Origin of the sequence: Variovorax sp. YR750, assembly GCF_900109805.1 — a bacterium.
In the GTDB taxonomy this organism is placed as follows: Bacteria; Pseudomonadota; Gammaproteobacteria; order Burkholderiales; family Burkholderiaceae_C; genus Variovorax; species Variovorax gossypii.
In genome coordinates this window covers 1-107264 of sequence record NZ_FOBJ01000023.1, presented here as the reverse complement: position 1 = coordinate 107264, position 107264 = coordinate 1, and the positions used below count along the sequence as shown (strand labels likewise).

At 68.4% G+C, this 107264-nt stretch carries 98 protein-coding genes; 47 read left to right on the top strand and 51 right to left on the bottom strand.

The window, feature by feature from the left end:
* The 5 genes from BMY35_RS34615 to BMY35_RS34595 form a co-directional block, all read right to left on the bottom strand.
* The coding region (locus BMY35_RS34615; RefSeq protein ID WP_177213779.1) for a tripartite tricarboxylate transporter permease at positions 1–180 on the bottom strand (180 nt) is incomplete at its 3' end.
* 13 nt (positions 181–193) lie between these two features.
* Positions 194–682 carry a tripartite tricarboxylate transporter TctB family protein gene (locus BMY35_RS34610; protein WP_093209252.1) on the bottom strand — a complete coding sequence of 163 codons (489 nt, stop codon included), beginning with the start codon at positions 680–682 and terminating at the stop codon, positions 194–196.
* A 197-nt stretch (positions 683–879) separates the two neighbouring features.
* Positions 880–1296 (bottom strand): RNA recognition motif domain-containing protein, encoded by a 417-nt coding sequence (locus BMY35_RS34605; RefSeq protein WP_093209250.1) that lies wholly within the window; start codon positions 1294–1296, stop codon positions 880–882.
* Between the two features lie 191 nt (positions 1297–1487).
* On the bottom strand, positions 1488–1724 hold the full coding sequence (locus BMY35_RS34600) for a DUF3820 family protein (protein ID WP_093209247.1): 237 nt from the start codon (positions 1722–1724) through the stop codon (positions 1488–1490).
* 7 nt (positions 1725–1731) lie between these two features.
* Entirely contained in the window at positions 1732–2127 is a 396-nt protein-coding gene (locus BMY35_RS34595) for a translation initiation factor Sui1 (RefSeq protein WP_093209245.1), read from the bottom strand.
* Positions 2128–2189: 62 nt separating this feature from the next.
* Here BMY35_RS34595 and BMY35_RS34590 point away from each other — a divergent pair, with 62 nt between their 5' ends.
* Positions 2190–3461 (top strand): DEAD/DEAH box helicase, encoded by a 1272-nt coding sequence (locus BMY35_RS34590; RefSeq protein ID WP_093209243.1) that lies wholly within the window; start codon positions 2190–2192, stop codon positions 3459–3461.
* 19 nt (positions 3462–3480) lie between these two features.
* Here the strand turns inward: BMY35_RS34590 and BMY35_RS34585 are convergent, their stop codons facing one another.
* The 3 genes from BMY35_RS34585 to BMY35_RS34575 are packed head-to-tail and all read right to left on the bottom strand — an operon-like array spanning position 3481 to position 7603.
* The gene (locus tag BMY35_RS34585) at positions 3481–4878 is read right to left on the bottom strand and encodes a dipeptidase (RefSeq protein WP_093209241.1); all 1398 of its coding nucleotides are present in this window, start codon (positions 4876–4878) and stop codon (positions 3481–3483) included.
* Positions 4879–4906: 28 nt separating this feature from the next.
* Positions 4907–6583 (bottom strand): carboxylesterase/lipase family protein, encoded by a 1677-nt coding sequence (locus tag BMY35_RS34580; protein WP_093209238.1) that lies wholly within the window; start codon positions 6581–6583, stop codon positions 4907–4909.
* 33 nt (positions 6584–6616) lie between these two features.
* Entirely contained in the window at positions 6617–7603 is a 987-nt protein-coding gene (locus BMY35_RS34575) for a Bug family tripartite tricarboxylate transporter substrate binding protein (protein WP_093209236.1), read from the bottom strand.
* A gap of 124 nt (positions 7604–7727) precedes the next feature.
* On the opposite strand from BMY35_RS34575, the gene BMY35_RS34570 reads away from it, so the two are divergent.
* Positions 7728–8657 (top strand): LysR family transcriptional regulator, encoded by a 930-nt coding sequence (locus tag BMY35_RS34570; RefSeq protein WP_093209234.1) that lies wholly within the window; start codon positions 7728–7730, stop codon positions 8655–8657.
* Here BMY35_RS34570 and BMY35_RS34565 read toward each other — a convergent pair.
* The 11 genes from BMY35_RS34565 to argE form a co-directional block, all read right to left on the bottom strand.
* Positions 8642–8944: a Dabb family protein gene (locus BMY35_RS34565; RefSeq protein WP_093209232.1), complete on the bottom strand. Its 303-nt coding sequence runs from the start codon at positions 8942–8944 to the stop codon at positions 8642–8644. The genes BMY35_RS34570 and BMY35_RS34565 overlap by 16 nt on opposite strands.
* Positions 8945–9066: 122 nt before the next feature.
* Positions 9067–9825, bottom strand: coding sequence for a slipin family protein (locus tag BMY35_RS34560; RefSeq protein ID WP_093209229.1), 759 nt, complete (start codon positions 9823–9825; stop codon positions 9067–9069).
* Positions 9826–9898: 73 nt separating this feature from the next.
* A complete protein-coding gene (locus BMY35_RS34555) occupies positions 9899–11062 on the bottom strand; it encodes an acyl-CoA dehydrogenase family protein (protein WP_093209227.1) in 1164 nt (387 codons plus the stop codon).
* Between the two features lie 7 nt (positions 11063–11069).
* Complete coding sequence (locus tag BMY35_RS34550) at positions 11070–12230, bottom strand: acyl-CoA dehydrogenase family protein (protein WP_093209224.1); 1161 nt, start codon at positions 12228–12230, stop codon at positions 11070–11072.
* 52 nt (positions 12231–12282) lie between these two features.
* Positions 12283–13185 (bottom strand): SDR family oxidoreductase, encoded by a 903-nt coding sequence (locus BMY35_RS34545; protein ID WP_093209222.1) that lies wholly within the window; start codon positions 13183–13185, stop codon positions 12283–12285.
* Between the two features lie 37 nt (positions 13186–13222).
* Complete coding sequence (locus BMY35_RS34540) at positions 13223–15178, bottom strand: acetyl/propionyl/methylcrotonyl-CoA carboxylase subunit alpha (RefSeq protein ID WP_093209219.1); 1956 nt, start codon at positions 15176–15178, stop codon at positions 13223–13225.
* Positions 15175–16785 carry an acyl-CoA carboxylase subunit beta gene (locus tag BMY35_RS34535; RefSeq protein ID WP_093209217.1) on the bottom strand — a complete coding sequence of 537 codons (1611 nt, stop codon included), beginning with the start codon at positions 16783–16785 and terminating at the stop codon, positions 15175–15177. Before BMY35_RS34535 ends, BMY35_RS34540 begins: the two co-directional genes overlap by 4 nt.
* A 97-nt stretch (positions 16786–16882) precedes the next feature.
* Positions 16883–17656 (bottom strand): MHYT domain-containing protein, encoded by a 774-nt coding sequence (locus BMY35_RS34530; RefSeq protein WP_093209214.1) that lies wholly within the window; start codon positions 17654–17656, stop codon positions 16883–16885.
* Between the two features lie 136 nt (positions 17657–17792).
* Entirely contained in the window at positions 17793–19451 is a 1659-nt protein-coding gene (locus BMY35_RS34525) for a hypothetical protein (protein ID WP_093209212.1), read from the bottom strand.
* Positions 19452–19564: 113 nt separating this feature from the next.
* Positions 19565–20848 carry a DUF445 domain-containing protein gene (locus BMY35_RS34520; protein WP_240652252.1) on the bottom strand — a complete coding sequence of 428 codons (1284 nt, stop codon included), beginning with the start codon at positions 20846–20848 and terminating at the stop codon, positions 19565–19567.
* Positions 20823–21989 carry an acetylornithine deacetylase gene (gene argE, locus BMY35_RS34515; RefSeq protein ID WP_093209208.1) on the bottom strand — a complete coding sequence of 389 codons (1167 nt, stop codon included), beginning with the start codon at positions 21987–21989 and terminating at the stop codon, positions 20823–20825. Before argE ends, BMY35_RS34520 begins: the two co-directional genes overlap by 26 nt.
* 105 nt (positions 21990–22094) lie before the next feature.
* Between argE and BMY35_RS34510 the strand changes: the two genes are divergently transcribed.
* The 4 genes from BMY35_RS34510 (at position 22095) to BMY35_RS34495 (ending at position 26258) form a co-directional block, all read left to right on the top strand.
* Complete coding sequence (locus BMY35_RS34510; RefSeq protein WP_093209206.1) at positions 22095–23291, top strand: glycerophosphodiester phosphodiesterase; 1197 nt, start codon at positions 22095–22097, stop codon at positions 23289–23291.
* 18 nt (positions 23292–23309) lie between these two features.
* Complete coding sequence (locus BMY35_RS34505; RefSeq protein ID WP_093209203.1) at positions 23310–23810, top strand: nucleoside deaminase; 501 nt, start codon at positions 23310–23312, stop codon at positions 23808–23810.
* 103 nt (positions 23811–23913) lie between these two features.
* Complete coding sequence (locus BMY35_RS34500; RefSeq protein WP_093209201.1) at positions 23914–25116, top strand: M20 aminoacylase family protein; 1203 nt, start codon at positions 23914–23916, stop codon at positions 25114–25116.
* Between the two features lie 50 nt (positions 25117–25166).
* The gene (locus tag BMY35_RS34495) at positions 25167–26258 is read left to right on the top strand and encodes a M14 family metallopeptidase (protein ID WP_093209198.1); all 1092 of its coding nucleotides are present in this window, start codon (positions 25167–25169) and stop codon (positions 26256–26258) included.
* 105 nt (positions 26259–26363) lie between these two features.
* On the opposite strand, the gene BMY35_RS34490 is transcribed toward BMY35_RS34495, so the two are convergent.
* On the bottom strand, positions 26364–27491 hold the full coding sequence (locus tag BMY35_RS34490) for an ABC transporter substrate-binding protein (RefSeq protein WP_093209195.1): 1128 nt from the start codon (positions 27489–27491) through the stop codon (positions 26364–26366).
* 51 nt (positions 27492–27542) lie between these two features.
* Between BMY35_RS34490 and BMY35_RS34485 the strand changes: the two genes are divergently transcribed.
* From BMY35_RS34485 to BMY35_RS34475, 3 genes are read left to right on the top strand one after another with little or no spacing between them, the layout of a single operon-like run.
* Positions 27543–29606 (top strand): molybdopterin-containing oxidoreductase family protein, encoded by a 2064-nt coding sequence (locus tag BMY35_RS34485; RefSeq protein WP_093209193.1) that lies wholly within the window; start codon positions 27543–27545, stop codon positions 29604–29606.
* A gap of 47 nt (positions 29607–29653) precedes the next feature.
* Positions 29654–30742: an aminopeptidase gene (locus tag BMY35_RS34480; protein WP_093209263.1), complete on the top strand. Its 1089-nt coding sequence runs from the start codon at positions 29654–29656 to the stop codon at positions 30740–30742.
* Complete coding sequence (locus BMY35_RS34475) at positions 30735–31052, top strand: polyhydroxyalkanoic acid system family protein (RefSeq protein ID WP_093209190.1); 318 nt, start codon at positions 30735–30737, stop codon at positions 31050–31052. Before BMY35_RS34480 ends, BMY35_RS34475 begins: the two co-directional genes overlap by 8 nt.
* A 12-nt stretch (positions 31053–31064) precedes the next feature.
* Here the strand turns inward: BMY35_RS34475 and BMY35_RS34470 are convergent, their stop codons facing one another.
* The 7 genes from BMY35_RS34470 to BMY35_RS34440 all read right to left on the bottom strand — a co-directional run bounded on the left by BMY35_RS34470 (position 31065) and on the right by BMY35_RS34440 (position 39091).
* Positions 31065–31802 (bottom strand): SDR family oxidoreductase, encoded by a 738-nt coding sequence (locus BMY35_RS34470; RefSeq protein ID WP_093209188.1) that lies wholly within the window; start codon positions 31800–31802, stop codon positions 31065–31067.
* Complete coding sequence (locus tag BMY35_RS34465) at positions 31799–33325, bottom strand: FGGY-family carbohydrate kinase (RefSeq protein ID WP_093209185.1); 1527 nt, start codon at positions 33323–33325, stop codon at positions 31799–31801. The genes BMY35_RS34470 and BMY35_RS34465 overlap by 4 nt, the downstream gene beginning before the upstream one ends.
* 23 nt (positions 33326–33348) lie before the next feature.
* The gene (locus BMY35_RS34460) at positions 33349–34479 is read right to left on the bottom strand and encodes an alcohol dehydrogenase catalytic domain-containing protein (protein ID WP_093209183.1); all 1131 of its coding nucleotides are present in this window, start codon (positions 34477–34479) and stop codon (positions 33349–33351) included.
* A gap of 156 nt (positions 34480–34635) precedes the next feature.
* Positions 34636–35616, bottom strand: coding sequence for an ABC transporter permease (locus BMY35_RS34455; protein WP_093209180.1), 981 nt, complete (start codon positions 35614–35616; stop codon positions 34636–34638).
* Positions 35613–37121, bottom strand: coding sequence for a sugar ABC transporter ATP-binding protein (locus BMY35_RS34450; RefSeq protein ID WP_093209178.1), 1509 nt, complete (start codon positions 37119–37121; stop codon positions 35613–35615). Before BMY35_RS34450 ends, BMY35_RS34455 begins: the two co-directional genes overlap by 4 nt.
* Positions 37122–37146: 25 nt before the next feature.
* A complete protein-coding gene (locus tag BMY35_RS34445; RefSeq protein WP_093209175.1) occupies positions 37147–38076 on the bottom strand; it encodes an ABC transporter substrate-binding protein in 930 nt (309 codons plus the stop codon).
* 124 nt (positions 38077–38200) lie between these two features.
* Complete coding sequence (locus BMY35_RS34440; protein ID WP_093209174.1) at positions 38201–39091, bottom strand: helix-turn-helix domain-containing protein; 891 nt, start codon at positions 39089–39091, stop codon at positions 38201–38203.
* Between the two features lie 256 nt (positions 39092–39347).
* Here BMY35_RS34440 and BMY35_RS34435 point away from each other — a divergent pair, with 256 nt between their 5' ends.
* The 4 genes from BMY35_RS34435 (at position 39348) to BMY35_RS34420 (ending at position 43515) form a co-directional block, all read left to right on the top strand.
* A complete protein-coding gene (locus BMY35_RS34435; protein WP_093209171.1) occupies positions 39348–40592 on the top strand; it encodes a CaiB/BaiF CoA transferase family protein in 1245 nt (414 codons plus the stop codon).
* Positions 40593–40662: 70 nt separating this feature from the next.
* Positions 40663–42285 (top strand): S8 family peptidase, encoded by a 1623-nt coding sequence (locus BMY35_RS34430; RefSeq protein ID WP_093209169.1) that lies wholly within the window; start codon positions 40663–40665, stop codon positions 42283–42285.
* Positions 42282–42533 (top strand): hypothetical protein, encoded by a 252-nt coding sequence (locus BMY35_RS34425; RefSeq protein ID WP_093209166.1) that lies wholly within the window; start codon positions 42282–42284, stop codon positions 42531–42533. The genes BMY35_RS34430 and BMY35_RS34425 overlap by 4 nt, the downstream gene beginning before the upstream one ends.
* A gap of 64 nt (positions 42534–42597) precedes the next feature.
* Entirely contained in the window at positions 42598–43515 is a 918-nt protein-coding gene (locus tag BMY35_RS34420; protein WP_093209164.1) for a DNA/RNA non-specific endonuclease, read from the top strand.
* Between the two features lie 16 nt (positions 43516–43531).
* Here the strand turns inward: BMY35_RS34420 and BMY35_RS34415 are convergent, their stop codons facing one another.
* The 6 genes from BMY35_RS34415 to BMY35_RS34390 form a co-directional block, all read right to left on the bottom strand.
* The gene (locus tag BMY35_RS34415) at positions 43532–43789 is read right to left on the bottom strand and encodes an acyl-CoA-binding protein (RefSeq protein ID WP_093209162.1); all 258 of its coding nucleotides are present in this window, start codon (positions 43787–43789) and stop codon (positions 43532–43534) included.
* A gap of 66 nt (positions 43790–43855) precedes the next feature.
* On the bottom strand, positions 43856–44698 hold the full coding sequence (locus tag BMY35_RS34410) for a tetratricopeptide repeat protein (protein ID WP_093209160.1): 843 nt from the start codon (positions 44696–44698) through the stop codon (positions 43856–43858).
* 4 nt (positions 44699–44702) lie between these two features.
* Positions 44703–45416 (bottom strand): TetR/AcrR family transcriptional regulator, encoded by a 714-nt coding sequence (locus tag BMY35_RS34405; RefSeq protein ID WP_093209158.1) that lies wholly within the window; start codon positions 45414–45416, stop codon positions 44703–44705.
* 124 nt (positions 45417–45540) lie between these two features.
* Positions 45541–46017 (bottom strand): phasin family protein, encoded by a 477-nt coding sequence (locus tag BMY35_RS34400; protein WP_093209155.1) that lies wholly within the window; start codon positions 46015–46017, stop codon positions 45541–45543.
* Positions 46018–46119: 102 nt separating this feature from the next.
* Positions 46120–46569 carry an acyl-CoA thioesterase gene (locus tag BMY35_RS34395; protein WP_093209153.1) on the bottom strand — a complete coding sequence of 150 codons (450 nt, stop codon included), beginning with the start codon at positions 46567–46569 and terminating at the stop codon, positions 46120–46122.
* A 110-nt stretch (positions 46570–46679) separates the two neighbouring features.
* Complete coding sequence (locus BMY35_RS34390; RefSeq protein ID WP_093209150.1) at positions 46680–47576, bottom strand: LysR family transcriptional regulator; 897 nt, start codon at positions 47574–47576, stop codon at positions 46680–46682.
* A 126-nt stretch (positions 47577–47702) separates the two neighbouring features.
* On the opposite strand from BMY35_RS34390, the gene gtdA reads away from it, so the two are divergent.
* The 8 genes from gtdA (at position 47703) to BMY35_RS34350 (ending at position 56172) form a co-directional block, all read left to right on the top strand.
* Positions 47703–48764 carry a gentisate 1,2-dioxygenase gene (gene gtdA / locus BMY35_RS34385; RefSeq protein ID WP_093209260.1) on the top strand — a complete coding sequence of 354 codons (1062 nt, stop codon included), beginning with the start codon at positions 47703–47705 and terminating at the stop codon, positions 48762–48764.
* Positions 48765–48838: 74 nt separating this feature from the next.
* Positions 48839–49543: a fumarylacetoacetate hydrolase family protein gene (locus BMY35_RS34380; RefSeq protein WP_093209147.1), complete on the top strand. Its 705-nt coding sequence runs from the start codon at positions 48839–48841 to the stop codon at positions 49541–49543.
* A gap of 29 nt (positions 49544–49572) precedes the next feature.
* Complete coding sequence (locus BMY35_RS34375; RefSeq protein WP_093209144.1) at positions 49573–50847, top strand: 3-hydroxybenzoate 6-monooxygenase; 1275 nt, start codon at positions 49573–49575, stop codon at positions 50845–50847.
* A 58-nt stretch (positions 50848–50905) separates the two neighbouring features.
* Positions 50906–51883 (top strand): Bug family tripartite tricarboxylate transporter substrate binding protein, encoded by a 978-nt coding sequence (locus BMY35_RS34370; protein WP_093209142.1) that lies wholly within the window; start codon positions 50906–50908, stop codon positions 51881–51883.
* Between the two features lie 85 nt (positions 51884–51968).
* The gene (locus BMY35_RS34365; protein ID WP_093209139.1) at positions 51969–52946 is read left to right on the top strand and encodes a Bug family tripartite tricarboxylate transporter substrate binding protein; all 978 of its coding nucleotides are present in this window, start codon (positions 51969–51971) and stop codon (positions 52944–52946) included.
* A gap of 124 nt (positions 52947–53070) precedes the next feature.
* Positions 53071–54417 (top strand): FAD-dependent oxidoreductase, encoded by a 1347-nt coding sequence (locus tag BMY35_RS34360; RefSeq protein WP_093209137.1) that lies wholly within the window; start codon positions 53071–53073, stop codon positions 54415–54417.
* A gap of 54 nt (positions 54418–54471) precedes the next feature.
* Positions 54472–55161, top strand: a complete 690-nt coding sequence (locus BMY35_RS34355; RefSeq protein ID WP_240652251.1) for a hypothetical protein — start codon at positions 54472–54474, stop codon at positions 55159–55161.
* Positions 55162–55272: 111 nt separating this feature from the next.
* Entirely contained in the window at positions 55273–56172 is a 900-nt protein-coding gene (locus BMY35_RS34350; protein WP_093209131.1) for an acyl-CoA thioesterase, read from the top strand.
* On the opposite strand, the gene BMY35_RS34345 is transcribed toward BMY35_RS34350, so the two are convergent.
* Positions 56147–56869, bottom strand: coding sequence for a GntR family transcriptional regulator (locus tag BMY35_RS34345; RefSeq protein ID WP_093209128.1), 723 nt, complete (start codon positions 56867–56869; stop codon positions 56147–56149). The two genes, BMY35_RS34350 and BMY35_RS34345, sit on opposite strands and share 26 nt — an antisense overlap.
* A 146-nt stretch (positions 56870–57015) precedes the next feature.
* Here BMY35_RS34345 and BMY35_RS34340 point away from each other — a divergent pair, with 146 nt between their 5' ends.
* From BMY35_RS34340 to BMY35_RS34285, 12 genes are all read left to right on the top strand, one after another.
* Positions 57016–57795: an SDR family NAD(P)-dependent oxidoreductase gene (locus tag BMY35_RS34340; RefSeq protein ID WP_093209126.1), complete on the top strand. Its 780-nt coding sequence runs from the start codon at positions 57016–57018 to the stop codon at positions 57793–57795.
* A gap of 53 nt (positions 57796–57848) precedes the next feature.
* On the top strand, positions 57849–59075 hold the full coding sequence (locus BMY35_RS34335; protein ID WP_177213778.1) for an ABC transporter substrate-binding protein: 1227 nt from the start codon (positions 57849–57851) through the stop codon (positions 59073–59075).
* A gap of 16 nt (positions 59076–59091) precedes the next feature.
* Positions 59092–59994 carry a branched-chain amino acid ABC transporter permease gene (locus BMY35_RS34330; RefSeq protein WP_093209123.1) on the top strand — a complete coding sequence of 301 codons (903 nt, stop codon included), beginning with the start codon at positions 59092–59094 and terminating at the stop codon, positions 59992–59994.
* The gene (locus BMY35_RS34325) at positions 59991–60980 is read left to right on the top strand and encodes a branched-chain amino acid ABC transporter permease (protein WP_093209120.1); all 990 of its coding nucleotides are present in this window, start codon (positions 59991–59993) and stop codon (positions 60978–60980) included. Before BMY35_RS34330 ends, BMY35_RS34325 begins: the two co-directional genes overlap by 4 nt.
* A complete protein-coding gene (locus tag BMY35_RS34320; protein WP_093209118.1) occupies positions 60977–61753 on the top strand; it encodes an ABC transporter ATP-binding protein in 777 nt (258 codons plus the stop codon). Before BMY35_RS34325 ends, BMY35_RS34320 begins: the two co-directional genes overlap by 4 nt.
* On the top strand, positions 61746–62468 hold the full coding sequence (locus BMY35_RS34315; protein ID WP_093209115.1) for an ABC transporter ATP-binding protein: 723 nt from the start codon (positions 61746–61748) through the stop codon (positions 62466–62468). The genes BMY35_RS34320 and BMY35_RS34315 overlap by 8 nt, the downstream gene beginning before the upstream one ends.
* A 25-nt stretch (positions 62469–62493) precedes the next feature.
* Positions 62494–63243: an SDR family NAD(P)-dependent oxidoreductase gene (locus BMY35_RS34310; RefSeq protein WP_093209112.1), complete on the top strand. Its 750-nt coding sequence runs from the start codon at positions 62494–62496 to the stop codon at positions 63241–63243.
* 24 nt (positions 63244–63267) lie between these two features.
* Positions 63268–64011: an SDR family NAD(P)-dependent oxidoreductase gene (locus BMY35_RS34305; RefSeq protein WP_093209110.1), complete on the top strand. Its 744-nt coding sequence runs from the start codon at positions 63268–63270 to the stop codon at positions 64009–64011.
* A complete protein-coding gene (locus BMY35_RS34300) occupies positions 64011–65735 on the top strand; it encodes an FAD-dependent oxidoreductase (protein WP_093209107.1) in 1725 nt (574 codons plus the stop codon). The genes BMY35_RS34305 and BMY35_RS34300 overlap by 1 nt, the downstream gene beginning before the upstream one ends.
* A 25-nt stretch (positions 65736–65760) precedes the next feature.
* The gene (locus BMY35_RS34295; protein WP_093209103.1) at positions 65761–66369 is read left to right on the top strand and encodes a glutathione S-transferase; all 609 of its coding nucleotides are present in this window, start codon (positions 65761–65763) and stop codon (positions 66367–66369) included.
* A gap of 161 nt (positions 66370–66530) precedes the next feature.
* Complete coding sequence (locus tag BMY35_RS34290; protein ID WP_093209100.1) at positions 66531–67244, top strand: SDR family oxidoreductase; 714 nt, start codon at positions 66531–66533, stop codon at positions 67242–67244.
* Positions 67245–67272: 28 nt separating this feature from the next.
* Positions 67273–67866, top strand: coding sequence for a class I SAM-dependent DNA methyltransferase (locus BMY35_RS34285; protein WP_256230429.1), 594 nt, complete (start codon positions 67273–67275; stop codon positions 67864–67866).
* 19 nt (positions 67867–67885) lie between these two features.
* Here the strand turns inward: BMY35_RS34285 and BMY35_RS34280 are convergent, their stop codons facing one another.
* From BMY35_RS34280 to BMY35_RS34225, 12 genes are all read right to left on the bottom strand, one after another.
* Positions 67886–68608 carry an ABC transporter ATP-binding protein gene (locus tag BMY35_RS34280; RefSeq protein WP_093209095.1) on the bottom strand — a complete coding sequence of 241 codons (723 nt, stop codon included), beginning with the start codon at positions 68606–68608 and terminating at the stop codon, positions 67886–67888.
* On the bottom strand, positions 68605–69360 hold the full coding sequence (locus BMY35_RS34275; RefSeq protein ID WP_093209092.1) for an ABC transporter ATP-binding protein: 756 nt from the start codon (positions 69358–69360) through the stop codon (positions 68605–68607). Before BMY35_RS34275 ends, BMY35_RS34280 begins: the two co-directional genes overlap by 4 nt.
* Positions 69357–70337 (bottom strand): branched-chain amino acid ABC transporter permease, encoded by a 981-nt coding sequence (locus tag BMY35_RS34270; protein WP_093209090.1) that lies wholly within the window; start codon positions 70335–70337, stop codon positions 69357–69359. The genes BMY35_RS34275 and BMY35_RS34270 overlap by 4 nt, the downstream gene beginning before the upstream one ends.
* A complete protein-coding gene (locus BMY35_RS34265; protein WP_093209087.1) occupies positions 70334–71254 on the bottom strand; it encodes a branched-chain amino acid ABC transporter permease in 921 nt (306 codons plus the stop codon). The genes BMY35_RS34270 and BMY35_RS34265 overlap by 4 nt, the downstream gene beginning before the upstream one ends.
* Before the next feature lie 132 nt (positions 71255–71386).
* Entirely contained in the window at positions 71387–72592 is a 1206-nt protein-coding gene (locus tag BMY35_RS34260; protein WP_093209084.1) for an ABC transporter substrate-binding protein, read from the bottom strand.
* 265 nt (positions 72593–72857) lie between these two features.
* The gene (atpE, locus tag BMY35_RS34255; RefSeq protein ID WP_012745530.1) at positions 72858–73097 is read right to left on the bottom strand and encodes a F0F1 ATP synthase subunit C; all 240 of its coding nucleotides are present in this window, start codon (positions 73095–73097) and stop codon (positions 72858–72860) included.
* Between the two features lie 272 nt (positions 73098–73369).
* The gene (locus tag BMY35_RS34250) at positions 73370–78076 is read right to left on the bottom strand and encodes an RICIN domain-containing protein (RefSeq protein WP_093209082.1); all 4707 of its coding nucleotides are present in this window, start codon (positions 78074–78076) and stop codon (positions 73370–73372) included.
* A 225-nt stretch (positions 78077–78301) separates the two neighbouring features.
* A complete protein-coding gene (locus BMY35_RS34245; RefSeq protein WP_093209079.1) occupies positions 78302–79153 on the bottom strand; it encodes a class I fructose-bisphosphate aldolase in 852 nt (283 codons plus the stop codon).
* Between the two features lie 49 nt (positions 79154–79202).
* Complete coding sequence (locus tag BMY35_RS34240) at positions 79203–80213, bottom strand: aldo/keto reductase (protein WP_256230426.1); 1011 nt, start codon at positions 80211–80213, stop codon at positions 79203–79205.
* On the bottom strand, positions 80210–81241 hold the full coding sequence (locus tag BMY35_RS34235) for an ABC transporter permease (protein ID WP_093209076.1): 1032 nt from the start codon (positions 81239–81241) through the stop codon (positions 80210–80212). The genes BMY35_RS34240 and BMY35_RS34235 overlap by 4 nt, the downstream gene beginning before the upstream one ends.
* Complete coding sequence (locus BMY35_RS34230; protein ID WP_093209073.1) at positions 81238–82752, bottom strand: sugar ABC transporter ATP-binding protein; 1515 nt, start codon at positions 82750–82752, stop codon at positions 81238–81240. The genes BMY35_RS34235 and BMY35_RS34230 overlap by 4 nt, the downstream gene beginning before the upstream one ends.
* Before the next feature lie 14 nt (positions 82753–82766).
* Positions 82767–83813, bottom strand: coding sequence for a substrate-binding domain-containing protein (locus BMY35_RS34225; protein ID WP_093209071.1), 1047 nt, complete (start codon positions 83811–83813; stop codon positions 82767–82769).
* A gap of 181 nt (positions 83814–83994) precedes the next feature.
* Between BMY35_RS34225 and BMY35_RS34220 the strand changes: the two genes are divergently transcribed.
* The 3 genes from BMY35_RS34220 to BMY35_RS34210 are packed head-to-tail and all read left to right on the top strand — an operon-like array spanning position 83995 to position 88060.
* Positions 83995–85542: an FGGY family carbohydrate kinase gene (locus tag BMY35_RS34220; protein ID WP_093209069.1), complete on the top strand. Its 1548-nt coding sequence runs from the start codon at positions 83995–83997 to the stop codon at positions 85540–85542.
* The gene (locus tag BMY35_RS34215; RefSeq protein ID WP_093209066.1) at positions 85539–87308 is read left to right on the top strand and encodes a glycerol-3-phosphate dehydrogenase/oxidase; all 1770 of its coding nucleotides are present in this window, start codon (positions 85539–85541) and stop codon (positions 87306–87308) included. The genes BMY35_RS34220 and BMY35_RS34215 overlap by 4 nt, the downstream gene beginning before the upstream one ends.
* Entirely contained in the window at positions 87305–88060 is a 756-nt protein-coding gene (locus tag BMY35_RS34210; RefSeq protein WP_093209064.1) for a GntR family transcriptional regulator, read from the top strand. The genes BMY35_RS34215 and BMY35_RS34210 overlap by 4 nt, the downstream gene beginning before the upstream one ends.
* A gap of 9 nt (positions 88061–88069) precedes the next feature.
* Here BMY35_RS34210 and BMY35_RS34205 read toward each other — a convergent pair whose 3' ends face one another.
* Genes BMY35_RS34205 through BMY35_RS34195 form a run of 3 tightly spaced genes read right to left on the bottom strand, consistent with a single transcriptional unit; the run spans position 88070 to position 93543 of the window.
* On the bottom strand, positions 88070–88960 hold the full coding sequence (locus BMY35_RS34205; protein ID WP_093209061.1) for a DMT family transporter: 891 nt from the start codon (positions 88958–88960) through the stop codon (positions 88070–88072).
* A gap of 44 nt (positions 88961–89004) precedes the next feature.
* A complete protein-coding gene (gene uvrA / locus BMY35_RS34200; protein ID WP_093209058.1) occupies positions 89005–92121 on the bottom strand; it encodes an excinuclease ABC subunit UvrA in 3117 nt (1038 codons plus the stop codon).
* Between the two features lie 18 nt (positions 92122–92139).
* The gene (locus tag BMY35_RS34195) at positions 92140–93543 is read right to left on the bottom strand and encodes a chloride channel protein (protein ID WP_093209056.1); all 1404 of its coding nucleotides are present in this window, start codon (positions 93541–93543) and stop codon (positions 92140–92142) included.
* Between the two features lie 108 nt (positions 93544–93651).
* On the opposite strand from BMY35_RS34195, the gene ssb reads away from it, so the two are divergent.
* Positions 93652–94194: a single-stranded DNA-binding protein gene (gene ssb, locus BMY35_RS34190; RefSeq protein ID WP_019655528.1), complete on the top strand. Its 543-nt coding sequence runs from the start codon at positions 93652–93654 to the stop codon at positions 94192–94194.
* Between the two features lie 86 nt (positions 94195–94280).
* Here ssb and pcaD read toward each other — a convergent pair whose 3' ends face one another.
* Entirely contained in the window at positions 94281–95117 is an 837-nt protein-coding gene (pcaD, locus tag BMY35_RS34185; protein ID WP_093209054.1) for a 3-oxoadipate enol-lactonase, read from the bottom strand.
* A 103-nt stretch (positions 95118–95220) separates the two neighbouring features.
* Here pcaD and BMY35_RS34180 point away from each other — a divergent pair, with 103 nt between their 5' ends.
* Together BMY35_RS34180 and BMY35_RS34175 are read left to right on the top strand one after the other, a co-directional pair.
* Complete coding sequence (locus BMY35_RS34180; RefSeq protein WP_093209051.1) at positions 95221–96198, top strand: LysR family transcriptional regulator; 978 nt, start codon at positions 95221–95223, stop codon at positions 96196–96198.
* A 53-nt stretch (positions 96199–96251) separates the two neighbouring features.
* The gene (locus BMY35_RS34175) at positions 96252–96902 is read left to right on the top strand and encodes a hypothetical protein (protein ID WP_093209049.1); all 651 of its coding nucleotides are present in this window, start codon (positions 96252–96254) and stop codon (positions 96900–96902) included.
* Between the two features lie 6 nt (positions 96903–96908).
* Here BMY35_RS34175 and BMY35_RS34170 read toward each other — a convergent pair whose 3' ends face one another.
* Positions 96909–97880 carry a LysR family transcriptional regulator gene (locus tag BMY35_RS34170; protein WP_177213777.1) on the bottom strand — a complete coding sequence of 324 codons (972 nt, stop codon included), beginning with the start codon at positions 97878–97880 and terminating at the stop codon, positions 96909–96911.
* A gap of 74 nt (positions 97881–97954) precedes the next feature.
* Here BMY35_RS34170 and BMY35_RS34165 point away from each other — a divergent pair, with 74 nt between their 5' ends.
* The 8 genes from BMY35_RS34165 to BMY35_RS34130 form a co-directional block, all read left to right on the top strand.
* Positions 97955–98512 (top strand): hypothetical protein, encoded by a 558-nt coding sequence (locus BMY35_RS34165; RefSeq protein ID WP_093209045.1) that lies wholly within the window; start codon positions 97955–97957, stop codon positions 98510–98512.
* On the top strand, positions 98503–98919 hold the full coding sequence (locus tag BMY35_RS34160; protein WP_093209042.1) for a VOC family protein: 417 nt from the start codon (positions 98503–98505) through the stop codon (positions 98917–98919). Before BMY35_RS34165 ends, BMY35_RS34160 begins: the two co-directional genes overlap by 10 nt.
* Positions 98916–99692, top strand: coding sequence for an alpha/beta fold hydrolase (locus BMY35_RS34155; RefSeq protein WP_093209040.1), 777 nt, complete (start codon positions 98916–98918; stop codon positions 99690–99692). Before BMY35_RS34160 ends, BMY35_RS34155 begins: the two co-directional genes overlap by 4 nt.
* A 30-nt stretch (positions 99693–99722) precedes the next feature.
* Positions 99723–100535, top strand: coding sequence for an ABC transporter ATP-binding protein (locus tag BMY35_RS34150; protein ID WP_093209038.1), 813 nt, complete (start codon positions 99723–99725; stop codon positions 100533–100535).
* Between the two features lie 13 nt (positions 100536–100548).
* Positions 100549–101445 (top strand): ABC transporter permease, encoded by an 897-nt coding sequence (locus tag BMY35_RS34145; protein ID WP_177213776.1) that lies wholly within the window; start codon positions 100549–100551, stop codon positions 101443–101445.
* A gap of 60 nt (positions 101446–101505) precedes the next feature.
* Positions 101506–102603 carry an ABC transporter substrate-binding protein gene (locus BMY35_RS34140; RefSeq protein WP_177213775.1) on the top strand — a complete coding sequence of 366 codons (1098 nt, stop codon included), beginning with the start codon at positions 101506–101508 and terminating at the stop codon, positions 102601–102603.
* 18 nt (positions 102604–102621) lie between these two features.
* Positions 102622–103743: an FAD-dependent monooxygenase gene (locus BMY35_RS34135; protein WP_093209030.1), complete on the top strand. Its 1122-nt coding sequence runs from the start codon at positions 102622–102624 to the stop codon at positions 103741–103743.
* Positions 103744–104532: 789 nt separating this feature from the next.
* Positions 104533–107264: ESPR-type extended signal peptide-containing protein (locus BMY35_RS34130; protein ID WP_256230416.1), on the top strand; the 2732-nt coding region annotated here is incomplete at its 3' end.

Genomic DNA, 107264 nt, shown 5'->3' with positions numbered 1-107264 from the left:
CGCCGAAACCGGCGGCAGCGCGTAGGTTGCCGGCAGCAGCATCGCGATGGTCGCGACCGGGCCGATGCCCGGCAGCACGCCGATCAGCGTGCCCAGGATGCAGCCGATCAGGCAGTACAGCAGGTTGGTGAAGGTGAACGCGACGCCGAAGCCGGTCGCGAGGTTGTGGAAGAGTTCCATGGCGGTGTGCTCCTCAGCCCGAGATGAAGGTGGGCCACACCTGGATCTGCAGCTTCAGCGCCCAGATGAACGCCACGTAGCTGCCGGCCGCCAGGATGGTCGCGAGGATCAGCACGTCGCGCAGCTTGAAGTGCTCGCCCGCCATGCTCGAGATGATCGTGAGCGCGTAGATCGCGATGATCATCCCCATCGCCGGCAGCCCGATGCTGGGCAGTCCGCCCAGCAGCACGCCGAAGGCCAGGTTCGCTCCGAGCACGAAGGCCAGCGGCTTCCAGGCCCACTTGCCGATGGGGTCGCCGTCGTTGGTCTCGACCACCATCGCCTGGAACATGATGATCGCGCCCAGCACCGCCAGCAGGATGCCCAGCATCAGCGGGAAGTAGCCCGGCCCCATGCGGGCGCCGTCGCCGATGGTGTAGGTGGTGGCGCCGATGGCGAAGGCGCCGCCCACGGTGGTGAACATGACTCCTGAAAAGAAGTCCGCCTGACTCTTTATCCGCATGTCTCGCTCCTCTTGTTATGGAGGAATGAGGGTCGATCCGCGGGGCTGACCGTTGGCTGACCAGCGCGGTACGAACAAATGCGTACCGCAGGGCAAGGGTTCTTCCCGGTTCGGGCGTTTTCCCCAATAAAAAAAGCTCCCGAAGGAGCTTTTTTCATTCAAGGGCCCGAAGGCCCTGGAGGCAGGAGGGGGAGGGCTCAGTAGCCGCCGCGGCCACCGCCGCCGTAGCCACCACCGCCGCCACCGTAACCGCCGCCGCCACTGCGGTCGCCGCCGTAGCCGCCACCACCGCTGCGGCCGCCGCCACCGTAGCCGCCGCCGCCACCACCACCGTAGCCGCCACCACCGCTGCGGGGGGGGCGGGCTTCCATCGGACGGGCTTCGTTCACCGTCAGGGCGCGGCCCTGCAGGGGCTGGCCGTTCATGGCTTCGATGGCTGCGAGTGCTTCGGCATCCGTGCCCATTTCGACAAAGCCGAAGCCCTTCGAACGGCCGGTGTCACGTTCCATCATGACCTTTGCGCTGACGATCGAGCCGAATTCGCCGAAGGCTTGCTCGAGATCGTTGTCACGGACCGAATAGGCGAGATTGCCCACGTAAAGTTTCTTGCCCATCAAGGGACTCCTGATTCAAACCAACAAAAAAACAAAAAGCGATGGAGTCCCAGAATCACAACAAACAAGAACTGCGCTGTGGCGCGAAACTGACCGATCACCGAATTACGTGCACGGGAGCCGCGGGGGCCCACTGACACGTAGCAGGGATTATCCGGCCCGATTTGCAAAAATTGCGGCGAAATCGTGCTTCATCGGGTAACTCCCGGGCCTGAAGGGCGGTTTCGCAACGGTTTCAGCAGGCCGGAAAGCCCGTTGTGGTCTATTTCATGCATCAACGCGAGCAATCTGCCAATTTCTCCCGAGGGAAAACCCTCGCGTGCAAACCAGCTCAGGTAATTGCCGGGCAAATCGGCAATCAGCGTGCCCTTGTACTTGCCGAAGGGCATTTCGAGCGTCACCAGTCGCTGCAGGTCTTCGGGATTCATCTTCTGCTCAGCCTCCCGCGCGCTTGACCGTGTGGCCCAGCTTCGAGAGCGCGGCGATCACCGTCTCGCGATGGTCGCCCTGGATCTCGATGGTGCCGTCCTTCACCGTGCCGCCCGAGCCGCAGGCCGTCTTCAGCTGCTTTCCCAGCGTCAGCAGCGCCGCCGCGTCGAGCGCAACGCCCTTGACCACCGTCACGCCCTTGCCTTTTCTGCCCTTGGTCTCGTGGGATACACGCACAATGCCGTCGGTGGCCGGCGCGCGGGCCTGGCTCGCGAACTCCTTGCAGCGGCATCGGGCCACGGGCTCCCCGCAACCGGGGCACATGCGGCCGCCCGCCTCGGTGGAATACACCAGCGTGCTGCCGGACTGATTGCTGCGCTGCTGCTGTTTCATCGTCGACATCCGATACGTCTCTCTTCTCTGTCCATCCATCTACCCTGGGGTTGATCCTTCTGTCCGCTCACATGCCATTCGACTCACTGGGTCTGTCCCCCGCGCTCGTGCAGGCCGCCGCCCGCCGCGGCTATGCCGCGCCGACCGCCATCCAGGCCGCGGCCATTCCCGCGATTCTGCAAGGTCGCGACGTGCGGGGCTCGGCGCAGACCGGTTCCGGAAAGACCGCCGCATTCTCACTGCCGCTGCTGCAGCGCCTGGGGGCCGACCGGCCTCGCGGCGCGCGCCGCGTGCGCGCCCTGGTGCTCGTTCCCACGCGCGAACTCGCGGCCCAGGTCGGCGAGACCATGCACGACCTGGCCCAGAACCTGCCCGAACGCCCGAAGATCGTCGTCGCATTCGGCGGCGTGTCGATCAACCCGCAGATGATGAGCCTGCGCGGCGGCGCCGACATCGTCGTCGCCACGCCGGGCCGGCTGCTCGACCTGGCGGACCACAACGCGCTGAAGCTCGACGGCGTGGCCATGCTCGTGCTCGACGAGGCCGACCGCCTGTTCGACCTGGGCTTCGCCGACGAACTCGGCCGCATCCTCGAACTGCTGCCGAAGCGGCGCCAGAACCTGCTGTTCTCGGCCACCTTCCCGGGTGCCATCCAGGCGCTGGCCGACGGCATGCTGCACGACCCGGCGGTAGTCGACGTGCAGGGCGAACCCGGCACCGCGCCCGACATCGTGCAGCGCGTGATCGAGGTCGACCCCGGCCGCCGCACCCAGCTGCTGCGCCACCTGCTGAAGCAGCACGAGGACGAATGGGGCCGCGTGCTGGTCTTCGTCGCCACGCAGCACGCCGCACAGACCGTGGCCGAGAAGCTCTACAGGAACGGCATCTACGCCGTGCCCTTCCACGGCGACATCGCGCAGCGCACGCGCACCGACATCCTCTCTCAGTTCAAGCAGAGCCGCTGGGACGTGGTGATCGCCACCGACCTCGCGGCGCGCGGCATCGACATCGCCCAGCTGCCCGTGGTCATCAACTACGACCTGCCGCGCTCGCCCGCCGACTACATCCACCGCATCGGCCGCACCGGCCGCGCCGGCGAGAGCGGCCTGGCCATCAGCTTCGTGAGCGCATCGACGGAGGCCCACTTCAGGGTGATCGAGAAACGCCACGGCCTGAAGCTGCCGCGCGAGCGAGTCGAGGGCTTCGAGCCGGTGGAGGTGGCGCCGCCGCTGGTCGACGCGTCGGGCACGGGGGGCATCAAGGGCAAGCGGCCGAGCAAGAAGGACAAGCTGCGGGCGGCGGCTGCGAAGGCAGCGCAGCCGCGCGACGGCGAAGAGCCCTGAAGAAATCCCTCGCCGGGCGTCAGCCGACGTGAAAAGACGCAGGCGGATGCTTCGCCAGTTCCGCGAGAAGCAGCGTCCACGCCCGCGTCCCTTGCCGGATCGACGCCAGCCTGAAGAACTCGTTCGGCGCATGCACGTCTTCGTCGGGCAGGTTGAAGCCGAACATCAGCGTGTCGATGCCCAGCATCTCCTTGAAGATCGCCGTCACCGGCACGCTGGCGCCTAGCCGCACGTGGATGGGGCGCCGGCCGCTCTCGCGCTCCAGTACAGCCTCGGCCGCGCTCACCAGCGGATGGTGCGGCGCGAGGGTGGAGGCGGGCGAGCCGTCGTTCATTGCCACCACGTCGAGCGTGCAGCCCGGCGGGCAGTGCCGCTGCAAGTGGTGCAGCACCGCGTGGATCACGGCGCGCGGGTCCTGCCCCGCGACGACGCGCGTGGTGAGCTTGGCCTGCGCCTCGCAGGGCACGATGGTCTTGCCGCCGCCGCCCGTGTAGCCGCCCCACAGGCCGTTGACGTCGAGCGCGGGACGCAGCGTGATGCGTTCGCGCGCGGTGTAGCCGGGCTCGCCGTGCGCGCTGCCGCCGACGTCCGAGAAGAACGCGGCCTCGTCGTACGGGAACGCAGCGGTGTCTGCGCGCTGTCTTTCCGTGGGCGACGCGGCGCCGTCATGGAAGCCTTCGACCGCAACGCCGCCATCGGGGTGGTGCAGCGAAGCGACCAGCCGCGCCATCTCGTGCAGCGCATTGCGCACGCCGCCGCCGTAGCGGCCCGAATGCAGGTCCTTGTGCGCGGTGCGCAGCCGCACCTCCAGCTGCGCGTTGCCACGGGCGCCGGTGTTGATCGTCGGCACGTCCGCGCTCGCACGCCCGCCGTCGGCGGACAGCACCGCGTCGGCCTGCAGCATCTCGCGGTGGCGTTCGACGATGGTTCGCAGCGACGGGCTGCCCGTTTCCTCCTCGCCTTCGAGGAACACCTTGATGTTCACCGGGCAGCGTCCCTGCACCGCGAGGAACGAGGCGATCACCTCGAGCGCGATCGCGGTCGAGCCTTTCACGTCGGACGTGCCGCGCCCGTAGAGGCGACCGTCCATCTCCGCCGGCTCGAACGGCGGCGTGTGCCACTGGTCGAGGGGATCGGCCGGCTGCACGTCGTAGTGGCCGTACACCATCAGCGTGGGCTGGCCGGGCGCGCCGTTCCATTCGCCGTACACGGCGGGCTCGCCGCCGCCGTCGAGCAGGCGCACGCCGGACAGGCCGATCCGCTGCAGCCGCTCGAGGAGGAAGCGCCGCGCCTCGTGCATGTGCGGCGCGAAGGACGGGTCGGCGCTCACGCTCGGAATGCGCAGGAAGGCCTTGAGCCAGTCCACGATCTCCGGCTGGCGGGCGTCGAGGTGGTCGATGACGTGTCGTTCGTTCATGAGTGGGTCGATGCGGTTCGTTCTTCGGTCAGTACATCGGCGGGAACACGTCGGGTCCCCAGAGCGTGTCGCACTTGTGGGCGTGCTCGAACGCGTTGCTCGATGTCTTGATGGCCGGGTAGGTGAACTCCATCAGCGCCCGGTCCGAAGGGCCCATGGAGCGCGGCCAGCGCGTCGCGACGTTGCGGCCGTCGCCGTTCGGGTCGCCGTTCTTCGCGAAGTTGAGGAGGTACGCGACCATCTGCGTCGACAGCGCCTTGCGCTGCGCCGTGGTGGCCGCGTCGGGCGTGGTGCTGCCCTGATCGAAGTAGGGGTAGGTGGGCAGCGAGTCGACCGTGCCGGTCAGGTAGTAGCTGTCCATGCCGTGTGCCGTGCCGTAGTAGAAGGCCGTGGGGCTCGATGGAAACGACAGCTGCGGATCGGTCATCTCCCAGCCGTACACCGGCACCCACGCCGCGAGCGCATCGCGCCGCGCGCTGTTGCCGCAGGCGTACATCGCGTCGCCCATGGCTCGCGCGATGCCTTGCGCCGGCACGGCGTAGTTGCCGATCGGATAGGCCGCCTCGATGGCCGTGGTGTCGTAGCCGGCAGGCGCGAGACCGCGCAGGTACAGCGGGTAGTAGGCTGCGCTCAGCTTCGTGTCGACGAACAGCGTGCCCTCGTCGTGCACGCCGCCGATCATCACGGGCACCTGATTGAAGTTGCCGGTCGCGAACGCGCGCGCGGGCACCTGGGTGATGACCTGCGCGTCCACCGTGGGCCGCCACTTGAGTCCGCCCTGCGCGAGCAGCGCGGATACCGGCAGCGCGCGCAGGCAGGCCACCACGTCGGTGGCACCGCCGCACCCGAGGTTCTGCACGGCGGTGTCTCCCACCGCCAGCGAGGTGTCCATGCTTGGATTCGAATACTCGGCCGCGCCGCCGCTCTGCATCACCGCGCGCTGGAACAGCCCCCTGGCCTTCGGCGACTGCAGCAGCGAGAAGCTCTGCGTCGCGCCCGCCGAGGTGCCCCACAGCGTGACGTTGCCCGCTTCGCCGCCGAAGGCCGCGATGTTCCTCTGCACCCAGCCGAGCGCGGCAAGCTGGTCCATCACGGCGAAGTTGCCGAGGCTGCCGTCCTTGTTGGCCGCACGCAGCGCCTTGTTCGCGAGATAGCCGAGCGCGCCGAGCCGGTAGTTGATGCTGACGACCACCACGCCGCGGCTCGCCAGCGGGCTCGGGCCCATCTCGCCCGAACCCAGCGTGAACGCGCCGCCGTGGATGTAGAAGATCACCGGCAGCTTGTCGCCGGCCTTCGTTCCCGCCGGTTTCCACACGTTCAGGTAGAGACAGTCTTCGGCGATCGGCGACGACACTGCGCCGGGCGCCTGCGGACATGCGCTGCCGAAGGCCTTGGCCTGCAACGTCGCCGCGCGGGCGGCCGGCGGCTGCGGCGGTGCCCAGCGCAGTGCGCCCACCGGCGGCTGTGCGTAGGGAATGCCGAGGAACGACACGATGCCGTCACCCGCATTGCCGGCGACCTTTCCTTCGGTGGTGACCGCGACCGTGAGGTCGTCCTGCGCAGGTGCGGGTGCCACCGGTGCGGGGCTTGCGGCCGGCGGCAGCGCGACGCCGCCGCCGACCCCCGCGCCGCTGCCGCCACCGCCGCACGCCGAGAGCGACAGCGCGATCGTCAGCACCAGTCCGTTGATTTGTCTCGTCTTCATGGATGCACCTCTTCTTCTGAAAGGAAACAGGGCTCAGGGCGACTCGTAGCCGATGGTCTTGACGAGGTCGCGGTAGCGCGCGATCTCGGCCGCATAGAACTTCTCGCCTGCCTCGAGGCTCATCGGCTCGAAGACGGTCTTGGCCTGCGATTCCAGCTGCGCGCGCGCCTGCGGGTTCTTCAGCGCGGCGGCGATCGCGGCGTTGAGCCGCTCGGCCACGGGCCGCGGCGTGCCCTTGCGCACCATGTAGGAGGTCCAGATGCCGAAGTCGAAGTCCTTCATGTCCTTGCTCTGCGCGCTACTCTGCAGCGTGTCGAAGGGCGCGGGCAGCCGCCTGCCGGGCGACAGCGAGCCGATCACGCGCAGGCGTCCCTGCTTCACGTAGTCGGCGTAGAAGGCCTGGTAGGGCATGAAGGCGAAGTCGATCTGCCCGCCGATCAGGTCCTGGATGATGGGCGCGCCGCCCTTGTAGGGCACGTGCGTGACGGGCGCGCCCGTGCGCCTGGTGAAGAGTTCGCCCAGCAGGTGGTAGAGCGTGCCCGGGCCCGGAGTGCCGTAGCTCAGCGGCGCGTCCTTGCGCGAGCGCGCCAGTGCCACGAACTCATCGAGCGAATGGGCCGGCAGCTGGCTGTTGACCACCAGCACCAGCGGCGAGGTGGCCACCGGTGCGATCCACTGGAAGTCCTCGGGCTTGTAGCGCGTGCTCTTGTTGACCAGCCCCGAAAGGATCAGCTCGTTGGGCGAGCCCTGGAACAGGTAGTGGCCGTCGGCCGGCGCCGCCAGCACCTTGGCTGCGGCGATGGCGCCGGTCGCACCGCCGATGTTCTCGACGATCACCTGTCCGCCGAGCTCCTTGCCGACCAGGTCGTTCAGCGCCCGTGCGGTGAAGTCGCTCGCCGCGCCCGCCGGGTAGGGAACCATCATCGTGACGACCTTCGAGGGGTAGGGCGCCTGCGCCATCGCTGCGGCACCGCAGCCTAGAAAAGCCAGCGCGCAGAGCCATCGACCGAACCGCTTCATGGGGAATTCCTTGGTCCAAAGTAGTACGCGATGGATGCTAGGAATCGGGCTTCTATCTGTCCAATGCATTGTTTTTGTCATTACCATGAGAAGGCCTCATGCATGTGACAACGGACGGCCCGCCATGAACCTCCAGCAACTCGACCACCTGCTCGCACTCGCCGAAACCGGCTCCTTCAGCCGCGCATCCGAGAAAGTGCACCTGACGCAGCCGGCGCTCAGCCGCAGCATCCAGATGCTCGAGCAGGAGCTCGGCATGCAGCTCGTCGACCGTGTCGGCAAGCGCAACGAACTCACGCCGTTCGGCGCGATGGTGCTGGCGCGCGCCAAGCGCATCTCGATGGAAACGCACGAGCTCAAGCGCGCCGCCGCGCTGCTGGCCGATGGGCAGGCAGGCGTGGTGCGGCTGGGGCTCGGTGCGGCGCCCGGGGCGTTGTTCTCGTCGCCGCTGCTGATCCACATGCTGAGAAACCATCCGCGCGTGGGCCTGCAGCTGCATGGCGGCGGGCCCGAACTGCAGCTGGCGGCGCTGCGAGCGCGCACGCTCGATGCACTGGTGCTGACATACCGGGCGGTGTCGCCGCGCGAAGACCTGCACATCGACGTGCTGCCGACACTGCGCTCGGGCTTCGTCTGCCGGCGCGGCCATCCGTTGCTGGCGTCGCGCCGCGGCAAGCCGGTTCGCTTCGACGAGCTGGTGCGCTATCCGGTGGTCTCGACGATGGTCAGCGACGACGTGGCGCGCATCCTGGTGGAGCGCTACGGCAGCGACGCGAGTCCGCAGCGCTGGCTGCATGTGTCGTCGGAAGACATCGGTGCGTTGATCGAGGCCGTGCGCGGCACCGATGCGATCTTCCTGGGAGTGCTCGCGGCCACCCGTGCGCTGCAGGACAACGGCGATCTGGCCGAGTTGAAGGTGGAGCCCGCGGCGGGGCTCAGCGCGCAGTTCGCCTTCGTGACGCTGGAAGGCCGGACCGAAGCGCCTGCGTTGCGTCTGGTGCGGGAGTTCTGCGTCGGGCTCGCGCAGGCGGGTGCCGATCAGTCGGCCGCGTAATCCACCTGATGCCGCGCGATCCTCAGATTGCCCAGCTCTTCCCGCACGCGAAGGTGCGCCGGATGCGTGGCATAGCCGTCCAGCGAGGCCTGGCTGTCGAACTCGCTGTAGAGCACCACGTCGCAGGCGTAGTCCACGCGGCTCGAGTCGATGCCCACTTCCATGTGCAGCAGGCCCGGGATCTGGCCGCGCAGCGATTCGAACTTGTGCTTGAGCAGCTGCGTGGCCTGCTGTTTCTGCGCCGGCGAATCGGCGCGCAGGTTCCACATCACGATGTGCTTGAACATGGATCGGGCTTGTCTGGAAATGAAGGAGCGAAAGTCGTGCGGTCGATCGTAGGCACGCCGCGCACGAAACACCAGACGCCGCGCGCGGCGCCGGTGAAGAACAGTTTTCCGCTTTCGCGTCGTCAGGCGGGCTTGGCCAGGAATCTCGCCAGCAGGTCCACCGGCAGCGGGAACACGATGGTGGTGTTCTTGTCGGCGCCGATGACGGTGAGCGTTTCCAGGTAGCGCAGCTGGATCGCCTGCGGCTCCTGCGCCAGCACGCGCGCGGCCTGCGAGAGCTTCTCGGACGCCTGCAGCTCGCCCTCGGCGTGGATCACCTTGGCGCGCCGTTCGCGTTCCGCCTCGGCCTGCCGCGCGATGGCGCGCACCATAGATTCGGTGAGGTCGATCTGCTTGATCTCCACGTTCGACACCTTGATGCCCCACGAGGCCGTCTGCACGTCCAGCGACTCGCGCACGTCGAGGTTCAGTTGCTCGCGCTCCGCCAGCATGTCGTCGAGCTGGTGCTTGCCGAGCACCGAGCGCAGGGTGGTCTGCGCCAGCTGGCTGGTGGCGTTGAAGAAGTCCTTGACCTGGATGATGGCCTTCTCGGCATCGATGATGCGGAAGTAGACGACCGCGCTGACCTTCACCGACACGTTGTCGCGCGAGATCACGTCCTGGGTGGGCACTTCGAGCACCACGGTGCGCAGATCCACGCGCACCACCTGCTGGATGGCCGGAATCACGAGCACCAGGCCTGGCCCCGAGACGCGCGAAAAGCGGCCGAGGGTGAAGACGACACCGCGTTCGTACTCCCGGAAGATCCAGATCGCGGAAAAGAGCAGCACCGCCAGCAGGACCACGATGACGGCGCCGGTGACTGAGGTGAGAGAGAGCATGACGGTCTCCTGCGACCCAGCGAAAGCGCTGGATGGTTGGACACCGGGCGCGCGGCGGCGTTCCGCGCGGCGCCTACCAGCCCATCTGCCGGGCCGCCAGCTCCTTCATGATCTCCTCGGCCCCGCCGCCGATCATCATCACCTTGACCTCGCGGTAGACGCGTTCGCTCACCGTGCCTCGCATGAAGCCCATGCCGCCGAGGATCTGCACCGCCTGGTCGGCGCAGAACTGCATGGTCTGCGTGGCGTGGTTCTTCAGCATGCAGATCTGCGCGACCCATTCGGGCGCGTTGTGGCGCCCGGCCGCCTCGAGCGCGTCGCCCTCGGCCGACACCGCCTCGATCCACGCCTCGGTGGAAGCGATGCGCATCTGCATGTCGACCAGCTTGTGGCGCACCGCCTGGTGCTCGACGAGCGCGGCGCCGAAAGTCTTGCGCTCGCGCGCCCAGGCCAGGGCTTCGTCGAGGCAGGCCTGCGAGAAGCCCAGAGCGCCCGCGGCGAGGCCGATGCGCTCGCCGTTGAAGTTGCCCATGATCATGCGGAAGCCTTCGCCTTCGTTTCCGAGCAGGTAGCGCGCGGGCACGCGCACGTTGTCGAAGTGCAGCGTGGCGGTGTCGGAGCACAGCCAGCCCATCTTCGAGAGGCGCGTGCGCGTGAGGCCCGGCGTGTCGCCCGGCACCAGCAGCATCGAGATGCCGCCGGCGCCGCGCCCCTCGCCGGTGCGCACGGCCACGGTGATCCAGTCGGCGCGCATGCCGGAGGTGATGAAGGTCTTCTCGCCGTTGACGACATAGTGGTCGCCTTCGAGCCGCGCCGTCGTGCGAAGGGCCGCCACGTCGGAGCCGCCGCCGGGCTCGGTGATGGCCAGCGCCGCGATCTTCTCGCCGCACAGCACCGGCGGCACGACCTCGCGGCGCACCGCGTCGCCGGCATGCAGCACCACCGGCGGAAGGCCGATGTTGTGCGAGAACAGGCTCGCGAGCACGCCGCCGCTCTTGCCATGGCGCGCGAGCGCGATCCATGCGGGCAGCTTGAGCGAGTACGAGGCGGGCGTGCCACCGAGTTCTTCCGGATAGCCCAAGCCCAGCAGCCCGAGTTCGGCGGCTCGCGCGTAGAGCGGGCGCGGAAACTCGCCCGCGTCGTCCCATGCCTGCACGTGCGGCGCGATCTCGCTTTCGGCGAAGCGCCGCACCGTGTCGGCGAGCGCAGCACGGTCGGCTTGCAGTTCAGCGTCCATGTTGTGCTCAGCCGCGCGGCGGCCGCTTGGCGATGCCCATGGTCTTCGCGAGGATGCCGAGCATCACCTCGTCGGCGCCGCCGCCGATGGAGCCCAGCCGGCCGTCGCGGTACAGCCGCGACACGCGGTTCTCCAGCGTGAAGCCCATGCCTCCCCAGAACTGCAGGCAGGTGTCGGCCACCTGCCGCGTGAGCCGGCCGGTCTTGAGCTTGGCCATCGACGCGAGTTCGAGCACGTCCTCGCCCTTCACGTGCAGGTCGCAGGCGCGATAGGTGAGCGCGCGCAGCGCTTCAACCTCGGTCTTGAGTTCGGCCAGCTTGAACTGCACCCACTGCTGGTCGGCCAGCGTGGCGCCGAACATCTGACGCTGCTGCGCCCACTCGATGGTCTGCGCGATGCAGTCTTCCATCGATTCCAGCGAACTCGCCGCGGCCCACAGCCGCTCTTCCTGAAACTGCTGCATCTGGTAGACGAAGCCCTGGCCTTCCTCGCCGATGCGGTAGCGCTGCGGCACGCGCACGTTGTCGAAGTAGATGAGCCCGGTGTCGCTCGAATCCATGCCGATCTTGCGGATCTTCTTCGCCTTCTCGATGCCGGGGCTGTCCATCGGCACCATCACCAGCGACTTGTTGCGGTGCACGGGGCCGTCGCTGGTGTTGACCAGCATGCACATCCAGTCGGCCTGCAGGCTGTTGGTGATCCACATCTTCTGGCCGCTGATGAGGTAGTCGTCGCCGTCCTTGCGCGCATGGCTCTTCAGACCGGCCACGTCGCTGCCCGCGCCGGGCTCGCTCACGCCGATGCAGCCGACCATGTCGCCGGCGATGGCGGGGGCGAGGAACTCGCGGCGCAGCTCGTCGCTGCCGAAGCGCGCGAGCGCGGGCGTGCACATGTCGGTCTGCACGCCGATGGCCATCGGCACGCCGCCGCAGGAGATGTGGCCCAGCGCCTCGGCCATGGCCATCGCGTACGAATAGTCCAGGCCCGCGCCGCCGAAGGCCTCTGGCTTGTTCAGGCCGAGCATGCCGAGGTTGCCGAGCTTCTTGAAGACCTCGTGCGCCGGGAAGATCTCGGCCGCCTCCCATTCGTCCACATGCGGGTTGATCTCGTCGTCGATGAAGCGGCGCAGGGTCTTCTGGATCTCGAGGTGTTCGTGGCTGTACTGCATGAATTGGTCTCCGGTCGATCTTTCGTTCGTTCGCTTGTTCTCTCGTTGTTCCCTACTTGTCCTGGAACACGCGCGGCGCCTGCGCCAGGTGGAAGCCGTCGAAGGGCTTCACCGCCGTGCGCTGCTGCGCCTGTGCATCGGGAATCGCCATCGGCCAGCCCATGCGCACCTGCGGGCGGGCGCCGTCCACGCGCAGCACGCTGCCGCTGATGAAGCTCGCGGCCGGGCCCAGCAGGAAGACGATGGCGGCCGAGGTCTCGGCCTCGTTGCCGAAGCGCCCGGCCGGCACAGTCTTGCGCATGGCGCGCAGCATGTCGCCGGCCTCGGGCGGATAGTGGTCCATGCCGCTCGACGCGATGTAGCCCGGCGCCACCGCGTTCACGCGCACGCCGCTCGCGGCCCATTCGAGCGCGGCGGTCTCGGTGAAGCTCACCATGCCCGCGCGCGCCGCGCCGCTGTGGCCCATGTTGGGCATGGAACCCCACATGTCGGCCACGATGTTGACGATGGCGCCGCCATTGGCCTGCATGCTCTGCAGGTAGCACTCGCGCGCGACCAGGAAGCCGCCCGTGAGGTTGGTGTGGATCACCGCCTCCCAGCCCTTGGCCGAGATCGCATGCAGCGGCGTGATGTACTGGCCGCCCGCGTTGTTGACGAGACCGTCGATGCGGCCGTGTTCCGTAACGATGGCCGCCACTGCCGCACGCACCGCGTCTTCGTTGCGGATGTCGAAGGCCTGCGTGGAAGCCTTGCCGCCGGCAGCCTCGATCTCGGCGCGCACCGCGTCGAGCTTCTCGGGCTTGCGGCCGACCAGCACCACCTGCGCGCCCAGAGAGGCGAGTTCGTGCGCGGTGCAGCGGCCGATGCCGGAGCCGCCTCCGGTGACGACGATGACCTGCCCGTCGAACAGGCCGGGCGCGAAGACGGAGCGGTAGCGGGAGGAGGGTGAAGTCATGCGGTTGGCTTTCGGAAAGACGCGGGAGCTTGTCCCGTCATGCATCGGCGACCTGCGCGACCACGTGCCGCGCCGCCACCTGCGCACCCACCGCGACATGCAGGGCGACCCGCCCGGCGCGCGGCGCGCAGTGCACGTGTTCCATCTTCATCGCTTCCAGCGTGACGATCGGCTGGCCCGCGGCGACCGCGTCGCCCTCGGTCACCAGCAGCGCGATCACGCGGCCGTTCATGGAGGCGCGCAGCAGGCCGTCGCCGCCGCTGTCGTCCGCACGGGTGGCGGCGACGTGCGTGAGATCGTCCAGCTGGTGCGCCTGCCCGTCGTGGTGGAAGAACACGCGGCCGTCGCGCCGCGCGACGAAGGCCTGCGCGGATACGCCGTTGCACGAGAAGCGAAGGTTGCCGTCGCCCGGCAGTGCGAGCAGCGCGAGCCGCACCGGATCGCTGCCGTCCAGCGCGATGTCGAAGCTGCCGGCGCCGCGCGGCGTCACGCGGACCGCGTGCACCTTGCCGTCGAGCGAGAAGCGCAGGGCGTTGGGCAGCGTGTGGGCCAGCGGCGAGGGCCAGCCGCGTTCGCCCAGCTGGAGCAGCAGCGCGGCGAGCAACGCGGCGCGTGCCTGGTCCGCGGAATCGACGGCGAGCAGCGCGTCGAGATGGTCGCCGACGAAGGCGGTGGTCGCCCCGCCACTTGCGAAGACATCGTGCGACAGTGCGCGCCGCAGCAACTGCTGGTTGGTGGGAATGCCGAGCGCGACCGTGTCCTGCAGGCCTGCGACGAGCCGCTGCCTTGCCTCGTCGCGCGTGCGGCCGTGGGCCACCAGCTTGGCGATCATCGAGTCGTAGAAGGGCGGCACTTCGGCGCCGTCATGCAGCGCGTGCTCGGTGCGCAGCGCGGCGGAGGGTCGCCATGCGGCCAGCGTGCCGCTCTGCGGCATGAAGCCCTGCTGAGGATCTTCGGCGCACAGTCGTACCTCGATTGCGTGGCCTGAGATGCGCACGTCCCGCTGCGCAACAGGCAGCGGCTCGCCGGCGGCGACGCGCAGCTGCAGCTCGACCAGGTCGAGTCCGGTCACGGCCTCGGTCACCGGATGCTCCACCTGCAGGCGCGTGTTCATTTCCATGAACCAGTACTGGCCCTCGGCGTCGAGCAGGAATTCGAGCGTGCCCGCGCCTTCGTAGCCGATGGCCTTCGCTGCCGCCACCGCCGTGGCGCCCATGCGTTCGCGCAGCGCTTCGGACACCGCCGGCGAGGGCGCTTCCTCGATCACCTTCTGGTGCCTGCGCTGCACCGAGCAGTCGCGTTCGCCGAGATGGATGGCATTGCCGTGCCGGTCTGCGAACACCTGCACCTCGACGTGGCGCGGCGCGACGATGGCGCGCTCCAGGATCACGGTGGCGTCGCCGAATGCATTGAGCGCTTCCGACTGCGCGTTGCGCAGCTGCTCGGCGAAGTTCGCGGCTGAAGTGACGAGCCGCATGCCGCGCCCACCGCCGCCGGCCGTGGCCTTGATCATCACGGGCCAGCCGATGCGTGCCGCCTCGGCCGCCAGCGTGCGTTCGCCCTGGTCCTCGCCCTGGTAGCCTGGAATGCAGGGCACGCCCGCCGCCTGCATCAGCCGCTTGGCGCCGGCCTTGTCGCCCATCGCGCGGATGGCTTCGGGCGAGGGGCCGATGAAGACCAGGCCCGCGTCGCGACAGGCTTGCGCGAATGCGGCGTTCTCGGCGAGGAAGCCGTAGCCGGGGTGCACCGCGTCGGCGCCGCTGGTGCGCGCCGCTTCGACGATCGCGGCGATGTTCAGGTAGCTCTGTGCGGGCAGCGGCTCGCCGATGTGCACCGATTCGTCGGCGAATCGCACGTGCTCGGCATTCGCGTCGGCGCTGGAGTACACGGCCACCGTGCGATGGCCCATGGCGCGGGCGGTGCGCATCACGCGCATCGCGATCTCGCCGCGGTTGGCGATCAGGATCTTGTGGAATCTGGTGGTGCTGCTCATGGACGTGCCACCCCGAACTGCATGGGTTGCGTCGTGCGGGCGTCGGCGTCGCGGCACACCGAGAGCACTTCGGCCAGCACCGCGCGCGTGTCGCGCGGGTCGATCACGCCGTCGTCCAGCAGCAGCGCGCTGGTGGTGAACACGCTCATCTGCCGGTCGAAGCGCTCGACGATCTGCTGCTGCATCGCGTCGAGCTTCGCCTGGTCGACCGCGCCCTTGCGCGCCATGCCGGCCTCCATCACGATGGCCATGGTCTTCGCCGCCTGCTCTCCGCCCATCACGGCGGTGCGCGCGTTGGGCCAGCTGAAGCAGAAGCGCGGCGCGAAGCCCCGGCCGCACATGCCGTAGTTGCCTGCGCCGTACGAGGCGCCGCAATGCAGCGTGATCTGCGGCACCGTGGCGTTGGTCACGGCCTGGATCATCTTCGCGCCGTGCTTGATGATGCCGGCCTCCTCGTGCGCGCGGCCCACCATGTAGCCGGTGATGTTCTGCAGGTAGACGATGGGCGTGCGCGACTGGCAGCAGGCCTGGATGAAGTGCGTGGCCTTGGTGGCGCCGTCGGAGTCGATGGGGCCGTTGTTGGTGATGATGCCCACGGCGTGCCCCTCGAGCCGGATGTGGCCGCAGACGGTGGCGCTGCCGTAGTGCTCGCTGAACTCCAGGAACTCGGAGCCGTCGGCGATGCGCGCGATGACCTCGCGCATGTCCACCGGCCGCCGCCCGTCGCTCGGCATGATGCCGAGCAGGTCTTCGGCGTCGTAGCGCGGCGGCGCGAACCGGCGCGGCTCTTCGTCGCGCGCCCAGTCGATGCCGCCGAGGATCGAGCGCGCGATGCGGATGGCGTCGCGGTCGTCCTCCGCGAGGTAGTCGCCGAGGCCTGAGACGTGGGTGTGCATCACGGCGCCGCCCAGTTCTTCCTCGGTGGCGATCTCGCCGGTGGCTGCCTTCAGCAGCGGCGGCCCCGCGAGAAAGGCGCGCGTGCGGTCGCGCACCATCACGATGTAGTCGGAAAGCCCCGTCTGGTAGGCGCCGCCGGCGGTCGATGAGCCGTGCGTCACCGTCACCACCGGCAGCCCTGCGGCCGAGAGCCGTGCGAGGTTGCGGAAGATGTTGCCGCCGCGCACGAAGTCCTGCACGCGGTACTGCATGAGGTTGGCGCCGGCGCTTTCCACGAGCTGCACGTAGGGCAGCCTGTTCTCCAGGGCCATCTCCTGCACGCGCAGCTGCTTGTCCAGGCCCATGGGCTGCAGCGCGCCAGCATCGATGCCGGAATCCGACGCATTGACCATGCAGCGCACGCCCGACACGTAGCCGATGCCGGAGATCAGGCCGCCGCCGGGAACGCTCTTCGAGAGATCGGGGTTGTCCTGCCCCAGTCCCGCGAGCGAAGCCAGCGGCAGGAAGGGCGCGCCGGTGTCCAGCAGCAGCGCGATGCGTTCGCGCGGCAGCAACTGGCCGCGCCTGGCGAAGCGCTCGGCCGAGGCGCCGGAGGCCGCGACGGCGCGGGCTTCGTGCTCGCGCACCTGGCCGAGCAGCGCCAGCATGCTGGCGCGGTTGGCCCGGAAGGTGTCGCTGGCCGCTTGCAGCCGGGATTCGATGACTGGCATGTGAGAGTCCGTGCAGATCGTTTTTTTCGCTCTGCACGGACTCTAGGACGCGGGCGCGGCGCCCGCTTGCGCTTACTGGCTGGTACCCGTCGGGCGGTCAGCCGGCGCGGGCGCGCCGGGGCGCGACCGGGGTGTCGAGGCTGCTGCCTGTGACCACCCAGTAGATGAAGATCAGCACCGCGCCGGCCGTGCCGAACACCGTGAGGCCCATGTAGCTGCCGCCGATGGCCAGCGCGTCGACGGGCGCCGCGGCGGTGCAGACCATGCTGGCCGCGCTCATGCCCACGTAGTGCATGGTGCAGACCGCCACGCCCATCACCGCGGCGGCCGCCACCTTGTGCGTGAACTTGCGCAGGTTGAAGGCGAGCCAGAGGGCGGCTCCGGCCGCGGTGACGGCGATCAGCACCGACAGCCCGACCGTCGCCAGGTCGAAGTTCATCGAGGCGCGCATGTTCATCGCGAACATGCCCATGTAGTGCATCACGCACACGCCCAGGCCCGCCAGCAGGCTGCCCGCGAGCCAGCCCGGCTTGCTGAACTTGCGCCGTCCGCCGGCCATGTAGAGCGCGATGCCCGAGATCAGGATGGCCGCCACCAGCGACACCACCGTCAGCGGCATGTTGTACGAGATGGCCACCGGCAGCCGGTACGCCAGCATGCCGATGAAGTGCATCGACCAGATGCCGATGCCGCCCAGCGCCACCGCCGCGCAGGTTACGACGGCGAGGTTGGGCTTGCCGTCCGCGCCGACCATCCGGCCGGCGCAGATCAGGGCCACCAGCGAGCCCGCGAAAGAGATGAGGAAGGAAAGCGCCACCATGCCCAGGGAGTACTCGGGCGACAGGATCTGGCCTACGACGAGCGGAGTCATGCGATGTCCCTTTCAGGTCAAAAGAGCGTTTCGCGGACCCCCGGTCGCCGGATGCGAACGGGACGCCGCAAGACGTCCCGCGCAGTCTGTAATGTTTGTTTTAAAAAGTAAACTGAAATTTACACTTATTGTTACGCTACCTTACCGGCCTGATTCGATATATCGCATTGTTGCGATCGGCCGGCATGTAGATCGTGCCGTCGCCGCCCACGGCGACACCCGTGACCACGTAGGGCGGGGGCAGTCCGGGGCCGGCCGCGACGCCGATCGGCAGGTTCTCGGCGACGGTGCGGCGCGTGCCGTCAGGCGCGATTTCCACCAGCCGGCGCGCCGCGCTCTCGGCCACGACGAAGCTGCCCCAGGGCGTCTGCGCCACGCCCTCGGGCAACGCCAGTCCCTCGGCTACCGCGCGCAGCGGCGAACTGGCGTCCAGCGGAATGCGCAGCAGCCTGCCGGCCGCCTCGGTCACGTAGAGCGCGCCGTCCCGGCCGACGATCATCTGCACCGGGCCGTTCAGGCCGCTGGCGAGCACTGACTTCTGCGCGAATTTCGGCCCGCTGGCGCGGGTGATGCTGCCGGTGGCGATCTCGGCGTAGATCACGCTGCCGTCCGGCATGGGGATGGCGTCGAAGGGCGCCTTCAGGCCGTGGATGGTGTCGACCGTCTTCAGGGTGCGCCGGTCCACCAGCTGCACCGAGCCCGTGAACCACGAGGTCAGCGCGAAGAGCTTCGGCGAGAGGCCGACGGCGAACGGATAGTCGAGATCGGGGTCGCGCTGCATGCGGAACACGTCGCGCACTTCGCCGGTGCGCACGTCGACCTGGCGGAAGCCGAAGACGTCGGCCACCCAGAGGTCGTTGCCGTCGAGCTTCATGCCGGCCGGCGCCGCCACCTTGCCGCTGGTGAGCGTGCGCAGCTCGCCGGTGGCCGGGTTGAAGGCCTGCACCTCGTTGTTCGCCATGTTGGAGACGTAGATGGTCCCGTCGGGCGTGTCCTTGGCTATGGCCAGGTTGTCCAGCGACGGCCGCAGCTGCTTCGCGACCGTCTTGCGGCCGGTGGCCAGCTCCACCCGCACCAGCTCGCCGCTGCGCGTGTCGACCACCCAGAGGTTGCCCTTGCCGTCGAGGTTGGCCGCGGCCGGGATCTTGAAGCCGTCGGCGATCACGGTCATGTTGCCGTTCGCCGGATCGATCTTCACGACCTGGCCCTTGAACCACAGCGGCCCGTAGAGCATGCCGTCGGGGCCGGCCTCGAAGCCGTTGAAGCCGCCCATGTCCTTCTTGATGAGCCTGGGCGGCTTCTGGCCCTCGCGGTCGATCTCCCACAGTGCGTCGCCCAGGAACACCTGCGAGGCGTAGAGCCTGCCGTTGCGGCGGTCGAAGTCGAGCGAGTTGATGCCGGGCAGGTCCTTGGCCAGCACGCGCATGGGAGCGGTGTCGCTCTCGCGGTAGCGCACGATGCCCATGAGGTAGTTGGTCCAGGCCAGCTCGCCCTTCGGGCCGACGGCGATGTCGTCCGCCTGGCCTTCGGGCGCGTCGATGAACACCCTGGCCGCGCCGGTGCTGCGGTCTACCTCCCACATCGTGTTGCCGAGCACGGAGCCTGCCAGCAGCCGGCCCTTCGCGTCGACGGCCAGCCCGTGCACGCCCATGAAGGCAGACGGGGCGACCAGCGCCTCGGGCGCGGCCCACGAGGCGGGCCGGGTGGCCGATGGTGGCGAGAGGCTGCTGCAGGCGCCCAGCAGGGCGAGGGTGGCGGTCAGCGCAATGGCGCCGAGACTGCTTCGACGGGGCATGGTTGGCGTCTCCTCTTGTTGATGCGCGAAGCAGTCTAGGAGCCCGACCGGGCCGTGGAGTCCCGCCGGGGACAGGATGCGGACTTTCGTCCGCTGTGGATTACCCGCGGGCTTCAGCCGCGCAGCAGCTGCGTGGCCGTGTGGATCAGCAGCCCCACCAGCCCGCCCACCAGCGTGCCGTTGATGCGGATGAACTGCAGGTCGCGCCCGATGTGGCGCTCGAGCTCGACCGTCATCTCCTGTGCGTTCCACTCGCCCACGCGCTCCTCGATGTAGCGGCGGATGTCCTCGCGGTAGCGCTCGATGGCCAGCGGCGCGGCCGCCTCGATCTGCTCGTTGATCCAGCGGCGGATGGCCTCGTCGCCCTGCAGCCGCGTGCCCAACGCGCCGGCCATCGACGCGATGCGCTGGCGGATGGCCGAGTCGCCGCGGCCCAGGTCGTCGTGCAGCCACGCCAGCAGCTCGCCCCACAGCCCGTGCAGGTAGTCGCCCAGGGCAGGGTGCGCGACCAGCTCGGCGCGGATCTGCTCGCCGCGCTGCTGGAACTCGGGGTCGAGCTTCAGGCGCACCACGAAGTCGTCGACGAAGTGGTCGAAGCGCCTGCGCATCGGGTGATCGGGCTCGGCCGCGAGTTCGCCGATGGTGCGTGCCACGGCCGCGACGATCTTGCGCGTGGCCAGCTTGGCGGCCACCTGGTCGAGGCCCACGTAGCGCAGCGTCTTGATCTCGCGCGCGATGGCCTCGGTGATGTGGGCCTGCGCCTCCTCGCCTTCGAGCAGGCCGGCCACCTGCTGCAGCACGTCGTCGAGCAGCGCCTGGTGGCGCCCGCCGGCGGTGAGCGCGTCCAGCGCCTGGCCGGTGAGGCGCGAGAGGTCGATCTTCGCGAGGCCTGCCGCGGCGGCGCGGCCCATGAAGTCGCGCACGCGCTCGTCGTCGAAGGCCGAGAGCCCGTAGCGCGTGGCGGCCACGCCCCATTCGCCGAGCTTCTCGCCGCTGGCGGGCCGCGCGAGCCAGTCGGCGATGCGGCCGGCTGCGTCGAACTGCCGCAGCTTGGCGAGCACCTGCCCGGTGCTCAGGAAGTTGTCGCAGATGAAGCCCGCGAGCTTGGCGCCGATGCGGTCCTTGTTGCTCGGGATGATGGCCGTGTGCGGAATCGGCAGGCCCAGCGGATGACGAAAGAGCGCCACCACCGCGAACCAGTCGGCGATGGCGCCGACCATCGCGGCCTCGGCGAAGGCCGCCACGTAGCCCCAGGCCGGATGCCGGTCGTGCAGCACGCTCGCCACCGCATAGAGCAGAGCGGCGCCGCAAAGCAGGCCGAGCGCGACGCGCTTCATGCGCCGCGATGCGTCGTTGTTGTTGTCGCCGCGGTCAGCCAATGCTCGGCGTGGACGCAAGGCGCTCCATGAACAGCTCGCAGCGCGCGAGCTGCTCGAGGCTCACGTATTCGTCGGGCTGGTGCGCCTGCTCGATGCTGCCTGGTCCGCACACCACGGTGGGGATGCCGGCGTTCTTGAAAAGACCCGCTTCGGTGCCGAAGGCCACCAGCGTGGTGCGCTCTTCGCCGGCGAGGCGCTGCGCCAGTTTGGTGATGGGGTTGTCGGCCGCGCCGAGGAAGCTCGGGATCTCGCAGATGGTCTCGAAGCTGAAGCCCGTGTCGGGCGCCACCTTCTTCATCGCGGGCTCGAGGCTGCCCGCATAGGCGACCACCTCGGCCTGCATCTTCCCGGCATCGGCGGTGGGAAGGTCGCGGAATTCATAGCGGAACTCGGCGTCGCGCGGCACCACGTTGTCGGCGATGCCGCCGTGGAACTGGCCCACGCTCGCGGTGCTGAAGGGCACGTCGAAGCCCTCGTAGCGCGGCTCGCTGCGCTCGAAGCCCTCGGCCATGTCGCGCACCTTGCCGATCACTCGGGCCGCCATCTCGATGGCGTTGACCGACTTCGGCGTGAGCGAGGAGTGCGCTTCCTTGCCGCGCACGCAGCACTTGTAGCGGTACACGCCCTTGTGCGCGATGGCGGGCACCATGCTGGTGGGTTCGCCCACGATGCAGGCGACAGGCTTGATGCCTGCATCGCGCATGTCGGCGATGAGTTCCTTCACGCCGAAGCAGCCGATTTCTTCCTCGTAGCTGAAGGCGAAGTGCACCGCGAAAGGGGCGTCGCTTTCCAGGAAGCGCTTCGCGTTCGACAGCGCGATGGCGATGAAGCTCTTCATGTCGGCCGAGCCGCGCCCGTAGAGGCGCTCGTTCTGCACCACGGCGGACAGCGGGTCGACGCTCCAGTCCTGCCCGTCCCATGGCACCGTATCGGTGTGGCCCGAGACGATCACGCCGGCCGGCTTGCCCTCGCCCAGCGTGGCGAACAGGTTCGCCTTGGTGCGTTCGGCGTTGTAGGTGATGCGGCTCTTGACGCCCAGGGCTGCGAGGTGGCTCTGCGCGAAGTCGATCAGTTCGAGGTTGCTGTTGGCGCTGATGGTGTTCATGCGCACCAGGGTCTGGGCCAGCAGCAGGCTTTGGGGGGAAAGCGTATGGAGCATGCAACACATTCTCCCGGAAGTCGGCTCCATGCGCGCGCTGAGGTCGAAGCTGTCACGCTAAACGGGTACCCTGCGCCTCTTCTTTTGAACGGAGAAACAAGGACCATGCGCACCTTTCAGATCGCCCTGACCGCAACCGCCGCCATCGCCCTGGCAGCCTGCAGCAGCACCGGAGGCCCCTCCAGCAGTGGCAAGCTGCTGACGCTGGATGGCAAGCCGCCGCTGGTCATTGCCCATCGTGGTGCATCGGGCTATCTGCCGGAGGAAACGCTCGAAGCCTATGCCCGCGCCATCGAACTCGGCGCCGACGTGATCGAGATGGACCTGATCTCCACCAAGGACGGCGTGCTCATCGCCCGCCACGACCCCAACCTCGCCATCAGCACCGACGTGGCCAAGCACCCCCGCTTCGCCTCGCGCAAGAAGACCATCAAGGTCGACGGCGAAACCCAGACCGGCTGGTTCAGCAACGACTTCACGCTGGCCGAGATCAAGACCCTGGGCGCCATCTCCACCGACGCCGAGCGCCCGCAGGAATTCAACGGCAAGTACAAGGTGCCGACCTTCCAGGAAATCATCGACTTCGCCAAGGCCAAGTCGAAGGAAACCGGCCGCACCATCGCCATCTACCCCGAGACCAAGAACCCGACCTACTTCCGCGACCTCGGCCTGCCGATGGAAGACAAGGTCATCGCCGCCATCAACGCGGCCGGCTGGAACAGCAAGACCGCGCCCATCTACGTGCAGTCCTTCGAGCCGGGCAGCCTCAAGTACATGAAGAGCAAGGGCCTGAACACCAGGCTCATCCAGCTGATCGACGGCGACAGCGTCGACCTGAAGACCGGCGCGGTCACCTTCGCGGTGCCCAGCGACCGTCCCTACGACTGGACCAAGGCCGGCGACAAGCGCAACTTCGACGCCATGGTCACGCCCGCGGGCCTGGCCGAGATCAAGACCTATGCCGACGGCATCGGCCCCTGGAAGCGCTACATCGTGAGCATCAAGGGCACGATCGGCGCCGACGGCAAGCCGGTGGACGTCAACAAGGACGGCAAGATCAACGACGCCGACGCCACCTCCACGGCGCCCACCTCGCTGATCGCCGACGCGCACAAGGCGGGCCTGTTCGTGCACCCCTTCACCTTCCGCAACGAGTCGCGCCGCCTGGCCTCCGACTACAACAAGGACGGCAAGAACGAATACGGCGTGTACTACAAGCTCGGCGTGGACGGCGTGTTCACCGACTTCACCGACACCGCGCTGGCCGCGCGCGCCGACTACCTGAAGAGCATCGGCCGCTGACCGGGGTATCGTCCGCGCATGACCACCGACGACCTGTCCCCGCGCGACCTCGAACTGCTTCGCATGGCCATCCGCCTGTCGGACGAGTCGAAGGCGCGCGGGCGCCATCCCTTCGCCGCGCTGGTGGCCAACGAGCACGGCGAGGTGGTGGTCACCGCGGGCAACAACTCGATGCCGCCCGAGGGCGACCCCACGCAGCACGCCGAACTGGTGGCGGCCGCGCAGGCCGCGCGGCTGCTCACGCCCGAGGAACTCGCGCGCTGCACGCTCTTCACCAGCGCCGAGCCCTGCTGCATGTGCGCTGGCGCGATCTACTGGACCAACATCGGGCGCGTGGTCTACGCGCTCTCGGAACACGCGCTGCTCGGCCTGACCGGCGACCATCCCGAGAACCCGACCTTTTCGCTTCCCTGCCGCGAAGTCTTCGCGCGCGGGCAGCGGCGCGTCGAGGTGGTCGGGCCGCTGCTCGAGCAGGAAGCCGCAGCGCCGCACGTGGGCTTCTGGACGGCCGGGCACTGAGTAAAGGCCCACGCATGTCCCGGCAGCCCTCTCGGGCTGCGTGTTTTCCGTGGTGCCCCGAAACGCCATAGTGGATAGACTGGCGTTTTGAGACGACCACCCCATGAAACTCATCGACTCGATCGTCACGCAGGCGGCCGGCATCGCCGCCGTCCGACGTGACCTCCACGCTCATCCCGAACTCTGCTTCGAAGAAGTCCGCACCGCCGACGTGGTGGCAGGCAAGCTCACCGAATGGGGCATTCCCATCCACCGCGGCCTGGGCACCACCGGCGTGGTGGGCATCGTCAAGAACGGCACCAGCAACCGCGCGGTCGGCCTGCGCGCCGACATGGACGCGCTGCCCGTCACAGAGCTCAACACCTTCGCCCACGCCAGCAAGCACCACGGCAAGATGCACGCCTGCGGCCACGACGGCCACACCGCGATGCTGCTCGCGGCAGCGCAGCACCTGGCGAAGCACCGCAACTTCGACGGCACCGTCTACCTGATCTTCCAGCCGGCCGAAGAAGGCGGCGGCGGCGCCCGCGAGATGATCAAGGAAGGGCTCTTCGAGAAATTCCCCATGGATGCCGTGTTCGGCATGCACAACTGGCCCGGCATGAAGGCCGGCCAGTTCGCCGTGAGCCCCGGCCCGGTGATGGCCTCGGGCAACAAGTTCTTCGTCAACGTGATCGGCAAGGGCGGTCACGCGGCGCTGCCGCAGACCGGCGTCGATCCGGTGCCGATCGCCTGCGAGATCGTGCAGGCCTTCCAGACCATCCTCACGCGCAAGATGAAACCGACCGATTCGGCCGTGATCTCGGTCACCACCATCCATGCGGGTGAAACCAACAACGTGATTCCCGACAACTGCGAGCTGTCGGGCACGGTGCGCACCTTCTCCATCGAGGTGCTCGACATGATCGAGGCGCGCATGAAGAAGATCTGCGACAACATCTGCGCGGCGCACGACGCGACCTGCGAGTTCCGCTTCGAGCGCTACTACCCGCCCACCATCAACACCGAGGCCGAGGCCGACTTCGCGCGCCGCGTGATGGGCGGTGTCGTCGGCGCCGAGAACGTGCTGAAGCAGGAGGCCGCCATGACCTCGGAAGACTTCGCCTTCATGCTGCAGGCCAAGCCCGGCGCCTACGCCTTCATCGGCAACGGCGACGGCGCGCACCGCGACGTGCACCACGGCGAAGGTCCGTGCACGCTGCACAACGCGAGCTACGACTTCAACGACGATCTGATCCCGCTGGGGGCCACCTGCTGGGTGCAGATCGCCGAGCAGTTCCTCAAGCCCGGCGGCGCCGCGGCCTGATCGCCCGACCACCCTGATCGCCTGATCCACCGAGAAAGGTCCTGCGCCACATGATCGGAATCGCCGAAGCCTTTTCGCCGCGCTACGCGCAGGCGCGCCAGAAATTCCTGCAGGGCTGCGTGAGCGCCGGCCTCACGGTCGAGCCGCATGCCCATCCGCTCAAGGGGCGCGAGGGCGAGGAGCTCTCGATGGACGTGGCGCTGGACGGCGCACCCGATGCGCAGAACCTGCTGGTCGTCAGCAGCGCATGCCACGGCGTCGAGGGCCATTGCGGCAGCGGCGTGCAGGTGTTCGCGCTGCACGACGCCGAATGGCGCGAGAAGGCGAAGGCGCAGGGCGTGGCGGTGCTGTACGTGCATGCGCTCAATCCGCACGGCTTCTCGTACGGCCGGCGCGTGACGCACGAGAACGTCGACCTCAACCGCAACTTCATCGACTTCTCGAAGCCGGTGCCGGTCAACGAGCCCTACGCGAAGCTGCACGAGCTGCTGTTGCCCGACACCTGGCCGCCCACGCCGGAGAACCAGGCGGCCATCGAGAAGTGGATAGGCAAGCACGGCACCACCGCCTACCAGGCGGCAGTGACCAGCGGGCAGTACCAGTTCGACGACGGCCTGTTCTACGGCGGCAAGGCGCCGACCTGGAGCAACAAGACCATCCGCGATGTGCTGCGCCGCCATGCCGGCCGCGCGAAGCGCATCGCGTGGATCGACCTGCACACGGGGCTGGGCCCGAACGGCCTGGGCGAACGCATCTTCGCCTGCCGCGACGACAAGGTCGCCTATGCGCGCGCCAACGCGTGGTGGGGCACGCCGGCCGCGCCAGTCACCTCGATCTACGACGGCTCCTCCACTTCGGCGCTGCTGCGCGGGTTGATGTGGGATTCGGTGTACGAGGAATGCCCGCAGGCCGAATACACGGGCATCGCGCTCGAATACGGCACGCTGCCGATCCTGGAAGTGACCGGCGCGCTGCGCGCCGACCACTGGCTGCACAAGCATCCGCAGGCGCCGGCCGAGCTGGCGGACGGCATCCGGGCGCGGATGCTGGAAGCCTTCTATACGGACACCGACGCCTGGCGCGGACAGATCGTCAGCCAGGCGCGCCAGGCCATGTTCCAGGCCGTCGACGGGCTGAGCTGACCCACCCCCAGGCTTCGCGCACTTCGTGTCGCTTCGCCAACCCCCTCAAGGGGGCAATACCTGCGGCCCGGCAAAGCCGGTTCCGCGGTATTCCACGAAAGAACCTCAGGTCCTGACGCGGCCGTCGCCCGTCAGCATCGAGAGCTCGACGAACTTCGAGCCCACGTGGTTCTTCGTCGAGAACGACACCTCGAAGCCGCCGAACTGCTGGCGGTCGATGCTTTCCAGCCCGGCGATGAGGCTCTCGCGCGTGGGCTTGCCCGGTGCCTTGCGCAGGCCCTCGGTCAGCACCTTCGCGGCCAGGTAGCCTTCCATGCTCGAGAAATTGGCGCTCGCGCCGCCGCCGGCCTTGCGCACCGCTTCGTTGAACTCGCGCGCCAGCGCGTTGGCCTGGTTGTAGGGCGAGGGCACCACCTGCGTCACCATCACGCCGGCCGCGTCCTTGCCCAGCTCGTCCGCCAGCGCCTGCGTGCCCACGAAGGACATGTTGAAGAAGGTGCCGCCGTAGACCGCCTTGCGTGCCTCGCGGATGAAGGCGGCGCAGGCCTTGTACGCGCCCACCTGCACCACCGCGTCGGGCCGCGCCGCCACGATGGTCTTCACCGCCTGCGCCACGTCGGCCGAATTGCGCTCCACGGTGGCCAGCGCGACCGGCTTGAGCTGCTGCTCGGCGAGCGCCAGCGTCACGCCGTCGAGCCCGGCCTTGCCGTAGGCGTCGTTCTGGTAGAAGACCGCGATCTTCTTCAGGCCCAGGTGGGTGAGCTGCTTCACCATCAGCGCCGTCTCGTCGTTGTACGAGGCGCGCAGGTGGAACACGTTCTTCTGGAAGGGCTCGCGCAGCGACATCGCGCCGGTGAAGGGGGCCACGAAAGGCACCTTGTCCTTCGCGGCCAGCGGCAGGGCGGCCAGGCTGGTCGGGGTGCCGACATAGCCGAACAGGGCGAAGGCGTCTTCGTCGATCAGCTTCTGCGTGTTGGCCGCGCAGCGGTCGGGCTCATAGCCGTCGTCCAGGTTCTTGATGACCACGTTGCGGCGGCCCGGCTGGGCGTTGTACTGGTCCAGGAACAGCTTGGCGCCCTGGTGGAACTGGATGCCCAGCTGCGCTGCCGGGCCGGTGAACGGCGCCGACTGGCCGAGCACCAGCGGCGTGTCGCCCTGCGCCCGGGCGATGCCGAAGCCGCCCAGCGTGGCGGCCGCGCCGGCGGCCAGGGAAAAATGACGTCGATTCAACATGATGAAAACCCACTCCCGCGCTCTGATTCGCGCACAAATTAGACTTGCCCGATGGCCCACGCACCGGATACCTCGCTCGAAGAAGCGCCCGCTCAGCCCGCAACGACCACCGTGCTGGGCGCCTGCCCGCACGACTGTCCGGACACCTGCGCGCTGGTCACCACCGTCAGGGACGGCGTTGCCGTGAAGCTGCAGGGCAACCCCGCCCATTCGCACACGGGCGGGGTGCTGTGCACCAAGGTGTCGCGCTACATCGAACGCAACGACCATGCCGAACGGCTGGTGCAGCCCCTGAAGCGCGTCGGCCCCAAGGGAAGCGGCCAGTTCGAGCCGGTGAGCTGGGATGCCGCGCTGGACGACATCGCCGCTAATCTTCGAGTATTACAGGGAAAACCCGAAGCTATTGTCCCCTACAGCTATGCGGGCACCATGGGCCTGGTGCAGGGCGAGTCCATGGACAGGCGCTTTTTCCACAAGCTGGGCGCCACCCTGCTGGACCGCACGATCTGCTCGATGGCCGGCGGCGAGGCCATGCTCTACACGCTGGGCGGCAAGGTCGGCATGCGCATCGAGTTCTTCGCCGAGGCGAAGCTGATCCTGATCTGGGGCAGCAACTCCATCGCCAGCAACCTGCATTTCTGGCGCCACGCCCAGGCCGCCAAGCGCGCCGGCGCGCGGCTGGTGTGCATCGACCCGCGCCGCACCGAAACCGCCGACAAGTGCGACGAGCACATCGCGCTGCTGCCCGGCACCGACGCCGCGCTGGCGCTGGCCCTGATGCACGAGCTGATCGTGAACGACTGGCTCGACCACGCCTACATCGCCAGCCACACGCTGGGCTGGGAGCAGCTGCGCGAGCGCGCGCTGCAATGGCCGCCGTCGCGCGCGGCCCAGGTCTGCGGCATTCCCGAAGAGCAGATCGTCTCGCTCGCGAAGGCCTACGGCACCACGAAGCCGGCCGCCATCCGCCTGAACTACGGCATGCAGCGCGTGCGCGGCGGCGGCAACGCGGCCCGCGCCGTGGCCTGCCTGCCGGCGCTGGTGGGCGCCTGGCGCGACCGCGCGGGCGGCCTGCTGCTGAGCAGTTCGGGCCATTACCCGGTGGACCGCGCCGCGCTGCAGCGCCCCGACCTGCTGGCCGGGCGCAAGCCGCGCACCATCAACATGAGCACCATCGGCGACGCGCTGCTGGACACCGCCAACCCGGTGAAGGCCATCGTGGTCTACAACAGCAACCCGGTGGCGGTGGCGCCCGAGTCGGCCAAGGTGGCGGCGGGCTTCGCGCGCGAAGACCTCTTCACGGTGGTGCTGGAGCAGTTCCGCACCGACACCGCCGACTACGCCGACTACCTGCTGCCCGCCACCACGCAGCTGGAGCACTGGGACATCCACTGCAGCTACGGCCACACCGACGTGCTGCTGAACCGCCCGGCTGTGGCGCCGCGCGGCGAGGCTCGCAGCAACGCCTGGGTGTTCCGCGAACTGGCGAAGCGCATGGGCTTCGACGAGCCCTGCTTCTCCGATTCCGACGAGACGCTGTGCCGCACTGCTTTCGCCGAGCGCAACATCGATTTCTCCGAGCTGTTGGCCCAGGGCTTCAGCAGCCTGAAGCTGCCCGAGGCTCCGTTCGCCGAGGGCCAGTTCCCTACGCCTTCGGGCCGCTGCGAATTCTTCAGCGGGCGCCTCGAAGCCATGGGCATGGACGGCCTGCCCGACCACGTGCCCAACTGGGAGCCGGCAGGCAGCTCGACCGAGTTCCCTCTGGCCATGATCTCGCCGCCGGCGCGCAATTTCCTCAACTCGACCTTCGTCAACGTGACGAGCCTGCGCGCCATCGAGGTCGAGCCGCTGCTCGAGATCCACGAGGCCGACGCCGCGGCGCGCGGCATCGAGGACGGGGCGACGGTGCGCGTGTTCAACAAGCGCGGCGAGCACCGCTGCCGCGCCGAGGTCTCGCGCCGCGCACGACAGGGCGTGGTGCACGGCATGGGCATCTGGTGGCGCAAGCTCGGCATGGACGGCACCAACGTCAACGAGCTCACCAGCCAGCGCCTGACCGATATCGGCCGCGGGCCGACCTTCTACGACTGCCTGGTCGAAGTCGAGAAGGTGTGAGGCCTCTTCGCGTTCTTCCGGCGCTCGCGCTCGCCGGTTCGCTGCTCATGCTCACCGGCTGCGCCGACCTCGGCTACTACTGGCAGTCCGCCAGCGGCCACATCGGCATCATGCGGGCCGCCAAGCCGGTGCCCGAGTGGCTGGCAGACCCGTCGGTGTCGGCCGCGCTGAAGACCAAGCTCGAACTCACGCAGCGCATCCGCCGCTTCGCGTCGGTCGAGCTCGGCCTGCCCGACAACGCCAGCTACAAGTCGTACGCCGACCTTCACCGCCCCGCGGCCGTGTGGAACGTGGTGGCGGCGCCGCCGTATTCGCTCACGCTCAAGAGCTGGTGCTTCCCGGTGGCGGGCTGCGTGGGCTATCGCGGCTACTACAGCGAGGAAGCGGCCAAGGCCGAAGCCGAGGAGCAGAAGAAGCAGGACCTGGAAGTGGCCGTGTACCCGGTGCCCGCGTACTCCACGCTGGGCTGGATGAACTGGGCCGGCGGCGATCCGCTGCTGTCCACCTTCATCGGCTATCCCGAGGGCGAGCTGGCGCGCATCGTGTTCCACGAGCTGGCGCACCAGGTGCTCTACGTGGCCGGCGACACGGTGTTCAACGAGTCGTACGCCACCGCGGTCGAGCGCATCGGCGGCGCGATGTGGCTGCAGCGCGAGGCCGGCGACGCGGCGCGGCGCGAGTACGCGCAGTTCGATGCGCAGCGCCAGGATTTCCGCGCGCTCGCGCTCAACACCCGCCGCGCGCTCACGCAGGTCTACGAGTCGCCCGAGGCCAAGGCCAAGGACTGGGCCAAGGTGGACGTCATGAAGCAGGCCGCCATGGCCGACTTCCGTGAACGCTACGCGAAGCTGAAGGAGGGCTGGAGCGGCCTGCGCCAGAACGCCTACGACGCCTGGGTGGCGCGCGCCAACAACGCGGCCTTCGGTGCGCAGGGTGCCTACGACGACCTCGTGCCCAGCTTCGAGAAACTTTTCGAGCGCGAAGGCCGCGACTGGCCGCGCTTCTATGCCGAGGTGCGGCGCATCGCCGCGCTTTCCACCACAGAGGAACGCCGCGTCGCCCTGCAGGCAGCGACGGGTATCCTTCAGACCCAGACCAGCCCTGAACACGACAAGACCGGAGATCGCGGTGCCTGACATCCACATCGAACGCAACCACACACTGGGCATCGCACGCGCGCGTGTCGTCGCACGCAAGTGGATCCAGCAGGCCGAGCAGGAGTTCGGCCTCGAATGCGTCTACACGCAGGGCGAGGGCTGCGACACCGCCACCTTCACGCGCGCCGGCATCGACGGCACCGTCGAAGTCACCGACACCACCTTCAAGCTCGACGCGACGCTGGGCTTCCTGTTCAGCAGCTTCAGCGAAATGATCGAGCAGAAGATCACGCGCAACCTCGACGCGATGCTCGAGTCGTCTCCCCGGGGCGGCACCCGCCTCGCCTGAGCGCCCCCGGTTTCAGACGACGGTGTAGCCGCCGTCCACCGGCAGCGCCGCGCCGCTGATCATCGACGCGCCGTCGCCCAGCAGGAAGAGGATCGGCGCCACCACTTCCTCCACCTGCGCGAAGCGGCCCAGCGGAATGTTCCTGAGGGCCGCGGCGCTCTTTTCCGGATCGGCCCAGGCCTGCTGTGCCATCGGCGTGAGCGTGACGGTCGGGTTCACGCTGTTCACCCGGATGCCGTGCGGGCCGAACTCCAGGCACAGCGAGCGCGTGACGGCGTCCATCGCGGCCTTCGAGGCGCAGTAGCAAAGATGGGCGTCGAGCGCGACCAGCGAAGCCTGGCTCGACACGTTGACGATGCTGCCGCGCACGCCGGCCGTGATCATCGCCTTGCCACAGCGCGAAGCCACCAGTGCCGCCGCGCGCGCGTTGACGGCCATCACCGCGTCGAAACTGTCGGCCTGCAGTTCGATGGCGGATTCGAGCAGCGCGATGCCGGCGCAATTCACCACGAGATCGAAGGCGGGCAGGGCAGCCAGCGCACGTTCCAGCGCCGGTGCATCGGCCACGTCGAGCAACAGGGGCGTGCAGCCGGCTTCGGTATGCAGCGCAGCCAGCGCCGCGGCATTGCGCCCGATGGCCGTGACCTGCGCGCCCGCCTGTGCGAGCCGTGCCGCCACCGCGCGGCCGATGCCGCTGCTCGCGCCGGTCACGAGGGCATGGCGTCCGGAGAAGTCGAAGGAGGTCGTCATTTCAGCCGCTGCATCGCATCGCGCAGCGCGGGGTAAAGCGATTTGTAGATTTCGAAGCGTTCGCGATACACGGCCTGCGCGGGCGGCTCGGGCCGCGCCCGCTCCACCAGCGTGACCCAGCCGCGCTCGGCGGTGGCCGCGTCGACCAGCCCGGCGCCGAGCGCCGCGAGCATCGCCGCGCCCAGTGCCGCTTCCACTTCCTGCTCGATGGTGAATACCGGATAGCCCGTGATGTCCGCCACGATCTGCATCCAGAGATCGGAATGCGCCGCGCCGCCGACCACGATCAGGCGCTCGTCCAGCGGCTGGCCGCTTCGGCGCCCGGCCTCGATGTTGTGCTGCAGCGCGAAGCTCACGCCTTCGAGCACCGCGCGGTAGAGGTGTGCGCGGCTGTGCGCGAGCGAAAGCCCGATGAATGCGCCCTTGGCCTGCGCGTCCCAGATCGGGCTGCGCTCGCCCATGAGGTAGGGCAGGAACACCAGGCCCTCGGCACCGGGCGGCACGTCGACCGCCTTGCGCTCGATGAGCGCGTGCGCGTCCTCGCCGGTGCGCGCGGCCTCCGCGATCTCGGCCTGGCAGAAGGCCTCGCGGAACCAGGTGACCGCGGCGCCCGCGGTGATAGCGCCGCCGAACACATAGCTGCGGTCCGCGCCGCGGTACACGTGCGGCATGGTGATGAGCTTGTGCCGCGCATCGACCGTGGGGCTCACGAAGCCCCAGCACATGCTGGTGCCGATCATCGCCACGTGGTCGCCGCTGCCGGTGACGCCCGCGCAGAAGGTGGCGACCGCCGCGTCGACCCCGCCCGCCATCAGCGGCATGCCCTCGGCAAGGCCGAGCTTCGCCGCCCACTCGGCGCCCAGAGCGCCGACCACGTCGCTCGACTCCACCAGGCGCGGCGGCATCATGCGCGACGGAATGCCGAGCATGCCCATCGCTTCTTCCGACCACTGCCGGCGCGCCGCGTCGTACACGCCGCCGATGTTGCCGGCCGAGCTGTGATCGACCGCCAGTTCGCCGGTGAGCCGCCAGTTGACGTAGCTGTTGGGCGGCAGGAAGTGGCGCGTCTTCGCCCATACCTCGGGCAGGTGCTCGCGCACCCACAGGATCTTGGTGAAGCCGTAGTAGCTGTCCACGCCGTTGCCGGTGATGGCCTGCAGCCGCGCCACGTCGACCTTCGCGTTCACCGCGTCGACCTCGGCGGTGGCGCGGCGGTCCATCCAGATCAGGCAGGGGTGCAGCGGGCGCATCTCATCATCGACCGGAATGCCCGCGCCGCCGTAGAGGCTGCTCACGCACATCGCGGCGATGTCGGAGGGTGCGACGCCGCTGCCGGCCACGCAGGCACGCACGCTCTCGCATACCGCGTCGAACCACACCTCGCAGTCCTGCTGCGCCCACAACGGCTTCGGCGTCTCGGGCTGGTAGGCCACGCTGTGCTGCGAATGCACCTTGCCGTCGATTCCGACGAGCAGGCACTTGGTGCTCTGCGTGCCGATGTCGACGCCGATCACGTATTTCATGGTGTCCTCTGGCTGGTTGTCTCTCAGGATCGGGGCTGCGGCTTCAGCAGCACCTTGATGGAATCCAGCGAGTTTGCCAGCGCGAAGGCGCGCTCCCATTCGGTCAGCGGAAAGTCGTGCGTGACGATGCCCTTCGAGGTGACGAGGCCGCGCGCCAGCAGGTCGATGGCAACGGGGTAGCAGTACGGCCCCAGGTGCGCGCCGCGCACGTCGAGCTCCTTGCGGTCGCCGATGATCGACCAGTCCGCGCTGGTCTCGGAGCCGAACACGCTGAACTCCACGAAGCGGCCGAGCTTGCGGATCATCTCCAGGCCCTGCGTCACGCCCGCGGGCACGCCGGTGGTCTCGATGTACACGTCGCAGCCGTAGCCTCCGGTCAGGCCCTTGACGATGGCGTCGGCGTTCTCGGCCTTCGGGTTGATGACGACGTCGGCGCCGTACTGCTTCGCGAGCGCGAGGCGCTCGGGCACGAGGTCGATCACGATCAGCTTCTTCGGCGTCTTCAGCGCGGCCACCTGCACCATCATCAGCCCCAGCGGCCCGGCACCGGCGATCACCACCACGTCGTCGAGCTGGATCTCGCCGCGGTTCACCGTGTGGATCGCGCACGAGAGCGGCTCGATGATGGCCGCGTCTTCCAGCGGGATGCCGTCGGGAATCTTGTGCACGCGCGAGGTCGGCGGCAGCCGCATGTAGTCGGCCATGCCGCCGTCGGCCACGATGCGCTGGAAGCCGAAGATGTTGTGCACCTCGCACATCCAGTACTTGCCCGAGGTGCAGAAGCGGCACTTGCCGCAGGGCACGATCTGCTCGGCGATTACGCGGTCGCCTTTCTCCACGCCGAAGTGCTCGGCCGCGCCGTCGCCCAGCGCCTCGACGTAGCCGAAGAACTCATGGCCCGGGATCACCGGCGCCTTCACCCACGAGGGCTGTCCGTCGCCGCCCCAGAACATCTTCGCGCCCGAGTGGCATTTGCAGTCGGAGGCGCAGATGCCGCAGGCGGCGATGGAGATCAGCAGCTCGTTGGCGCCGATGACCGGCATGTCGACGGTCTCGAGCCGGTAGTCCTTGGGGCCGTGGCAGACGACGGCCTGCATGGAGGCGAGTTGCGAGATGGCACCCGAGGTGCCGGGCTGGAGCTTTTGATAGGACATGGGTTCCTTGTGTTCAGAGAGGTTGTTTCGGGTTTTTCTCCCTCCCCCGTTGGGGGAGGGCAGGGGTGGGGGCAAGCGGCGTGACCATTGGGCACGCCCTGCCTGCCCCCATCCCAGCCTTCCCCCAGCGGGGGAAGGAGCAAGGCGGGAAAGGGCTCAGCGTTTTGCCTCGCGGCTGATGAAGATGGCGAGCAGCACGATGCCGCCCTTGATGATCAGTTGCAGGTACGGCGACACGCCGATCATGTTCAGGCCGTTGTTCAGCACGCCCAGCAGCAGCGCGCCGACCAGCGTGCCCACGATGGCACCGCGTCCGCCCGCGATGGAGGTGCCGCCCATCACCACCGCGGCGATGGCATCGAGCTCGAAGCCCACGCCCACGCCGGGCTGCCCGCTGGTCACGCGCGAGGCCTGCACGATGCCGGCCACCGCTGCGGTGAAGCCGCTGAGCGCGTACACCAGCAGCTTGTAGCGCGACACCCGCACGCCCGACAGCCGCGTGGCTTCCTCGTTGCCGCCGATGGCGTACACGTAGCGGCCGAAGGGCGCCATGTTCAGCAGCACGTAGGCCGCGAGATAGGTCGCCAGCATGATGAGGATCGGCACCTTGATGCCGGCCAGCACGCCGCCGCCGAGGAAGGCGAACGAGTCGGGCAGCCCGTCGATGGGGTAGCCGCCCGTGTAGATCAGCGCGATGCCGCGCGCGATGCCCATGGTGGCCAGCGTCACGATGATGGGCGGCATGCGCAGGTAGGCCACGCAGTAGCCGTTGAACAGGCCGATCACCACGCCCACGCCCAGGCCCAGCGGCACGGCGAGCATCGGCGGCAGCCCGAACTGCACCATCAGCCCCGAGGCCAGCGTGCCCGAGAGCGCCACCACCGCGCCCACCGAAAGATCGATGCCGCCGGTGAGGATCGCGGCCGTCATGCCCACCGCGATGATCGCGTTGATCGACGACTGCAGCGCGATGTTCTGCAGGTTGCTCCACGAGAGGAAGTTGTCGGTCGCCACGATCATGAAGACCGATATCGCGACCAGGCCCACCAGCGGAAGAAAGGCCGTCGAGCGGCGCAGCCGGGTGAAGAGCCCGCCGGCGGGAACCGGCGGCACGGGATGGGTGGCGGTGGCGTTCATTGCAGGCCCCCTTTGGTTGCGTGGCGCATGATGTCGCCGGAGTTGATGGAGTCGCCCTCGAGCGTGGCCACGATGGAGCCGCCCGAGAACACCGCGACGCGGTCGCACATGCCGACGATCTCGGGCAGCTCGCTGGAGATCATCACGATCGACTTGCCCTGCCGCGTGAGCTCGCGCATGAGCCCGTAGATCTCTGCCTTGGCGCCCACGTCGATGCCGCGCGTGGGCTCGTCGAAGATCAGCACGTCGCAGTCGTGGCCGAGCCAGCGCGCGATCACCACCTTCTGCTGGTTGCCGCCCGACAGCGTGGCCACGCGGGTTTCGATGCCGGGCGCCTTCACGCCGACGCGGCGCGAGAGCTCGGCGGCCGAGCGCTCTTCCGATGCCCTGCTGACCAGTCCCGCGCTGCGGTGCCTGCCGAGGTTGTTCAGCGAGATGTTGAAGCGGATCGTGAAGTCGGTGATGAGCCCTTCCACCTTGCGGCTCTCGGGCAGCAGGCCGATGCCGTGTTCCAGCGCCTGCGTCGGGTCGTCCAGCTGCACGGGCACGCCGTTGCGCAGCACCGTCTTGCGATGGGCGCGGTCGGCGCCCATCATGCCCAGTGCCAGCTCGGTGCGGCCCGAGCCGACCAGCCCCGCGAAGCCGAGGATCTCTCCCTCGTGCAGCTCGAAGGCATTGATCGGCCCGCCCTTGGCGAGCTGGATGTGCGGCACTTCGAGCACCTTGCGCCCACGCGGCGCGGGCTGCGGCTTCGGCGGAAAGCTGTGCTCGATGCGCCGGCCCACCATCATCTCGACCAGCGCGTCCACGTTCGTCTCGCCCACTTCGGCGTGCCCCGCGTTGGCGCCGTCGCGCAGCACGCTGATGCGGTCGCACACCTCGAAGATCTCGTCGAGGTGGTGCGAGATGAAGATCATCGCCACGCCCCTGGCGCGCAGCTCCCGCATGATGTTGAAGAGATGGCCGGCCTCGTTCGGCGTGAGCGTGGCGGTGGGCTCGTCGAGCACCAGCAGGCGCGCCTTCAGCGAGAGCGCCTTGCCGATCTCCACGAACTGCTGCTGCGCCACCGAGAGGCGGCAGATGGGCGCGTCGAGGTCGATGTGCACGCCCAGCTCGTCGAAGAGCTCGCGCGCCGAGCGCTTCATCGCCGCCCTGTCCATCAGCCCGAAGCGGTTCTTCAGGTAGCGGCCGAGGAAGATGTTCTCCACCGCGTTCAGGTGCGGGATGAGGCTGAACTCCTGGAAGATGATGCCGATGCCCGCGGCGATCGCGTCGTTGTAGCCCGCGAACCTGCGCTCGCTGCCCTCGATGAGGATGCGCCCCTCGTCGGCCTGGTGGATGCCGCCGAGGATCTTCATCAGCGTCGACTTGCCCGCGCCGTTCTCGCCGAGCAGCGCGTGCACCTCGCCCTTGCGGATCGAGAGGTCGATGCCCGAGAGCGCCTTCACGCCGGGAAAGCTCTTCGAGACGCCTTCGAGCCGAAGCATTTCGGCGGTGTCTTCCATGGCCTTGAACTCGTCGATGCGAGGGTTACCAGCTGAAGGTCTTCGCGCCCTCGGCGTCGATCAGCTTCACGTCGACAGGTACCGCGGCCGGCACGTTGGCGCCCCACTTCTTCGCCAGCGCGATGCCGATGGCCAGGCGGATCTGGTCGCGCGGGTACTGCGCCGTGGTCGCGATGAACTTCGAGCCCGGCTTCTGCATCGCCTTGATGGCCTCGGGCGCGCCGTCGACGCTGGCGAGCTTCACGTCCTTGCCGCTGGCCTCGATGGCCGCGAGCGCGCCCATGGAGCCGCCGTCGTTCACGCTGAAGATGCCTTTCAGGTCCTTGTTGGCCTGCAGGATGTTCTCGGTCACGGTGAGCGCGGTGGCGCGCTCCTGCTTGCCGTTCTGCGTGCTCACCACCTTGATGCCGGGGTACTTGGCGAGCGCCTCGCGGCAGCCCTTCACGCGCTCGAGGATCGGCACCACCGGGATGCCGTCGAGGATGGCCACGTCGCCCTTCTCGCCGATGTTCTTCGCGAGGTAGTCGCAGGCCAGGCGGCCGGCGTCGGTGTTCTTCGAGCCCACGAAGGAGTCGACCGGACCCTGCGCGTTGGCGTCCACCGCCACCACCACCAGGTTCGCCTTCTTGGCCGAGCGCACGGCCGACTGCACGCCGGTGGAGTCGGTCGGGTTCAGCAGCAGGATGTCGACCTTCTTCTGGATCATGTCCTCCACGTCGCCGATCTGCTTGGCCACGTCGTGGCGCGCGTCGGTGGTGACCACGGTCGCGCCGATGCTGGCGGCGGCTTCCTCCAGCGCCTGCTTCATGGTCACGAAATAGGGGTTGTTGAGCTCCTGGAAGGTCATGCCGATGCGCAGCGGCTGCTTCGCCGCCTGGGCCTGCGCGGCCGAAGTGCCGCAGACCAGCGCGGCGATGCATGCGGTGAGGGCGGTGGCTTTGAGAAGGTTCGTCATGGTGGCTGTCTCCTTGAGGTTGTCTTGCTGTCCGTGGAAGAAACGCTGGCAAAGGGCCGCCCCGCGCGGCGCCTCGATGCGCCGCGCCGGAAACGACGCGGGGGAACGGTGGTGGCGCCGTGCGCTACGGCGGGCTGGCTGCGCGCGAGGCGGCTGCCTGCATGCGGTGGAACTGGCGGAACTTGGTGGGCGGCATGCGCTTGTGCAGCAGGAACTGCCGGTTGAAGTTCGACACGTTGTTGAAGCCCACGTCCATGCAGACGTCGAGCACGGGCTTCTCGCTGTTGGTGAGCAGCTCGCAGGCGCGGCTGATGCGCAGCCGGTTCACATAGCGCACGAAGGACTGGCCCGTGTGCTTGCGGAACGAGCGCGAGAAGGCACTGGGGCTCTGGCCCACCAGCTCGGCCAGCATCGGCTCGCGCAGGTCGTCGCCCAGGTTGGCGGCGATGTGCGCCAGCACGTTGTTGATCGCGTGCGACATGAAGGCCTTGGGGTCGGGCTTGAAGGCGGGGCTGGCGAGGCGCTGGCGGTCCCGGCCATCGGCCAGCAGCTCGAGCAGCGACAGCAGCAGCACCACGCGCCGAAGGCCGCGCGCCTCCAGCAGCGATTCCATGATCGGCTTGGCCGCCGCGGCGGTCTCGGCCGAGAACAGCAGACCCGAGCCCGATTCGGCCAGCAGCGGTGCGATGCGCTCGAACTCGGGGAAGGTCGCGGCCATGCCCTGCGCCAGCGAGGCCGGGAACTGGATCACGATGCCGCGCCGTTCAACGCTCTGGCCGGCGGGCACGTCGCTGATCCAGTTGTGGGGCAGGTCGGGGCCCATCAGCACCAGGTTGCCGGGCTCGAAGTGGCCGACGTGGTCGCCCACGAAATACACGCCCTGGGTCTCGACGATGAGCTGGATCTCGTACTCGGGATGGAAGTGCCAGCGCACCGTGCGGTACGGGTATCCGTGCGCCCAGCAGGTGAACGATTCGTCACCGCGGACTTCGACGATTTCCAGGTCGGGTTGCATGGGGCGGACTGTACGAACCGCTCCCGACGCCAACAACCAGAGATAGCGCCGGGAATCGATACTTTCTTGACCTTGCGTAAGGCCCCGGAGACCGACGCCGGAGGCCGCATTGCGCCGCAGCAAGACCCTTTCTCCCCGAGGAAGGAGCAGGGCGCTGGCTCCGATTGCTGCACTGCGGCGAACCCGAGGTCGGCGGAGTCAAGAATTCATAGGTGTTTTCCCTTCCCGGCCCGGCGGGGCGGCACACTCGGGCGCCATGACGACGACCACAAGCACAACCTCATCCTCCTCGGCGGGCCCGCTGGCCGGCCTCAAGGTCATCGAGCTGGGACAGCTCATCGCCGGGCCCTTCGCCGCGCGCACGCTGGGCGATTTCGGCGCGGACGTCATCAAGATCGAGCCGCCCGGCGCAGGCGATCCGCTGCGCACCTGGCGGCTGCTGAAGGACGGCACCTCGGTCTGGTGGCAGGTCCAGTCGCGCAACAAGCGCTCGCTGGCGCTGGACCTGCGCGAGGCCGAGGCGCAGGCCGTGGTGCGCAAGCTCGCGGCGGAGGCCGACGTGCTGGTCGAGAACTTCCGCCCCGGTGCGATGGAAGGCTGGGGCCTGGGCCCCGACGAGCTGCTGGCCGCCAACCCCGCGCTCGTGATGCTGCGCATCAGCGGCTACGGCCAGACGGGGCCGTATCGCGACCGCCCCGGCTTCGGCGTGGTGGCCGAGGCCATGGGCGGGCTGCGCCATCTCACGGGCGAACCGGGCCGCGTGCCGGTGCGCGTTGGCGTCTCGATAGGCGACACGCTGGCCTCGCTGCACGGGGTGATCGGCGTGCTGATGGCGATGCAGCATCGGCATGCGACGGTGAGCGCGGAATATCCGAAGGGGCGCGGACAGGTGGTCGACGTGGCGCTCTACGAGGCGGTCTTCAACTGCATGGAAAGCCTGCTGCCCGAGTACGGCGCCTTCGGCGCGGTGCGCGAGGCGGCCGGCAGCGCGCTGCCCGGCATCGCGCCGACGAACGCCTACCGCTGTGCCGACGGCGGCTACGCCATCGTCGCGGGCAACGGCGACAGCATCTTCCGCAGGCTCATGGAATGCATCGGCCGACCCGACCTGGCGGCCGACCCGGCGCTGGCCGGCAACACGGGCCGCGTCGCGCAGGTGGAAATGCTGGACGCCGCCATCGGCGACTGGGCCGCGCAGCGCACCGTGGGCGAGGTGCTGGCGGCGCTCGATGCGGCGCACGTGCCGGCCGGGCGCATCTACACCATCGCCGATATCGCGGCCGACCCGCACTATGCCGCGCGCGGCATGCTGCAGCAGGTGCGCATGGCCGACGGCAGCGATCTCGCGGTGCCCGGCTTCGTGCCCAAGCTGTCGCTCACGCCGGCCAGCCACCGGCACGACGCGCCCGCGCTCGGCGAGAACACCGACGCGGTGCTGAAGGAAATCGGACTGAGCGAAGAGCAGATCGCGGCGCTGCGCGAGCGCGGGATCGTGGGCTAGCTCCGCGAGGGGCAATCACCGGGGCGAAACGGCCCTCGTGCGATAAACCGGCAACAAGGAGAGAGAGTCCATGGCTGCAGCAGCGAACGAGCGACGCGAGGCACCGAGGCGCATCCACCACCAGCCCGTGAAGAGCGAGCTGTCGAAGTCGGACGAGCAGAAGCTGGAGCGCCTGCTGCAGGTGCTGCGCCTGCGCCGCATGGCGGTGGAGCCCAAGTTTTCCGACGACGTCATCGTCTGGCCCCCGCGCAGCGCGGTGGCCGGCGGCGCGGAGCTGGCGACGCTGAGCGCGATCAACCTGGGCAATTCGGCGGACGCGATCGGGCAACGGGTGGAGGGCCGCGGCATTCCCCGGATGAAGCTCCTCAAGCAGGTCGAGGGCGTGTCGGTGATGAGCGCCAACTCGGCCGCGCTGCTGGCGATGCGGCGCAACACGCCAGGGCTGCGCATCGCGCCAGCCGCGTGGGCGTATCTCCAGTACATCCGGCCGCTGGGCGACGAGCTGGAAGCCAGCGCGATCCAGGTCGCGGCGGGAACCAAGGTCAAGCGCTTCGAGCTGCGCCTTGCCGATCCGCAGGGCAAGCCCGTGGCGGGCGTGAGGGTCAAGGCGCTCGTGGACTGGGACGGTGCCCACGTGCCGGCGGTGACCGACAAGGAGGGCATCGCGAGCATCGGGATTCCCGTGCTCTATCCGCGCGTCGAAATGATCCTGGTCGAGCCGGAGCACACGCACTGGTCCGTCTTCCTCAAGGGCTTCGACCGGACGGCTGCGCCGAAGCGGCTGGACGTGCGGGCGCTGCCGCTGGCACCAGATTCCTTTCGGCTGCTGGCGCACTACGCGCCCTACGACCCCCAGGCGGGAGCGGGCGTGACGGTGGGCGTGATCGACAGCGGCGTCGGGCCGCATCCGGACATCGCCGTGGCCGGCGGCGGCTGCTTCGTCACGGGCGAGAACCCGGCCGACTTCCTGGACAACGGCATCGGGCACGGCACGCACGTGGCCGGCATCATCGCGGGCCGGATGGCGCAGGGCACCGGCATCCACGGCCTCGCGCCGGCCTGCAGGCTCATGGCCTACCGCGTCTGCCCGAAGAGCGGCGAGCGCGGGCGCGCGAAATCGACCGACATCGCCAGCGCGCTCGACCGCGCCATCGCCGACGGCTGCCACATCGTCAACATCAGCATGGGCAGCCTGGAGCCGATGCCGGAGATGCCCGACATCCTCGAGAAGGCGCGCAATGCCGGCGTGGTGGTGTTCGCGGCCACCGGCAACGACGGCCAGCCGCTGCTGCGTTTTCCCGCCCGCTACAGCCACACCCTGGCCGTGGGCGCGCTGGGGCGCGACGGGACGTTTCCGGCGGATTGCCCCGAGAGCTTCCAGGAAAGCGAGATCCGCCGGAAGAAGGAGTTCGTCGCCGAGTTCTCGAACCATGGGCTCTCCACCGATTTCATCGGCCCCGGCGTGGCGGTGCTGTCGACCTTTCCGGGCGGCAGGTACGCGATGATGTCCGGCACCTCGATGGCCACGCCGTACTCCTCGGGCATGGCGGCCCGTCTGTTGTCAGGGAATCCGAAGCTGCTTACCATGCAAAACGGTCCTGAAAAGGCCGACGCCATCGTCAGGATGCTGTCGCAGACGGCGCAAAGGGTGGGTTGGCCGGCCGAGTACGAAGGATTTGGAGTTCTGAAGTGACCAGCGTCGTGTTGACCTACACAGGCAGCCCCGGCAAGAAGTTGTCGGCGAAGGCGCGGCTGCGCCGCCGCGTGCCGGGTGTCGTCCTGACGGCCAAGACCAGCACCCTGCTGGAAGCCCAGGTCGACGAGGAGCAGCTGGCCGCGCTCGAGCAGAACCCCGAGTGGGCGGTGTCCCAGCCCACCTTCGCGGAAATCCGCAAGCCTGCCTTCAACCTGAAGAACGCGCGCGCCAAGCTGGCGAAGTGATCGCGCAGCACGCATCCACCGGGGCCGAAGACGGCCCCGGCGTCTTTCTGGAGGGAGCTTTTCCATGTCCGACGATGCAGACATCCAGGTCGTGAGCGACTCGTGGGCCGGCATCCAGCGCGTCGCCGCGACGCCGAAGCCGCCGGAGTTCTTCGAGGGCCGCCAGGGCTATTCGGCCGGTTTCCTGGGGCGGGACGCGCACGTGGCGCTGCCTTCCATCGGCGAGCCCATCTCCATGGACGACATCGCGAGGCTGGAGGACTGCAGCTTCGAGCTCAGGTACCAGCACTTCAGCACCGTGCAGTGCATGTCCCGGCGCATGCCGCTCTATTCGGCCTGCAACATCGACGGCTCGAAGTCGAAGAACGTCCCGCGCCACGACACCTGGAGCTACGACGGCCGCATCGCCAAGGAGCACCAGATGCTGCGCGAGGCCTACGGCCCCGGGCAGGAAGGAAAGTTCTCCCGCGGCCACATGACGCGCAGGCAGGACCCGAACTGGGGCCCGCTGGCGACGGCCCGCAAGGCCAACATCGACACCTTCTTCGCCACCAACGCCTGCCCGCAATGGCAGCCGTTCAACGAGGGGCTGTGGGGCGACCTGGAAGACTACGTGCTCGGCAACGCGCAGGGCGACGACAAGCGCATCAGCGTCTTCACCGGCCCGATCCTGCGGCCGGACGACCCCGAGAGATTCGGCATCCGGATACCGCGCGATTTCTGGAAAGTGGTCGCCTTCGTCAGCGAAGCGACCGGCGAACTCGCCGCCATCGCCTACCTGATGAGCCAGGGCAGGTACCTGGATTCAGGCGTGGCGCGCGACCTCGAGGACTTCGGCACCTCGCAGCGGCCGCTGGCGTTCATCGAGGCGGAAACGGGGCTCGGCTTCGAGAGCCTCGCGGGGCGCGACGTGCTCGACGGCGCGGACCTCGCGTTCGCCCAGCCCATCCGGCGCTTCACGGACACGAAGCTGCCGGCCTGAGCCGAGGGGCTGTCTGTCAGCCGCGCAGCGATTCGATCAGGTCGATGTACTTCTGCTTGGCCTCGTCGGCGCTCGCGCCCTTCTGGGCCGTCCACGCATCCCACTTGGCGCGCGCGACGATGTCGCTGAAGCTGGGCTTCTTGGCGGTGTTGTCGCCTTCGGTGGCCTGCTTGAACAGGGCGTAGATCTTCAGCAGCGTCGGGTTGTCGGGGCGCTCGGCGAGCAGCTTGGAGTTGGCCTGGGCGGCTTCGAACTGGGCGTTGAGATCGGACATGGCGTTCAGGGTGATGAAAAGCGGAAAGCACGCATCTTAAATCGCGCGGTACATGGCGGTACCAAGTCAGTCTCTCAACCCCGCCCGCGCCAGTTCCACGTCCAGCCGTTCCCGCGCATCCGCGGGCTTGAGTTCCGCCGCCTTCTCGTAGAGCCGCGTCGCCTCGCCCATGCGCGATTCGCCGTGCAGCATCAGCTGCGCGCGGGCGTATTCCATCATTCCGGCGGCCGAGTGGGGGTGCAGCTCGAGCCCGCGCTCGAACAGCTCGATCGAGGTCTCCGAGCGCACGCCGTAAGTCATGCGTCCGACCAGCGCGCCCACCTTGTCGATCACCTCGGCGTGGAAGGAGGCCAGGGCGAGGTGCGCGTCCGCGTGCCGCGGCTGCAGCTCGATCACGCGCTCCAGCGCGCCCTTGAGCTTGCTGCCCAGGCCCTGCGCCAGCGCGCGCGCCACGCTGATGCCCTGGCTGTACCGGCCCAGCGCATACGACTGCCAGTAGAGCGCCTGGCAGTTGTCCGGCTCGGCGGCTGCCTGCGCGCCGGCGCGCTCGATCACCTGGCGGAACATCGCGAGCCGTATCGATTCGCGCGGCTCGAGGTAGTTGGCGTAGATCGCCGTCGCCTGGTTGGCCAGCGCCATTCCTTCGGCGCCCTGCTGCAGCCCGATGGCGGCGGCGCGTTCGAACTCGCCGCTGTGGTACAGCGCCCAGCCTTCGGCGAGCGCCGAGCCCTCGGCCGGCAGCGGCAGCTCGTGGCCGGCATGCAGGCGCGGCCAGTGAGGCAGCACGCTGTGCGCGTCGTAGCGGGGAGAGTCGGCCCAGGGAAGGGGGGTCCAGTGTTCAGTGTCGGCATTGGCGTTGGGTGCACCGGCCGACATCAGCGAGAGCGGTTTGAAATCGTGGTGGGGCATGGTTCTAGACCGCCATATCGACAGGGGGAGCCGCGGCGCCGGCACTGCTGCTGTTGCCGGGGTCTTCGCCGTTGTAGGCATTGCCGAGCGCCAGCAGATGCCTTCTCTGTTCGCGCCCCAGGTAGGGCGCCAGCAGGTGCAGCGCATGGAGGCCGCCGCGCATCAGCGCGCCCTGCGCATGCTCGGGCTCCAGCGCCTCGCGCGGGTTGCGCACGTATTCGTAGCTGAGCCAGTAGGTCAGCACCACGACCATGCTCTGCGCGAGCGTGTCGACCTCGTGCACGTCGATCTCCAGGTGGCCCGCGCGGCTCAGCCCGGCGATCAGCTGGCGGATGGCGCGCGCCTTGTTCTTCAGCACGAGCTGGAACTGCGTCTCCAGCCGCCGGTTCTTGCTGAGCAGGTCGTTGAGGTCGCGGTACAGGAAGCGGTAGCGCCAGATCAGCTCGAACAGGCTGTGCATGAAGAACCACGCGTCCTCCACGTCGTGCACGCCCTCGCTGGCGTGCAGCAGTTCGTCGAGTTCGGCCTCGTAGGCCTCGTAGAGCTTGTTGATCAGCTCTTCCTTCGCCGGGTAGTGGTAGTACAGGTTGCCAGGGCTGATGTTGAGCTCGCTGGCCACGAGCGTGGTCGAGACGTTCGGTTCCCCGAAGCGGTTGAACAGATCCAATGCGGCTTCGAGGATGCGTTGCGCTGTTCGGCGTGGCGCCTTCTTTGCCATGCTGGTGCCCCCGGTTGTCTCGTGGTCTCTTGGGAGCACTCTAGCGTATGTGCACCGCACCATGAACGGTGCGGGACATGTTTTGCGGCGCTGGTTTCTTGTGCAGCGCCGCAATGCGGGCCGCTCAGCTGGCCTTGCTGCGGCGCAGGGTCTTCTTGGCCGCGGGGGCTGTCGTCTTGCGCGCCGCGGTCTTGCGGGGCGCTGCGGCCTGCTGCGACTTCTTCAGCTGGGCCTCGAGCGCCTCGACGCGCGCCTGCAGCGCGGCCATGTCGGCGGCGCTCGGCGCGCCGAGCTTCTCGAGCGCGCGCGCCACGCGTTCCTCGAAGATGTTCTCCAGCTTGCCCCACTGGCCGGCGGCCTTGGTGCCGAACTCGCTGGCGAAGCCGGCCATGCGCTGCTGGGCCTGGGCCAGGGTTTCCTCGGCGGCCTGCTGGGTCTTCTTCTGCATGCCCGCGCCGTCCTTGACCAGCGCCTCGAAGGCCTTGCTGCCTTCCTGCTGCATCTTGGCGAAGGCACCGAGGCCGGCAAGCCAGATCTGCTGGGCGGAATCCTTGATGCGGTCGGCGGCCTTGCCGTTGCTGTCGTCGTCCTGGGTAGCCATGCGATTTCTTCCTTTGCTTGCAAACAATCGCCTGACTCTAGCCGCCCGGCGCTCTCTTCATTAGAGCTTCGCGTCTACGGGGCCATGCCGTGAAGCCCGGTCTCAGGGCGTGCCGCCGGCCGCGCGGCTCGCGTCCAGGTGCGCCTTGGCGCGCTCGGCCAGTGCCATTTCGCCGGGGGTGCCGGGCACGTAGGCCTCCACCGGCAGCGGCCGGCCGTGCGAGTCGACCGAGACGAACACGATCAGGCATTCGGTGGTCTTTTCCATCGCGCCGCCCTTCATGTCGCCGCTGCGCACCTCGACCGAGATGTTCATGCTGGTGTTGCCGGTGTAGGCGAGGCGGGCCTCCACCTCGACGAGGTCGCCGATCATGATCGGCCGGTGGAAGCGGATGCTGCCGATGAAGGCGGTGACGCAGTAGCGCTTGGCCCAGCTGGTGGCGCAGGCGTAGCCCGCTTCGTCGATCCACTTCATGACGGTGCCGCCGTGGACCTTGCCGCCGAAGTTGACGGTGCTGGGTTCGGCAAGAAAGCGCAGGGTGATCGAGGACATGGGAGGCCGCCTTTGGTGAATATGGCTGTGACTATGAAGTGGGGAGCCGCGATTATGCGAGCGGGCACCCGCTCCCGGACGCCGCCCGTCGTCCGGGCGCATACGCCCGGCTAGCTGCCGCTGAACAGCTGCGCCATGGTGCGCCGCAGCCAGGCGTTGCCCGGGTCCGCGTGGAAGCGCTCGTGCCAGTGCTGCTTCACCGCGTAGTCCTGCAGCGCGAAGGGCGGCTCCAGCAGCTTCACCGGCTCCTGCGTGGCCAGCACCTTGCCCAGGATGCGCGGCACCACCACCAGCAGTTCGGTCTGGGCCACGATGCGCGCCACGCTCAGGAAGCTCGACAGCCGCGCCACCACGTTGCGCTTCAGCCCCAGCCGCGCGAGCGTGGTGTCGACGATGGCGTGCCCCGTGCCCGAGGTCGACACCACCGCGTGCGCCTCGGCCTCGAAGCGCTTGCGCGTGAGCTTCGTGCCGATGCGCGGATGGTTCTTCGCCGCCAGGCAGACGAAGTTCTGCATGAAGAGCGTCTGCTGGTAGAAGCCCGCGTCCAGCTGCGGCATGAAGCCCACGGCGAGGTCGACTTCGCCGTCCTGCAGCCGGCGGCCGCTGATCGTGGAGATGATCTCGGTCTCGATGTGCACCCCGGGCGCCGACCGCCGCAGGTGGTCGAGCAGGCCGGGCAGCAGCACCACTTCGCTGATGTCGGTCATGCAGATGCGGAAGCGCCGCTGCGCCTGCGCGGGATCGAAGCTGCTGCGGTTGCCCTGGGCCTGCGCCAGTTGGACCAGCGCCTCGCGCAGGTTCGGGTAGATGCGCTCGGCGTGCGGCGTGGGCTGCATGCCCTGCGCGGTGCGGGTGAACAGGCGGTCGTCGAAGTGGGCGCGCAGCTTGTTGAGCGCGGTGCTGGCCGCCGCCTGCGCCATGCCCAGCCGCTCGGCCGCCTTCGAGACGTTGCCGGTCTTGTAGACCTCGTCGAACACGGCGAGCCATTCGAGATCGAGCTTCGACATGCGGGACTCCTGCTTGCTTACGGCAAAAGACACCATTATCGAAATTTCGAATTCCGTGTATTGGCTGTCGGTCTTGAGGAAATAGTGGTGCGGGCCAACAATGCCGCCAACGGAGACACCCGCCCCATGAAACCCGCCCCCTCGAATGCGGCCGAGCGCCGCGACTACTACGACCGCATCCGCCCGCTGCACCTCACGCCGCTGTGGGAGTCGCTGCACGCACTCGTGCCGCGCGAGCCGCAGACGCCCTGCGTGCCCGCCCTGTGGCGCTACGACGAGATCCGCCCGCTGCTGATGCAGTCGGCCGATCTCATCACCGCCGAGGAGGCCGTGCGCCGCGTGCTGGTGCTGGAGAACCCGGCGCTGCCCGGCAACTCGTCGATCACGCAGTCGCTCTACGCAGGGCTGCAGCTCATCATGCCGGGCGAGGTCGCTCCCTCGCATCGTCACGTGCAGTCGGCGCTGCGCTTCATCGTCGACGGCAAGGGCGCCTACACCACGGTGGGCGGCGAGCGCACCACCATGTACCCGGGCGACTTCATCATCACGCCCTCATGGGCCTGGCACGACCATGGCAACGAGGGCATCGGCGGCAGCGTGGAGCCGGTGGTGTGGCTCGACGGCCTCGACATCCCGATGCTGCGCTTCTTCGACGCCGGCTTCGCCGAGAACGACGACTCCAAGGTGCAGCACGTCTCGCGCCCCGAGGGCAACAGCCTCGCGCGCTTCGGCCACAACATGGTGCCGGTGCGGCACGACCACGCGTCGGCCACCTCGCCGATCTTCAACTACCCCTATGCGCGCAGCCGCGAGGCGCTGGCGCAGCTGCAGAAGCAGGAAGCGCCCGACGCCTGGCTGGGCCACAAGCTGCGCTACATCAACCCACTGACGGGCGGCTCGCCGATGCCGACCATCTCGACCAACCTGCAACTGCTTCCCAAGGGCTTCGCGGGCAAGACGCACCGCGCCACCGACGGCGCCGTGTACAGCGTGGTCGAAGGCCACGGCACGGCCGAGATCGCCGGCCAGCGCTTCGCGTTCGGCCCGCGCGACACCTTCGTCGTTCCCTCGTGGGCGCCGCTGAAGCTGTCGTCGCCGGGCGAAGACGCCGTGCTCTTCAGCTTCTCCGACCGCCCCGTGCAGCAGGCCATGGGCATCCTGCGCGAAGCCTTCCTCGAAGACGCCTGAAGCCCGGGCGATCGTTCTTTCTTGCCGTTTCTTTCTTCTTGACCGTGTGCCGCCCCGAGCGGCAGGAGCCTCCCATGTCCTTCGTCTTCACGCCTCCTTCCATCGTCGGCCTGCCCATCGTGGGCTCCGACCAGCAGTTCCCCGTGCGCCGCGTCTATTGCGTCGGTCGCAACTATGCGGCCCATGCGCGCGAAATGGGCTTCGACCCCGACCGCGAGCCGCCTTTCTTCTTCTGCAAGCCGAACGACGACGCCTCGGTAGTGCCCGTGTTCGACGGCAAGGGCGCGTCCATTCCCTACCCGCCGCTCACGAGCAACTACCACTACGAGGCCGAGCTGGTGGTCGCCATCGGCAAGGGCGGCGCCAACATCCCGGTCGAGCAGGCCGCCAGCCACATCCACAGCTACGCCGTGGGCCTGGACATGACCCGCCGCGACCTGCAGATGAAGATGCGCGAGCAGGGCCGCCCGTGGGAGATCGGCAAGGCCTTCGATTTCTCCGCGCCCATCGCGCCGCTGCGCACGCTGGCCGACGTGGGCGAGATCAACGCCGGCGCCATCGTGCTCGAAGTGGACGGCGAAGTGCGCCAGAAGAGCGACATCACGCACCTGATCTGGTCGGTGAACGAAGTCATCGCCAACCTCTCGACGCTCTTCACGCTGCAGCCCGGCGACCTGATCTTCACCGGCACGCCCGAAGGCGTGGGCGCGGTGAAGCCGGGCCAGACCATCAAGGTGAGCATCGAGCGCCTGCCGTCGCTGACCGTCCGAATCGACTGACTGAATCCTCCGGAAAGCGCGGGCCCGCCATGACTCCATCGAAGAACCCTCCCACCGTGCTGCTGGTCGGCGGCGGCATCGGCGGCATGGCCGCCGCGCTGGCGCTCGCGCGCCTGGGCGTTTCCATCGACCTGCTCGAGCAGAGCGCCACCATCGGCGAGATCGGCGCCGGCCTGCAGCTCGGCCCCAATGCCTTCGCCGCGCTCGACGCGCTGGGCGTGGGCGAGGCAGTGCGCCGGGGCTCGGTGTTCACCGACCGGCTGGTGATGATGGACGCCGTCGACTGCGGCGAAGTGGCCTCGGTGCCGGTCGGCGAGGCCTTCCGCGCACGCTTCAAGAATCCGTATGCGGTGAGCCATCGCGCCGACCTGCACGGTGCGATCCACGAGGCGGTGAAGCAGCATCCGCTGATCCGCTTCCACACCTCGGCGCAGGTCGAGTCCATCGACCTGGGCGGGCAGGGCGCACACGCGGTGACGGTAGTCACGCGCGACGGCCGCAGCTTCAAGGCCGACGCCATCGTGGGATGCGACGGCGTGAAGTCGGTGGTGCGCGGCAAGCTCATCGGCGATGCGCCGCGCGTGTCGGGCCATGTGGTGTATCGCGCAGTGGTGCCCGCGGCCGACATGCCGGCCGACCTGCGCTGGAACGCACCCGTGGTCTGGGCCGGCCCCAACTGCCATCTGGTGCACTACCCGCTGCGCCACGGCGAGCAATACAACCTGGTCGTCACCTTCCACAGCCGCGAGAAGGAAGAGTGGGGCGTGACCGACGGCAGCAAGGAAGAGGTGCTCTCGTACTTCGAGGGCGTGCATGCGCGCCCCCGCCAGCTGCTCGATCGCCCGACCTCGTGGCGCCGCTGGAGCACCGCGGACCGCGACCCGGTCGAGCGCTGGAGCGAAGGCGCTGCCACGCTGCTGGGCGACGCGGCGCATCCGATGATGCAGTACCTCGCGCAGGGCGCGTGCATGGCGCTCGAGGACGCCGTGACGCTCGGCGAGGCCGTGAAGGCCTGCGGCTTCGACATGCCCGCCGCCTTCAAGCTCTACGAGGCGGCGCGCGTCGCCCGCACGGCGCGCGTGGTGCTGTCGGTGCGCGAGATGGGGCGGCTCTATCACGCCAAGGGCGTGGAACGCCTCGTGCGCAACAGCCTCTGGCCGGGCCGCACGCCCGAGCGCTTCTACGATGCGGTCGAGTGGCTCTACGCCTGGCGGCCCGAGCGCTGCCTGGACGACGCGCCGGAGTCGCTGCGTCCTTCGGGCGCGGCCGTCGCCGAAGCCGTGGCGGCGCTCTCACCGCACTGAAGCAGTTTTCTTTCAGCATTCATAACCATCGAGGCCGAAGGCCCAGGAGACAAGAGACATGAACTTTTCGCGCGCGCTGCTGACGGGCTTCCTGGCCCTGACGGCCACTGCCGGGGCACTGGCCCAGGCTTCCGACTACCCGAGCAAGCCCGTGACCCTGGTCACGCCCTTCGCCGCCGGCAGCGGCCCCGACGCGGTGCTGCGCCTCGTCTCCGACAAGCTCTCGCGCCTGTGGAACCAGCGCGTGCTCGTCGACAACCGGCCCGGCGGCGGCGGCTTCATCGCCATCGACCAGGCCCGCCGCGCCGCGCCCGACGGCTACACGCTGCTGCAGCTCGACAGCGAGCACATCGCCGCGCTGCCGCACCTGTACAAGTCGCGCAACTTCGTGACGCTGCAGCACTTCGACCCGGTGGCATCGCTCTTTCGCACGCCCTTCTTCGTGGCCGTGGCCACCGAGTCGAAGTGGAAGAACATGGGCGACCTGATCGCCGCCGCCAAGGCCAACCCCGACGGCATCGTCTACGGCTCGTGGGGCGTGGGAAGCCCGGGCCACCTGGGCGCGCAGCAGCTGGAGGCGCTCACCGGCATCCGCATGCGCCACGCGCCGTATCGCGAGGTGTCGCAGCTCTACTCCAACGTGGGCACCGGCGAGGTGCCGTGGGCCTTCGCGAGCATCCCGTCGAGCCAGGGCATCTACAAGGCCGGCAAGCTGCGCTACATCGCGGTCGCGGCGAGCAAGCGCATCCCGCAGATGCCCGACGTGCCGACCATGGCCGAGGCGGGCGGACCCGCATCGCTGGAGGTGAATTCCTTCGTGTCGCTGCTCGCGCCCAAGGGCGTGCCGGCGGCCATCAAGGCGAAGATCAATGCCGACGTGGCCAAGGTCATCGCCGATCCCGAGATCCGCGCCCGCTTCGACACCTTCGCCTTCGAGCCGCTCGCATGGTCGCCCGAGGAAATCGAGCGCAATGCCGAGGCCAAGTCGAAGGTGTACGGGGAGCTGGTGCGCAGGGGCAACATCAGCCTCGAATAGCGGAGGGCTCGGCTTGCCCGGTGTCTTCTCAGGCAGTTAAGCTGACCCTCTCAGGTTTTTGACAACTTTTTCACACTTTCCCTTCATGCACGCCACCAAGAGAGCCCTTTTGATCGCCTGCGGCCTGGCCGCCGCTGCCGCGCTGCCCCTGAGCGCCAGCGCACAGAACGCCGCCTGGCCGACCAAGCCCATCCGCCTGCTGGTGGGCTTCCCCGGCGGCTCCACGCCCGACATCGCCGCTCGCACCATCGCCGAGCCGCTGTCGAAGGCGCTGGGCCAGCCGATCGTGGTCGACAACAAGGCCGGCGCCTCGGGCAACATCGCGGCCGACCAGGTGGCCAAGGCCAACGACGACCACACGCTGGGCCTCGTCATCAACGGCAACCTCACGTCGTCGAAGATGCTGTATCCCAAGCTGCCGTACGACCCGGTCAAGGACTTCACGTATCTCTCGCTGATCGCGACCGCGCCGCTGGTGCTGGTGGCGCAGAACAACCTGCCCTCGGGCACCGCCTTCTTCGACGAAGGCCGCAAGGCCGGCGACAAGTGGAACTACGGCTCGGTGGGCATCGGCTCGGTCGGCCACCTGGGCATGGAACTGCTCAAGACCCGCGTGCCCGGCTTCAAGCCCGAGCACGTGCCCTACCAGGGCAACCCGCAGGTCATCACCGCGATGCTGGGCGACCAGGTGCAGATGGGCCTGATCCCTCCGGGCGTGGCCATGCCGCAGATCAAGGCCGGCAAGCTCAAGGCCATCGGCCTCACGGGCGGCCGCAGCGCGCTGGTGCCCGAGATCCCGCCGCTGTCCGACGCCGGCGTGAAGGACTTCAACCTCGAGGTGTGGGTGGCGCTGCTGGGCCCGGCCAACCTGTCGAAGGTGGCGCAGGCGCGCATCAGCCGCGAACTCGAAGCCGTGATGAAGAACCCCGACGTGCGCCGCAAGCTCTTCGAGCAGGGCTGGCAGGCCGTGGGCACCTCGCCGGACGGCATGCGTACGCGCGTCAACGAGGAAGCCGCGATCATGACCAAGATCATTTCCGCCCGCGGCATCAAGTTGCAGTGAGCACACCCCCAGGCTTCGCGCACTTCGTGTCGCTTCGCCAACCCCCTTGCAGGGGGCAACACCGACGGACCGGCAAAGCCGGATCCGCGGTGTTTCCCGAAAAGACATCCATGGATCTATTTGAATGACTTCCACATTGCATGAACCGGCGCGCACGCTGCCGGTGTTCGGCGAGTACGACGTGGTGGTGGTCGGCGGCGGCCCCGCCGGCATCGCGGCCGCGGTGAGCGCCGCGCGCCATGGCGCCAACACGCTGCTGGTGGAGCGCTACGGCTTCCTCGGCGGCATGGGCACGGCCGGCGGCGTCACCAATTTCGCGGGCCTGTACGGCAAGCGCAAGGGCGAGATGACGCAGCTGGTGCGCGGCGTGGTCGACGAGCTCATCGACCGCATCGCCGCGCTCAACGGCATGAACCAGCCGCAGAACGGCATGGGCGGGCGCATCTGCGTGCGCTCCTACGACACCTCGGCCTACAAGCTCGCCGCCGACCAGCTGCTCGGCGAAGCGGGCGTGAAGCTGCTGTTCCACGCGCTTGCGGCCGCCGTCGTGCTCGACGGCAAGCGCATCGCGGCACTGGTGGTCGAGACCAAGTCGGGCCGCCAGGCCATTCGCGCCAACGCCTTCATCGACGCCAGCGGCGATGCCGACGTGGCCGCCTTCGCGGGCGTGCCCTTCGAGGTGGGCGACGGCCACGGCAGCGGACTCTTCCCGACCACCATGTTCCGCATCGGCCAGGTCGACGCACCGGCTGCGCTGGAGGCGGTGGGAGAGTTCAAGGCCATCAACGACTTCATGGCGCGCGCCGAGCAGCAGAAGCCGGGCGTCTACAAGTTCCCGCGCGAAGGCGCGATCCTGCGGCCCAACAAGGACCCGCGCGAGTGGCGCGCCAACGTCACGCAGATCCGTAATTCGCAGGGCCGGGCGATGAACGGCGTCGACGCGCGCGAACTCACCGAGGGCGAGCTCGAGGGCCGCCGCCAGATCACGGAGTACTTCAGGTTCCTGAAGGCCGAGGTGCCGGGCTTCGCGCAGTCGGCCATCGTGGAGATCGCGCCGCAGGTCGGCATCCGCGAGACGCGGCGCATCCAGGGCCTGTACGCGCTCGGGCGCGAGGACATCCTGGGCTCGGCGAAGTTCGACGACAACATCGGCCTGAACGCCTGGCCCATGGAAATGCACGCCGACGGCCGCATCGAGTGGGCCTTCCCGCGCGACGAAGCCAACGCCTACAACCACCTGCCGTGGCGCATGCTTGTGCCGCAGACGCTCGACAACCTGCTGGTGGCCGGGCGCTGCGCATCGATGACGCACGAGGGCCAGTCGGCCGCGCGCGCGAGCGGCGGCTGCTTCGTCATGGGGCAGGCCGCGGGCACGGCGGCGGCGTCGCTGGGCGGCGGCAGCTTCGCGCAGGTGGACGTTCCGGCGCTGCAGGAAAAGCTGCTCGCCGACGGCGTCGACCTCGACCGCTGAGCGCGGCGGCGCGCTAGAGTCCGGGGCTTGATGAACTCGAACCCCGGACGAAACGTGCACTTCCCTTCGCTGTCGACACCCGCGCGCCGCACCCTCCTGGCGCTGTCCTGCGCCGCCATCGGCCTCTCGCTGGCCGGCTGCGCCAGTACTCCCGAAGGCGAGCCGGTGCACGGCAAGGACCGGCTGCTGAGCTTCTTCGCGGCCAAGGACGGCCGCAAGGTCGCCATCGCCGGCGAGAACTACCACTACGTGTTCGACGGCGATCCCTCCGTGGCGGCGCTGCTGCGCTGGGAAGGGCGCACCAAGGTCACGCCCGCGCTGCTGGGCGAGTTCAAGGTGGCGCGCAACCAGAGCTTCGAGGGCCAGTACGTGCTGATGGCCTTCGACGCCGACCTGACGCCCGAAGACCGGGCCTTCCTGATCCAGACCGGCTTCGCCAAGACCGACGCGAAATACGGCGACCGGCCCGGGCCGTCGCTGCGCTACTTCGGCACCGTCTACGGCAAGCGCTATGCGGCGGTGCCGCTGAAGTCGGCCGACACGGTCGACTTCTCCCGGCGGCAGTACCTGGGCTATGTCGAGCAGGAAACGCTCAGCGCCCCCTTCAGCAAGGCCGCGCCTTCGCCGCTGGTGTATGCGGACGACGGCTCGCTGCTGCTGTCCGGCGTGCCGGTGCGCGTGGTGCAGGGCGGCACGGACTACGGCTGCCGCGCCCGCCTCATGGGCGTGTGCTTCTACAAGTAGCCGAGTAGCGGGAGAGCGGCGGGAGGCAGCTGACCGGCCCGCGACAGCCTGCGGGCGCGGGCTTTGCTATGGTCGAGGGTTGCCTTTTCGACAGTTTTGCCTCCTTCCCCGATGACCACCGATCCCGCCACCGCCTCCCGCCTCGTCAACGAACTCGTCGCGCTCATGCAGCTCGAGCCTCTGGGCGGCGACCGCTTCAGGGCCCAGAGCGAGGACATCGGCACGCCAGCCGTGTTCGGCGGCCAGGTGCTGGGCCAGTCGCTGATGGCCGCGAGCCTCACCGTGGGCGCCGAGCGCCCGGTGCATTCGATGCATGCCTACTTCCTGCTGCCGGGCGAGCATGCGCCCATCGAGTACAGCGTCGACCGCGTGCGCGACGGCCGAAGCTTCACCACCCGCCATGTGGTGGCGCGCCAGCAGGAACGCATCATTTTTGAGATGTCCGCCTCGTTCCAGACCGTGGACGAGGGCGTCGAGCACCAGTTCGACATGCCCGAGGTGGATGGCCCCGAGGGCCTCATCAGCGAACTCGACCAGCGCATCGCGCTCGGCGACCGCCTGCCGGAGCCCTGGCGCACCAAGGCGATCCAGCCGCACGGCATCGAGTACCGCCGCGTAGACCCCGAAGACCTGATCGCACCGCAGGTGCGCCCGACCTCGGCGCAGAGCGCCATCTGGATGCGCGCCATCGCGCCGCTGCCCGACGACCCGATGGTGCATCGCGCGCTGCTGGCCTACGCCTCCGACCACGGCCTGCTGCGCGCCGCCATGCTGCCGCACGGCCTGAGCTTCATGAGCGGCCAGGTGCGCCCCGCGAGCCTCGACCACGCGATGTGGTTCCACCGCGATTTCCGCATGGACGACTGGCTGCTGTACGTGCTCGACTCGCCCAGCGCGGGCGGCGCGCGCGGCCTGTGCCGCGGCAGCCTCTATTCGCGCGACGGCCGGCTTGTTGCCTCGGCCGCGCAGGAGGGCATGCTGCGCATCAGGAAGCCGGCGGCTCGTTCGTGACGAGCGTGGGCGGCAGCCCGTCGCGGCTGCGCTCGTCGAGCAGCCGCTGGTAGTTGTCGCGCAGCAGGATGCCGGCGTAGTACACGTGCTCGCGCATCAGCTGCTCGGCGCGGGCCGCGTCGCCTGAAATCACGGCCTGCACGATGCGGTGGTGGTCGTCGTGCGAACGCAGGATCACGCCGTGGTCGTTCCACAGCATGATCCGGTCCGACGCGAAGGGCACAGCCTGCGCCTGTGCGCCGAAGCGCACCACCCACGGGTTGCGCGCGCCGTGCATCAGCGTGTTGTGCAGCTTCACGTTCATCTGCTGGTAGGGCGCCAGGTCTTCCACCAGCAGCTTTCCCTTCGCAAGTATTTCGTCGCCCTCGCGCAGGCATTCGCGCAGCAGGGCGGCGGTGGGCTCGTCCACGCCCAGCGAGGCGAAGCGCCGGCAGGCCAGGCCCTCCAGCACCGAGCGCACCTCGTAGGCCGCGAGGATGTCCTCGAGCGCGAAGGCGCGCACCAGGTAGCCCTTCTTCGGCTGATGGTCGATCAGCCCTTCCATCGCCAGCGCGGCCAGCGCGGCGCGCACCGGCGTGCGCGACACCTTGAGGCTTTCGGCAATGGGCACTTCCTCCACGCGCATGCCCGGCGAGAGCCTGCCGTGAAGGATCCAGGTGCGCAGCGTCTCTGTGACTTGTTGGGAGAGTGTGTCCATGTCAGGTATACATGATGCCGTGAAATTGAACGAATAGTTCGAGTTGTTAGGGTAAACGAGGGCGCATGAATGATTTCATGTATACACAATGCGGCCCTCGATCAACTTTCAAGCCGCCCCTGCGCGGCCCGGAGACCCTTCAGCCCATGGCGGACCATCATGCACAACCCCACGGCCGGCTGGCCCTCGTGACCGGCGGCGGCCGGGGCATCGGCGAGGCCGTGTGCCGCCGGCTCGCGGCCAGCGGCTATCGCGTCGTCGTCGCCGACATCGACGGCGGCAACGCGCGCGCCGTGGCGCAGTCGCTGGGCGAGGGGCATCACTTCCGCCAGTTCGACGTGAGCGATGAAGCGGCCGTCGAGGCCGTGTTCGACGACATCGAGGGCAGCATCGGCCCCGTCGCCGCGCTGGTCTGTGTGGCCGGCGTGCTGCTGATGCCGGGCGGTGAGCGCTCCCTCATCAAGGACACCACGCTCGAAGACTGGGAGCGCACCTTCGCCGTGAACGCGCGCAGCGTGTTCCTCTGCGGGCGTGCATACCTGCGCCGGCGCGAGGCGAAGCCCGTGGCGCACGGGCGCATCGTCACCTTCGGCTCGGTGGCGGCGCAGCTCGGCGGCTATCGCTCCAGCGCCACCTATATCGGCGCCAAGTCGGCGGTGCTGGGGCTTACCAAGGCCATGGCGCGCGAATCGGCGCACATGGGCATCACCGTCAATTCGGTGGCACCGGGCCTGATCGACACCGACATGCTGCGCGGCACCGTGCGCAGCAGCGGCGCGCTCGACGCGGCCGCCGCCAACATCCCGCTCGGGCGCATCGGCACGGTGGACGACGTGGCGGGCGCGGTCGACTACCTGGTCTCGGAACAGGCGGCGTACATCACGGGCAACGTGATCGACGTCAACGGCGGCTACCGCATGCAGTGACACGGCAACGCACCGGTCCTTCACCCCTTCATTCCAACGAACGGAGACAGCTCATGAAAAAGAACTTCCTGATTTCTGCATTGGCCCCCTTCGCACTCGGCGCGGCGCTCTGCGCGGCCTCGCCCGCCGCGCTCGCGCAGGCCGAGCCCGGCCTGACCGACAAGACCATCAAGATCGGCATGTTCTCGCCGATGTCGGGCGCGTCGATGAACTACGGCTTCGACGTCATCAACGCCGCGAAGATGTACTACGACAAGGTCAACAAGGAAGGCGGCGTGAACGGCCGCAAGATCGAGCTCGTGGTGGAGGACGACCGCTGCAACGCCAACGACCTGCTGGCCGCGGTGAAGAAGCTCACCGAGCAGGACCAGGTGTTCCTGCTCAACGGCGGCTCCTGCTCGGCCGCCGTGGTGGGCGCGCGCGAATACGTCGAGCGCGCGAAGATCCCGCTGGTGATGCTCAACGCCTCGGGCGACGGCGCGCTGTATCCGCCGTCGAAGTACATCTACGGCGCGTTCTCCATCTCGCAGCACGCGGTGGGCGGTTCGATGGTGCAGTTCGCGAGCGAGCACCTCAAGGCCAAGAAGATCGGCTACATCAACCACGACGACGCCTACGGCGGCTGGAACCTGGAATCGGCCCAGGCGCAGGCCAAGGCGCTCGGCGGCATCGACCTGCAGGTGCAGTCGGTCAACCCGAACATCACCGACGTCACGGCGCCCATGCTGAAGATCAAGGCCGCCAACCCCGACGTGCTGCTGCTCACAACCTACGCGCGCCCCGTGAGCCTGATCGTCAAGCGCGCCTTCGAGCTCGGCTTCAACAAGCCCATCGTGCTGGCCGTGAACTCCACCGCCGACCTGAAGCAGCTGGTGGAGAACGTGGGCAACAAGGACGCCTTCAAGAACGTCTACATCCAGGAAGTGCTGGCCGACGTGCCCGGCGGTCCCAAGCTGAAGTGGGTGTACGACATGTACAAGGCCTCCTACCCCGACCTGGCCTCCAAGCCCGGCTACCCGCAGACCTACATGCCCTACGGCATTCCCTCGGCCATGGCGGTGGTCAACGCGCTGAAGGCCGCCGGCCCCAGCCCCACGCGCGAGAAGGTGCTCACGGCGCTGTCGACGATGAAGTTCGACTCCGGCGTGATGGCCGGCCCCATCGAGTTCGGCCCCGACGACCGTGCCGCGCAGGAGGCGGCCATCTACATCAAGTTCGACGCAACCAACATGACGCTCGTGCCCGGCAGCTACAAGAGCGTGTGGAAGTACAAGCCCTGAGGGCGGCCGCGAACCCATGAGCCTTTCCGACATCTGGCTTTTCGTGCAGCAGGGCGTGCTGTCCGGCATCGTCACCGGCAGCGTCTACGCGCTGCTCGCGGTGGCGATCGTCATGGTCTTCAAGACCACCGACGTGCCGAACTTCTCGCAGGGCGAGATCTTCATGGCCGGCGGCTACGCCGCGCTCTTCCCGCTGGTGGTGTGGGGCTGGCCCTACTGGGGCGCGGTGCTCGCGAGCATCGCGGTCACGGCATTGCTCGCGGCGCTCTTCCAGCGCGTGGTGATGCAGCGCGTGACCGCCTCGCGCGGCGTGGGCGTGCAGCTGGTGATCGCCACGCTGGGCTTCGCCTACCTGCTCAAGGGCCTGGTGCGCAAGACCGGCCTGGGCGACACGCCGCGTTCGCTGCCCTCGCTGGTGCCGCAGGACCCGATCATGATCGGACAGGCCTCGCTCACGCTGCTCGACCTCGCCATCTTCGGATCGGCCGTGGTTGTGATGGTGCTGCTGTACCTGATGTTCACGCGCACACGCACCGGCCAGGCCATGCGCGCGGTGGGCATGAACCCGCGCGGCGCGCAGATCGTGGGCGTGAAGCTCGGCAGCATCCGCATGCAGATCTGGGCGCTCACGGGCGTCATCTCGGCCATCTCGGCGCTACTCATCACGCCCAAGATCCTCATCACGCCGGACATCGGCCACATCGCCATCCTGGCCTACGCGGCCGCCATCGTCGGCGGCTTCACCAGCCTGCCGGGCGCGGTGGTGGGCGGCTTCATCATCGGCATCGTCGAGAACCTGGTGGGGCTCTTCATTTCGTCCAACGCCATCGTGGTCGCGCCCTTCGTGGCGATCATGGTGGTTCTGCTGGTGCGCCCGCAGGGCCTGCTCGGCGGAAAGCCGCAGGTGAAGAAGGTATGAGCGTGTCTCCTGCTTCTTCTTCATCTCCGTGGCGCGACCGCGCGGTGCTGCTGGCGATGGCGCTGGTGCTCGCGGTGCTGCCCTTCACCACCAGCGGCTACGTGCTGTACGTGGTCAACCTGCTGATGGTGTTCACCGTGCTCGCGCTCGGCATGCACCTGGTCATCGGCGAGACGGGACAGTTCGCGCTCTCGCACGCGGCCTTCTTCGGCATCGGAATCTACACGGCCGGGCTCATCAACAACCAGTGGCAGCCGCCGTTCTTCGTCTCGATCCTCGCGGGCGCGGTGCTCTCGGCCGCGCTGGGCTGGGTCATCGGCCTGCTGGCGCTGCGCATGCGCGACATCTACCTCGCACTCGCCACCTTCGCCTTCGGCGAGGCGATGCAGTGGGTGTTCCTGAACTGGGAGTCGGTGACCAACGGCTCCAACGGCCTGCAGATGAAGCCGGCCTCGCTGGGCGCCCTGCAGCTGATGAACGACCTGCAGGCTTATCCCTTCGTGGTGGCCATCGCGGCGCTGATGCTGTGGCTCACGGTGGCGCTGTCGCGCTCGCGGCTGGGCTCGGCGTTCCGCGCGGTGCGCGAGAGCGACGTGGCGGCCGTGGCCATGGGCGTGAACACGCGTGCGGTGAAGGTCACGGCATTCGTGCTGTCGGCGGCCTTCGCGGGCGTGGCGGGTGGCATGTACACGCTCTTCACCTCGTTCATCCATCCGGAGAGCCTGGGCTTCCAGACCACCATCCTGATCCTCACGATGGTGGTGGTGGGTGGCCTCGGCTCGGTGCGCGGCGCGGTGGCGGGCGCCATCGTGTTCGGCCTGGTGTCGGAGCTGCTGCGGCAGGCGCCGTCGTACCAGGAAATCATCTACGGCGGCATCCTCATGCTCTTCATGATGTTCCTGCCCAAGGGCATGGCGTCGCTGTTCGCGGCGCGCCGCAAGGCGCAGCGCGCAACCTCGGTCAACGCGGCGGAGGCCGTGCGATGAGCACGACGGCATTCCTCGATGTGCGCGACATCAGCGTGGTGTTCGGCGGCCTCAAGGCTGTGAACGGACTCTCGTTCCAGGTGGAGCAGGGCCGCATCCATGCGCTGATCGGACCGAACGGCGCGGGCAAGTCGACCACCTTCAACTGCATCTCGCGCTTCTACACGCCCAGCAGCGGCAGCGTGACCTTCGAGGGCCGGGAGCTCACGCGCGTGTCGCCGCACCGCATGGCCTCGCTGGGCATCGCGCGCACCTTCCAGAACCTGGAGCTCTTCGCCGAGCTGTCGGTGCTGGAGAACGTGCTGCTCGGCACCCATGCGCGTGCCGCCGGCACGCTGGGACGCCTGCTGCGCCGGCCCGATCGCGAGACCGAGGACTACGCCCTGCACCTGCTGGAGCGCGTGGGCCTGGCCGACGAGCGCGACCAGCCCGCGCGCGACCTCGACTTCGGCCGCCAGAAGCTGCTGGAGCTGGCGCGCGCGCTGGCCATCAAGCCCAGGCTGCTGCTGCTCGACGAGCCGGCAGCGGGCCTGCGCAACCGCGAGATCGAAAGCCTCGACCGGCTGCTGAAGGAGCTGGTGGCGAGCGACGGCATCACCGTGCTGCTGGTCGAGCACGTGATGCAGCTGGTGATGTCGATCTCGGACCGCATCACCGTGATGGCCTTCGGCGAGAAGATCGCCGAGGGCACGCCTTCGGAAATCGGCAGCAATGCGCGCGTGATCGAGGCCTATCTGGGCAAGGGAAATGGAAAGGGAGCCGCGCATGGCTGAGGAAGCACTGTTGTCGCTGCGCGGCATCTCGGCGGCGTACGGCCGCATCCAGGCGCTGTGCAACGTGTCGGTGGAAGTGCCCGAGGGGCAGATCGTCGCGCTGCTCGGCAGCAACGGCGCTGGCAAGACCACCACGCTCAACTGCATCTCGAACATCGTCGATTGCACGGAGGGCGAGGTGCGCCTCGCGGGCGAGCGCATCGACCGCCTCGGCTCCGACGCACTGGTGAAGCGCGGCATCGTGCAGGTGCCCGAAGGCCGGCAGGTGTTCCGCGACATGAGCGTGCGCGAGAACCTCGACCTCGGTGCCTACCTGCGGCGCGACCGTGCGGGCATCCGCAACGACCTGGAGGCGGTGTACGGCATGTTCCCGCGCCTGAAGGAGCGGCAGGGCCAGATGGCCGCCACGCTATCGGGCGGCGAGCAGCAGATGCTGGCCATCGGCCGCGCCGTGATGGCGCGCCCGCGCGTGATGCTGTTCGACGAGCCGTCGATGGGCCTTTCGCCGCTGCTGGTGGAGCAGATGTTCGGAATCATCGAGCGGCTGCACCGCGAACAGAAGATCACCATCCTGCTGGTCGAGCAGAACGTGCAGCTCGCGCTGGCGGTGTCGAGCTACGGCTACATCCTGGAGAACGGCGAGATCTCGCTGCACGGCCCCGCTTCGCAACTGGCCGACGACGAAGCGGTGCGCCGCGCCTACCTCGGCGTCTGACGGCGCCTTCGCAAAAGGAAACTTCATGCTTCTCGAAGACAAACTCGCGCTCGTCACCGGCGCGGCGCGCGGCCTGGGCGAGGCCATCGCGCGCCGCATGGCGGCCGAAGGCGCGCGCGTGCTGGTGGTGGACCGCGACCTCGACGTGGCCCGGCAGGTGGCTGCATCGATCCGCGAAACCGGTGGTCGCGCTGATGCAGACAGCGTCGACGTGAGCGACGCCGCGGCGGTGGACGCGCTCGCGGCACGCATCGCGGCATCGCACGGCGACATCGACATCCTGGTGAACAACGCCGGCATCTCGGCACGCTCGAAGTTCGACGAGCCCGGCGCGCGCGAGGCCTGGGACCGCGTGATGTCGGTCAACCTGCAGGGCGTGTTCAACGTGACGCAGGCCTTCGTGCCGGCGCTCAAGCGCACGCACGGCAGCATCGTGAATCTTTCTTCCATCGTGGCTTTCGGCGCGGGCATCTCCTCGGCCGGCTACGTGGTGGCCAAGGGCGGGGTGCGCTCGCTCACGCAGGTGCTGGCGCGCGACCTCGCGCCGTACGGCGTGCGCGTGAACGCGGTGGCGCCGGGCCTGATGGTCACCGACATGACGGCCGGCCAGCGCGAGACCGAGCATGGCACCGACTGGTACCTGAGCCGCGTGCCGGTCAAGCGGCACGGCGAGGCCGACGAGATCGCCGGGCCCGTCGTCTTTCTCGCGTCCTCGATGGCGAGCTACGTCAACGGCGTGGTGCTGCCTGTCGACGGCGGCTACCTGGCGGTCTGACGGCCGCCTTCCAACGGAACAAACATGAACAACAGCAGTGAAGAAAAGCCGCTCGTCCTCGTGACCGGCGGCGCCAGCGGCATGGGTCGCGCCATCGTCGAGCGCATGGCGCGCGACGGCTGGCGCGTGGTGATGGCCGACTACAACGGCGAGCTCGCGCAGCGCGAGACCGATGCGCTGCTCGCCGAAGGCCTCGACGTGGAATGCCGTGCCATTGACCTGACCGACGAGCCGGCCGTGCGCGCGATGGTGCAGGCGCTGCCGCCGCTCACCGCGCTGGTCAACAACGCGGGCATCTTCGACGAGCGCAAGTTCATGGACGTGAGCTCCGCCGACTTCCGCCGCATGTACGAAGTCAACCTGCTTGCCGTGGCCACGCTCACGCAGGAGGCCGCGCGCAAGATGGCCGATGGCGCGCGCATCGTCAACATCGCCTCGCGCGCCTACCTGGGCGCGAAGAACCATCCGCACTACGTGGCCTCGAAGGCCGCACTGGTGGGCTACACGCGCGCCAGCGCGATGGAACTCGCGCCGCGCGGCATCATGGTCAACGCCATTGCACCGGGGCTCATCGACACGCCGCTGCTGCGCGCGCTCACGCCCGAGCGGCTGGCCGCGCAGCTCGCGCTGCAACCCACGGGCGCGGCCGGCCGGCCTGAGGACATCGCCAACGCCGTGGCCTTCTTCGCATCGCCCTCGACCTGCTTCGTGACCGGACAGGTGCTCTTCGTCGACGGCGGCAAGTCGCTCGGCGGCTCGGGGGCCTGATGGCGCAGCAGCAACAGCAGAAAGACAAGAGCGAGTACGACGTCATCGTCATCGGCAGCGGCGCGGGTGGGCTTTCGGCCGCGCTCACCGCGAAGCTCGAAGGGCTCGACGTGCTGGTGGTCGAGAAGACCGACCGCATCGGCGGCTCGACTGCGATCTCCGGCGGCGCGGTATGGGTGCCGCTCAACGACCAGGCGGAAGCAGCCGGCCATCCCGACACGCGCGAGAAGGCACTGACCTATCTGCAGAACACCGTGGGCGCCGCCGGCGACGAGGGGCTGCGCCACGCTTTCCTCGACGCCGGCCCGCGCGCGCTGCGCTACCTGCGCGAGCGCACCGACGTGAAGCTCGCGGCACGCACTTACTCGCCCGACTACTACCCCGACCGCGAAGGCGCTGCCATGGGCGGGCGTTCGCTCGACCCCATCGAGTTCGACGGCCGGCTGCTCGGCGCGCACTTCAAGACATTGCGCGACCCGCTGCCCGAGTTCTGCGTGCTCGGCGGAATGATGGTGAATATGACGGACGTGAAGCACCTGCTCGGCGTCTGGCGTTCGTTCGCTTCGTGGAAGCACGGCGTGAAGCTGGTGCTGCGCTATTTCGGCGACAGGCTGAGCGGCCATCATCGCGGCACTCGCGTGTTGCTGGGCAATGCGCTGGCGGCACGGCTCTTCCACAGCGTGTTGAAGCAGGGCATTCCGTTCTGGCTCGACACGCCGGCATTGGGGCTCGAGCAGGACGCGGGCGGCAAGGTCACCGGCGTGAAGCTGAGCCGCGATGGCAAGGAAATCACCGTGCATGCGCGTCGCGGCGTGGTCGTCGCTACCGGTGGCTTTCCGTGGAATGCGGCGATGCGCGGCCAGCACTATCCGGCACCCACTGGTCCGTATTCGATGTCCCCGCAGGACAACGTCGGCGAAGGCATCACCATGGCGCGCGAGGCCGGCGGCACGCTCGGCACCGGGCATGCGGGGCCGGCGCTGTGGGCGCCCGTCTCGTTGCTCACGCGGCCCGATGGCAGCGTGCTGCGCTATCCGCACCTGGTGTGGGACCGCGCGAAGCCAGGGCTCATCGCGGTCGATGCGCGGGGCGATCGCTTCGTCAACGAGTCGACCTCGTACCACGAGTTCGTGCGCGGCATGTACCGCGCGAACGACAAGGCCACGAGCATTCCGGCGCTGCTGGTGTGCGACAGCGACTTCGTCGAGAAATGGGGCCTGGGCCTCGCATTGCCCGGCGGGCGGCCGCGCGAGCATCTGGTGCGCGCGGGATATCTCTTCCGCGCCGACACACTGCAGGACCTGGCGAAGCAGGCGGGCGTGGACCCGGCCGGGCTTGCACGCACCGTCGCCGCATACAACCCGCCCGCCGCGCAGGGGCAGGATCCGGCCTTCGGCAAGGGCGGCGACGCCTACAACCGCTACCTCGGCGACCCCGACCATCAACCCAACGCCTGCCTCGCCCCGCTGCAGAAGGCGCCGTTCTACGCGGTGAAGGTGTACCCGGGCGACATCGGCACCGCGCTCGGCATCCGCGCCGACGGCAACGCCCGGGTGCTCGATACGCAGGGCGCTCCCATCGCGGGCCTCTACGTGGCCGGCAACGACATGCATTCGGTGATGGGCGGCGAGTACCCCGCGCCTGGCATCACGCTCGGCCCCGCGCTAACCTTCGGCTGGGTGGCCGGCATGCATCTGGCGCACGGCTCCGAGGCTCAGCTCTGAAACGCAAGCTCCCAGCATCATCATCATGAAAATCTTCTTCTCTCCTGCTTCCCCCTTCGTGCGCAAGTGCATGGTCGTGGCCCACGAGCTCGGCATTGCCGACCGCATCGAGAAGCTGCCGAGCGCGGCCGGCCCGGTGAAGCGCGACGCCACCATCATCCCGAAGAACCCGCTCGGCCAGGTGCCCACCTTCATCACCGACGACGGCCAGGTGCTGTTCGACAGCCGCGTGATCTGCGAGTACCTCAACGCTACGCAGTCGGGCAAGCTGTTCCCGTCCGACGGCAAGGAGCGTTGGGCCCGCCTCACCGAATTGGCGCTTGCCGACGGCATGACCGGCGCCGCCTTGCTCGCACGCTACGAGAACGTGCTGCGCCCCGAGGAACTGCGCTGGGCCGATTGGACCGACGGCCAGCTCGCCAAGGTGCGCACCGGCCTTGAATGGCTGGAAACCGCCGCCCCTTCATTCGGCGACCGCGTCGACATCGGCACCATCGCCTTCGGCTGCGCGCTGGGCTACATGGACTTCCGCTTTCCTTCGGTGGACTGGCGCGCCGAGGCGCCTAACAGCGCGAAGTGGTTCAAGGCGTTCAACCAGCGGGCTTCGATGCAGGCGACCTTGCCTACGGCCTGAGTTTTTTCTTTCGGGGTGCGATCACGCCGACGGGGTGCCTTGCTCCGCGAATGTCCCCGGCGGCCTGTGCATGCCCCCGGACATCGCCGAAAGTCTCCACTTGGCAGGAGATCCGAATCCTTGGCTAAATGCGAGCTCTCGCATGAACCAAGGAATCCCGAATGTCTTCTGAAGACCAGAAAAAAGTAGCCATCGTCACCGCAGGCGGCAGCGGCATGGGTGCCGCCGCGGCACGCAAGCTCGCCGATGACGGCTTCCGCGTGGCCATCCTGTCATCGTCGGGCAAGGGCGAGGCGCTGGCCGCCGAGCTGGGCGGCATCGGCGTGACGGGCTCCAACCAGTCGAACGACGACCTCAAGCGCCTCGTCGACAAGGTCGTGGCCCAGTGGGGTCGCGTCGACGTGCTGGTCAACAGCGCCGGCCACGGCCCGCGTGCACCGATCCTCGACATCACCGACGAAGACTGGCATCGCGGCATGGACGTCTACCTGCTGAGCGCCGTGCGTCCCGCGCGGCTCGTCGCGCCGCTCATGGTGCAGCAGGGCGGCGGCGCGATCATCAACATCTCCACCTTCGCGGCCTTCGAGCCCGACCCCGTGTTCCCCACCTCGGGTGTGTTCCGAGCCGGCCTCGCGGCCTTCACCAAGCTCTTCGCCGACACCTATGCCGCGAAGAACGTGCGCATGAACAACGTGCTGCCCGGCTTCATCGACAGCCTGCCCGAGAAGGCCGAGTTCCGCTCGCGCATTCCGATGGGCCGCTACGGCAAGAGCAGCGAGATCGCCGCCGTCATCGGCTTTCTCGCATCGGAAGGCGCGGGCTACATCACCGGGCAGAACCTGCGCGTGGACGGCGGCATCACGCGATCGGTGTGAGGCCTCCATGAAGACCCCCGCGCAGGCGTTGGAAAATTCGCGCCGCACCGTCCAGTCCTACGACGCGCATGCCCGCGAGTACAACGCGATCGTGGCCGAACATCCGCTGCAGCCCGAAATCGCGGATTCGATGCGACGGATGATGGAGTTCGTTCCCGCCGGCGGCAGCGTGCTCGAGATCGGCTCCGGTCCGGGGCGCGACGCCGACTTCGTCGAGTCGCTGGGCGGCCAGGTCCGGCGCACCGACGCGGCGCAGGCATTTCTCGATCTGCAGGCGCAGCGGGGCAAGAAGGGCGAGCTGCTCGACGTCGTGACCGATGCGCTGGGCGGGCCCTACGACGCCGTCCTCGCGATGTGCGTGCTGATCCACGTCGATCGCGCGCAGGTACCCGGGGTGCTGCGCAAGGTCTTCGATGCACTAGTGCCCGGCGGCGTCTTCCTGGTGTCCATGCGCGTCGGCGAAGGCGAGAAGACCGGGGAGTACCACACCGTGTGCTGGGATAAGGACCGGTTCGCCGCGGAGCTCGTGGCGGCCGGCCTGCACCCCTGCTGGGAGATGGAGCGCGTCGGCCGCAACGACGAGGCGTGGGTCTACTTCCTGGCGCGTCGCCTGCGGCCGTGAGCTGCTGGCGAAGCTGCCTCTACACGCCCAGGTAGCGCGTCCACAGCGACCGGTCGGCATCCAGCGCGGCCGAGTCGCCCTGCCACACCACGCGTCCGCGTTCGAGGATCACGTGGCGGTTGGCCAGCGGCAGCAGGCGCTGCACGTACTTGTCGACCACCAGGATCGCTTCGCCCTCGGCCTTGAGCGTGGCGATGCAATGCCAGATCTCCTCGCGGATCACCGGGGCCAGGCCTTCGGTGGCTTCGTCGAGGATCAGCAGGCGCGGATGTGTCGACAGCGCGCGTGCAATCGCCAGCATCTGCTGCTCGCCGCCCGAGAGCTGGTTGCCCGCGTTGGCCTTGCGTTCCGACAGACGGGGGAACAGGCCGTAGAGCGCCTCCAGGGTCCAGCGCGGCGCGCTGCCCGGACGCGGCCTTGCGAAGGCGCGCAGGTGCTCGTCGACGCTGAGGTTCGGAAACACATGCCGACCCTCGGGCACGATGGCCACGCCGCGCCGCGCGATGGCGTCGGGCTTGTGTCCTCCGATGGCCGCGCCGCCGAAGTGCACGCTGCCGCGCATCGGCGAGAGCGTGCCCGTCAGCACCTTCAGCAGCGTGCTCTTGCCCATGCCGTTGCGCCCGAGCAGCGCGAGCACTTCGCCGGGGCGGATGTCGAGGTCGATGCCGAACAGCACCTGGCTGGCGCCGTAGCCGGCTTCGATGGATTTCGCTTCGAGCAATGTCATGGTGGCCGTGTTCATGAATGGCCTTCGGCTTCGGTGCCGAGGTAGACGGCCTGCACGTCGGGATGGCCCCGCACTTCGTCGGCGGTGCCGCTCATCAGCACCTTGCCCTGCACCAGCACGGTGAGCCGGTTGGCGAGGCGGAACACCGCGTCCATGTCGTGCTCGATCAGCAGGATGGCCATCGACGCGCGCAGCGACTCGATCAGCTCCACCATGCGCGCCGATTCGTCCGGTCCCATGCCGGCCATCGGTTCGTCGAGCAGCAGCAGCTTGGGCTCGGCCGCGAGCGCCAGCGCCACGTCGAGCGCGCGCTGCGCGCCGTGCGGCAGCGTGCCTGCGATGCGCGTGCGCTCGGCGCCGAGGCCGACGCGCTCGGCCAGCGCCACGGCGCGATCGACGAGATCGCGCTCCTTCGCGCGCGGCGCCATGAAGCGCAGGCTGGTGCCTGCATGCGCCTGCGCCGCGAGCATCAGGTTGTCGTGCACGGTCTCCTTCGGGAACACGCGCGTCACCTGGAAGCAGCGCGACATGCCGGCGGCCACGCGCTGGTGGTCCTTCAGCTTCGTGATGTCGGCTTCGTCGAGCAGGATGCGCCCGGCATCGGCTTTCAGCAGGCCGGTGATCAGGTTCACCAGCGTGGTCTTGCCCGCGCCGTTCGGTCCGATCAGCGCATGCACCTCGCCGCGTTCCACGGTGAGGCTCACATGGTCGGTCGCCAGCAGTCCGCCGAAGCGCTTGACCAACCCTTCGATTCTGAAAAGGCTCATGACTTGCTCCCTCGCCCCTCTGGGGAGAGGGTTGGGGTGAGGGGCATGCGGCGCTTGTACAGGGCAGCAAGTCCCTTGGGTGCCCACAGCGCCACGGCGATCAGCAGCAGCCCGAGCGGCATGTGCCAATGCTCCGTGTGCTGCTTCAAGGCTTCTTCGAGCACCAGCCAGACGACGGCACCCACCGGCCCGCCCCAGCTGCGCCCCAGCCCGCCGATGACGACCATCACCAGCAGCGTGGCCGACTGCGTCCAGTGCATCGTCGCCGGGCTCACGAAGCCGTTGCCGCCAGCGAGCAGCGCACCGGCCAGCCCGGCGATGGAGCCCGCGATGGCGAAGGCCACCAGCTGCAGACGGAACACCGGATAGCCCAGCGCCCGCATGCGCGTCTCGTTGTCGCGGATGCCCATCAGCGCATGGCCGAAGCGCGATTGCGTCGCGCGGTGCAGCCACCACAGCGTGAGCGTCACGATCGCCAGCACCACCCAGTAGAAGTTCGCCTCGTTGCCCAGGTCCAGCCCGGGCAGGAGCGTGGGCCGCGACATCAGTGTGTAGCCGTCGTCGCCGCCATAGCGGCGCAGCGACACCACCACGAAGTACAGCATCTGCGCGAAGGCCAGCGTGGTCATGATGAAGTACACGCCGCGCGTGCGCAGCGCCACCGTGCCGATCAGCGCGGCGACAAGGCCGGCCACGAGCGCGGCCGCGGGCCACATGATCCAGCCCGACATCACGCCGGAGTCGCTGAGCGCCACCACCGTGTATGCGCCCACGCCGATGAAGCCCGCGTGCCCCAGCGCCACCATGCCGCCGAAGCCGAGGATGAAGTTGAGGCTCGCGGCGGCCAGCGCCACGACGAGCACGCGGCGCACGAAGCCGATGTAGAACTCGAGCCCGAAGACGGGCGCGAGCAGCGGAAACGCCGCGAGCAGCACGAAGAGCAGCCCGAGGCCGATGTAGCTTGACGATGTCTTCATGCGCGTGCCGAGAAGAGCCCGGAGGGCCGGAAGATGAGGACGACCACCATCAGCGCGTACATCGCGACTTCGGCGAACAGCGGGCCCAGGTCGGCCGCGGTCGCCGGTGGCAGCGTGGCGCGCAGCAGCATCGGCACGAAGGCGCGGCCCACGGTGTCGACCACGCCCACGAGCAGTGCGGCCACGAAGGCGCCGCGCACCGAACCGATGCCGCCGATCACCAGCACCACGAGCGCCGGAATCAGGATGGCCTCGCCCATGCCGACCTGCACGGCGACGATCGGGCCCATCAGCGCGCCCGCCAATGCGGCCAGCGCCGCGCCGAGCAGGAACACGCCGTTGAAGATGCGGCCCACGCGCACGCCCATCAGCTCGGCCATCGGCCGGTCGGAGGCGCCCGCGCGCACCCGCATGCCGATGCGCGTGTGGTTCACCAGCAGGTACAGCGCCAGCGCCACCAGCAGGCCGCCGACGAGAATGACGAGGCGATAGGCCGGGTAGGGCAGGCCCTCCATCAGCTCGACCGGCCCCGAGAGCGCGGCGGGCGTCGGCGCCATCACCGGCGAAGGGCCCCAGGCCATCTTCACGATGTCGTCGGCCACCAGGATCACGCCGAAGGTGGCGAGCACCTGCGCGAGGTGATCGCGCGTGTAGAGCCGGCGCATCAGCAGCACTTCGAGCAGGAGCGCCACGACCACCGTGACCGCCACCGCAATGACGATGGCCGCCGCGAACGAGCCGGTGCGCGTGTGCGCCTCGGCCGCCACGTATGCGCCGGCCATGAAGAGCGAGCCGTGCGCGAGGTTCAGCACATCCATGATGCCGAACACCAGCGTGAGCCCCGCAGCCAGCAGGAACAGCATCAGCCCGTAGCCGAGGCCGTTGAGCAGCTGCTCGAGAACAAGAATTCCACTCATAGAACCATCAGGAGGGTTGCCCGCATTGATTTCAGGGAACACCGAGGAACCGGCTTCGCCGGGCCTCAGGTGTTGCCCCCGGTAGGGGGTTGGCGAAGCGGACACGAAGTGCCGCGCAGCCTGGGGGCGAGCCTATTTCAGTGGGCACTTGTCGGCGTAGGAGTCGCCGTAGTTCGTGAGCACGGTGTTGATCAGCTTGTTCGTGACCTTGCCCTGCGCGTCCTTGCCGATCACGCGCAGGTAGAAGTTCTCGACGGGATAGTGGTTGTTGGCGTACTTGAAGTTGCCGCGCGTCGAGGCGTAGTTGGCCTTCTTCAATGCGGCCACCACGGCTTCGCGGTTCTGCGCGTTGCCGCCGGCCTGTTTCACGGCGGCGTCCATCGCGAGGATCGCGTCATAGGCCTGCGCCGCGTACACCGACGGGTAGCGGCCGTTGTATTCCTTGCGGAACGCGGCCACGAAGGCCTTGTTGGCGGCGTTGTCGAGGTCGTGCGCCCAGTGCGAGGTGTTGAAGAGGCCGAGCATGGGCTCGCCCACTGCGCCGATCACGTCCTCGTCGGCCGAGAAGCCGCTGGTCACGAGCGTGATGTCCTTCGACAGGCCCGCGCCCACGAACTGCTTGATGAAGTTGATGCCCATCGCGCCGGGCAGGAAGAAGTAGATCGAGTCGGGCTTGGCCGCGCGAAGCTGCGCGAGTTCGGCCGCGTAGTCGATCTGGCCGAGCTTGGTGTAGAGCTCGTCGGCCACCTGGCCCTTGAACTGGCGCTTGAAGCCGCCCAGCGCGTCCTTGCCGGCCGGGTAGTTGGGAGCGATCAGCACGATCTTCTTGAAGGCGCGGTCCTGCGCGAACTTGCCTGCGGCCTCGTGGAACTGGTCGTTCTGGTAGGCGGTGCCGAAGAAATAGGCGTTGCACTGCGCGCCCGCGAACTGGCTCGGGCCGGCGTTGGCCGAGAGGTAGGGCACCTTCGCGTTGAAGAGCGTCGGGCCCACGGCCAGCGCCACGTTGGAGCCGATGGGGCCGCTGAAGAGGTCGATCTTGTCGCGCTGGATCATGCGGTCGACCAGCTGCTTGGCCTGGTCGGGGCTGCCGGCCATGTCGGCCTGCACGAATTCGACGTCCTGCCCGCCGAGCTTGCCGCCCAGCTGCTTGATGCCGAGCGCGAAACCGTCGCGCGCCTCGGCGCCCAATGCCGCGAACGGCCCTGAGATGTCGAGGGCCAGGCCCACCTTGACAGGGGCGGCCGTGGCGGACACCGCAGCACCGAGGACTGAGCCGCACAGCAGCAGCGAAAGCAGGGTGCGCGGCAGCGCGGGCGACTTCGGGGGCAGGCGGCTCATGGGTTCTCCGGCAGGAAAGGATGCAGAAACAACGCACCGGCACCGCCCCATGCGGCACCGGCGACATCAAACCGTTGATAGCTAAATACTTTAGCTGTAAACAATTCGGTGTCAACAGTGCTAGCACGAATGGTGCCAATACGTCGTCTTGCTTCCTGATGCGCGGGCCTGCTTAAGGAACACCGCGGAACCGGCTTTGCCGGGCCGCTGGTGTTGCCCCCTGCAAGGTGGGGCGAAGCGACACGAAGTGCGCGAAGCCTGGGGGTTAGCCAAAAGGATTTGCGGTGGCGAACCAGAGGCCGATGCCGGTGGCGATGATGAACGCCCCGTCGGTCACGCCCGCCACCAGGAAGAACTTGGTCTGCAACGTATCGACCAGCTCGGGCTGGCGCGCGGTGCTCTCCAGGAACTTCTGGCCGACCAGTCCGATGCCGAGGCACGAGCCGAGGGCGGCGACGCCGATCAGCAGTGCAACTGCGAGGGGAAGGATGTTGAAGCCGGTCATGGTGTTTTCTCCTGGTTGGTTGGTGAATCGAGGCACTGGTTGCTTCCTCGATGGACGTACTTTCCCAGAGCGGCTGCGCACGGTCCATGACGTGAGAGGTCATGGAGCGGATGCAGCCAATGCAGACGAGACAAAGAAAAAAAGCCGCCCGTGAAAACGGGCGGCTCCTTCGCGGAACACCGCGGAACCGGCTTCGCCGGGCCGCAGGTGTTGCCCCCTGCAAGGGTGTAGGCGAAGCGACACGAAGTGCGCGCAGCCTGGGGGTTTGCCTGCTACTGAAGCTGCGTCCAGTTCTGGTTGTTGCCGCCGTTGCAGGTCCACGTGATCAGCGCCGTGTCCTGCGTCGTCGCATTGTTCGGCACGTCCAGGCACGAACCCGAGGCGCGGTTGCGCAGGGCCGCGCCGACCAGGCTCCACTGCGTCGTGTCGCCGGCCGAGCAGGCCAGCTGGACCACGGCCGCATTGGTCGTCGCGGTGCCGCTTTGCGCCAGGCACAGGCCGCTGTGTTCGGCCTTGAACTGCACGAAGCCGCCACCGAGCTGGGTCACGGTGAAGCGCTCGTTGCCCGCGTTGCCGCACGGCCACTGCACCACCGTCGTGCCGCTCGTGGTCGCCGCGCCCTTCACGTTCACGCACAGGTTGCTGTGGTTCGAGCGGATGCGCGTGACCACCGGCGTCGGGTCGTTGTCGAGCGAGCGCACGTATTCGCGCAGGGCCACCACGTCGTTGGACGGCAGGCTGGAGGCGTTGCCGTGGCCGCTCGTGAGAACGTCCTGCAGCGTGGCCGCCTGGCCGTTGTGGAAGAACGCGGTGGTGTTCCAGGTGCCCAGCAGCGTCGGCGTGTCGAAGCCCACGCCCGCCAGCGGCTGGTTCATTCCCTTGCCCGAGGAGGCCTGGATCGTGCCCACGTCGTGCCGCACGCCGTCGCGGAAGGTGGCGCCGGTGTGGCAGGTCGCGCACTGCGCCGTGTTGAACACGGTCTGGCCGCGCGCGGCGTCCACGCTGAGGCTGCCGTCCGCCGCACGCGCGGGGCTGCGCATGTACTTGGTCAGCGAGGTCAGGTAGGCCGCGAGGTCGTCGAGCTGCGCGCTCTTGCCGGCCTTGGGCGCGCCCAGCGGGTCGGAGGTGGCCGCGAAGTCCGCGTTCGTCAGGAAGCCGGTGCCGCCGAACTCGTTGCGGATGTCGTTCTCGAAGTCCTGCACCTCGTCGAAGTTGGCCGTCCAGTGCAGCTTGCCGTGGCCCAGGCCGCGCCGGCCCTGCAGGCTGATGGTGCGGCGCAGGCCTTCGCCGCGCTGGGTGAAGTCCCACACCATGCCGTCGTCGCCGCCGTCCGCATGGCAGCTCGCGCAGGAGATGTAGTTGTCCTTGCTCATGCGACGATCCGACGCGTTGTAGAACACCTGCTTGCCGCGCAGAGCTGCCGGCGACATGGGCTCCGCAGCGACCGTCGACACGGTCTGCAGGAAGGTCGGCACATTGGTCTCCGACGACAGCACCGTCGCCACGTCGTGCACCGTCACCGAGCGCGCCAGGAAGTTGTTGACGAACAGCCGCTTGCGCGTCGCGTCGAGGTACAGGCCGTGCGGCGCGCTGCTGGCGTTGATCTCGCCACGCACCGCGCGGCTGTACGGATCGACGATGGCGACGCGGTTGCCTTCCATCTGCGCGACGAACAGGTAGTCGCCCGAGGGAGAGAAGAGCGCCGCGCGTGCCGGTGCCCGGTCGTCGAAGTCGATCTGCTCGCCGAACTCTTCCGCCGCCGTCTGCAGGTTGACCTGCGACAGGATGGAGCGCACCGTCTGGTCGTGCACCAGGTTGTTGCCGTCCCGGTACTTGCCGCGCACGATGTTGTCCTTCTTCGAGGGCAGCACGGCACGTGCGCCGTCGGGCGAGATCACCACCTGGCTCAGGTAGTTGGCCACGCCGCGCGCGCGGCTCTCGGTGTCCACCGTGGTGGTGTCCACCGGCAGCGCGACGGTGGTGATGGCGCTCATGCTCTGCAGGTTCACCTTGTGCAGCTGGCCGCCCGTCATCTTCGACTTGAAGCGCGTGACGTAGGCCACCTGCGAGCCCGACTCGACCGCGATGCCGCGCAGCGCGCCCTCCAGCGCGACCGCGCCGGTGGTGGTGCCGTTGCTCGGGTTGAAGCTCATCAGCACCGACTTGCTTTCCATCGTCAGCAGGCCCTTGGTGCCGTCGGGCGTGAAGGCCACGCCGTAGGGGCCGCTGCCGTAGGCCAGCGGCACGGTGGCCGAGAGGCTGCCGTCGGCGGCGTTGAGCACCACCAGCTTGTCCTCGCCCTGCACCGTGACCCAGATGCGTCCGTCGGGGCCGACGGCCAGCGTCTTCGGCTCGTCGCCCACGCGCACTTCCCAGCGCTTGACGAGGCTCTGCGAGTCGATGGCGGCGACCGTGCCGCTGTCGGGGTTCACCGAGTACACCGAGTTCGCGTCGCCCGCGATGTTGGTGGTGTGCGTGGGCGCCTTCGCCGTCACCGGCATGATCACCGTGAGGTTGTAGGTGTAGAAGGTCTCGCGGCCGCTGGCGTCCTTCACCGTCAGCGTCACCGTGAAGTGGCCGGGGCGCGTGTAGGTGTAGCTGTAGTTCGCCTGGTTCGAGTAGGCGGTCTGCGTGCCGTCGCCGAAGTTCCAGCGGTACTGCGCGCCGCTGCTGCCCAGCGTGGCCGGGTTGAACACCAGCTGGCCGTTCACCAGCTTGGGCCCGCCGCCGATGCCCGGGTCGCCGATGATGGCCTGGCCGCGCAGCGTGTTCACGTCGGTGTCGCTCAGCACGCGGCCGTAGACGCGCACTTCCGCCAGCGTGCCCTTGAAGAGCGCCGCGTTGCCCTGGATCTGGCCGAGCACGGCGAACTTGTTCGACAGGCCCTTGTTGCCGGTGGGACCGGTGGAGGTGGTCTTCGTGCCGTCGACGTACACGGCCTGCGCGCCGGAGGCGGCATCGCGCGTCATCACGACGTGGTGCCAGGTGCCGTCGTTCACCGCCGCGGTGGAGGTTGTGCCGCCGTCGTTGCCGACCGAGAGCTTGATGCGCCCGCTGTTGTCGAGCCAGCCCCAGAACACGTCGTCGGCGCCGCCGGACTGGTCGCGCCCGAAGATGCCGGGCGCGGTCCAGGAGTTGGGGCCGCCGGCCTGCGTGGTCTTCATGTAGAAGCTCAGCGAGGCGCTGCCGCCCAGCACGGTGGCCACGGTGTCGCTCTTCAGCGGCACGCCGGCCGTGCGGTTCGCGAAGTTCAGGCCGATGCTCTCGAAGGCGTCGCCGGTGGCGGGCGTGCCGTTGTTGGCGCCGATCTGGTCGGAGAGGTTGCCCGCCAGCGTCCAGTAGTGCATCAGGCCGATCTCGGCGGCGTTGCCGGTGTGGAACACCGACTTGTAGTCCGCGCCGATGGCGTTGCCCGCATAGTCCTTCACGCCGTTGGCCGGCAGGAACACCTCGTAGCTGGTGCCCGGCTGCAGCGGCTGCGCGGGGTGGAAGTTGATGATGCCCAGCTGCACGCTGTAGGTGCCCGCCAGCGTGTTGCCGCCCACAGGGCGCACGATGAAGGTGTTGGAGTTAACGCTCTCGGGCAGGATGCTGTCGCTCATGCCCAGGCCGATGCGCGAGGTCAGCGCCTGCTGCTTCGCGTTGCTGGCGGGCGAGACCTGCCTCACTTCGGGCTTGGTGGTGTCGGGGTCGACCTGGTGCACGACGAAGCCGCTACCCGAGCCGTGGTCGTTGCCCACGAAGATCAGGTTGCCGAAGGCCGCGACCTGGCCGTTGTCGGAGTGCGAGAAGTTCGGATCGTCCTCGCGCAGGATGCTGCCGCGGCCCACTTCGACGTGGTTCAGCGGATTGCTCACGTCGACCTTGTGGATGTAGGTCTGCGCACCCTGGATGACGTAGTTGTCCTGCGTGGCGCAGTAGAGCTGCTCGTCAATGACGAGGCGGTTGTCCTCGGCCACGAAGTTGGAGCGGTCGCTCAGGTCGTAGCTGTACATCTTCGCGCCACCGCCGCGCGCCGAGGCGTGCAGCGTCTTGCCGTCGAAGCAGGTGGCGTAGTAGTTGGGGTTGGAGCCCACGGTGTCCAGCACCTTGGGGTTCAGCGGGTCGGAGATGTCGAGGCTGGAGAAGCCCGCGGTGTTGTCCATCGAGGTCAGCACCATGTGGTTGCCCATGGTGAAGATCGGGCCGATGCGGAAGCCGCCGAGCTCACCGGTGGGCACCGGGTTGGGCTTGCCGGCGCCGCGGTTCGCCACCACGGCGTTGGCGGGGTCGGTGGCATCGACGATGAAGATGCCGCGGCCCGCCGAGGCCACGTACAGGTAGGGCGCCTGCCACCAGAGTTGCCAGGCCACGTTCTCGTAGTCGCCGCCGTTGACGCCGGGCAGCGCGAGCTTCTTCACCTGCTTGATGTCGTTGACGTCGGTGAAGTCCCAGAACTCGACGCCGTTGATGCTGGGCAGCACCACGTACGTCTTGCCGCCGATCTTCGCGGTGCCGAAGGAGTGGGTCTCGCGGAATTCCTGCGTGCGGCCCTCGGGCTCGTAGATCTTCTTCACGAGCTTGATCTGGCGCGGGTTCGAGATGTCGTACAGCAGGAAGCCGCCCGGGCCGAGGCCACTGTCCGGCGCGAAGGAGGTCAGGAAGTAGCCGTTGACCATGATGCCGGCGTTCATGCCGTAGTCCTTGCGGCCCGGGTAGGTGGCGGGCACCTCGCGCGACTCGTAGGCATTGCTGTGCGCCGGGTCCAGCGGATGCGCGGCACTGGTGATCATCGAGACCGGCTTGAACAGCTCGGCCGAGGTGTAGGTGAGATTGCCGAGGCCCGGTCCCTGCAGGGGGAGAGGATCGGCCACGGCTTCGGCCACCGCCGTCGCCATGTTGTTCAGGGTCGTCATCGGACTGACCCCCGTGATTGCCGCGTGCGTCAGCAGCGTGACGAACGGCAGCAGGAACGCCATCAAGTAATACCGGATTTTCATCGTCGCCTCCAGGTTGTTTGAAGTCCGCAGGGGAACCGTTTTCTTCTCGGCCAACTAACTCCGTGTTTGTCTTTTCTCTTTGTCTCTCTCGTCTCTTCCTTGCCTGCCTGGGCGCGTGGCAGAAAACGCGCGCGCAGGACGCACCCCGGCGGGCGACGCATCCGTCGCCCGCCGTGAGCTTTCTTCCTTCTTTCTTCCTCCTAAAGAGGGCGCGTCTTCGTCATGTCATTTCGCGCCACCCGATTCGTAGATGTCCCATGCCTCCTTGGCGCTGGCGCCGCGGTGGATCATGGCCATCAGCGCATCCACCACCGCCGACGGATTGCCGTGCTGGTAGACGTTGCGCCCGTACACCATGCCGACGGCGCCTTCGTCCATCAGCACGCGCGAGCGCGCGAACACCTGCTGCAGGTCCTCGCGGCCGCCGCCGCGCACGAGCACGGGGCAGCGCGCGGCCTGCACCACGCGGTGGAAGTCCTTGGGGTCGGTGGTGGGGTCGGCCTTGATGATGTCGGCGCCCATGTCGCGCGCCAGGCGCACCAGCGTGACGATCTTCTCGGCATCGCCGTCCACCGAGTAGCGGCTGCCGGCCGAGGGCGCCTGCATCACCAGCGGCTCGATCATCAGCGGCATGCCGTAGCGGTCGCAGTCGGCGCGCACGCGGGCGATGTTCTGCACGCACTGGCGGAACAGGTCGGGCTCGTCGGGCAGCATGAAGAGGTTGACCACCACGCAGGCCGCGTCGCGCTGCACGGCCGGCAGCACCGGGTCGTGCTCGTTCTGCAGCACGGCCCACATCACGCGGTGGCGCGTGGCGTTGTAGGGGTTGCCCATGTCGATGCGCATCACCAGCGCGGGCTTGTCGCGGCCGGGGCGGTCCTGCAGCAGGTCGGACTGGCCGTAGTTGAGCTGGATCGCGTCGGGGCGGGCGGCCACGAGACGGTCCATTACCGAGGGCATGTCCTCGAGGCCGTCGAGGAAGCTGGGCTCGTTGCACACGCCGTGGTCGAGCGCGATGTCCAGGCAGCGCCCGTTGTTGAGCAGCCTGTTCAGGCGTGCGGTCTTGTCCTTCGACATACGGAAAGAAGTCCTTGTGTGTTGGTGTGACAGAAAAGAAGAGGGCGGCTCAGGCCAGCGAGCCCAGGTGCCTGCCGGCTGCCGCGTCGATCAGCTCCAGCGCGGCGTCGTGCAGGCGCACCGAGCCGGCGCCCGCGTTCTCGATGGCCTGCTTGCTCACGCGCGCGCCGCACAGCGCCACCGAGATGCTTCCGCGCGCCAGCGTCCAGGCGATCATGAGTTGGCCGAAGGAGCATTCGAGCTGCTTGCGCAGCGGCTCCAGCTCCTCGAAGAAGGCCTTGAGCTTCGCGCGGTTCTGCGCGCTGAAGCGCGGGTTGGTGGCGCGCTGGTCGTCGCCGGTGAACTTGCGCTCGGGGTCGATGGGGCCCGCGAGCAGGCCCAGCGCCAGCGAGGAGTAGCCCAGCACTGCCACGTTGTGCTCGGTGCACAGCGGCACCAGCGTCTGCTCGATCTCGCGGTCGATCAGGCTGTAGCGCTCCTGTGCGGCGTCGACCGGGCCGTACCGGAGGTATTCGGCCAGCGTCTCGGGGCTCACGTTGCTCACGCCGATGGCGCGGATCTTTCCCTGCTTCTTGAGTTCGAGCAGCGTGCTCATCGTCTCTTCGACCGGCGTGGTGCTGTCCTGCCAGTGCGTGATGTAGAGGTCGATGTAGTCGGTCTGCAGGCGCTTCAGGCTTTCTTCGGCCTCGTGGATGATCGACTCGCGCCCGAGGTAGCGGTACACCGGGTGGCCGTCTTCTTCGAAGAAGTGCGTTCCCTGTTGGGTGTGCCAGACCAGCCCGCACTTGGTGGCGATCACTGCCTCGTGGCGCCGGCCCTTCAGCGCGGTGCCGACGATGCTCTCGGAGCGCCCGAGGCCGTAGGCCGGCGCGGTGTCGATCAGGTTCACTCCTGCGTCCAGCGAAGCCTGGATGGCGAGCACGGCGGCCGCGTTGTCGCCGCCGCCCCACATCCATCCGCCCATGGCCCAGGTGCCCAGGCCGATGGCCGAGCACTCGATGCCCGAGGGGCCGAGCGTGGTCTTCTTCATGGCCGATGCGTTGTTGGTGCTGTTGCTCATCGCTTGGTCTTTCTCGTGTTCATGAGGTGGTCGATGGTCACGGCCGCGAGCAGGATCACGCCCTTGATCACGTCCTGCCAGTAGGGCGACACGTCGAGCAGGATCAGCGAGCTGGTCACCACCGACAGCAGCGCCAGGCCCAGCACAGCGCCGAGCACCGTGCCCGAGCCGCCCTTGAGGCTGGCGCCGCCGATCACCGCGGCGGCGATCACGTTGAGTTCCATGCCCATGCCGAAGGTCGGCGTGGCCGCGCCGAAGCGCGCCGTGTAGATCACGCCTGCGAGCCCAGCCGATGCAGCGCACAGCACCGTGACCCAGAACTTCACGTGGCCCACGCGGATGCCCGAATAGAGCGCAGCCTTCTCGTTGCTGCCGGTGTAGAACACGCGGCGCAGCAGCGAGGAGCGGCGCAGCACGAAGTCGCTCACCACCACGATCACCAGGAAGATCAGGATCACGGCAGGAATGCCGAAGAGCGTGCCCTGGCCGATGAACTTGAACTCCGCCGGCAGCGAGAACAGCGACTGCGGCGTGCCCTGCGTGAGTGCGAGGCACAGGCCGCGCACGATCACCATGAAGGCCAGCGAGGCGATGAAGTGGTTCAGCCCGATGCGCGTGACGCAGCCGCCGATCATCGCGCCGATCATGGCGCTGGCGGCAATGGCGATGAGCCCCGCCGTCCACGGGTCGAAGCCCATGAGGAAGAGCTTGCCCGTGACCACCATCGCGAAGCACACCACCGAGCCCACCGACAGGTCGATGCCGCCGACGATCAGCAGGATGGTCATGCCCACCACCACGATGCCCTCGATGGAGAACGACAGCAGCATCGCGCGCACGTTGTCCCACGTGAGAAAGTAGGGCGAGGCGAAGCTCATGCCCACGCACAGCGCGGCGATGATGAGCAGGAGGCCCATCTCGCGCATGCTGCCGAGTTTGCTGGCGGGTTTCACGGGACCTCCTCCTCCCGATTGGCGTTGCTGGAGACCGGGGGCAGTCCCCGCATCGAGTTGTGCTGGGTAATTCATGCTGTCGCTTCCTCTTCGCAAAGTCCGGAGGCCAGCCGCAGCAGCACCTCTTCCGTCATGTCCTTGTCTTGCACCTCGCCGGCGAGCCGGCCGTCGCGGATCACCAGCGCGCGGTCGCACAGCCCGATGATCTCGGGCAGCTCCGAGGAGATCACGATCACGCCCACGCCCTGGCTGGCCAGGTCGCGCAGGATGTGATGAATCTCCGACTTGGCGCCCACGTCCACGCCGCGCGTGGGCTCGTCCATCAGCAGCACCGACGGGTTGGTGGCCAGCAGCTTGGCAATGGCCACCTTCTGCTGGTTGCCGCCCGACAGGCTCGCGACGTCGATGTCGACGCCGTCGGACTTGAGCTTGAGCTTGGCGCCCAGTTCGATCGCGAGCTTGCGTTCGCTCGCGCGCTGCAGCAGGCCGAAGCGCGAGCTCACGCGCTTCAGCGCCATCGACGCGATGTTCTGCGCGATCGGCAGGTCGAGATAGACGCCGGCCGCCTTGCGGTCTTCGCTGAGATAGGCGATGCCCTCGCGCAGCGCGTCGCTGTACTTGCGGATGGCGAGTTCCCTGCCGCGCAGCCGCACGCTGCCGCCGCGGGCCGTGCGCAGGCCGCAGATGGTCTCGGCGAGCTCGCTGCGGCCGGCGCCCATCAGGCCCGCGATGCCGAGGATCTCGCCGCGCTTGAGCCTGAACGACACGCCGTGCACGCGCTCGCCGTCGGCGATGTCCGTCACCTCGAGCACGTGCTCGCCCGATGCGGGCTCATCCTGCTTGGGTGGGTAGTAGTTGCCCAGGTCGCGCCCGACCATGCGGCGCACCAGGCCGTCGGCGTCGAGCTCGGCCAGCGGTCCGCTGTGCACGTCGCGCCCGTCGCGCAGCACGGTCACGCGCGAGCAGTGCGCGAAGATCTCGGCCATGCGGTGGCTGATGTAGATGATGCCGATGCCCTGCGCCTGCAGGTCGTGCAGCACCTTGAAGAGCGCGGCCGATTCGTTGTCGGTCAGCGCGGCGGTGGGCTCGTCGAGGATCAGCACCTTGCAGTCCAGCGTGAGCGCCTTCGCGATCTCGATGAGCTGCTGCGTGGAGATGCTCAGGTCCTTCACCAGCGCGGCCGGGTCCACGTCCTGTCCCAGCCGCTGCAGCACCTTGGCCGCGCGTTCGTTGAGGCTCGCGTAGTTCATCCACGCGCTCTTGCCGGCGTTGATTTCCGGCATGAAGATGTTCTCGGCCACGGTGGCGTCGCCGCACAGGGCGATCTCCTGGTGTACCAGGCCGATGCCCAGGCGCATGGCATGTGCCGGGCCGTCTATGACCACCTGCTGCCCGTCGAGCGCGATCGTGCCCTCGTCCGGCTGGTGGATGCCGTCGATGATGTTCATCAGCGTGGACTTGCCCGCGCCGTTCTCGCCGCACAGGGCGTGGATCTCGCCGCGGTGCAGCGAGAAGTCCACGCCCGAGAGCGCGCGCGAAGCGCCGAAGCGCTTGCTGATGCCCCGCAATTCGAGCAGTGCGCTCATCGCTTCGTGCCCATTCACTCGCCGATGCCCTTGGTGCCGCGGCGGGCGAGGTACTTGTCCCAGTAGAAGTCGTCGGCGTTGGCCTTGCTCACCACCGACAGGCCGTTGTCCAGGAAGGGCACGGCCATGGGGTTGGTGCCGTTGCGCTTGGCGTCGTTCATCGGGTCGATGAGCGTCGGGTTCTTGGCCAGGAACAGCATCATCATGCCCATGTAGCCCTGCATGCCCTGGTTCGGGTTGATGGAGCCGAACACGTCGCCCGACTTGATCATGTCGAGGATCTTGGCGTTCACGTCGCAGCACATCACCTTGATGTTCTTCTTGGTCTCGACCTTGGCCTGCGCCGCGCCGAGGGCGGAGTTGGCCTCGGGCATGAAGAGCGCGCCCAGGTTCGGGTTGGCCTGCGCGAGGCTCAGCACCGCCTGGTAGGCCTTGTTCGGGTCCTGGTTGCTGGCGGCGCGGCCGACCAGCTTCATGCCGGGGTGCTTGGCCTTCATGCGGTTGATGAAGGCGGCGATGCGGCGGTCGTGGTTGTCCTGGCCGGGGTTCTCCAGCACCGCGTATTCGCCCTTGCCGCCCAGCGAGGCCGCGATGGCGTCGGCGGCCTGCGTGCCTTCGCGGTCGTTGTCGGAGGTGACGAAGGAGGTGCGCTTGGAGTTCGGCGAGTCGGCCGCGAAGGTGACGACCGGGATGCCCATCGCCGCGGCACGGTTGATCGGCTCGATGAACGGGTCGGGGTTCATCGGGTGCAGCAGGATGCCCGCGGGCTTGCGCGCCAGCTCCTGCTCGAAGGACGCGAGCTGCTTGTTCACGTCGTACTCGGGCGTGCCGGTGTAGCGGGTGCGAACGCCCAGCGTGCGGCCGAGCTGCTTCATCATTTCGTAGACCGGAAACCAGTACTCGACCCCCGACACCATCACGTTCATCACGTAGACGTCGCTCGAATTGCCGCGCAGGCCGCCTGCCGCGGCGGGGGCAGCCGCCTGCTGCTGCGCGAACGCGCTTGCGCCGGCCAGGCCGATGCCGGCTGCGGCTGCGGACTTCAGGAAATTACGCCTCATTTTTTGTCTCCTCACGTTGGGTGGCACAGCTTGTGGCTGCCGCTTTTCAGGGCAGCCCTTGGAACCTCTTTGTCACATCAGTTGTTATGACAGGCTAGAATGTACGCGCTGGCCGTTTGCAGGGATAACTAGGGGAAACGCTACTGGCAAGGTGCTTTTATTCAGCCGAAGCTGTTATGACATGAAGCCAAACATACTGATCGGCATCGACATGGGGTCGAGCAGCCTGAAAGCCCTGGCCCTCGAAGCCGGGAGCGGCCGCTCCGTCGCCCTGTCCCGAATGCCACTGCCGCACGACCGGCTGCCCGGAGGGGGATGCGAAGTGAGCGCGACGGCCATCCGCGCAGCGCTCACCCACGTGCTGCGCGACGTCGCCCATCAACTCGGAGACCGCGTGGCGGAGGTCCGCGCCATCGGCTGCACCGGCCATGGCGCGGGGCTCTATGCGCTCGATGCGCGCATAGAGCTCGTGAGCGGACGCGCCGTCGCCTCCACCGACCAGCGCGCCGACGCGCGTGCGCGTTCCCTTGCGTTAGGCCACGGCCCTGCGCTCTTCGCCGACGTGGGCTGCCAGCCCTGGCCCGGCCAGCCCACGGTGATCGCGGCCGAGCTGCTGGGCACCGATGCCGTGCAGCGCGGCGCGGTGCGCCGGCTGATGTTCGCGAAGGACTACCTCGGCTTCCTGCTGACGGGCGAGATCGCGACCGACGCCAGCGATGCGAGCACCGCCGGGCTTGTGTCGATCGAGACGGGCACCTGGTCGCAGGCGGCCTTCGATGCGTCCGGCATCGCGGATCTCGGCCCGCGCGTCTTCGGTCCGCTGGTGCCCAGCGGCGAGATCGTCGGCAGGCTGCGGCCTTCGGAAGCCGCACTGTGCGGCCTGCCCGCCGGCATTCCCGTGGCGATGGGCGCCATCGACCTGCTCGCCTCGATGACCGCGATCTGCGCCGAAGGGCGCTCGCGCGCGGTGTCGGTCTTCGGCACCTGGTGCGTGAACGCCGTCATCGGGCCGGTGATCGAGCCCAAGCCCGCGGTGGCCGCCGTCGTCAATTTCGGACGCGAGGACAAGCGCCTCTACATGGAGAACAGCCCCTCGTCGATGGCCAACATCGCATGGCTGGCCGGCGTGCTCGGGCTGCCCGATTCGCGCGCGGTGGTCGACCTGGCGATGTCGGTGCCGCTGGGTGCCGGCGGCCTGCGCTTCCTGCCTTTCGTCAACGGCGGCGGTGGCGTGACGGCGGGCTTCGTCGGCCTCAAGAGCCATCACACGCGCGGCGACATGGCGCGCGCGGTGGTCGATGCGGTTGCCGCGCTGCACGCACGGCACACGGCGCGCCTCGCGGCCTGCGGGCTGCCGGTGTCCGCATCCACCGTGCTCGGCGGCGGCGCAAGCGACACGCGCCTCGTGCGCCTGCTGGCGGGCTTCCTCGGCCACCCGGTCGAGCGCTGCGCCGACGACGAGACCGGCGCGCGCGGCGCCGCCATCTACGCCGCCATGTCGCAAGGCATCGACCGCGCGGAGCAAGGCAGCGCCTTGCTCGCGCCCTGCGACACCGTCGAACCCGACGCAGCCCAGGCGCGCGCCCATGCCGACTTCATCGCCGGCTTCAACGAACTGATCGACACCATGTCTCCTGTGTTTTCCCATTTGGCGGGAGGCGCGATGGGCGCCGCCCGGCCGCCCGAAGGCGTCCGCACCGCAGCGCCCAGCGCGGAGGTTTCCCGATGAGCGCCTGGCAACTGCCCTTCGTACGCCCGGCATCCCTGGCGGACCGCCATTTCTCGACGGTCATCATCGGCGCCGGCATTAATGGCGTGGGCGTGTTCCGCGACCTGTGCCTGCAGCGCGTGGACTGCCTCATCGTCGACAAGGGCGACTTCAGCGCGGGTGCCAGCAGCGCGCCCTCGCGCATGATCCACGGCGGCCTGCGCTACCTGGAGAACGGCAGCTTCTCGCTGGTGGCCGAGGCCACGCGCGAGCGCAACCTGCTGCTGCGCAACGCGCCGCATCTGGTGCAGCCGCTGAAGACGGTGGTGCCGCTGTCGAGCTTCTTCGGCGGCCTGATGAGCAGCGCGCTCAAGTTCTTCGGCCGCACGCCGCCGCAGCGCACGCGCGGGCTGCTGGCCGTGGCCGCGGGCCTGCGCCTGTACGACCTGCTGGGCCGCCGCCAGCGCGTGATGCCCAACCACCGCATCAGCCGCGTGCCGCCGGGCGACCGCAGCCTGTTCCGCGCCGCGGTGCGCTGGACGGCCACCTTCTTCGACGCGTGGATCAGCCACCCCGAGTGGCTCATCCTCGAGCTGATCGGCGATGCCTGCCGCGACCAGCCGCGCTCGGCCGCCACCAACTACTGCCGCGTGATGGGCTGCGCGGGCAACATCATCACGCTGCGCGACGAGATCACCGGCGCGCTGGTGCGCGTGACGGCCGACACCGTGGTGAACGCCAGCGGCGCATGGCTGGACCGGAGCACGGCAGTGCTCGGCGGCGGCGGTCCGCGCGTGATGGGCACCAAGGGCTCGCACCTCGTGCTCGACCATCCCGCGTTGCGCGATGCGCTCGAAGGTCGCATGGCCTACTTCGAGGCGGTGGACGGGCGCGTGTGCATCGTCTATCCCTTCCTCGACCGCGTGCTGGTGGGCTCCACCGACATCCCGGTGGAAGACCCCGACAAGATCGCGACCGAGCCGGAGGAGGTCGACTACCTGCTCGAAGTGCTGGCCGAGGTGTTCCCGAACCTGCGCTTCGACCGTGGCGATGTCGTCTACACGTACGTCGGCGTGCGGCCTCTCGCGCGCTCCGACGCCGACAAGCCGGGGCAGATCTCGCGCGACCACTCGGTGGTGCTCGATCCGCCGAGCGCCACGCGCGATATTCCCGTCGTCGGCCTTGTCGGCGGCAAGTGGACCACCTTTCGCGCGCTCGCCGAGGAAGCCACCAACGAAGTGCTGAAGCAACTGGGCCGTCCGCGCACGGCATCGACGGACATGCTGCCCATCGGCGGCGGTGCCGAGCTGCCGGCCGATGCGCAGGCGGCCGAGCGCTTCGTCGAGCGCATGGTCGGCGCCTCGGGCATGAGCCGCACGCGCGCCCAGGTGCTGCTGCGGCGCTACGGATCGAAGGCGCTGCCGCTGGCGCAGCGCCTGGCCGCCTCGGGCGACATGCCGCTGCGCCATGCGCCCGACTATTCGGTCGCCGAGCTTTCGTATCTGTGTCTCGAAACCGGCGTGGTGCACCTGGACGACCTCGTGATCCGGCGCACGCTGCTGGCCATCCGCGGGCTCGTCACCGACGCCGCGCTGGCCGAGATGGCCGGCATCGCCGCCGAGGCGCTGGGCTGGGACGCAGCACAGCAGCATGCCGAGCTGAAGGCCTGCGCCACCGCGCTGCGCGAGCGCCACGGCGTGCGGCTTTCGCCGGTGGCGGCCGATGCGCCGGCATCTTTCGATGCATCATTGATGACTCCTCAGGCCATGGGCCAGCCCTCGACGTGAACTCTCAGACCGAAATTTCGACCGTACTCGACCGCGATTCCGAGTCCCCGCTGTGGGCCCAGTTCCGCGACGCGCTGCGCATGCAGATCCTGCAGGGCGTGCTGCCCATCGGCGCCAAGCTGCCATCCGAAGCCGAGCTGGGCGAGCAGTTCGGCATCTCGCGCATCGTGGTGCGCGAGGCGCTGGCCGACCTGGTGCGCAACAACCTCATCTACAAGATCAAGGGCCGGGGCGCCTTCGTGTCGGCGCGCGAGCGGGACGAAGATTTCGTCTCCACCGTGCTCGGCTTCTCCGACGAGATGGAGCGCAAGGGCCGCTCGGTGCGCACGCAGATCCTCACGCAGGAGCTGCGCGCGCCCACCGAGCAGGAAGCCGCGTCGCTCGGCCTGACCGACGACACGCAGGTGGTTGCGCTCAAGCGCCTGCGCAGCGTGGACGGCGAGCTGCGCCTGCTGGTGGAGACCGTGGTGCCCGCCGACCTTGCACCGGGCCTGCACCGCACGCGCCTGGACGACCGCTCGCTCTACGACGTGCTGCGCCGCCAGTACGGCCTGCGCCTGGTGCGCGCAGAACGCTGGATCGACGCCGTGCTGCCCGACGCCGAGACCTGCGACCTGCTCAACCTGCCTCAGCCCGAGCCGCTGCTGCGCATCGAGTCGATCGCCTACGGTGCCAACGGCAGGCCGCTGGAGCACTACCGCGCGCTGCACCGCTGCAAGACCAGCCGCCTGCACGTGCAGACGACCACCTGAGGTCCGGGCTCAGCCCTTGGTGGCTGTCTTCGAGGGCCAGAGCACCGAGGCGATGGCCACCATCATCAGCGCCACCGCCACCCAGTCCTGCCAGTGCACGGCCTCGCCGAGCCACACCGCGCCGCTGAACACGCCCAGCACCGGGATGAACATCACGCTCAGCGTCGACGCGATCGGCGGCAGGCCGCGCGCGAGGTAGAACCATGCGGCGTGGGCGAAGCCGAAGATCAGCACCGCGTTGTAGAGGATCGAACCCCATGCCACGCGGCCTGGCCAGTAGAGCTGCTCGCGCTCGAAGAGCAGCGAGAGCGCCGTCATCACCACGGCCGTCATCGCGGTCATCCAGAACGAGAGCGTGAGCGTCGGCAGGCCGATGCGCGTGTGGCGCAGCAGCTGCGTGCCCAGCGCCCACGTGGCCGCGGCCACCAGTGCCAGCGCCACGTAGCCGGGCCGGCCCGACAGGTTCGTGAGTTCGTGCCACAGCAGCAGCCCCACGCCGACCGCGCAGGCGCCAACGCCCAGCCACGCGCGCCGCGTGAGCGCGGCGGAGAACAGCAGGGCGCCGATGACGGCCGAGAACACCGGCATCGTGTAGCCCAGGATCGCGGCGCGCCCGCCCGAGAGTGCCTTCACCGCGAGGATGATGCAGGCGTGCCAGACGAACATGTTGGTGGCGCCAAGCCAGACCAGCTCGGGCCACGCGCTGCGCGGCACGCGGAACGGCACCTTGAGCCACACCAGCGCGATGGCCAGCACCGGCAGGCCGAGCCAGATCGAGATCGCGCGGAAGCCCAGCGGCGGGTAGTCGGCCACGCCGAGCTTCATCACCGGCCAGTTGAAGCCCCACGCGAGGGTCAGGAGAACGAGGATGACGAACTGGCGCGGGGTGAAGGAAGGCATGGGGCGCGATTGTGGCGCGGCCCGTGCATTCGTGCAGGGCGCGGCTACTTCAGCAGCCGCTTCAGGTACCGCCCCGTATGGCTCGCTTCGTTCGCCGCGATGTCTTCCGGCGTGCCTTCGCCCACCACCGTGCCGCCGCCGGCACCGCCCTCGGGGCCCATGTCGATGAGCCAGTCGGCGGTCTTGATGACGTCGAGGTTGTGCTCGATCACGACGATGGTGTTGCCCGCGTCGCGCAGCTGGTGCAGCACCTTCAGCAGCAGCTCGATGTCGGCGAAGTGCAGGCCGGTGGTCGGCTCGTCGAGGATGTAGAGCGTGCGGCCGGTGTCGCGCTTGCTGAGCTCCAGCGCGAGCTTCACGCGCTGCGCCTCGCCGCCCGACAGCGTGGTGGCCGACTGGCCCAGCTTGATGTAGCTCAGGCCCACGTCGAGCAGCGTGCGCAGCTTGCGCTCGATGGTCGGCACGGCCCTGAGGAAGTCGTGCGCGGCCTCGACCGTCATCTCCAGGATCTGCGCGATGTTCTTGCCCTTGTAGAGCACCTCGAGCGTCTCGCGGTTGTAGCGCTGGCCGTGGCAGACCTCGCAGGGCACGTACACGTCGGGCAGAAAGTGCATCTCGACCTTCACCACGCCGTCGCCCTGGCAGGCCTCGCAGCGCCCGCCGGCCACGTTGAAGCTGAAGCGACCCGGGCCGTAGCCGCGCTCGCGCGCGGTGTTGGTCTCGGCCATGAGTTCGCGGATGGGCGTGAACAGGCCGGTGTAGGTGGCCGGGTTGCTGCGCGGCGTGCGGCCGATGGGGCTCTGGTCGACGTTGATGACCTTGTCGAAGTACTCGATGCCTTCCACCGACTCGTGCGCGGCCGGTTCCTCGTGCGCGCGGTAGATGGTGCGCGCCACCGCCGTGTAGAGCGTGTCGTTCACCAGCGTGGACTTGCCCGAGCCCGACACGCCCGTCACGCAGGTCAGCAGGCCGACGGGGAAGGCCACGCTCACGTTCTTCAGGTTGTTGCCGGTGGCGCCGACGACGCGGATTTCCTGCAGGTCGGTCTGCGTGGCGAGGTGCGCGGCCTCGCGCGCGGCGCGGCGCTCGGCGGCGGGGCTGGGCGGAAAGCGCGGGGGCTTCTTGCCTTCATGGAAGGCGGGTTGCTTCGTCGCCGGCAGCCAGGCGGTGCGGTGCTTGGGCACTTCGATCTTTCGTGCGCCCGAGAGGTACTGGCCGGTGAGCGAGTCGGGGTTGGACGAAACCTCGGTGTAGGTGCCCTGCGCCATCACGCGGCCGCCGTGCACGCCGGCACCGGGGCCCATGTCGATCACGTGGTCGGCGGCGTGGATCATGTCCTCGTCGTGCTCGACCACGATCACGCTGTTGCCGATGTCGCGCAGATGCTTCAGCGTGCCGATGAGGCGGTCGTTGTCGCGCTGGTGCAGGCCGATGCTGGGCTCGTCGAGCACGTACATCACGCCGGTGAGGCCCGAGCCGATCTGCGAGGCGAGGCGGATGCGCTGCGCCTCGCCGCCAGAGAGCGTTTCGGCGCTGCGGTCCAGGCTCAGGTAGTTCAGGCCCACGTCGTTCAGGAATTTCAGGCGCAGACCGATCTCGCGCACCACCTTGTCGGCGATGTCGGCCTTGGCGCCGCGCAGCCTGAGCTTCTGGAACCAGTCGAGCGAATCGCGCAGCGTGAGGCGGCTGAGCTCGAAGATGGCCATGCGCGGACGCTCGGCACCGTTGTCGGCGGCGCTCTCGTCGACCAGGAACACGTTGCGCGCCTCGGGCCGCAGTCGCGAGCCGCCGCAGTCGGGGCAGGGCTGCAGGTTGCGGAAGCGCGCGAGGTCCTCGCGCACCATCACGGAGTCGGTCTCGCGGTAGCGCCGCGTCATGTTCGGGATGATCCCCTCGAAGGGATGCTTCTTCGTGAGCTTCTTGCCCGCGAAGTTGCCCGACTCCATGGTGTAGTTGAACTTGATCTCCTCGGCGGCCGAGCCGTGCAGCAGCACGTGCTGCACCGAGGCGGGAAGCGATTCGAAGGGCGCGTCGACGTCGAACTTGTAGTGCTTCGCGACGCTCTCGATCATGCTGAAGTAGTAGCCGTTGCGGCGGTCCCAGCCCTTGACGGCGCCGCTGGCCATCGACAGCGATGGAAAGGCCACCACGCGCGCCGGATCGAACACCTCGCGGTGGCCGAGGCCGTCGCAGCTGGGGCAGGCGCCCACGGGCGAGTTGAACGAGAAGAGGCGCGGCTCCAGCTCCGACAGCGAGTAGTGGCAGATCGGGCAGGCGAACTTTGCGTTGAACAGGTGTTCCTTGTCGGGCGCACCCTCGGCGCCCAACTGCAGCGCGATGGCGCGTCCCTCGGCCAGGCGCAATGCGGCTTCGAAGCTCTCGGCCAGGCGCTGCTGCATGTCGGGGCGCGCGCGCAGGCGGTCGATGACGACGTCGATGTCGTGCTTCTCGGTCTTCTTGAGCTTGGGCAGGTCGTTGTATTCGTAGGTCTGCCCGTCGACGCGGAAGCGCACGTAGCCGGCTGCCTGCATCTCGGCGAAGAGCTCGAGGAACTCGCCCTTCTTCTCGCGCGCCACCGGCGCCAGGATCATCAGCCGGGGCTCGTCGGGCAATGCCAGCACCGCATCGACCATCTGAGACACCGTCTGCGCCTGCAGCGGCAGGTGGTGGTCGGGGCAGTAGGGCGTGCCGGCGCGGGCGTAGAGCAGGCGCAGGTAGTCGTGGATCTCGGTCACCGTGCCCACGGTGGAGCGCGGGTTGTGGCTGGTGGCCTTCTGCTCGATGCTGATGGCGGGCGAGAGGCCCTCGATCACGTCGACGTCGGGCTTGTCCATCAGCTGCAGGAACTGCCGCGCATAGGCCGACAGGCTCTCGACGTAGCGCCGCTGTCCTTCGGCATACAGCGTGTCGAAGGCCAGGCTCGACTTGCCCGAGCCCGACAGGCCGGTGATCACCACCAGCTTGTTGCGCGGGATGTCGAGGTCGACGTTCTTCAGGTTGTGCGTGCGCGCACCCCGGATGCTGATGCGCTGCTGCGCCAGCACCGCGCCGAGGTAGGTATTGCGTTCGAGTTCCGCGTCGCGAGCGCTTTCCGCGTCGGCGTCGGTGTATTCAGTGGTTTTTGAATTCAAGGGGGCGATCGTCCGAGGGCAACCGGACATGATAGACCGCCGGGGATTTCATGGCGAGTGGCCGGGCTCTGGAGGCTTGGGCGTGGGGACTTCCGGCGATGGCGGCGGCTGCACCGCTTCGGTGCCACCCCCGCTGCCCCCACTGCTGATCGCCCGGCCCACCATGTGCTCGGCCAGCGTGTCGTACAGCGGGCGGCTGATCATCCGCGAGACCAGGCTGGCCAGCATGGCGGCGGCCATCAGGCTCAGCACCATCGAGTGGCCGTCGACCATTTCCATGACGATGATGAAGGCGGTGAGCGGCGCCTGCGTCACCGCCGCCAGGAAGCCGGCCATGCCCATGGCGATGAGCGCCGGCCCCTGCTCGCTGCTGGCCAGCCGGGCCACCGCGTCGCCGATGCCCGCGCCGATGGACAGCGACGGCGCGAAGATGCCGCCCGGCACGCCGCACCAGGCCGTGAGCCAGGTGGCGACGAACTTCAGCACGGTGTACAGCGGCGTGAGCTCGTCGTGGCCCTGCAGCATCTGCTTGACCGCCTCGGAGCCCGCGCCGAAGGTGACGCCGTCCGTGACCAGCCCGATGACGGCCACCGCCAGCCCGCCGACGGCCGCGAAGCGCACCGGAAAGCGCGCCCGCCAGCGGTTGAAGCGTCCGGCCGTGCCTGTGAGCGAGGCGATCAGCAGCCGTGCGAAGAGTCCGCCCGCGGCGCCGCTCAGCAGCGTGACCAGCAGGCCGGGCGCGAGCACGTCCCAGCCCAGCCGGGGCACGCGGATCACGCCGAAGTAGCTGATGTTGCCGAAGGCCGAGACCGCCACCAGGCCCGCCAGCACGATGGCCGTGATGATCAGGCCGCTGGAGCGCGCCTCGAGCCGGCCCGACAGCTCCTCGATGGCGAACACCACACCCGCCAGCGGTGCGTTGAATGCCGCCGCGATGCCGGCGGCGCCACCGGCCACCAGCAGCGCGCGCCCGTCGATGGCCGTGTTGGGCGAGAGCCAGCGGCGCGCATGCTGCATCACGCCCGCCGCCACCTGCACGGAGGGGCCTTCGCGCCCGATCGACAGGCCGGCCGCGAAACCCGCCACGCCCAGTCCGATCTTCGCGACCGTGAGCCGCAGCGAGGCGAAGACGAAGCGCCGCTCGCCGGGCAGGGCCGGATGCAGGGCGGCCTTGATCTGGGGAATGCCGGAGCCGCCGGCTCCGGGGAAGAAACGCAGGGTGAACCAGACGATGCCGGCCGTGAGCAGCGGCGTGGTCAGCAGCACCGCCCAGGGCCAGGCGCGGTAGAAGCGGTGGAACTCGCCGAAGACCCAGTCGCTGGCCAGCGTGAAGCCCACCACGAAGAGGCCTGCCGCGATGGCGTAGCCCAGCACGATGACGCGGTCGAGCCAGACGCGCCCGCTCGACAGCTCGGCGCGCAGATGCTCGAAAAAGTCAGGTTCCCGATTCATCGCAAAGTCCCATTCTGGCATCCGGCGGGAGTGCGGGCAGCCGCCTTGGGGCACAATCGAGGGTTCTTCTCAACCTCCTCCTCCATCTACTTATCAGGGGCAGTGCATATGGCATCGGTCAATAAAGTCATCGTCGTCGGCAATCTGGGGCGCGACCCCGAGATGCGTACATTCCCGAGCGGCGACCAGGTCGCGAACGTCACAGTGGCCACCACCGATCGCTGGAAGGACAAGCAAAGCGGCGAAATGCGCGAGGCCACCGAGTGGCACCGCATCGTCTTCAACGGCCGCCTGGCCGAAATCGCCGGCCAGTACCTGCGCAAGGGCTCGCAGGTCTATGTCGAGGGCAGCCTGCGCACGCGCAAGTGGACCGACAAGGACGGCATCGAAAAGTACACCACCGAGATCCGCGCCGATCAGATGCAGATGCTCGGCAGCCGCCAGGGCCAGGGCGGCCCGTCGGGCCCGAGCGATGACGACGGCTACGGCGGTGGCGGCGGCTACTCGCAAGGCGGCGGTGGTGGCGGCGGTGGCGGCTACGCCCCGCGTGCGCCCGCGGCTGCACCGCGCGCTCCGGCGCCGGCTCCGCGCCAGGCACCGGCCAAGTCGTCGTCGGGCTTCGACGACATGGACGACGATATTCCGTTCTGAAGCCGGTTACCCGGACTTGTCACTGAAGGCCTGCTCTTTCGGGAGCAGGCCTTTTTTCATTGCTCGGGCCTGAGCGCGCCAGGCCTTCAGCCGGCTTCTGGAACAGGCTCCTTGCGGGCCTCCGCATCGGCGCCCAGGAACCCCAGCACCAGCTCGACGAAGCGTTCCCCCTGCTCGACGTTCGATAGGTGCACCACCGGCAGCAGCTCGAAGCGCGCACCCGGAATGCCCGCCGCGAGCTCCTCGCCGTGGCGGGCCGAGGTCACGGTGTCTTGCTCGCCCGCGATGACGAGCGTGGGGCTCGCGATCAGGCGCAGCGTCCTGCGCAGGTCGGCGTCGCGCACGGCGGCCCAGCTGCCGGCGATGCCTTCCCTGGGCGTGCGCAGCAGCGTCCTGTGGAACGCCTCGATGGTGGCTCCGCGGGCCTCGAGCATGCGGGCGGGAAACCAGTTGCGCAGGAAGGTGTCGGCCGTGGATGTCATGTCCGGCGCGGCCATCAACCCGGCGATGGCCTGGTCCCACTGGCCGGCCGGGCCCAGCCAGGCGGCGGTGTTCGACAGCACCAGCCGGTCGATGCGCTCGGGCACGTGCACGCCCAGCCATTGGGCGACGATGCCGCCGAGGGACAGCCCGAGCACGTGGACGCGTTCCAGCCCCAGCGTGTCTAGCAGCTCGACGACGTCGCGCCCGAGGCGGTCGAGCGAGTAGGGCACCGCCGGTGCGCCGGACGCGCCGTGGCCGCGGGCGTCGTAGCGCAGCACGCGGAAGTGGCGCGCGAGCCGCGGCACCTCCGCGTCCCACATGTGCAGATCGGTTCCGATGGAGTTCGACAGCAGCAGCACCGGCAGGCCGGCGTCCCCGTCGAAGCGATAGGCGATGGAAACGCCGTCGCCGGTGGTGAAGAAGGAAAGGTTCGAGTCCATGGTGCTTGGCCTTGCGATGTGTTTGACGATGGCTTCATCGTAGGCAGGCACCGGCGCGGCGGATACTACAAAGTTCAGACCATCTTTGTACGAAGAACCAACGATGTCATCGACCTTCACGCTCCACGATCTGCAATGCTTCGACGCCGTCCTGCGCCACGGCGGTTTCCAGGCCGCTGCGGAGCGGCTGCACCGCACGCACCCCTCCGTGATCGCCTCGGTGGCCAAGCTGGAGCAGCAGCTGGGCATCACGTTGCTGGACCGCTCCGGCTACCGCGTGAAGCCGACGGACGCAGGGCGCGCGCTGCATCGCAAGGCGGAATCGCTGCTGCGGGAAGCGGGCGACCTGAAGACCTACGCCGAGCAGCTGGCCATGGGGCAGGAGGCCGAGCTCCGCGTCGTGCTCGGAGACCTGTGCCCGCTGACGCCCGTGCTGCAGCTGCTGGGCCGCTTCTTCGGCGCGTGGCCGCAGACGCGGCTTCATCTGCAGTTCGAATCCGTGACCGGGCCGTGGGAGCGCCTGCTCGACGGCGAGGCCGATCTCATCGTGCACCGGGTCGCCAAGAGCGACGTGCGCCTCGACTGGATCGACCTCGGAAAGGTGGCGATGGTGCCGGTCGTGGCCGCGGGCTTCCTGCCGTTCCCGGTCACGGCTGCGATCACGCCGCAGCAGATGCAGCGCTTCACCCAATGCGTGATCCGCGACTCGGCCCGCCGCGCGCCCGAGACGCAGCACTACGTGGTCGAAGGCGCGCCGCAGTGCTCGGTGCCCGACATGCTGATGAAGAAGGAACTCATCGCGAACGGCATGGCATGGGGCCACCTGCCGCGCTTTCTCGTCGAGCCCGAGCTGAAGGAAGGGCGGCTGCTGTCCATCGCGGGGCGGCACTTTCCGGGCATCGTCGAGGACCTCGTGGTCGCGCGGCTGCGCGACAGACCGCACGGCCCCGTGGCGACTGCGCTGTGGGACTTTCTCGGCAGCCATGCGCCGCTCTTGAAGCCGGCGCTGGGGCAGGTGCCTCGCGCGAGTGTCCGGGGTGCGAGCAAGCCCGCGAAAGCAGGACGCAAATCGACACGATGACGCGGAAGTCGCCGCCGGATAATGCGGGCTTTTTTGCTCAGCAGCCAACCAGGATGAGTGCCGCGGATTTCCTTTTTTCTCCCGAAGTGCAGAAGCTCCTCGCGATCCTGTACGCGGCACCCGATCAACAACTTCCGACCGGCGAACTCGCCAGGCGCTCGAAGCTCGGCGAGGCCGATGCGGCGCTCACCGTGGAGCATCTCGTCAAGAGCGGCATGGTGAAGCGGCAGGCGGCGAAGGCCGAGCAGGCCGAGACCCTGCAGGTCGATCGCTCCTTCGTCTTCCACGACGAGCTGCGGCGCATCGCGTTCAAGTCGTTCGCCGTGGCGGAGCCGATCCGTTCCATGCTGCGGTCCAAGTTCAAGGACTCGGTCGTGCGCGCCTTCGTGCTGGGCGAGGACGCGCAGGGCACCGTGGAGCTGCTCGTCGTGCATGGCCAGCTCGTGCCCGACGAGGCCACCATGGCGGCGGCCTGCCAGAAGCTGTCGAAGAGCATGAGTCGCCACCTCAAGGTGCACGTCATTCCGCTCGGCAGGCTCGACGGCATGTCGCCGCGCGATCCGCTGGCCTCGAAGCTCGCCGCCGGCAACGTGCACGAAATCATCGCGCTCGGGGATACCAAGGCGCAGCTGCCCGTCGAGAAGGGCGGGCTGCTGCAGGCGGCCAGGAAGAAGCTGGCGACGCTGGCCCGGCCGTCCGCGTGAAAGGGTTCAGCCGGCGGAGCGCTTCATGCGCCGCGCCGTCTCGACCACCGCGCCGCGCAGCGATCGCACCGTGGGGTGGGCTTCGAGCTCCTTCAGCGTGAAGAAGCTCACCGGCGGCAGGTTCCAGCTCAGCCGGTAGGGGAGCGCGGCCCAGTGGCCCGCGGGCTCCATGCCGGCCAGCACGTCGCGCGCGAAGATGGTGATGGCGTTGGACTCCTGGCGCAGCACCGTCTCGATGCTCCGGATCGCCGTGGTCTCCAGGATGGGCAGCGGCGGCTGGACGCCCGCCCCGACGAAGATCGCGTTGTAGGTCCTGCGCATGGGCGTGTTGGGCGGCGGCAGGATCCAGTCGAGCTGCGCGAGCCGCGCCCAGTCCAGCGGCCCGCGCGAGAGGCGCTTGACGTTCTTCGCGCCGACCACGAGGCAGGGTTCCTGCTCGTGGATGGCTTCCTGCACCAGCCCGCTCGCATCGCCGTCGTAGGAGCGGCCGATGGCGCAGTCGAGTTCGCGGGCGACGAGGCCGGCGACCAGCTCGTCCGTGGTGCCTTCGCGCACCATCACCGAAATGCGCGGCGAGCGGTCGAGCAGGTGCGTGAGCGCCGCCGACATGAGCTGCTGCGGCACCTGCTGCGTGAGGCCCAGCCGCAGGCGCCCGCTGCGCCCGGCTTCCAGCGAGGTGAGCACACGTGTGGTTGCCTCGAGCTCGGCCAGCCAGCGTCGCGCGTAGTGCAGCACCGCGTCGCCCGCGGCGGTCGGCACCAGCCCCCTGCTGGAGCGCTCGAAGAGCGTGCTGCCGAAGATGTCCTCGACCTCGTGCAGCGCCTTGGTGATCGCCGGCTGGCTGAGCTGCATCTCGGCGGCGACGCGGCTGAGCGTGCGATGCCGGTCGATGGCCTGCAGCAGCGAAAGCTGGCGCAGCTTGAGGCGCGAGAGCAGCGCGTGCTGCAGTTCGACGGCGGGGTCGCGGGCTGTGGGCAAGGCCATAACTCCATGGTTATCGGGCTATCAGAAATTATTTCACTTTGGTGAATTGCGAGTCCTAGACTTTTCCCATGGACCCGATCAATGCACCGACGACCACCGGCATCACGGCCGGCTTCCTGGACGCCCTGGCCGAGGCGGCCGGCGCCGACGAGGCACTGCGCCGGATCGACGGCTGCCGCCTTCGGATCGCCCCGGGCAGCATCTTCAGCATCCAGCAGAACGTGACGACCGGGCGCGACGCGGCCGGCCAAGTCCTGCTGCGCCGCTTCTATTCGTCGGAGGCCGCGACCTTCCCGGTCAACGGCGCGAAGCGCAAGACGCGCACGCCGTGGACCGAACGCCTCTTCGTGCAGGGGCGCGTGTTCGTGGGCGAGGGCGAGCAGGTGCTCGCGCAGAACTTCGACGACTTCGACCAGATGCGCGCCTACAGGCTGCGCAGCGTGGTCAACGTGCCGATGCTGCAAGGCAGCCTCTGCTATGCCACCTTCAACGTCTTCGGCACCCGCGAGCGCTGGCAGCCGGAGGAGCTCTTCGGCATCCGGCTGCTGGCGCTCGCCGCCGCGCGATGGGTGCCTTCCGCGCCCGGGCTCGCCTACAGCTTCGAGGAGGAGACGCCATGCCTGTGACCGCCTTGCACCACTTCACCATCCGCTGCACGCCGGACGAGCTGCCGCCGCTGGTCGATTTCTACACGCGCGTGATGCGCCTCACGGTCGGCGCGCGGCCGGAGATTCCAGCGCCCGGCGCGTGGCTGTACGCGGATGGCCAGCCCATCGTTCATCTCTACGCACACTTGTCGACGCCTGATGGACCCGGCGATGCGGACGAGCCTGTCACCGGCCACGTCGACCACATCTCGTTCCGCTCGCGCGGACTGGCCGAGATGCGCGAGCACCTTCGCGCACTGGACATTCCCTTCGCCGAGGCGCCGATTCCCGGCTGGGCGATCCACCAGCTCTTCCTGCACGATCCGCGCGGCCTGAAGATCGAGATGACCTTCTGGATGGACCTGGAAGAAGGGAGCGCCGCATGACGAGCTTCGTGCAGGCGGGCGAGCTGCGCATCGCCTTCGACCGCGAGGGCGACGGCCCGCCGCTGCTGATGATGCACGGCGCGGAAGCCTCGCGGCAGATGTTCGCGGCGCTGGTGCCGCATCTGTCGAAGCACTTCACCGTGATCGCCTACGACCAGCGCGACTGCGGCGAGACCGAGGGGCCGGAGCGCGCGTCGACGCTCGCCGACCTGGCGGACGATGCGCGGCGGCTCGTCAAGGCGCTGGGGTTCAGGCGTGCGCACGTGTTCGGTTCGTCCTTCGGCGGCCGCGTCGCGCAGGCGCTGGCGCTGATGCATCCGCGTTCGGTCGATCACCTCGTTCTGGGCAGCACATGGCCGCTGCCGAGGCCGTACGAAGAGCTGTGTCCCGACGCGCGGCGCCTGGGCGAGCTGCGCCGCGACCTGCCGGCCAGCGCGCAAGAGCTGGCGACATGGTTCTTTCCGGAAGCCTTCTTGGCGCAGCGGCCAGAATTGCGACGTGTGTTCGCGAACGCCCGGCCCGGCTCTGCGCGTTCCTCACGGCGGATGGCGACAGTGCAGACCGCGCTCGAAAGAGGCGTAGCCGACATCCTCGCGCCCACGCTGGTGCTGGCGGGCGAACTCGACCGCGTGGTGCCCGCGAGCGTGACGCTCTCGATGGCCGGCCGCATCCGCGGCGCCGATGCGGTGCTGCTGCCCGGCGTCGGCCACGTCACCGCGATGCAGGCGCCACAGGTGCTGGCGCAGCACATCGTCCGCTTCCTAGAGACCTGATCGAGACCTGAAACCCGAAGGAGCCAGGCCATGAGCACGAACCATGAACGCGCGACCGCAGGCGCGCGCGGGCGCCCCGACTACATCCGCATCGAAGGGCTCTCCAAGCACTTCGGCGACGGCGGTGGAGGCGTGCTCGCGCTGAAGGACATCGACTGCAGCATCGAGCAGGGCAGCTTCGTGACCATCGTGGGACCGAGCGGCTGCGGCAAGAGCACGCTGCTGCGCATCCTCGCGGGCCTGCTCGACTACGACATCGGCCGCGTGGTGCTCGACGGACAGCCGATCCGCGGCACGCGGCGCGACGTGGGCGTGGTGTTCCAGAGCTCGATCCTGCTGCCCTGGCGCACCATCCTCGAGAACGTGATGCTGCCGGCCGAGGTGCTCGGCATTCCCGCGAAGCAGGCGCGCGAGCGGGCGATGCAGCTGCTGCAGATGGTCCGACTCGAAGGCTTCGAGCACAAGCTGCCGCGCCAGCTGAGCGGCGGCATGCAGCAGCGCGCCTCGATCGCGCGGGCGCTGCTGCACGACCCGAAGATCCTGCTGATGGACGAGCCCTTCGGCGCGCTCGACGCGATGACGCGCGAGCGCATGAACCTGGAGCTGCAGCGCATCTGGATGGAAAGCGGCAAGACGGTGGTGCTCATCACGCATTCGATTCCCGAGGCGGTGTTCCTCGGCGACAGGGTGTTCGTGATGTCGCCGCGGCCGGGCACGCTCGAGCGCGTGCTGCCCGTCGACCTGCCGCGTCCGCGGTCGATGGAGGTGATGTCGCATCCCGCCTTCGCCGCCGCGTCCGCATCGATCCGCGAGCGCTTCTCGCATGCAGCTTCATTCGACTGACAGGGGGCTCCCGATGACCACCGCCATGCTCGCCAAGACCGATTCCGCCGCGCCGTCCGCGGCTAGCCCCTCGATCCCGGCAAGGGAGAAGCCGCGGCGGCGCCGCGCCAATCCGCTCGCGTCTACACGGGTGCAGTCGATCCTGCTGCTCGTCGCGCTGCTCGGGTCGTGGGAAGGGGCCGTGCGGCTCTTCAAGGTGCCGAAGCACCTGGTGCCGCCGGTGAGCGACATCGCCGTCGCGCTGTGGCGCGGCCTCGCCACCGGGCCCCTGGCGAAGGACGGCTTCTGGTATCACGGCGGCGTGACGGTGACCGAGATTCTTCTGGGCTTTCTCATCGGCAGCGGCGTGGGCCTCGCGATCGGCATCGTGGTGTCGCAGATGCCGAAGGTCGAGGCGCTGCTGGAGCCCTACGTCGCCGCGCTGCAGAGCGTGCCCAAGGTTGCGGTCGCGCCGATCATCGTGGTGTGGCTGGGCTTCGGCATCGGCTCGAAGGTGATGATCATCTGCCTGCTCACCTTCTTCCCGGTGCTCGTGACCAGCATCGCGGGCTTCAAGGCGGTGGACCCGGACCGGATCGACCTGCTGCGCTCGCTCTCGGCCACGCAGTGGCAGATCTTCCGCAAGGCGAAGTTTCCGAGCGCGCTGCCGTACATCTTCGCGGGGCTGAACATGGCCGCCGCCTTCAGCGTGGTGGGCGCGGTGGTGGGCGAGTTCGTCGGCGCGCAGGCGGGGCTCGGCGTGCTCATCTTGCAGATGGAAGCGCAGGCCGACACCGGCGGCAGCTTCGCGGTGTGCGTGGTGCTGTCGGTGATCGGCATCGTGCTGAGCGACCTGCTGCGCCGCATCCAGCGCCGCGTGCTGCACTGGATGCCGGCCGACGCCTCGCAGCAGCGGGCGGTGAACGTCTGAGCCGCGCATTCCTGCATCCCGCATTCCCGCATTTCTTTTCGCATGAAGAAGGAGCGAGCCATGTTGACGCGACGTGATTTCGGCCTGGGCCTCGGCGCCCTCGGTCTTGCAGCCGGCCTGCCGGCATTGGCGCAGGGTGTACGGGTGATGAAGGTGGCGAACACCGCGGCGGTGAACGATCCGCAGCAGTGCTTCACCACCGCGGGCCAGCACCCCAGGCTCGACTTCTACAAGTCGAAGGGCGTGGACGTGGAGTACGTCAACATGTCGAGCATGACCCAGGCGCTGCAGAGCCTGCGCGCTGGGCACGTGGACTTCGGGCCGGCGGTGCCGGGCATCCTGCTGCCGGCGATGGCGAAGGATCCGTCGCTCGACCTGGTGAGCGTCTACAAGTGGCTGCCGCGCAATGCGAACGTGATCGTCGTGAAGCCCGGCAGCCCGATCAGGTCGGCCGCGGACCTCGCGGGCAAGCGCATCGGCGTGCGCAGCCAGGGCGACACCGGCATCGTCATCACGAAGATCATGCTGGCCGAGCTGGGGCTGAAGGACGACCGATGCGAATACATCGCCATCGGCGACGGCGCGCCCGCAGGCGCGGCGATCGACAACGACCGCGTGGACGCGATGGTGGCCTTCGACACCGCCGCCGCGCGCATCGAACTGGTGGGAACGAAGCTGCGCTACGTGCCGCTCACGCCGAAGTTCGCGCAGCTGGGCTCGGGCTGGCTGTGCGTGCCGCGCAAGCTGCTCAAGGACGATCGCAAGGCGCTGGTGGCGCTGTTCCAGGGCATCGCGAAGTCGACTCTCTTCTCGAACGCGAACCTCGATGCGGCGATCGACCTGCACTGGGCCACGTACCCCGAGAGCCGGCCCAAGGGCCGCAGCGAGGACGAGGCGCGCAAGGAGCTGGCATTCATCCTCAAGGACCGCAGGAACAGCTGGATGCGCCGGCCCGACGATCCGGACCAGCGCATGGGCGCGTCGTCGGTGGCCGAGTGGAAGGCCAACATCGAGATGACGGCCGAGAGCAGCAAGAACCCGAAGCTGGCCAGCGAACTCGGCGACCCGAACCGGCTGTTCACCAACGAGCTGATCGACGACATCAACGCCTTCGACAAGCAGGCGGTGATCCGGATGGCCAGGGAATTCAGGCTGTAGCAGGCGAAGGAGCAGGCCATGGACGTTCTCATCTCCGGCGCCAGCATGGCTGGCCTCTCGGCGGCCTGCTGGTTCGCCCGCCTCGGCCACCGGGTGACGGTCGTGGAGCGCGCCGACGGCCTGCGCCCCGGCGGCGCGCCCATCGACGTTCGCGGGCGTGCGCTCGCAACCGCGCAACGGATGGGCATCCTCGCGAGGATCGAGGAAGAGAAGGTCGCCATCCTCGAGCCGGCGCCGGTGCTCGACGGTACGGGAGCGCAGGTCGCGACCCTCGACCTGCGCTGGTTCGCCAACGAGACCGACGACGACATCGAGATCACGCGGGACCGGCTCAACCGGATCCTGCTGGACGCCATACCCGACGGCGTGGAGTTCCGCTTCAAGGCCTCCATCGCGGCGATTGCCGACGGGGCCGGCGGCGTGGATGTCGCATTCGCGGACGGGCTGCGGGAACGGTACGACCTCGTGGTCGGTGCCGACGGCCTGCATTCCAACGTGCGCCGGCTCGCCTTCGGGCCGGAGAAGGACTACGTCCGGCACTTCGGCCACTACGTCGCGCTGGTCGATCTTCCGGCTGACCGGACGTGGCACCGTGCCATGCTCAACGTGCCCGGCCTCACGGTCGCGGTGCGCGATGCGGGCGACGGCCCGCAGGGAATGATGCTCGCGGCCAGCCCGGAGATCGACTACGACTACCGCGATCTCGATGCGCAACGGCGGCTGATCGACCGGCTCCTTTCCCGCGTCGAAGCATGGCAGGTGCCCGCGATGCGCGAGGCGTTCGTCGATCCCGACGCCAGGGGCTTCTACTTCGATTCGGTCAGCCAGACCCGCATGCCGGGCTGGACGCGCGGCAACGTCGCGGTCATCGGCGACGCGGGTCACTGCGCGGCGCTGCTGTCGGGCATGGGAACGACGCTCGCGATGGTGTCGGCGGAACTGCTGGCGAGCACCTGGACCGAGGCCGGCGGCAACATGGAGGCGGCATCGCCGCTCTATCACGAACGCCTGCGGCCCTATGTGGAGCAATGCCAGGCCTTCGCCGGCGAAGGCGCTCCGATCATGGTGCCGCCCACGCAGGAAGCGCTCGACGAGCGCAACGCGATGTTCCGCGAGTACGCGGCCAGGTTCGCGAAGTGAGCTGAACCGGCCGGCCGCCTGCTGCCGCGGCCCTGGGACCGGGGCTCGCGGCGATCCGCGAGGTCACGACCACCGTTCCGCGTCCTTTGAGGCAGCCGATCGGGTTGGCGGTCTCGAGCTTGACGACGAACTCGCAGCCCAGGAGTTCGCCGAGGGCAGGGCATTCGAATTGCGGGGTGTCGAGAAAAACGCCGGAAATCTCTTTTCTCGCTGTGCGCATGCGTTCCAGGTCGATTCGCGTGTTTGGCCGACTGGTGCTTTTTTGCGTTGCCGGTGCTGTTTTTTTTGCGCATGAAGCAATTAATTCGACTTAGTTTGGATGGTTTTTGGCCAGTCATTGTTCGCGGGCAATGGAAATTCGGAAAAGCGGCCGTCAATTGGTCGAAAAGCATCCCAATGTACTCATGAAATCCTGCCTTGCAGGCCGGTTGCTTCCCTTTCCTCTCTCACCTCGCGTACGGGCGCGTCTACCCGTCCATCCCACCAAAGACAAATAACATTTTCATTGTCATTGATATCGAATTGATGATTACGAAGAATAACTTCATTGTCGAGTCCAGAATTGCATGGTAAGAAAATAATTCATTGGTATCTTTGGATTACTATTGAATTTGAAGGTTCAATTGAAAATTCGCTTTTATTCTTCTAAATGACTCCAAAAAGAGACATTTTCGATTGCTTAATTCCATCCGCCTTTTTAGATTTGCCGGCTGAAAATAATTCAAAGAAACAGGGGGCCGAATGGTCTTCAGCCATTCGATCGGTCTTTCAAACGGATGGATGGAGCTCATGAATAAAACTTACCGCTCTCTGTGGAACGAGTCCCTTGGCGCCTGGGTCGCGGCGTCTGAAACCGCAAGTGCACGCGGCAGCCGCGGCGCAAGCCGCATGGCGGCCACCGGCGCGAACGGCGCGCTCACGCTGCCCCCTTCAGGGCGCCTGCGCGCGGGGGTCATGACGGCATTGCTGACGCTGGGCTGGGCCGGATGCTCCGCCCCGGCGCAGGCACAGTCGGTCGACTGCTCGGCGTCGCCTTTCAACGCGTACAACAGCACCGCCTCGTGCATGGGGTTCCAATCGAAGGCCTCGGGGATCGGGGCCACCGCGCTCGGTTCTCTTGCGCAAGCCCAGCAACTCGGCGGGCTCGCGGTGGGGTACAACTCCCTGAGCTCCGCACAGAATTCGATCTCCCTGGGGTTTCAGGCCTTCAGCTCAGGCGTCAACTCCATCTATCTGGGTGCCCGCACCGGGCCCACCACTGGCGCACTGGCCGATGGCGCCATCGGCATCGGCACGGACGTGACCGCCAACGCCCTCAGCACCGTCGCCATCGGCTCCCTGTCCCAGGCAACCGCGTTGCGCGCCGTCGCGTTGGGAAACCAGGCAATGGCAACCAGCGAAGCGGCCACCGCCTTCGGCAACGGCACTCGAGCGCAAGGCAACAGTTCGCTTGCGCTCGGTGCGCAAGCGATCGCTGTCGGCGACAGCACAGTCGCGGTCGGCCAGGGTGCCGGCGCGGGCTCGACGATCGCCAATACAGGTTCGGCCGCAGTGGGTATCGCGGCCGGAACGCTGGTCAGCGGCGCACAGAACACCGCCATGGGGGGAGGCATTGCGAGCGCGATGCGCGGCGCGGGTTCGGGCGTCACGGGAGCGCGCAACGTCGCCTTCGGCACAGGCGACGGCAGCGTCGCCTACGACGCCACTCTGAAGGCATCGGCGGGCAACCTGGTAACGGGCAACGACAACATCGCCATCGGCACCAACGCGGGCATCGGCGTCGCCAGCAACGCGACGACTTCCATCGGCCTCAATGCGAATGCCAGCGCGAACAACGCGGTTGCGATAGGCCCCCTGGCCAACGCAGCGGGCATCAGCTCCGCGGCACTCGGCAACCTCGCCAATGCTTCGGCGGACTTCTCTCTGGCCATGGGCAATCAGGCCCTGTCGAGCGGCGTCGGCTCGGTCGCGGCGGGGTCGGGCGCCAACGCAGCGGCCGATGGCACCGTGGCGATGGGCAACAACGCCACCGCCAGTGCCACGCGCGCGACCGCACTGGGATTCGGTACCGTGGCCGCCAAGAACGCCACCGCGGTGGGCACGCTTGCCGCAGCGGCCGGTGAGCAGGCGGTCGCCATCGGCAGCAACGCCAAGGCCTCCGCGCTCAACGCGATCGCGATGGGCCTCAACACCGTCGCCGACTCCGCAGACGCAGTCGCAATCGGCAACGGCTCGACGGCCACCGGCGGCAAGGCAGTAGCCATCGGTTCCGGCAACGTCGCCAACGGCAACGGCGCGGTGGCCATCGGCGACCCGAACACCGCCACCGGCAACGGCGCGATCGCGAGCGGCCTCGACAACACCGCCACCGGCAACGGCTCCGTGGCGATGGGCAACACCAACAAGGTAGGCGGTGGCGGCCAGGCCGTGGGCGTGCCCGGCACGCCGGCGCAGGGCGCGGTCGGCATCGGCTTCCAGAACACCGTGGTCGGACAGGGCAGCGTGGCGATCGGGAGCACCAGCCAGGCGCTGGCGGCAGGCGCGGTCGCCTTCGGCGATACGGCCATCGCCAACAACGCGGGCGACGTGGCGCTCGGTTCCGGCTCGGTCACCGCGACGGCCGTGGGAACTCCCAGCGTCACCATCAACGGCACGACGCACAAGTTCCAGGGCATCAACCCCACGAGCACCGTCAGCGTCGGTGCGCCGGGCACCGAGCGCACCATCACCAACGTGGCCGCCGGCAGGATCTCCGGGACCTCCACCGATGCCATCAACGGCAGCCAGCTGTCCGCCACCAACGACGCGATCGCGGAGGTGGCGACCACGGCCGGCAAGGGCTGGAACCTGACCACGGCCCAGACGGGCACCGGCACGGCAACGGGCACCAGCGTGCAGAACATCGCTCCGGGCACCGCCGTCACCTACACGGCAGGCAACAACATCGCCATCACGCAGAACGGCGCCGAGGTGCAGATCGCCACCAGCGCGACGCCCAGCTTCACCAGCGTGACCACGGGCGGCACGGTGATGAACAACAACGGCCTCACGATCACGGGCGGCCCGAGCGTGACGATCACGGGCATCAACGCCAACAACACGGTGATCACCAACGTGGCGCCCGGCGTGGGCCCCACCGACGCGGTGAACGTGAGCCAGCTGAACACCACGATCACGGCCAACAAGATCAAGTACTACAGCGTCAATTCCACCGGCGGCGGCAACGAGGACAACCTCGGCGCAACAGGCGCCGACGCCATCGCCTCGGGCAAGAACGCCAGCGCGACCGTCGACGGCTCGGTCGCCATAGGCTCGGGCTCCGTCTCCGACCGGGCGATCGCCGCCGGCACGGGCAACATCCCCGCGGGCAGCGCGCTGATCCCGTTCAACACCGCCGACCGCACGCTCCTGGGTGCGCTCTCCGTGGGCAGCGCCACCACCTACCGCCAGATCACCAACGTCGCCGACGGCACGCAGGCACAGGACGCGGTCACGGTGCGCCAGCTCAGCGGCGCGCTGCA

Coding starts and splice junctions, on each gene's coding strand:
- BMY35_RS34610 (WP_093209252.1), bottom strand. CDS start 682: ATGCGGATAAAGAGTCAGGCGGACTTCTTTTCAGGAGTCATGTTCACC.
- BMY35_RS34605 (WP_093209250.1), bottom strand. CDS start 1,296: ATGGGCAAGAAACTTTACGTGGGCAATCTCGCCTATTCGGTCCGTGAC.
- BMY35_RS34600 (WP_093209247.1), bottom strand. CDS start 1,724: ATGAATCCCGAAGACCTGCAGCGACTGGTGACGCTCGAAATGCCCTTC.
- BMY35_RS34595 (WP_093209245.1), bottom strand. CDS start 2,127: ATGTCGACGATGAAACAGCAGCAGCGCAGCAATCAGTCCGGCAGCACG.
- BMY35_RS34590 (WP_093209243.1), top strand. CDS start 2,190: ATGCCATTCGACTCACTGGGTCTGTCCCCCGCGCTCGTGCAGGCCGCC.
- BMY35_RS34585 (WP_093209241.1), bottom strand. CDS start 4,878: ATGAACGAACGACACGTCATCGACCACCTCGACGCCCGCCAGCCGGAG.
- BMY35_RS34580 (WP_093209238.1), bottom strand. CDS start 6,583: ATGAAGACGAGACAAATCAACGGACTGGTGCTGACGATCGCGCTGTCG.
- BMY35_RS34575 (WP_093209236.1), bottom strand. CDS start 7,603: ATGAAGCGGTTCGGTCGATGGCTCTGCGCGCTGGCTTTTCTAGGCTGC.
- BMY35_RS34570 (WP_093209234.1), top strand. CDS start 7,728: ATGAACCTCCAGCAACTCGACCACCTGCTCGCACTCGCCGAAACCGGC.
- BMY35_RS34565 (WP_093209232.1), bottom strand. CDS start 8,944: ATGTTCAAGCACATCGTGATGTGGAACCTGCGCGCCGATTCGCCGGCG.
- BMY35_RS34560 (WP_093209229.1), bottom strand. CDS start 9,825: ATGCTCTCTCTCACCTCAGTCACCGGCGCCGTCATCGTGGTCCTGCTG.
- BMY35_RS34555 (WP_093209227.1), bottom strand. CDS start 11,062: ATGGACGCTGAACTGCAAGCCGACCGTGCTGCGCTCGCCGACACGGTG.
- BMY35_RS34550 (WP_093209224.1), bottom strand. CDS start 12,230: ATGCAGTACAGCCACGAACACCTCGAGATCCAGAAGACCCTGCGCCGC.
- BMY35_RS34545 (WP_093209222.1), bottom strand. CDS start 13,185: ATGACTTCACCCTCCTCCCGCTACCGCTCCGTCTTCGCGCCCGGCCTG.
- BMY35_RS34540 (WP_093209219.1), bottom strand. CDS start 15,178: ATGAGCAGCACCACCAGATTCCACAAGATCCTGATCGCCAACCGCGGC.
- BMY35_RS34535 (WP_093209217.1), bottom strand. CDS start 16,785: ATGCCAGTCATCGAATCCCGGCTGCAAGCGGCCAGCGACACCTTCCGG.
- BMY35_RS34530 (WP_093209214.1), bottom strand. CDS start 17,656: ATGACTCCGCTCGTCGTAGGCCAGATCCTGTCGCCCGAGTACTCCCTG.
- BMY35_RS34525 (WP_093209212.1), bottom strand. CDS start 19,451: ATGCCCCGTCGAAGCAGTCTCGGCGCCATTGCGCTGACCGCCACCCTC.
- argE (WP_093209208.1), bottom strand. CDS start 21,989: ATGCTCCATACGCTTTCCCCCCAAAGCCTGCTGCTGGCCCAGACCCTG.
- BMY35_RS34510 (WP_093209206.1), top strand. CDS start 22,095: ATGCGCACCTTTCAGATCGCCCTGACCGCAACCGCCGCCATCGCCCTG.
- BMY35_RS34505 (WP_093209203.1), top strand. CDS start 23,310: ATGACCACCGACGACCTGTCCCCGCGCGACCTCGAACTGCTTCGCATG.
- BMY35_RS34500 (WP_093209201.1), top strand. CDS start 23,914: ATGAAACTCATCGACTCGATCGTCACGCAGGCGGCCGGCATCGCCGCC.
- BMY35_RS34495 (WP_093209198.1), top strand. CDS start 25,167: ATGATCGGAATCGCCGAAGCCTTTTCGCCGCGCTACGCGCAGGCGCGC.
- BMY35_RS34490 (WP_093209195.1), bottom strand. CDS start 27,491: ATGTTGAATCGACGTCATTTTTCCCTGGCCGCCGGCGCGGCCGCCACG.
- BMY35_RS34485 (WP_093209193.1), top strand. CDS start 27,543: ATGGCCCACGCACCGGATACCTCGCTCGAAGAAGCGCCCGCTCAGCCC.
- BMY35_RS34480 (WP_093209263.1), top strand. CDS start 29,654: ATGCTCACCGGCTGCGCCGACCTCGGCTACTACTGGCAGTCCGCCAGC.
- BMY35_RS34470 (WP_093209188.1), bottom strand. CDS start 31,802: ATGACGACCTCCTTCGACTTCTCCGGACGCCATGCCCTCGTGACCGGC.
- BMY35_RS34465 (WP_093209185.1), bottom strand. CDS start 33,325: ATGAAATACGTGATCGGCGTCGACATCGGCACGCAGAGCACCAAGTGC.
- BMY35_RS34460 (WP_093209183.1), bottom strand. CDS start 34,479: ATGTCCTATCAAAAGCTCCAGCCCGGCACCTCGGGTGCCATCTCGCAA.
- BMY35_RS34455 (WP_093209180.1), bottom strand. CDS start 35,616: ATGAACGCCACCGCCACCCATCCCGTGCCGCCGGTTCCCGCCGGCGGG.
- BMY35_RS34450 (WP_093209178.1), bottom strand. CDS start 37,121: ATGGAAGACACCGCCGAAATGCTTCGGCTCGAAGGCGTCTCGAAGAGC.
- BMY35_RS34445 (WP_093209175.1), bottom strand. CDS start 38,076: ATGACGAACCTTCTCAAAGCCACCGCCCTCACCGCATGCATCGCCGCG.
- BMY35_RS34440 (WP_093209174.1), bottom strand. CDS start 39,091: ATGCAACCCGACCTGGAAATCGTCGAAGTCCGCGGTGACGAATCGTTC.
- BMY35_RS34435 (WP_093209171.1), top strand. CDS start 39,348: ATGACGACGACCACAAGCACAACCTCATCCTCCTCGGCGGGCCCGCTG.
- BMY35_RS34430 (WP_093209169.1), top strand. CDS start 40,663: ATGGCTGCAGCAGCGAACGAGCGACGCGAGGCACCGAGGCGCATCCAC.
- BMY35_RS34420 (WP_093209164.1), top strand. CDS start 42,598: ATGTCCGACGATGCAGACATCCAGGTCGTGAGCGACTCGTGGGCCGGC.
- BMY35_RS34415 (WP_093209162.1), bottom strand. CDS start 43,789: ATGTCCGATCTCAACGCCCAGTTCGAAGCCGCCCAGGCCAACTCCAAG.
- BMY35_RS34410 (WP_093209160.1), bottom strand. CDS start 44,698: ATGCCCCACCACGATTTCAAACCGCTCTCGCTGATGTCGGCCGGTGCA.
- BMY35_RS34405 (WP_093209158.1), bottom strand. CDS start 45,416: ATGGCAAAGAAGGCGCCACGCCGAACAGCGCAACGCATCCTCGAAGCC.
- BMY35_RS34400 (WP_093209155.1), bottom strand. CDS start 46,017: ATGGCTACCCAGGACGACGACAGCAACGGCAAGGCCGCCGACCGCATC.
- BMY35_RS34395 (WP_093209153.1), bottom strand. CDS start 46,569: ATGTCCTCGATCACCCTGCGCTTTCTTGCCGAACCCAGCACCGTCAAC.
- BMY35_RS34390 (WP_093209150.1), bottom strand. CDS start 47,576: ATGTCGAAGCTCGATCTCGAATGGCTCGCCGTGTTCGACGAGGTCTAC.
- gtdA (WP_093209260.1), top strand. CDS start 47,703: ATGAAACCCGCCCCCTCGAATGCGGCCGAGCGCCGCGACTACTACGAC.
- BMY35_RS34380 (WP_093209147.1), top strand. CDS start 48,839: ATGTCCTTCGTCTTCACGCCTCCTTCCATCGTCGGCCTGCCCATCGTG.
- BMY35_RS34375 (WP_093209144.1), top strand. CDS start 49,573: ATGACTCCATCGAAGAACCCTCCCACCGTGCTGCTGGTCGGCGGCGGC.
- BMY35_RS34370 (WP_093209142.1), top strand. CDS start 50,906: ATGAACTTTTCGCGCGCGCTGCTGACGGGCTTCCTGGCCCTGACGGCC.
- BMY35_RS34365 (WP_093209139.1), top strand. CDS start 51,969: ATGCACGCCACCAAGAGAGCCCTTTTGATCGCCTGCGGCCTGGCCGCC.
- BMY35_RS34360 (WP_093209137.1), top strand. CDS start 53,071: ATGACTTCCACATTGCATGAACCGGCGCGCACGCTGCCGGTGTTCGGC.
- BMY35_RS34350 (WP_093209131.1), top strand. CDS start 55,273: ATGACCACCGATCCCGCCACCGCCTCCCGCCTCGTCAACGAACTCGTC.
- BMY35_RS34345 (WP_093209128.1), bottom strand. CDS start 56,869: ATGGACACACTCTCCCAACAAGTCACAGAGACGCTGCGCACCTGGATC.
- BMY35_RS34340 (WP_093209126.1), top strand. CDS start 57,016: ATGGCGGACCATCATGCACAACCCCACGGCCGGCTGGCCCTCGTGACC.
- BMY35_RS34335 (WP_177213778.1), top strand. CDS start 57,849: ATGAAAAAGAACTTCCTGATTTCTGCATTGGCCCCCTTCGCACTCGGC.
- BMY35_RS34330 (WP_093209123.1), top strand. CDS start 59,092: ATGAGCCTTTCCGACATCTGGCTTTTCGTGCAGCAGGGCGTGCTGTCC.
- BMY35_RS34325 (WP_093209120.1), top strand. CDS start 59,991: ATGAGCGTGTCTCCTGCTTCTTCTTCATCTCCGTGGCGCGACCGCGCG.
- BMY35_RS34320 (WP_093209118.1), top strand. CDS start 60,977: ATGAGCACGACGGCATTCCTCGATGTGCGCGACATCAGCGTGGTGTTC.
- BMY35_RS34315 (WP_093209115.1), top strand. CDS start 61,746: ATGGCTGAGGAAGCACTGTTGTCGCTGCGCGGCATCTCGGCGGCGTAC.
- BMY35_RS34310 (WP_093209112.1), top strand. CDS start 62,494: ATGCTTCTCGAAGACAAACTCGCGCTCGTCACCGGCGCGGCGCGCGGC.
- BMY35_RS34305 (WP_093209110.1), top strand. CDS start 63,268: ATGAACAACAGCAGTGAAGAAAAGCCGCTCGTCCTCGTGACCGGCGGC.
- BMY35_RS34300 (WP_093209107.1), top strand. CDS start 64,011: ATGGCGCAGCAGCAACAGCAGAAAGACAAGAGCGAGTACGACGTCATC.
- BMY35_RS34295 (WP_093209103.1), top strand. CDS start 65,761: ATGAAAATCTTCTTCTCTCCTGCTTCCCCCTTCGTGCGCAAGTGCATG.
- BMY35_RS34290 (WP_093209100.1), top strand. CDS start 66,531: ATGTCTTCTGAAGACCAGAAAAAAGTAGCCATCGTCACCGCAGGCGGC.
- BMY35_RS34280 (WP_093209095.1), bottom strand. CDS start 68,608: ATGAACACGGCCACCATGACATTGCTCGAAGCGAAATCCATCGAAGCC.
- BMY35_RS34275 (WP_093209092.1), bottom strand. CDS start 69,360: ATGAGCCTTTTCAGAATCGAAGGGTTGGTCAAGCGCTTCGGCGGACTG.
- BMY35_RS34270 (WP_093209090.1), bottom strand. CDS start 70,337: ATGAAGACATCGTCAAGCTACATCGGCCTCGGGCTGCTCTTCGTGCTG.
- BMY35_RS34265 (WP_093209087.1), bottom strand. CDS start 71,254: ATGAGTGGAATTCTTGTTCTCGAGCAGCTGCTCAACGGCCTCGGCTAC.
- BMY35_RS34260 (WP_093209084.1), bottom strand. CDS start 72,592: ATGAGCCGCCTGCCCCCGAAGTCGCCCGCGCTGCCGCGCACCCTGCTT.
- atpE (WP_012745530.1), bottom strand. CDS start 73,097: ATGACCGGCTTCAACATCCTTCCCCTCGCAGTTGCACTGCTGATCGGC.
- BMY35_RS34250 (WP_093209082.1), bottom strand. CDS start 78,076: ATGAAAATCCGGTATTACTTGATGGCGTTCCTGCTGCCGTTCGTCACG.
- BMY35_RS34245 (WP_093209079.1), bottom strand. CDS start 79,153: ATGTCGAAGGACAAGACCGCACGCCTGAACAGGCTGCTCAACAACGGG.
- BMY35_RS34240 (WP_256230426.1), bottom strand. CDS start 80,213: ATGAGCAACAGCACCAACAACGCATCGGCCATGAAGAAGACCACGCTC.
- BMY35_RS34235 (WP_093209076.1), bottom strand. CDS start 81,241: ATGAATTACCCAGCACAACTCGATGCGGGGACTGCCCCCGGTCTCCAG.
- BMY35_RS34230 (WP_093209073.1), bottom strand. CDS start 82,752: ATGAGCGCACTGCTCGAATTGCGGGGCATCAGCAAGCGCTTCGGCGCT.
- BMY35_RS34225 (WP_093209071.1), bottom strand. CDS start 83,813: ATGAGGCGTAATTTCCTGAAGTCCGCAGCCGCAGCCGGCATCGGCCTG.
- BMY35_RS34220 (WP_093209069.1), top strand. CDS start 83,995: ATGAAGCCAAACATACTGATCGGCATCGACATGGGGTCGAGCAGCCTG.
- BMY35_RS34215 (WP_093209066.1), top strand. CDS start 85,539: ATGAGCGCCTGGCAACTGCCCTTCGTACGCCCGGCATCCCTGGCGGAC.
- BMY35_RS34205 (WP_093209061.1), bottom strand. CDS start 88,960: ATGCCTTCCTTCACCCCGCGCCAGTTCGTCATCCTCGTTCTCCTGACC.
- uvrA (WP_093209058.1), bottom strand. CDS start 92,121: ATGTCCGGTTGCCCTCGGACGATCGCCCCCTTGAATTCAAAAACCACT.
- BMY35_RS34195 (WP_093209056.1), bottom strand. CDS start 93,543: ATGAATCGGGAACCTGACTTTTTCGAGCATCTGCGCGCCGAGCTGTCG.
- ssb (WP_019655528.1), top strand. CDS start 93,652: ATGGCATCGGTCAATAAAGTCATCGTCGTCGGCAATCTGGGGCGCGAC.
- pcaD (WP_093209054.1), bottom strand. CDS start 95,117: ATGGACTCGAACCTTTCCTTCTTCACCACCGGCGACGGCGTTTCCATC.
- BMY35_RS34180 (WP_093209051.1), top strand. CDS start 95,221: ATGTCATCGACCTTCACGCTCCACGATCTGCAATGCTTCGACGCCGTC.
- BMY35_RS34175 (WP_093209049.1), top strand. CDS start 96,252: ATGAGTGCCGCGGATTTCCTTTTTTCTCCCGAAGTGCAGAAGCTCCTC.
- BMY35_RS34165 (WP_093209045.1), top strand. CDS start 97,955: ATGGACCCGATCAATGCACCGACGACCACCGGCATCACGGCCGGCTTC.
- BMY35_RS34160 (WP_093209042.1), top strand. CDS start 98,503: ATGCCTGTGACCGCCTTGCACCACTTCACCATCCGCTGCACGCCGGAC.
- BMY35_RS34155 (WP_093209040.1), top strand. CDS start 98,916: ATGACGAGCTTCGTGCAGGCGGGCGAGCTGCGCATCGCCTTCGACCGC.
- BMY35_RS34150 (WP_093209038.1), top strand. CDS start 99,723: ATGAGCACGAACCATGAACGCGCGACCGCAGGCGCGCGCGGGCGCCCC.
- BMY35_RS34145 (WP_177213776.1), top strand. CDS start 100,549: ATGACCACCGCCATGCTCGCCAAGACCGATTCCGCCGCGCCGTCCGCG.
- BMY35_RS34140 (WP_177213775.1), top strand. CDS start 101,506: ATGTTGACGCGACGTGATTTCGGCCTGGGCCTCGGCGCCCTCGGTCTT.
- BMY35_RS34135 (WP_093209030.1), top strand. CDS start 102,622: ATGGACGTTCTCATCTCCGGCGCCAGCATGGCTGGCCTCTCGGCGGCC.